The organism is Flavobacterium ichthyis, from assembly GCF_009915155.1.
In the GTDB taxonomy this organism is placed as follows: Bacteria; Bacteroidota; Bacteroidia; order Flavobacteriales; family Flavobacteriaceae; genus Flavobacterium; species Flavobacterium ichthyis.
Genome location: NZ_JAABLM010000002.1, coordinates 1 through 115,343 on the forward strand (window position 1 = coordinate 1; position 115,343 = coordinate 115,343).

A 115,343-nucleotide genomic window follows, 5' to 3' on the forward strand; every position below is an offset into this window, starting at 1 on the left:
ACCCCTACTCGTTTAGCCCCGGCCGCAGGGAAAGCTCCCAGATTTTTTTTCTTTTTCTGAAAAAAAATCCGGAGCTGGAATAGGACGGGAAATTGCCATTACTGATACAAAACGGTGATTCGCTCCTTATATATAGTAACAAATTTAATTTATTGGGTGCGTTGATTGTCGGCTAAGACTAGTTTTAGTGAGTTGATATAGTCGGTATCGAACTCGATGACGCGAACTTTGCTGGTTTTGATGGTCATTTCACCATCGAATATTGCATCTGGAGAGAGAAATTCGATTGTGAAATCTTTTAGGTCGATGTTGGTTAGTTTGCCGAGATAGACCGTTTTGTCCGATCGTTTGGCGATTTGGAAAATGGAATATTTGCGGGCGATGAATGTGATAATGGTTTTAAAATCCAACAATGGAATGGTTTCTTCGGTGCTTGTGTTGAGTTTTTTGAGCTTAATGACACGTTCTGTAAATTCGTGATCGTCGTCTTGGATGATGGATTTTAAATTTTTGTTCCTTAATATAGTATAGCCGTCAACGATAAAATCGATGGGGTTGTTACGCAGGAGTATCCAATCTTCTGTGAAATCGATTAGAAATCCGGTAAAAATTTCTTTTTTGTCCTCAAATTCTATGGAAATTAGTTGGCGGAGGTATTTTTCCATTGGTGGTTTTGCTAGATTATTTCGATTGGAGCGCTTTTCTACTGTTTTTTCTAAATTTTAAGTTGGACTTTTGCCAATTTTATAATGCCAGGGCCAAGTATGTGAGGCTTTCCATTTTTTTTTAATGACTAAGTTAGTTTGTTGCAAAATTCCGAATGATTTGTTTTAACCGATTGTCAAACTCAGGATTGCTGATCACATTTTTTTCTGAATCAAAATTTTCGTTGAATGAAGGTAAGCTAAAAGTATCTTTGATGTTTCCACCGTATTTTGGCAAACTTATTTTGGCAGCTTCAATAACATTTTTCCCACCTCCTCTTCCTGGAGATGTGGCGAGAAGTAGCATTGGCTTTTCGCGAAATACTAATTTATCGGTGCGAGAAGCCCAATCGTAAATATTTTTAAAAGCGACACTAAAACCAGCATTATGTTCTGCAAGTGAAATTACTAATATATCGGCTTGGTCTAATTTTTCCAAAAATTTAGTAGCTAATTCGGGTTTTCCAATTTCTGCTTCTTTATCGACACTGAAAAGAGGTAATTCAAAATCATTCAAATCTAAAATTTCGACATCCGCATTTTCGAACAAGCCGGCAGCATAAGTGGCTAATTTCTTATTAATTGATTGTTTACTAGAGCTTCCTCCAAAGGCTATTATTTTCATTTTTCTGTTTTATTAAGGGATTCTTTAGGTTCTACAATTTCAAAAATTTCTTTTTGGATTTCTACCGAATAATCATTTGGTGAAATATTTCCTCCGAAAGCTTTTGCGTAAACCTTTGTAAATTCTGCTCCAAAATACAAAATAATTGCTGAATAGTAAACCCAAACTAAAATTAAAATTATCGATCCGGCGGCTCCATAAACCGAAGCAACATCGCTGTTTCCTAAATAAAGACCAATCGCAAATTTACCTATCATAAATAAAATAGCAGTGCAAGAAGCTCCAATGAAAGAATCTTTCCACCTAATATTACCATCAGGCAAAGCTTTAAAAATAATGGCAAAAAGCAGTGCAATTATCGCAAACACTAATACACTATTTAATATGTAAAACAATACAACAGTACCTTCTGGAAAATATTGAATGAGGCGATCGCTTAATAAATCCATAACTGTATTAATGAGTAAGCTTACTAACAGCAAAAATCCTACTGATGCAATCATGGAAAAAGACATGAGTCTATTAACAATAAATTTTTTAATGCCTTTATTAGGCTTTGCTCTTAATCCCCAAATAAAATTAATTGAACTTTGAATTTCGGCAAAAACTCCACTAGCACCAATAAGCAACATTACAATTCCAAAAATGGTGGCAAACATATTGCTCTCTGAAAGCTCGACATTTTTTATCGCCTGCTGAATTTGTGCAGCTGCATCGTTTCCAACCAAGCCGTTTATTTGACCATACAATTCACCTGATACCGCATCTCTCCCAAAGAAAAATCCGCAAATCGTTATAATGATAATCATCAATGGCGGCAACGCAAAAATGGTGTAATAAGATAAAGAGGCACTTAATTTTATGGCGTTATCGTCCAAAAATTCATTAAAAGTTGTTTTAAGTAAATACCAGGTTCGAGAAAAAAGAGTTTTGTATTGCAAAATAAATTTTTGTTAGGGTGTTATACTCAAATTTACCGCTAAAAATGATAAAACTAAAAATGTTTAAAAGATTTTTAAGAAACATATGCAATAATTTATTCAAGTTCAGCAATTTCAACAAATTTATATTTAAGTATTATAAAACGTTTTCGGAGTTTAAAAAAATTATATTTGTAGCCAGAAAATAATTGTTTTTATGGAAGAATGTATTTCTGTTTTTGATATGCTAAAAATTGGTGTTGGTCCTTCAAGCTCTCATACGTTGGGACCCTGGCGAGCGGCCGAACGTTTTCTTGCAGAACTCAGAGAAGAAAATTTACTTCACAATGTTGAAAGAATAAAAGTAGATTTATTTGGCTCGCTTTCCTTAACCGGAAAAGGTCATGCTACAGATTTAGCAGTAATGCTGGGTTTGAGTGGTCAAGACCCTGAACATATTCCTGTTCAAAACATTGATGGCATTATTAAATCGATTGAAAATAATAATGAAATTAAACTTGCTGACGAAGTTGTGATTCCGTTTAGCTTTCTTCAGGATATTGTTTTTAACAAAAATTTCCTTCCTTTTCACGCCAATGGAATGACTTTTACAGCCTTTACCAAAGACGATAAAGAGTTCGAATCGACCTTCTACTCTATCGGTGGCGGATTTGTGGTGAAAGAAGAACGAGCGAATGCTAAAGAAAAAATTAAAATCAAATGTGCTTTTCCATTTCCCATCCAAAATGCGGTTGAACTATTAGATTATACTATCTCTGAAAACAAAAGTATTTCTGAAATTGTATATGAAAACGAAAAATCAATGCGTTCGGAAGAAGAAATTCATACCGAATTGATGCGAATTTGGAACACCATGCTCGAATGCATGTACATTGGTTGTCATTCCGAAGGCATTCTTCCAGGGGGTTTGAACGTTCGTCGTCGTGCTTTTGACATGCACCAAAATTTAATTGGTTTATCAAATTATAATAATCCTCAAGAATGGCTCGAAACGATTAGAAAAACGGAAGTAAAATTCCGCCAAATTCTAAAATGGGTAAGCTGTTTTGCTTTAGCTGTCAATGAAGTCAATGCAGCTTTAGGTCGAGTGGTTACCGCTCCAACCAATGGAAGTGCTGGCGTAATTCCGGCCGTTTTGATGTATTATATGGTAATCGAAAATCATCAAGCTACCGAAAAAGAAATCAAACAATTTTTAATGGTTGCCGGCGAAATTGGAAGTGTCTTCAAAAAAGGAGCTACCATTTCTGCAGCAATGGGTGGTTGTCAGGCCGAAATTGGCGTGTCGTCTGCAATGGCGGCAGCCGCTTTGTGCGAAGTGATGGGTGGAAAACCAGCACAAGTCTTGATGGCTGCCGAAATTGCAATGGAACATCATTTGGGCTTAACTTGCGACCCAATTGGCGGTTTGGTGCAAATTCCATGCATCGAAAGAAACACAATGGGAGCGATTAAAGCCATAAATGCAGCCGAATTGGCTCTGGAAACTGACCCTAAAAATGCAAAAGTTCCTTTGGATAAAGTAATCAATACAATGTGGGAAACCGCAAAAGATATGAATACGAAGTATAAAGAAACTTCTGAAGGGGGTTTGGCAATTAGTGTGAATATGGCGGATTGTTAAATTTAAGTTGAAGGTTTTGGGTTGAAGGTTAAAGGTTTTTATACTAAATAATTATTGCTACTATTGAACTTTCGATTATTCAAAACATTAATTTTGCATAAAAATTCCCGCTTTGAAAAACATCCTCATCATAGACGACGAAGAAAAACTTCGCGGACTTCTAGCTCGAATCGTAAAATCAGAGGGTTTTGACGTAATCGAAGCTGGCGATTTAAAATCGGGGTATAAAAAATTAGAGCAAAACGATATTGAGGTTGTGTTGTGTGATGTAAAATTGCCCGACGGAAACGGTGTCGATTTTCTTGAAAAAATCAAGTCGAATTTCCCTTTAGTTGAAGTGATTCTATTGACAGCTTACGGAAAAATTGCCGATGGTGTCCAAGCGATGAAAAACGGTGCTTTTGATTATATCATAAAAGGCGATGACAACGATAAGATAATCCCGCTTTTGTACAAAGCTTTAGAAAAATCGGAACTTCAAAAGAAAGTTCAAAAATTAGAAAAACGCATCTCTGATAAATATTCCTTTGATACCATCATCGGAAAATCGAAAGCATTAGAACAAGTAATTGATTTAGCCAAAAAAGTAGCCAAAACTGATTCCACTGTTTTATTAACGGGCGAAACCGGAACGGGAAAAGAAGTTTTTGCACAAGCGATTCACGAAAACAGCAATCGAGTTGGCAAATCTTTCGTGGCCTTAAACTGCAGTACGTTTAGCAAGGAAATTCTTGAAAGCGAATTATTCGGACATAAGCAAGGTGCTTTTACGGGAGCCTTGAAAGATAAAAAAGGTTTTATTGAAGAAGCCAATGGCGGCACTTTATTCCTTGATGAAATTGGTGAAATGCCTATCGATTTGCAATCTAAATTACTTCGTGTGTTAGAAACCAATGAATATATTCCGGTTGGCGATACAACTCCAAAAAAATCAAATTTTCGACTAATTGCAGCAACAAACCGTGATTTAAAAACGGAAAGTGAAAACCATAATTTTCGTTCCGATTTGTATTTTCGGTTGAATATTTTCGAAATTACTATTCCGCCATTGCGAGAACGAATAAAAGACATTTCGCCTCTTACAAGCTATTTTGTCAAGCAATTTTCTGCTAAAACCAATAAAAAAGAACTCCAAATCTCGCCTGATTTCCTTCAAAAATTAGAAGCTTATCATTGGCCTGGAAATGTTCGTGAACTCAAAAATATCATAGAGCGTTCGGTAATTTTAGCAGATGAAAGCTTAACTCCAACTGTTTTGCCGTATGAAATGCAACACATTCAAGATCATTCTAATAAAACAATGTCGGCTTTCTCCATGCAAAGTATTGAAAAATTGCATATTCAGAAAGTATTAAATTATACAAAAGGCAACAAAGCCGAAACCGCACGATTATTAGAAATTGGGATTGCTACTTTGTATCGGAAAATTGATGAATATAAATTATAAATTTAACTGATAAATTTAACTGATAAATTTAACTGATAACCCTTTCAGAGTTTAAAACTCTGAAAGGGTTGCTTCAAAATACTTCCAAAACGATAAAAGCCTATCAAAATGATAGGTTTTTTCATGCTCAATTTTTGGCACATCAATCACAAAACCAACAATCACAACACGTTGCATTATTTTCTTTTTATTGGAACAGCTTTTGGCATTAGGCGAATGAACATAAAAATTCATTCAATGAAAAATCAAGTTACCACCATTTACAAACAAGCCGAACGATTTGCTGAAATTACAAAATCAGCCATTGTTTCAGGAAATATTGTAAGAGCGAAAAAATGTCTGGCTTTAGCCGAAAAATTATTTGCTACCGGAAGTTACGAAACTAAAAATGCCATTTCTAATGTGTATGTTTTCTCGGTTTCTACTTTTATGGAACTGCGTCATTGCAGTATCTCCAATCTATTTCCACAATCACTCAAAGCGGAATATCTAAAACAAATAAACACTTCTGGAGTATGATGGCAATTGTCCTAACTGCAAGCGGATTGATTCTATTCGCCTTGTTTTTTAAAATGATTCAATTCTTTGAAAAAATCTAATTTATGATACTACTTTTCATCATCGCCATAGCGGTTTTTGTTTACATCTGCTATGTTTTAATTAACCCCGAAAAATTTTAATTGGAATTTAGAATTAGCAGAATTATAGACAAACTAGTCTAATTCCTAAATCTAAAATCCTAAATCCTAAATAAAAATATGAACTCTGAACTACTCGGAATTATCGTTATGTACGGATTGGTCGTGCTTTTGGCCATACCGCTTGGTCGATACATCGGCAAAATATTCAATCATGAAAGCACTTGGTTGGACAAAATTTTCAATCCAATCGATAAAATATTCTTTAAAATTAGTGGCATCAATCCATCCAAAGAAATGAACTGGAAACAGCATTTAATAGCACTATTGACTATCAATCTCGTTTGGTTCATCATTTCGATGTTGGTCTTAACCAATATGGCTTGGTTGCCTTTAAATCCCGATGAAAATCCATCTATGAGTGGCGATTTGGCTTTTAATACCACAATAAGTTTTATTACTAATACCAATTTGCAACACTATTCTGGCGAAAGCGGTTTGTCGTATTTAGGTCAGTTGACTTTAATGCTTTGGCAATTCATCAGTTCTGGTTGCGGAATGGCGATTTGTGCCGCAGTTTTTATGGCAATGAAAGAAAAAACGTCTGCAACTTTAGGAAACTTCTATAGTTTTTTCGTGAGATCTTGTACAAGAGTTTTATTGCCTTTGTCATTTGTAGTCGCTACAATTTTGGTAATGAACGGAACACCAATGACTTTTGAAGGAAAAGATACGATTACAACACTTGAAGGTAACGAACAAAACATCAGTCGCGGTCCAGTTGCAGCTTTTGTCGCCATCAAGCAATTAGGAACCAATGGTGGTGGATTCTACGGTCCGAATTCAGCAAATCCTATGGAAAATCCAAATTACTTGACCAATATCGTTGAGAATGGTTCCATCTTTTTGATTCCGATTGCAATGGTTTTTGCTTTAGGATTTGTACTGAAACGCAAAAAACTTTCGTGGACAATTTATAGTGTGATGACTTTAGGTTTTCTGATGTTATTGATTCCTGCTGTAATAAGTGAAATGAACGGAAATCCTGCCATTTCCAATATGGGAATTGCTCAAGATATGGGAAGTATGGAAGGAAAAGAAGTCCGTTTTGGTTCGGCAGCTTCCGCCAATTGGGCAACTTATACGACGGTTACCAGTAATGGTTCTGTAAATGCAATGCACGACAGTATGACCCCAATTACAGGAATGACCACACTTCTCGGAATGATGATCAATTGTTTTTATGGAGGTGTTGGGGTTGGATTTTTGAATTTCTACATTTTTATCATTCTCGGCGTTTTCATCAGCGGATTGATGGTGGGTCGAACTCCCGAATTTTTAGGTAAGAAAATCGAAGCTAAAGAAATGAAAATCGCGATGATGATTGCTTTGTTACATCCTTTTTTTATTTTGGTTGGAACCGCTTTAGCAAGTCATTTATATGCTGGAAATCCAGAAGCTTTATCCGGTTGGTTGAACAACCCAAGTTATCACGGATTTAGTGAAATGTTATACGAATTCACATCATCGTCTGCTAATAACGGAAGCGGATTTGAAGGTTTAGGCGATAATACTCCGTTTTGGAATGTTGCTACAGGAATTGTGATGCTTTTAGCTCGCTATTTGCCAATCATCGGACCCGTAGCAATTGCAGGAATGTTAGCCCAAAAACAATACATTCCAGAAAGTAACGGAACCTTAAAAACCGACACTTCAACTTTCGGATTGATGGTTTTCGCAGTCATTTTTATCGTTGCTGCTTTATCGTTCTTTCCAGCTTTAACTTTAGGTCCAATCGCTGAATATTTTTCAGCCAAATAATTACAACTATCATGAGTACATCTCAAAATAATTTATTTCAAAAAGAGTTGGTCAGCGAAGCTTTCAAACAATCCTTCGTGAAACTCAACCCCAAAATAATGTTCAAAAATCCAATACTATTTACGGTTGAAATTGGAACAGCCATCATGTTTTTTGTCTGTCTTTTAATTCTTTTCTCCCCTCCTTTGGAATGGTCTGGGGAGGCTCAAGGAAGTTTCTTTTATAATTTCACAATTTTTCTAGTTTTATTTCTAACCTTGCTTTTTGCCAATTTTGCCGAAGCCATTGCTGAAGCAAGAGGAAAAGCACAAGCCGATAGTTTGCGAAAAACCCGTGAAGAAACACCTGCTAAATTAGAAAACGGTCAAACCATTTCGTCTGCTCAATTGAAAAAAGGTGACATTTTTGTATGCGAAACTGGAGATATTATTGCAACCGATGGAGAAATAATCGAAGGTTTGGCTACCATAGACGAAAGTGCCATTACGGGCGAAAGTGCTCCAGTAATTAGAGAAGCTGGTGGTGATAAATCATCGGTAACCGGCGGAACAAAAGTATTATCCGATAAAATAAAAGTAATGGCAACTTCTGAACCTGGCGAAAGTTTTTTGGATAAAATGATTGCCTTGGTAGAAGGTGCAAGCCGTCAAAAAACGCCAAACGAAATTGCATTGACAATTTTACTAGCTGGATTCACTTTAGTATTTATTATTGTAACAGTTACATTAGCACCATTTGCAAAATATGCGAATGCACCAATCACGATTGCAGCGTTTATTTCACTTTTTGTGTGTTTGATTCCAACAACAATTGGTGGATTATTATCCGCTATTGGAATAGCTGGAATGGACCGAGCTTTACGTGCCAATGTCATTACAAAATCTGGAAAAGCGGTAGAAACTGCTGGAGATATTGATGTTTTGCTTTTGGACAAAACAGGAACCATTACCATTGGAAACCGAAAAGCAACTGCTTTTTATCCAACAAAAGGAATTTCTAAAGAAGATTTTATCGAATCGGCTGTGTTGAGTTCGCTTGCAGATGATACGCCAGAAGGGAAAAGTATTGTGGAATTGGCTGGTCAAGATCTATCGAATAAATTATCTATCGATGGTGCAACTTTAATCAAATTTACTGCAGAAACCAGAACTTCTGGTGTAATATTGAAAGATGGTACTAACATTAGAAAAGGTGCTCAAGATGCGGCAAAAAATATTTCTGAAAAAGCTGGTAATTTGTTTCCAAAAGATATTGCACAGAAAGTGATTGATATTTCTTCTAATGGAGGAACTCCTTTGGTAGTCATCAAAAACAACGAAGTTCAAGGTGTAATTGAGTTGCAGGACATCATCAAAACCGGAATGAAAGAACGTTTTGAACGCTTACGCAAAATGGGAATCAAGACGGTTATGGTTACCGGAGATAATCCGCTTACGGCAAAATTTATCGCAGAAAAAGCGGGTGTTGATGATTTTATTGCCGAAGCAAAACCTGAAGATAAAATGAATTACATCAAAAAAGAGCAAGCCGAAGGAAGATTGGTTGCCATGATGGGTGACGGAACCAATGACGCTCCTGCCTTAGCTCAAGCCAATGTTGGTGTAGCCATGAACAGCGGAACTCAAGCTGCAAAAGAAGCCGGAAATATGGTGGATTTAGATAATGACCCAACCAAGTTAATCGAAATTGTAGAAATTGGAAAGCAACTTTTGATGACAAGAGGAACGTTAACAACCTTCTCCATTGCGAATGATGTGGCGAAGTATTTTGCCATCATTCCAGCGCTTTTTATCACAGCAATTCCAGCTTTGCAAGGTTTGAACATTATGGGTTTACACAGTCCTGAAAGTGCCATTTTATCGGCAGTAATCTTTAATGCGATTGCCATTCCGTTCCTGATTCCGCTTGCTTTACGAGGCGTTGCTTACAAACCAATTGGTGCATCGGCTTTATTGCGTAGAAATTTATTCATCTACGGAATTGGTGGCGTGATTGTTCCTTTTATCGGAATAAAATTGATTGATTTAGTAGTGTCAATGTTTATTTAAAAGAGAAAATAGAGTATGGAAAATAGAACACGGACAAATCTAAATTTAACTTAAAGAAAAACTTTGTGTCTTCGTGCCTTCGTGGCAAAATAAATAGAAATTATGAAATGAGCATTTTTGCGAATTACATAACACCATTAAAAATAATAAATATTTAGTTATGAAAGAAAATATACTACCAGCAATCCGGTTAACCGTTTTTTGTGCCGTGTTTTTCTCAGGACTTTACACCTTGATTATTCTCGGAATTGCACAATTCGCACCCAATCAAGGGAAAGGCGAAATTGTTGTCGTTAACGGAAAAAATCATCACATCAATGTGGCACAGAAATTTACAGATAATAAATACTTTTGGTCTCGACCATCAGCGGTAGATTACAATGGGGCTGGTTCTGGCGGAAGCAACAAAGGACCAAACAATCCTGATTATTTAGCCGAAGTTCAAACCCGAATCGATACTTTTTTATTGAAAAATCCATCGGTTAAACGTAGCGAAGTTCCATCGGAATTAGTTACAGCTTCAGGAAGTGGATTGGATCCAAATCTTTCGGTTCAAGGTGCCAAAGTTCAGGCGAAACGCATAGCTGAAAGTAGAAAAATTTCGGAAGAGAAAGTGTTGGAAATCATTCTGAAGAATACCGAAAAACCACTTTTAGGAATGTTGGGTACTGAAAAAATAAATGTGTTGAAATTAAATATTGAATTGGATAAATTAAAATAGTTATACAACTCTTTCAGGGTTTGAACACTGAAAGAGTTAAAATGACAGATAATAATTATAAAAATGAAAAAATTAATAATTACTGCTTTAGTAGCATTCGGTTGTACAACAATAAACGCTCAAGAGGCAGTAAAAGAAAACAGACCATTGACCTTTTCAGGATATGTGGAAACGTATTATAGTTATGATTTTGGAAATCCTGACAACCACATTCGACCTGGATTCATTTATAGTCACAACAAACACAACGAGTTAAACCTAAATTTGGGCTTGGCAAAAGTGAATTATGCCAAAGATAACGTCCGTGGAAATTTAGCCATTATGGCGGGAACTTATGCCGAATATAATTTAGCTGGCGAACAAGATTTATTGAAAAATGTTTTTGAAGCGAACGTTGGTGTGAAAATTTCCTCAAAACATAATTTATGGATTGATGCAGGAATTATGCCTTCTCACATTGGTTTTGAAAGTGCGATTGGAAAAGATTGCCAGACTCTAACGAGAAGTATTTTGGCCGACAATTCTCCTTATTATGAAGCTGGAGCAAAAATTGGCTACACTTCGCCATCAGAAAAATGGTATTTGAGTGCGATGTACTTGAACGGTTGGCAACGTATCCAGAAGATTGAAGGCAATCAAACGCCTGCTTTTGGAACTCAAATTACATATAAACCAACTGATAATACGACTCTAAACTGGAGTACATATATTGGAAACGAGCAACCTGATAACGACAGAAAATGGCGTTATTTCAATAATTTTTATGGACAATTTAAGTTTTCTGAAAAGATTAATTTAACTGCCGGATTTGATATTGGTGCACAACAAACCGTGAATGGAAGTAGCGATTATGACATTTGGTTTTCGCCAATTTTGATTTTGCAGCACAAGCCAACGGCTAAAACTCAAATTGCAGTTCGAGCTGAATATTACCAAGATGAACAAGGAGTAATTATCGCCACGGGAACTGAAAACGGATTTAAAACCTACGGATTTTCAGCTAATTTTGATTATTTAGTTTCCGATAATGTGATGTTCAGAATTGAAGCTAGAAATTTAGCAAGCAGAGATGAAGTGTTTATAAAAGATGGAAATCCGACGAATAGTAATACTTTTTTGACGACTTCATTGGCGATTTCATTTTAAATGAATGGTCTCGCAAAGATGCGAAGTAGCAAAGATGTTGATAGTATAACTTTGCGTCTTTGGGTCTTTGCGAGAAAATTTTGTGGCTAATAACATGGAACAAGAAAAACAAAATAACGCCCAACATTTCCTCGATTTAATCCAGAAATCACGCAAAGGAAAGTTTAAAATCTACATTGGTATGAGTGCTGGTGTGGGGAAAACTTATCGTATGCTTCAAGAAGCTCACACGCTTTTGAAGAATGGAATCGATGTTAAAATTGGTTATATCGAAACGCATTTTCGCAAAGAAACTCACGAATTGCTGGATGGTTTGCCTATAATTCCGAGGAGAAGTATTTTCTACAAAGGAAAAAACCTGGAGGAAATGGACGTTCAAGCCATCATCAATTTACGTCCGGAAGTTGTGATTGTAGATGAATTGGCTCATACGAATATCGAAGGAAGCAAAAATGAAAAACGTTGGCAAGATGTTTTGGAGATTCTGGAAGCCGGAATCAATGTGATTTCCGCGGTAAATATCCAACATATTGAGAGTTTGAATGAAGATGTAAAACGCATTACTGGCGTTGATGTTCAAGAACGGATTCCCGATAATGTGTTGCGATTGGCAGATGAAGTGGTAAATATCGATTTGACTTCAGAAGATTTGATTTCGAGGTTGAAAGCTGGAAAAATTTATACTGAAGATAAAATCCAAACGGCTTTGTCGAACTTTTTTAAAGCCGATAAAATCCTGCAATTGCGTGAATTGGCATTAAAGGAAGTTGCGAGCCAAGTGGTTCGGAAAGTAGAAAATGAAGTCCCAAAAAATCTGGCTATAAAGCATGAAAAATTACTTGCTTGTATCAGTAGTAATGATAAAACTGCCAAAATTGTAATCCGAAAAACGGCAAGATTGGCGAGTTATTACAACGGAAGTTGGTCTGTCTTATATGTAGAAACACCAAAAGAAAGCCCTACTAAAATTGCTTTAAATAAACAGCGTCATTTGATTAATAATTTTAAATTAGCCACACAATTGGGTGCCGAAGTCATCAAGATTGAAAGTTCAAATATTACCGAAGCAATGCTGAAAATCGTAGTGCAAAAAAACATCACAACGGTTTGTATCGGCAAGCCACATTTCAATTTATTTAAAGTAATTTTGTCCACCACTATTTTCAGAAAATTATTAAATAGCTTATCAAAATCAAATGTAGATTTAGTGATTTTATCCTAAAAAAAAAGACAGGAATTACACGAATTTCCACTAAATTAATCTGTAACAATCTGTATCAACTAATAAAATACAGCAACTTTAATTTTCCTAATTCCTTAATGGTTTAGAAAAAACAGTACTATGAAAATAAAAACCAAACTAAATCTAGCTGTCGGATTGTTATTCCTCTTAATAATTGTGCTTTCTTTGGTAAGTACTTTTTATATTTTTTCGATAAAAAAAGATACCCAAAACATCCTGAAAGCCAATTACAACACCTTGGAATATGCTAGAAATATGCTTTCTGCATTGGATGAAATTGCTGAAGACGAACCAAAAGCCATTCTTCTTTTTGAAAAAAACCTACAACAACAAAGCGACAACATTACAGAAGCAGGCGAAAAAAAAGCAACTCAAAACTTGCAAAAAAAATTCGAGCAATTAGAACTTGACCCTAAAAATGAAAAACTAAAATCACAGATTCGGCAAGACATTTTTGAGATTATGAAACTCAATATGAATGCCATAAAAATCAAAAGTGATATTGCCAAAGAAAACGCCGAAACTGCCAATTTATGGATTGCTATCGTGGGAACATTATGCTTTTTAATTGCTTTTAATTTGTTAGTGAATTTGCCTAATAATATTGCCAATCCGATAAAAGAATTAACGGAAAGTATCAAGCAAATTGCCAACCGGAATTATTCCGAACGTGTTCATTTTCAAAACCATAACGAATATGGCGATTTGGCAAAATCGTTCAACACCATGGCAGAAAAATTGGAAGAATATTCTAACAGTAGTTTGCACAAATTGACCTTTGAAAAAAAACGATTGGAAACGTTAATTAACAATATGCACGACCCCATCATTGGATTGGACTATGACGGAATTATTCTGTTTGTTAATGAGGAAGCTTTAAAGATTACTGGGCTAAAACAAGAAGAAGTTATCGGACAATTGGCTACAACTTTGGCCTTGAAAAACGATTTGATGAAGTCCTTAATCATCAACGAATTGGAAAGTCCGAAAACACATCCTATGAAAATTTTTGCCGATGGAAAAGAAAGTTATTTCGAAAAAGAAACGGTAAACATCACTATAAAACCAACTGGAGAAGAACAATCTATCGACATTGGAAACGTCATCATCTTGCGAAACATTACCCTTTTTAAGGAACTGGATTTTGCCAAAACCAACTTTATTGCAACCGTTTCGCACGAATTAAAAACACCAATTGCTTCCATAAAAATGAGTTTGCAACTATTAGAAAATACTTCAACTGGAGCTATAAATGACGATCAAAAACAACTGATAGAGAGTATTAAAGATGATAGTCAGCGGTTATTAAAAATAACTGGCGAATTATTAGAATTATCACAATTAGAAACCGGAAACATCCAATTGAATATAGAAAAAAGTTATCCGAATGAAATTGCAAAATACGCTATTGAAGCGGTTAAAGTTCAAGCAGAACAAAAACAGATTGATGTTGTACTGGAATCTGCATCTAATTTATCAAAAGTAAAAGCAGATAGCGAAAAATCATCTTGGGTTTTAATTAATTTCTTGACCAATGCTATTCGTTATTCCTCGGAAGATAGTATTGTAACTGTAAAATTGAAACAAGAGAACAACCAAATTGTTTTTCAAGTTACCGATAAAGGAAAAGGAATTGACAAGCGTTATCAGTCGAAAGTTTTTGATAAATATTTTCAAATTCCAGGGAGTCATAAATCGGGAACTGGATTGGGTTTAGCTATTTCCAAAGAATTTATTGAAGCTCAGAATGGAAGCATCGGCTTGGAAAGCGAATTGGGTTTGGGAAGCACTTTTTATTTTAAATTACCCATTGCCTAAACTTTTACTACCCTATTTTAATAGTTCGATCTTTAAGCTTTTCTTTTAAATTATAGAAAAAAACCTATTTGAGGGTACAACCTTACCAAAAGCATTTTTGTACATTTACAGCTTCTGAAAATTAAAAATAAAAAATTCAGAACTCTAAATTCAGAACTCTAAAATCAAAAATCAAAATGTCTGTAGCGAAAAAAGATTATAAAAGAATAACCACCAAGTCCTTGATTGAAATGAAAGCCAATGGCGAAAAAATTTCGATGTTGACGGCTTATGATTTTACAATGGCAAAAATCGTTGATACTGCTGGTGTTGATGTGATTTTGGTGGGTGATTCGGCTTCAAATGTAATGGCGGGTCACGAAACGACTTTGCCCATCACGTTAGACCAAATGATTTACCACGCATCAAGTGTTGTCAGAGCTATCAACAGAGCTTTGGTTGTGGTGGATTTGCCTTTCGGAAGCTATCAATCGGATCCAAAAGAAGCACTTCGTTCTTCGATTAGGATCATGAAAGAAAGCGGTGGTCATGCTGTGAAACTGGAAGGCGGAAGCGAAATCAAAGATTCTATCAAAAAGATTTTGAATGCTGGAATTCCAGTAATGGGACATTTGGGCTTGACGCCTCAATCTATCTATAAATTCGGAACTTACACTGTTCGCGCCAAAGAGGAAGCCGAAGCCGAAAAACTGATTGAGGATGCTAAAATGCTGGAGAGAATTGGTTGTTTTGCCTTGGTTTTAGAAAAAATTCCAGCTCATTTGGCCGAAAAAGTAGCTAAAAGTATTTCAATCCCAGTAATAGGAATTGGAGCTGGTGGCGGTGTTGACGGACAAGTTCTCGTAATTCACGATATGTTGGGAATGAACAACGAATTTAGTCCAAGATTCTTAAGACGTTATATGGATTTATATGAAGGAATGACCACGGCAATTGGTCAATATGTAGCAGATGTGAAATCGAGTGATTTCCCGAACGAGAAAGAACAATATTAATTTTAGACTTCTTGGACTATTAGACTTCTTGGACTATTAGACTTCTTGGACTTCTTAGACTTCTTGGACTTATTGGACTTATTGGACTTATTGGACTTATTGGACTTATTGGACTTATTGGACTTATTGGACTTATTGGACTATTAGACTTCTTAGACTATTAGACTTCTTGGACTATTAGACTACTTGGACTTCTTGGACTATTAGACTTCTTGGACCATTAGACTTCTTGGATTTCTTAGACTATTTGATTTATATAGATTTAAAAAAATCAGTTATAAAATGTAAAATTCTAAATTATGAACCAAAAAAAGTATTTATGCACCGTTTTAAAGAATTAGAAATTTGGAAAAAAAGTAGAAAATTTTGTTCCGAAATCTATAATACTACCGCTGATTTTCCTTCTGAAGAGAAATTTGGATTAACCAATCAGCTTCGTCGAGCAAGTGTTTCAATTCCATCTAATATTGCTGAAGGAAGTGCTCGAAACTCGCAAAAAGACTTTGCTAGGTTTTTAGAAATTGCAATTGGTTCTGCTTATGAAATTGAAACACAACTCCTAATCGCATCAGATTTAGGCTTTTTAAATATTGACGATTTAAATCGTCTAATTAACAAGATAGAAGAAATAATTAAAATGACCTCAAAATTTAGAGCCTCTATAAGTACAACATAATCAACCAAAAAATCTAGTAGTCCAACAAATCAAAGTAATCTAAGTAGTCTAACAAATCCAAGTAATCCAAGTAGTCTAAGTAGTCCAAGAAGTTTAACAAATCCAAGTAGTCTAAGTAATCTAAGTAGTCTAAGTAATCTAAGTAGTCTAAGTAGTCTAAGTAATCTAAGTAGTCTAAGTAATCTAAGTAGTCTAACAAATCCAAGTAGTCTAAGTAGTCTAATGAAAATAGTTTCCGATAAAAATAACCTCCAAGTCCTCCACGAAGACAATCATATTATTGTCATCAATAAACGTGTTGGCGATATCGTTCAAGGTGATAAAACGGGCGACAAACCTTTGAGTGAAGTCGTAAAAGAATATATCAAGGAGAAATACAACAAACCAGGTGAAGTTTTCCTAGGTGTCGTTCATCGGCTCGATCGTCCTACAACTGGAATTGTGGTTTTTGCTCGAACTTCAAAAGCACTGACCCGATTGAATGAACTTTTTGCCAACCGGGAAACCCAAAAAACCTATTGGGCGGTTGTGAAAAATAAACCAGCAGAAAAAGAAGCAAAACTCGTTCATTATCTCAAAAGAAATGAAAAAAACAATACTTCAAAAGCCCATTCACGAGAAGTTTCAGGAAGTAAATTGGCAAGTTTAGATTATAAAATCATCAAGGAACTCAACAATTATTTTGCTCTCGAAATCAATTTACATACCGGAAGACACCATCAGATTCGGGCTCAATTATCAGCAATAGGTTGTCCCATAAAAGGCGATTTGAAATATGGTTTCGACCGAAGCAATCCCGATGGAGGCATTCATCTTCATGCTCGAAAATTGGTATTTATACATCCTGTTTCAAAGGAAGCGTTAACAATTACGGCTCCAGTTCCGCAAGATTCCGTTTGGAAATCAATTTAATTTTTTTCCTAGTAAAACATAAATTTTTCTTAATAAAAATGATTACCTTCATATTAAGAAAAAATTATCCCATGAAAACAATTATTTCTATTGCCATTTTTTGCGTCACTACCGGAGTTTTGGCGCAAGATCACTTTTCCGGAATCGCTACTTCAAGACGCGGAGGTTTGCTAAATGCAAGTTATAACCCCGCAGAATTGGCGAACTTACAAACCGATTACGAAGTAGCAATCATCGCTACAAGTGTTAATTTTTCAAACAACCGTTTGGGATATTCAGATTTACTAAGTGATAATTTTGAAGATAAAATTTTTGCCACTGACAAAAAAGTAAATTTGTTATTAGATACAGAATTGATGGGACCCGGTTTCGCAATAAAAATTCAAGATTGGGCATTTTCTTTTCAGTCTAAAGCTTACGCAAAAATTAATTTTTCTGAAGTAAATCCGTATTTGGGTGATGCATTAACCAATGAAAATTACTTGTCGTTGCTCAATTCTGTTGTAATTTCTGATGGAGATAACCAGCGTGCCAATGGAACCGTTTGGGGTGAATTGGCTTTTGGTATTTCAAAAATTATTTTTGAAGATGACACTCATAAATTCAATGCAGGAGTTTCAATGAAATTATTATTTCCGGGTTCGTATGCTAACTTTGGTGCCCGAAATTTCAATGGAACCATTGATATTGTTGCAGGAAACCCCGAACTTACGAATGCAACTGCTAATTTGAATATTGCTTATTCTGGCGGTTTAGCAGAAGATTTTACCGAATTTAACAACTATTCCTCGGCTCTTTTCGGAAATTTAAATGGTTTTGCGGCCGATTTTGGCTTGAATTATCAGTTAAAAGATGACCAGCAGTATAAATTAAATGCAGGAGTTTCCTTAAGAAATATAGGAAAAATGAGTTTTAAAGACAGTAACAATCATGCCACCAATTATACGCTAAATATTCCTTCAGGTGAATCCTTAAATTTGAACCAATTTCAAAATGTTTCTAATTTTGAGGACGTTGAGGAAATTTTATTGCAAAGTGGTTATCTAACCGAAACACCTTTGTCAAGAGATTTTCGGGTAAATTTACCTTCACTATTTTCCGCTTATGCCGATTTGAAAATTGTTTCTGACTTTTATGTTACGGTTTTTGGTCAACAAAAACTAAACGAAGATGACGGTAACGACCAAATTACTACTCAAAACGTGCTTTCTATCACACCGCGATACGCTACAGAAAAATTTGAAGTTTTTGCACCAATCGCTTCTAATGAAATTTCCGGATTTACTGCCGGATTAGGAATGCATGTTGGCGGATTTTTCGTAGGTTCTGGTTCGGTTTTAACTGCTTTATTAGCTGATGGCCAACAAGCAGATTTTTACATTGGCTTTAGATTAGGATTCAATTAATTTATGACAAACATTCAACAAAGACGCGAAAAACTCAAGCAATTTTTAGAACTCATCATTAAAAAAGAAGAGGAAATTATCAATGCGCTTCAAAAAGATTTTAAAAAACCGGCTTTTGAAACTTATGTAACGGAAATTTTCGTAGTACAAAGTGATCTTCGCCATTTGATTAAAAATATGGTTAATTGGTCAAAACCTAAAAAAGTTGCTGGTTCTTGGCTCAATTTTCCGTCTTCCAATTACATTTATCGAGAACCTTACGGAAAAGTTTTGGTGATTTCGCCATGGAATTATCCGTTTCAATTGGCAATTTGTCCTGCATTGTGGGCTTTTGCTGCCGGAAATTCTGTGGTGTTAAAACCTTCGGAGTTAGCACCAAATACAGCTTCTCTTCTATCCGAAATGATCCGGGAGATTTTTGAAGTAAAAGAACTAGTCGCAGTTTTGGGCGATGTTGAAATTGCTAAAAATTTATTGCAAAAAAAGTGGGACTATATTTTTTTCACCGGAAGCCCGAAAGTAGGAATTGAAATTGCCAGAGCCGCTGCAAAAAATTTAACACCTGTCACTCTGGAATTAGGCGGAAAAAATCCCTGTATTGTTCACAAAAGCGCCAAAATTGAATTGGCAGCAAAAAAAATCGCTTGGGGAAAATTTTTAAATGCCGGGCAAACTTGCATCGCTCCAGATTATTTGCTCGTTGATGATGCCATAAAAAATAAATTTATCGAAGCAATTAAGAAAGAAATTATTTCATTTTTTGGGTCGGATATTGCAAAATCAGACGATTATGCAAGAATTATTAATCGCAAGCACTACAACCGATTGAAAAAATTGCTTGAAAGCCAAAATGTAATTTTTGGTGGAGATACCATCGAAGATGATCATTTTGTGGCACCAACTTTAGTAGAAAATCCATCTTTAGAAAGTGATATAATGCAAGACGAAATTTTTGGACCTATTTTGCCTATTCTTACCTTTTCGAGTTCAGAAGATATAGAAAAGATTATATCTAAATATGACAAGCCACTTTCTCTTTACGTTTTCGCCGAAGATAAAAATTTTTCCGAAAAAATAATTAAAAAATATCCATTTGGGGGTGGTTGCGTTAATGATGTTATCATTCATTTCTCTAACAAAAATTTACCTTTTGGTGGCGTTGGAAAATCAGGAATTGGAGCTTACCACGGAAAAGATAATTTTTTAGTTTTTTGTCATCAAAAATCGATTGTAAAAAAAGCAACTTGGGCTGACTTGACACCACGTTACGCACCTTACGGCAATCGGCTTAAATTCTTAAAAAAAATAATGCGTTGGTTGTAACTTTATACTTAATTTCGCAGCCAAATATCACCAAAATAAATAATGGAAACTACCACTAAAAACCGTTTGGAAGAAATTAAAAAAAATGGTTATCGGCTTGATTTCAGTGAAATGATTTCGAAATGTATCGAAAATTACAAAAAAATAGTTTGGATTAACGGAGCGGCAATTTTACTTTTATCACTCATCTTATTTGCTTTAAGTGTTGCGATGTCGTCCATCGTTTTCGGAGTAGAATACGTGCTTTCTCCACTTTCAAAAACGCAATTATCTCAATACTCAGTAGTTACAATTATTACGACCGTGGTTGTGGGAGTACTTTTTGCGGCAATTATCATACCTTTTTATGCGGGTTTATTGAAAGTTTCGCATCAAGCCGAAAATAACCAACCATTTGACTTCAACACTGTTTTTTATTTTTACAGAAGCAATTTTGTCAAAGACCTAATCGTTGCCGGGGTAATTGTGAGTTTAGTAAGTAGTTTTTGCAGTACATTACTTAATTATTCAGGATACTTTATTTGGGGTCAAATAATTACTTACTTTATTCAGTTTATCACTTTATTTTTTATCACTTTCATCATTTTCGGAAAAATGACCGCCATTGAAGCTATTGAAGCCAGTTTAATAATGGTATTCCGAAACTTTTTTGTGGTACTCTGTTTAATGCTAATAGCGTTCGTTATGGGGTTGTTGGGAATAATTGCTGTATGTATCGGAATTTTTTTTACGCTTCCCATTATTTTTTCAATGCAATATGTAATATACAATGAAGTTATTGGAACAAATTTCAGACTCGAAATAGAAGATATAGGAAGCGAAACATCAGAATTTTAATTTTCTTAAAATTATTCCAAAAAAATTCATTTATTTGTAACAAAATTTTGTTAATTATGAAATGGCAAGGACGAAGAAAAAGTGATAATATGGAAGACCGCCGTGGTATGGGATCAACCGGAAAGGTGATTGCAGGTGGTGGATTAATTGGGATTGTAGTTTTATTACTCAACATGTTTGGCGGCGAAACGGGACAAAATATTGCTCCAATTTTAGAGCAAATGCAACAAAATCAGCCCCAAACTGAAAGTAGAGAATTAACCGCAAAAGAAAAAGAAGAAGGCGAAATGGTGAACGCTATTTTAGTGGATACAGAAGATGTTTGGACAAAAATTTTCCAAGAAAACGGGATGACTTACAAAAAACCAAATTTAGTGCTTTTTAGTGGTCAAGTTCAAACCAATTGCGGTGGAGCTACTTCGGCTTCGGGACCATTTTATTGTCCTGCTGATCAAAAAGTTTATATGGACATGACATTTTTTGGCGAACTTAAAAATAAATTAGGAGCTAAAGGAGGTGATTTTGCAGTAGCTTATGTCGTAGCACACGAAATTGGTCATCACGTTCAAACGCTTTTAGGAACTTCTGGAAAAGTGCGTCAAGCCCAACAAAATTTGAGCCAAGCCGAAGCGAACAAACTTTCGGTAGCATTAGAGTTGCAAGCAGATTTTTATGCTGGAGTTTGGACGCATTACAACCAAGACATGAATAATTTTCTAGAAACTGGCGATATCGAAGAAGCGTTAAGTGCAGCTGAAGCTGTGGGAGACGATGCCATTCAAAGTAAAATGCAAGGTCATGTTGTGCCAGATTCTTTCACACACGGAACTTCTGAACAAAGAATGCATTGGTTTATGAAAGGTTATAAAACCGGTGATATCAAGCAAGGTGATACTTTTAAAGAAATCAGATAAAAGGCAAAACCGGAACTTGTTTCCGGTTTTTTTATGACCTATTTTTACCGCTTAAATTTTTTCCGTGAGAAATATTTCCACACATACAATCGAAAACCCGAAAGCATTTAAAGAAAAAATACTGAATTGGTCCCAACAATTTCGGGAAGTCATCTTGTTAGACAGCAATGATTTTGAACAAAAATATACTTCATTTGATTTTTTGGTAGCAGTTGATGCATTTACTTCAATCGAAACTGATGCTTTACATGGATTTTATGATTTATCTCAATACCAACAAATTACAAAAGATTATATTTTTGGATATTTGAGTTATGACTTGAAAAATGACGTTGAAAAACTAACATCTGCAAATTATGACGGACTCGAATTTCCGGAGCTTTTTTTCTTTCAACCGAAGAAAATTTTTAAAGTAAAAGCAAATGAACTTACAACAGAATATTTGTTAATGTGTGAGGATGAATTGGAAAATGATTTGCGTGAAATAAAAAATTTTGAAATTAATACAGAATCATTTCCAGCAAAAACAAAAATTGAGCAACGAATTTCAAAAGAAAAATATTTAGAAAAAATTGCCAAAATGCAACAATACATTCATCGTGGAGATATTTACGAAGCGAATTTTTGCATGGAATTTTTCGCCGAAAATACATTGATTAATCCTTTGGAAATTTATCGTAAAATTCAGGAAATTTCCGCACCACCGTTTGCTTGCTATTTAAAAAATAATAATAATTATTTGCTTTGTGCTTCGCCCGAGAGATATTTGCGTAAGCAAAATAATTTAATTCTCTCTCAACCCATCAAAGGAACTGCAAAACGTGGTAAAAATTCACAAGAAGATACAATTATAAAAAATGAATTAGCCAAAAATCAAAAGGAACGCTCTGAAAATGTGATGATTGTAGATTTAGTTCGCAATGATTTATCTAGAACAGCAACCAAAGGAAGTGTAAATGTGGAAGAATTGTGTGGCGTTTATACCTTTGAGCAAGTGCATCATTTAATTTCTACCATTACATCAGAAGTTGCTGATGGTCAAATTCCAACCGAAATTATCGCTACTACATTCCCGATGGGAAGCATGACAGGAGCTCCAAAAATTTCTGCCATGAAAATTATTGAGGAACTCGAAGAAAGCAAACGCGGATTGTATAGTGGTGCCGTGGGTTATTTTACACCTTCAGGCGACTTTGATTTCAATGTGGTGATTAGAAGTATTTTGTATAATTCTCGTAAAAAATATGTTTCGTTTTCCGTAGGAAGTGCAATCACAGCACTTTCCGTTCCCGAAAAAGAATACGAAGAATGTTTGTTAAAAGCCAAAGCCATGCGAACGGTTTTAGAAGCGTAAAATCTTTTTCTTTTGTTATCTTTGAAAATGCTCAACAAATTTCAAAAACATTTAGAGAATCATTTTCCCTATTTGCAGGGAAAAAAATTGCTGATTGCCGCTAGCGGTGGTGTTGACAGCATGGTATTGACACATCTATTTCAACAATTAAATTACGAAATTTATTTGGCGCATTGCAATTTTAATTTGCGCGGTAAAGAAAGTGACGAAGAACAAAATTTTGTTGAAAATTACGCCAAAGAAAATAATTTAAACTTAAATCTAAATTCTTTTGACACAAAACTTTATGCAAAAGAACATAAACTATCAATTCAAGTAGCTGCAAGACAATTAAGGTACATTTGGTTTTATCAAATTTTGGAAGAAAACAAGCTCGATTTTATTTTAACCGCACATCATTTAAACGATTCTTTAGAAACCTTTTTCATCAATCTTTCGAGAGGAACCGGTTTGAATGGCTTGGTTGGAATTCCTTCGCAGAATGACAAAATTGTGCGTCCGTTGCTGAATTTTAGTCGAGAAGAAATCTTGGAATATGCCGAAAAAAATAGTATTTCTTGGCGCGAAGACAGTAGCAATGCTTCCACAAAATACGTTCGGAATCATTTTAGGCATGAAGTTTTGCCAGAAATTACTAAAGTCTATCCTCAGTTTTTGGAACAATTTAAAGACACTTTGCACCATTTGCAACAAGCTCAAAGTTTGGTTAGTGATGCCGCAGCGATGATCTATCAGCAGGTTGTGACGGAAAAAAATAACCAAAAATTCATCAGATTGTTTGATTTAAAAAGACTTCCAAACTACGAAGCGTATCTTTATCAATGGTTACAACCGCTCGGTTTTACGGCTTGGAACGACATTTACGATTTGATTGATGCCGAAACCGGAAAGTACGTGGTTTCTGAAAAATATAGAATCTCGAAAGATCGCGATTTTTTAATTGTTGAACCGATAGCGGAAAGTGATACTCAAGAATATTATTTGCCGGAAGATACAAATCTCCAGAATCCAATTTCGTTAAATTTACAACTCACTCACACTTGGGAAATTTCTGATAACAGGAATAAAATTTTTGTAGATAAAGAAAAGTTAAAATTCCCGCTAATCATCAGAAAATGGCGCAAAGGTGATTACTTTTGTCCTTTTGGAATCCATGGCTCAAAAAAAGTAAGCAAATTTTTTAGAGATGAAAAATTTACTTTAAGTGAAAAAGAAAACAGCTGGCTTTTATTATCTGAAAATCAAGTAGTTTGGATTATTGGAAAAGCACAAGATCAGCGGTTTAAGGTTAATGATTCTACAAAACAAATTATACAAATTGAATTCAAATAATGAAAAAAATAGCCCTCCTTTTTTTCCTGTTTTTCTCCTTTTTATCGCTTCAAGCGCAAATTTTAGACCCTGTAAAATGGACTTCTAAAATCGAAAAAAAATCCGATTCTGAGTATTTATTGACTTTCACAGGAACGATTGAACCCGAATGGCATGTATATTCGCAGTTCACGCCAGATGGTGGTGCTTTACCTTTAGAAGTTTTGGCTAACAATTCAGAAAATAATTTTTCATTAGAAGGCAAAGCCAAAGAAAGCAAAACCAAAACAGCATTCAACGAAGTATTTGAAGTAGATGAAACTTTTTTTGAAGGCACTTTTTCGCTCGAACAATTGGTAAAAACCACCAATCCTGATAATAATTTATTGCAAATAGAATTGTCTTATCAGGTTTGTAAAGAAGTTTGCATTCAGCAGAATAAATATTTTGAGTTTGATTTAAAAAATTCACAAGCAGTTGAAGTTCAGGCTTTTTCAGAAACAAAACCCGCAGAAGTTAAAAAAGAAATTGTTGCCGAAAAAACGGAAAAGAAAGAGGAAGGAGACCCGAATCCTTGGACGATTTTAATAGGAACATTTTTAGCTGGGATATTGGTCACTTTCACACCGTGCGTTTTCCCGATGATTCCCATGACGATTAGTTTCTTTTTAAAACAAAATTCAAATAAAGCAAAAGGAAAGTTTAATGCATTTTTCTATGGATTTTGTATCGTTGCAATTTATGTTTTAATATCCTTACCTTTTCACTTTTTCGAAAGTTTAAACCCTGACATTTTCAGTGAAATTTCAACAAACGTTTATTTAAATATTTTCTTCTTTTTAATTTTCGTTGTATTTGCTATTTCATTTTTTGGCGCATTTGAAATTACGATTCCCAATAGTATTGCCAATAAAGCCGATAATGCGTCTAATACCAGTGGATTAATGGGTATATTTTTCATGGCGCTAACGCTAATTATAGTTTCGTTTTCATGTACAGGTCCTGCATTAGGTTTAGTATTGGGAAGTGTTCTATCAACAGAAGGTGGTGCAATGTTGCTGACAATCTCGATGCTTGGATTTGGGCTCGGTTTATCCATGCCATTTATATTTTTCGCTCTATTTCCAAGTATGTTAAAAAACCTTCCTAAATCTGGTGGTTGGTTAAACTCTGTAAAAGTCGTTTTCGGATTTATAGAACTCGCATTGGCGTTTAAGTTTTTATCAAACGCCGACTTGGTTTTACAGTTACATTTGTTGGAACGTGAGGTTTTCTTAGCTTTTTGGATTGCCATATTTTTTGCGTTATTTCTTTATTTGTTCGGAAAACTTACGTTACCGCATGACAGTCCCATGCAATCAGTTTCAGTGGGAAGAATGCTTTTAGGCCTCGTTTCATTGGCTTTCACTGTTTATCTAGTTCCTGGGCTTTGGGGAGCTCCTTTAAAACTTATAAGTGGCTTTCCGCCTCCATTAAATTATAGTGAATCTCCTTTAGGAATCGGTAATAACGGTGGATCCTCTTTGAATCAGGAACTTCCAATTGGCGCTAAACTTTCTGTACATGGAATTGTAGCTTTCGAAGATTATGAAGATGGTTTTAAATATGCTAATGAAATCGGAAAACCTATTTTGCTAGATTTTACTGGACGTGCGTGTGTAAATTGCAGAAAAATGGAAGAATCTGTCTGGTCTGACGCCGCGGTTCTATCTATACTGAAAAACGAGGTGGTTTTAATCTCACTCTATTGTGACGAAAAACGAGAACTTCCAGAAAGCGAACACTTCAAATCTAAAGTTACGGGAAGAAAAATTACCACTGTTGGTGGGAAATGGAGCGATTTTCAAATTTCAAAATTCAATTCTAACGCTCGTCCGTATTATATTCTTTTAGATAATAACGAAAAAATGCTAAGTGAGCCAATTGCCTATGAACCAGATATAGATATTTACCTTGATTGGTTGAAATCCGGCATTTCAAAATTTAAATAAAAACCAAAAACGCTCCTGTAATAAGAGCGTTTTTTTTAGGCAACAATTTTGTCGATATAATTAGAATTGAGCAAATACAAAGCTCCCATGTATCGTATTTTAAAAGAAATCAAATCGCCAATCTTATATTTCTTTTCCGCATTGGAAATATCCACCACCAACATATCCGAACTAGCGTCTATAATTTTAATATTTTCGTCGTGAGGTTCGATGTATTGTGGTTGCATGTCCAGAAGTCCGATGTCTAAAATGGCACGAAGTGACGAACTTCCAAGATCGTAATTATCATCACTTTTAAAAACTTTTCCCGAGACATTTTCTCCTAACTCACCACTCGGAAGATTGGGCTTTTCAGTAATTTCAATCACTTCCGAAAAAAGCGTGAAAACCTCAGTTTCCATGCCTTCAATGTCATTTCCCGTAAACAAATCATTGGCAAAAAAAAGCGCCTCTCCTATTCTGAAATGGTTCACAGCCATTGGTCGGGCATTTTTCAAAATCAACGGAATCGCCACAGAAGTTCCGCCAGAAACCCAGGGAATCGAAATATTAAATTTGGCTTCAATCAACTGTTTGTAAAGACTTAACTGAATCAATTTGTCTTGATTTGGCATCACGCCACTCAAACAATTCAGGTTGGTTCCAATGCCTCGAATTTCGATATTGGGCAAACTTAAAACTTCGCCATAAAAATCTACGAGGTCTTCTCCCATCACGCCTTCGCGCAAATCACCCATTTCAATCATAATAATAATTTTATGGCTTTTTTGCTGTTTCCCAGCTTCTTCAGATAACATTCTGATGGTTTCGATTTCGGTGTTAAAACTTACATCGGCATATTTCACAATCTTTGCGATGCTTCGTTTTGCAGGCGGTTTGATGTAAACAGTTTGCACATCACGCGACATTTCTTTGATGGTTTTTAAATTGCTAATTCGGGAATCGTGAATTTCTTTAATACCCAAATTAATCAACTCCTGCATATACAACTTGTTACCACACAATAACTTAGAAACAACTCCCCATTGAATATTTCTGGAGCTGAATAAATTTTGCAAAAACTGGTAGTTGTGTTTTAATTTTTCTCGGTTTAATTGAAGAAAAGCCATTCCTTAGTTTTTGACAGGTTTTTCCAAACGCATTTCTAAATATTTATTGGTAAATCCGAGTTTTTCATACAATTTTAAAGCCGGATTCTGAGGTTCGCAATGCAATGCGATATTTCCGTCGGAAAACTGAATAGCATCTTCCATCAATTTTTTACCAATTCCTTTTCCACGGTACAAATTGTTAACGGCAATATAAACTAAAATATTTTCGGGAATGTAACCGCTCATGCCGGTTTTGTTGAGCACAACGGTACCTACAATTTCGTTTTCGGCTACAGCCAAAATAATATTTCCACCTTTTGTAGCATCAGTTGCGAAGGCCAAACATTTTAAAATATCTTCTTTTTTATCACCAAATTCATCCAGATGCTCGACTAAAAAATCGGCAATTTGATCATTGTTAAACAAAGTTTTGTCAGCTGGAAAAAATTGAATTGTTTGTGTTTCCATAATCTATTTTTGTGCTGTTTTTTTAGGACGAAATTTTAGGAGCAACTTGTCAATAAGTCACTAATATTTCAAAAAAAATGAAACAGAAAATCCGCCGCGGGGAAAACAGCCGGTAAGAAAAATAAGGACTTTCCTTATTAATTATTGAGTTGCAAATTTACAACAATTGATTGGGAGAGACAAAAAAATTCAACAAAAATCCTAAAACTAAATTCGTAAAACACTAATATTCAGCTATTTGATAATAATGTAATCAATTTTCTTGCCGCAGTTTGTACCGGATCCCAAACGGGTGAAAATGGTGGTGCATAAGATAAATCCATGTCAATTAATTCCCGTAGGGATAATTTTTTGGTCAAGGCTACGGCAATCACATCAATTCTTTTTGCAGCTCCTTCTTCTCCGATAATTTGTCCGCCTAAAATTCTTCCTGTTTTATTTTCGGCAATTAATTTAACATAAATATTTTTAGCATCGGGATAATAACCTGCACGAGATTTTGTGGTAATCATCGTGGTAACATAACTGATATTCAAGTTTTTAAGTTCTTTTTCTTGCAAACCCGTTCGGGCTACTTCGTATGAACAAATTTTGCAAACCGCCGTTCCCGTAACACCCGGAAAAACCGCTTTGTTACCGACCATATTTTTTCCGGCAACCAAACCCGATTTATTGGCGACAGTTCCCAAAGCAATATAAAATTTTTGATTGCTAACCAAATGAAAAGTTGTGGCACAATCGCCAGCTGCCCAAACATTTCTGATGTTAGTTCGTTGCGTTTTGGCTACGATAACGGCGCCATTTTCAGCTAATTTTATTTTTGAATTTTTTAAAAATGCGGTATTTGGACTCGTCCCCATTCCTAAAATCACCAAATCAGCTTTTAGCGTTCGCTTATCGGTAACCACACCCGTGACGCCATTTTTGTTTGCGGTGAAATGAAGCAGTGATTCTTCGCCATAAATTTTTACGCCTAAATTTTCTATTGTTTTCCGCACAATTAATCCCATATCAGGATCCAAAGTGTTCATGATTTCTTTGGATTTGTTGATGAGTGAAACCTTCAAACCTTTGATCAACAAAGCTTCCGCCATTTCTAATCCTATATAACCACCACCCACAATCACAGCCGTTTTCGGTTTTTTTTCTTCGATAAAATTGTGAACTTTTAAACCGCTACTCAAAGTGGAAACACCGAAAATTCCATCGGCATCGCGGTTTTCTACATCCGGACAAAATGCTTTTCCACCTGTGGCAATCAGCAATTTATCATACGTTTCCCAATATTGCGTTTTGTCAGATTTCCGAACCAAAACCCGATTTTGAGTGGTATCAACTTCAATCACTTCATGCTTTAATTTTACCTGAATATTTCTTTGCAAAAAATCTTCCGGCGTTCGCACAATCAATTCTTCATACGAAGTTACTTTTCCCGAAATAAAATACGGTATGCCACAAGCAGAATAAGAAACGTAGTTTGATTTTTCAAATACAATAATTTCCACTTTTTTGTTTTCACGTCTAATCTTTGAAGCAGCAGTCATTCCGGCAGCATCACCACCAATTACAATAATTTTTTCGGTTTTCATGTGAAATAATTTTCGGCTTTTCTTTTAAAATTACAACTCTTCTTACAAATAATTGGCAAATTTTTATTTTTTATATATTTTTAACGGAAATAAAATGTATCTGCCATGTTAGTAAAAGTTTTTGGAAGCGCCGTTTTTGGCGTTGAAGCCACTACAATTACCGTTGAAGTCAACATTGATAAAGGAATTGGTTACCATCTTGTGGGACTTCCCGACAATGCCATTAAAGAAAGTAGCTACCGGATTGCGGCTGCGTTAAAAAATAATGGATACCAACTTCCCGGTAAAAAAATCACGATTAACATGGCTCCGGCAGATTTGCGCAAAGAAGGTTCTGCTTATGACTTGACTTTGGCTATCGGTATTCTCGTGGCTTCCGGACAAATTAAGGGCGACGAAGTTGAAAAATATGTCATCATGGGCGAATTGTCGCTCGACGGAAGTTTGCAGCCCATTAGAGGTGCTTTGCCAATTGCCATCAAAGCCAAAGAAGAAGGTTTTAAAGGATTTTTTCTGCCGAAACAAAATGTAAAAGAAGCTGCGATTGTTTCGGAATTAGATGTTTATGGTATTGAAAACGTCCAAGAAGTCATTGATTTTTTTGAAGGAAAAGGCACGCTCGAACCTACGGTTTTTAACACACGCGAAGAATTTTACAAAACCCTCGATTTTCCCGAATTTGATTTTAGCGATGTTAAAGGCCAAGAATCGATTAAAAGATGTATGGAAATTGCCGCTGCCGGAGGACACAATATAATTTTAATCGGACCTCCAGGAGCAGGAAAAACCATGTTAGCCAAGCGATTGCCCAGCATTTTACCTCCCATGACTTTACGTGAAGCACTCGAAACTACAAAAATTCACAGTGTTGCCGGAAAAGTAAAAGACGGCGGATTGATGAACCAACGACCGTTCAGGAGTCCGCATCATACGATTTCAAATGTAGCCCTTGTTGGCGGCGGAAGTTATCCTCAACCTGGTGAAATTTCCATGGCACATAATGGCGTTTTATTTTTAGATGAATTGCCCGAATTTAAACGCGAAGTGCTCGAGGTAATGCGACAACCTTTAGAAGATCGCGAAGTTACGATTTCCCGAGCCAAATTTACCGTTACTTATCCCTCGTCTTTTATGTTGGTGGCGAGCATGAATCCGAGTCCGGGTGGTTATTTTAACGATCCTGATGCTCCCGTAACCTCGTCGCCAAACGAGATGCAACGCTACATGAGCAAAATTTCCGGGCCGCTGCTCGACAGAATTGACATTCACATTGAAGTCACTCCGGTTCCGTTTGAAAAGTTAAGTGACGACCGCAAAGCCGAAAGTAGTTCGTCCATTAGAGAACGCGTCACCAAAGCGAGAGAAATTCAGAGTGAGCGATTTGCTGAGATGGAACACATCAATTATAACGCACAAATGAGCACGCGACTGATTCGGGATTTTTGTGTTTTGGAAGAAAATTCTAAAGAATTGCTCAAATCTGCGATGGAACGTCTCAATCTTTCTGCCCGAGCTTACGACCGAATTTTAAAAGTTTCCCGAACCATTGCCGATTTAGAAAATTCGCCCAACGTACAATCTCACCACATTTCCGAAGCCATTCAATACAGGAGTTTGGATCGTGAAGGTTGGCTAGGTTAAATTTTTTTTATAAAATAGTACAAAAGATTTTCTTGCTAGGAACTATGGGAAAAGCGTAATGATTATTCAGAATGCAGATGAAACCAAAATGAAATTGAGCAGGAATTTTTTTGCTTAAATTCCATATTTTCCTTGCTCGACAATTATTGGAAGCGTAAAGACAAATGCTTAGCCCCGATTGAAGCGGAAATCCTCCAGCTTTTTCTGCTGGAGATTGAAGCGGAAAGCGGGAATTGCCTTTCCTGAAAACGAAACAACGATTCGCTCCAAATAAAAAACCCGCTTCTTACCGAAACGGGTTACTTTATCTAAATCTCTAAAAGCCTAACCTTCTAAAAATCTAACAATCTAAATTACATGTGCAAAGGTCGGTTGTCTGTTGCCGCAAGTGCAGCTTCTTTTACGGCTTCGGCATAAGTTGGATGTGCATGACTCATTCTTGAAATGTCTTCGGCTGAGGCTTTGAATTCCATTGCGGTTACGGCTTCGGCAATCAAATCGGCAGTTCGGGCTCCAATCATGTGGATGCCTAACACTTCGTCTGTCTTTTTATCGGCTAGGATTTTCACAAAACCGTCGGTATCGCCACTTGCACGGGAACGTCCCAAGGCTTTGAAAGGGAAACTTCCAGCTTTGTACTCCACTCCTGCTTCTTTTAATTGCTCTTCGGTTTTTCCTACAGCGGCAACTTCTGGCCAAGTGTAAACAACGCCCGGAATCAGATTATAATCGATGTGTGGTTTTTGTCCTGCAATGGTTTCGGCTACGAAAACGCCTTCTTCTTCGGCTTTGTGAGCCAACATGGCACCTTTTACTACATCGCCAATGGCGTAAATATTTTTTACGGAAGTTTGCAAATGATCGTTCACTTCGATCTGACCTCTTTCGGTTACTTTTACACCCGCTTTGTCGGCATTCAAACCGTCAGTGTAAGGACGACGACCAACTGAAACTAGAGCATAATCTCCGTCAAGTGTGATGGTTTCGCCTTTTGCATTTTCGGCTTGAACTTGAACATCGCTACCGTTTCTTTCTACAGATTTCACTTTGTGTGAGGTGTAGAATTTCATGCCTTGTTTCTTCAAGACTTTGGTCAATTCTTTAGACAAACCTGCATCCATTCCTGGAATGATTCTGTCTAAATATTCCACTACAGAAACTTGAGCACCAAGACGAAGATAGACTTGTCCTAACTCTAATCCGATAACGCCACCACCAATAACGATAAGGTGTTTTGGAACTTCTTTCAAGTTTAAAGCTTCTGTTGAAGTGATGATTTTTTCTTTGTCGATTTTGATAAATGGCAAAGAAGAGGGTTTTGAACCCGTTGCAATAATGGTATTTTTTGCTTCAAGAGTTTCAGAAGAACCGTCTGCTTTTGTGACTTTTACGTGAGTGGCATCTTCGAATGAGCCAACACCCTCAAAAACGGTGATTTTATTTTTGTCCATCAAATATTTGATACCTGAAACGTTTTGGTCTACAACCGAAGCTTTTCTGGCAATCATTTGCTCAATTGAGAATTTGACTTCGCCTGTGATTTCGATTCCGTGTTCCTTGAAATGCGAAATGGCATCGTGATAATGGTGTGAAGAATCTAGTAATGCTTTTGATGGAATACAACCCACATTTAGGCAAGTTCCGCCAAGGGTTGGATATTTTTCAATGATTGCAGTGTTGAAACCTAATTGTGCACAACGAATTGCGGCAACATATCCACCTGGTCCTGAACCGATAACGACTACGTCAAATGAACTCATAGTATATTTTTTTGTGTGTTTAAATTTTTGCAGTACAAAATTACGGAAGTTTTTTTGTTTAGATAGCCTTTTGAAGTTACTAATTAAGATTAATCAAGGCTTTTTTTCTGGATTTCTGCTTGTATGAAAAACGGAATAAACAATTACTTCGTTTCCGATAATTTCATAGATAACAATGAAAGGAAATTTTTTAAATTTCATTTCCCTGTAGGTTGATTTTCTTTTAATCGAAAATAATTCGGGATTTGATTTTATAATCGTCAATCCTAATTTTAAAGAATTTAAAAACTGCTTTCCTAACCCTTTTTGTCTAGACTCATAAAAGTCGATGGTTTCGGTAATCTCTAAAGAAGCAAGTTTAGAAATTATGATTTTAAAAACCATATTTTTTATTTAATTCCTTTTCAAAATCTCCCCAAGAAGTTCCTGAATTGTCATTTGAAAGATATTTAGCTCTTTCTTCTTCTATCTTAAAATAGTGGCTTTCTGGAATTGAAGAAGTTGCATCCTCTTTAATTATTGCATCAAAAACACTTTCAAGCAATTCTAGTTTTGATTCATCTTCTAGGATTTTACCAAAATCTTTAATTAATTTTTTTCGCAATATTTTAGTTTCCATACCAATCTGTTTTTATCAAAATTACATCTTTTTAATTAAAATCAATACCACAATTTAAAACTAGTCGTATTTTTTACTTCTCCAATCATAAATGTACTGTGAGTACTCCCAATGTGTTGCAATGTTGTGAGTTTTGTGACCATAAATTCCCGGTATTCTTCCATGTTTTCTACACAGATTTTTAGGATATAATCATAATCGCCACTGACGTGGAAACATTCGAGAACTTCTGTCAATTGCACGACTTCTTTTTCGAATTGGGAAATGAATTCCTTGGTATGTTGCATCAATTTGAGATGGCAAAAAACGACGAAGCCTTTTTGAATTTTATTTCTATTTAAAAGAATTACATATTTATCGATGATTTTTTCACGTTCGAGTTTTTTGATTCGTTCATAAACTGCTGTAACGGAAAGATTGAGCTTTACGGAAAGTTCTTTTGTGGTTTGTTTGGCATCTTCTTGAAGAAATTGGAGCAGTTTTTTATCGATGTTGTCTAGTATCATTTGGAAATATTTTCAGTTGAAATGTAAATATTCTTGTTTTACTTTAAATATAATTACAAATATACAGTAATGTAGTTTTATTTTCTAAATATTAAACATATTGTTGATTTTTAATCTATTAGTTTGTTGTTTTGGAAAGATTAGTAGAAGCCTCAAAGATTGTTTTCCTAGCCCTGTCCTGAACCTTCGGGAGGAGGGGAAAATCCTTTTTGTTTTTTTCTTTAAAAAACAAAAAGATTTGGAAGGAAGGCAGGAACAAGGATTACTGGAATGCACGAGCGATTTGCTTCCTAAAAAAATCAATTTCAATAGCGATTTCAATTTATAAAAATATACAATATGAAAAATTTTAATCCGGCTGATAACATTCAGGATTTGCAGTATTTTGGGGAATTTGGTGGTGTGAATCCATCGATTTCTGATTCGTCAACTTATACCTTTTTGTCGGCCAAGACAATGTTTGACACGTTTGAAGGCAATGCGGAAGGATGTTATTTATATTCGCGTCATTCTTCGCCAAGTAATTTATATTTAGACAAGGCTTTGGCAGCAATGGAAGGAACGGAGTCGGCAAATGTTGCTGCTTCGGGAATGGGTGCGATTACTCCTACTCTCTTGCAATTGTGTAGCAATGGTGATGAAATTGTTTCCTCTCGCACGATTTACGGCGGAACTTATGCTTTTTTGAAAAATTTTACGCCAAAATTTGGCATTAAAACTACGTTTGTGGACATCACAAAATTAGACCTGGTAGAAGCCGCAATTACGCCAAAAACAAAAGTTTTGTATTGCGAAACCGTAAGTAATCCGTTGCTTGAAGTGGCGGATATTGCTGGTTTGGCGAAGATTGCGAAGAAACATAATATTAAATTGGTGGTAGACAATACGTTTTCGCCATTGTCGGTTGCACCAGCAAAATTAGGGGCTGACATTGTGATTCACAGTTTGACCAAATACATCAACGGAAGTAGCGATACAGTGGGTGGTGTGGTTTGTGCTTCTCAGGAATTTATCAACGATTTGAAAAATGTGAACAGCGGAGCAAGTATGCTTTTAGGGCCAACAATGGACAGTTTACGTTCGGCAAGCGTGATGAAAAACTTGAGAACATTACATATTAGAATGAAACAACACAGCCATAATGCACAGTTTTTGGCAGAGAAATTTGAACAGGCAGGTTTGAAAACGGTTTATCCGGGTTTGAAAAGTCATCCGAGTCATGAATTGTATAAAAATATGATCAATCCAGAATATGGTTTTGGAGGAATGATGACGATTGACGTGGGAAGTTTGGACAAGGCGAACGAGTTGATGGAGTTGATGCAAGAACGAAATTTGGGTTATTTGGCAGTTAGTTTAGGATTTTATAAAACGCTTTTTAGTGCTCCAGGAACTTCTACTTCGAGCGAAATTCCGCTTGACGAACAAAAAGAAATGGGCTTGACCGACGGTTTGATTCGTTTTTCAATTGGTTTGGATAATGATATTCAACGAACTTTTGATATGATGCAAAAATGCATGGTAGAATTAGGCGTTTTAAAAGAAATTGCTTCAGTTTAATTTTTTGGTTACAATTAAGCTGCCTCCTTGATTTCAATATTGAGGAGGTTTTTTATTCCAAATTTTTCCACGTTTTCCTCGTAATTATTGTAACAATCTCTCGTTCGGGCGACAAGTATTTTAGTAAATTAGCGACTTCAAAATTTAAAACATGAAAAAAATAGTATTTCTTTCGGCTTTTCTCTTTGTTGGAATTTCGGGTTTTGCCCAAAAAAATCTTACCATAGAAGAAGCCACATTTGGTCAATACCGCAATTTTGCAGTAGAAAATATGGTGGCGCCACAATGGCGAAAAGACACGAAAACATTGACGTATTTAGATAATTCATATCAAAATTTATCAGCGAAAAGTGCAGAAAACAATTGGAGCGAAACAGTTTTGGTTTCTAAAACAGAACTCGAAAACGCATTGAAACAAAAATTTTCAAACGATAGTTTCCAACTTCGCATGTTTCCGTATGCGTATTCGTGGGTAAGTAAGAATGTATTGGAATTTGAGGTTGACGGCAAAAATTCGAAATATGTAGTACAGTTTGATGTGGCCACAAAGCAAATTAGTAGTGGAATCGCCATTGCTTCAGAAGGCAGAAATCAAATTATTTCTTCGGATGCAAAAAAAGTGGCTTGGTTAAGCGAGAATAACATTAAAATTACTCACAACAACGAAACAATTTCGGTTACAAATGACGAAAATAAAGGCATTGTAAACGGAAGTGATTATACCCACAGACAAGAATTTGGGATTAATCGTGGGATGTGGTGGAGTCCAAAAAGCGACAAATTAGCTTTTTACAGAAAAGACGAAACCATGGTTACGGATTATCCTTTGATTGATTTTGGCGCTCGAATTGCCGCAACAAACAACATCAAATACCCGATGGCTGGCGAAAAAAGCGAAGAAGTAACCTTGGTAATTTTTGATATAAATTCAAAAAAATCCGTGACTTTACAAACAGGCGAACCAAAAGAGCAATATTTAACTTGTGTAACATGGGAACCAAGCGGAAAATTTGTGTACGTAGGATTGTTAAACCGTGGGCAAAACCATTTAAAATTAAATAAATATGACGCTTCAACCGGAACTTTGGTAAAAACTTTATTTGAAGAAAAAGCACCAACTTACGTGGAACCTTTGCACGATTTGACATTTTTGCCAAATTCGGATTCCCAATTTTTATACCGAAGTGAAAACAATGGTTTTGAGCAATTATACCTTTATAACACCGATGGAAAATTGCTGAAAAATTTAGGTTACAAAGATGTTGTGGTAACTTCCTTATTAAATTTTGATTCCGAAGTAAAAAACGTTTTTTACATCGGCACTACCAACGACGGATTAGACAGACAATTTTTTAAAGTTGATTTAAAATCCGGGAAAACCACGCAATTGAGCAGTGTTTCCGGAATGCATTCGGGAAGTATCAATAGTGATGGAACACTTTTGTTCGACCAATATTCTAACGTGAATACGCCAAATACCATTTTGATTAAAAATCTAAAAAATAATTCGATTGCAAATTTGGTTGAAGCCAAAGATCCTTACGAGGGCAAAACCGTTTTACCTAAAATGGAATTGGTAAAAATTACCGCCGCTGATGGAAGAACGCCATTGAACGGAAGGTTGATTTATCCGGCAAATTTCGATGCAAACAAAAAATATCCAGTAATGGTGTATGTTTACGGAGGTCCTCATGCACAATTGGTTCAAAACGAATGGCTTGGTGGCGGATCACTTTTTGATTATTATATGGCGCAAAATGGTTATGTGGTTTTCACTGTTGACAACCGCGGAAGTGACGCAAGGGGAAAAGATTTTGAACACGTAATTCATAGAAATTTAGGCGTAAACGAAATGGCGGATCAAATGAAGGGCATTGAATTTTTAAAGTCAAAATCCTTTGTAGATCAAGAAAAAATTGGCGTTTACGGCTGGAGTTTCGGCGGATTTATGACCACTTCGTTAATGCTCAATCACAACGATGTCTTTAAAGTTGGCGTTGCTGGAGGTCCTGTAACTAACTGGAAATTTTACGAAATTATGTATGGCGAACGGTACATGGATACGCCACAAGAAAACGAAAACGGCTATGACAATAATAATGTAGTTAAAAAAGCCGATCAGTTAAAGGGAAGGCTGTTAATGATTCACGGAGCTCAAGATCCCGTAGTCGTACAACAACACAGCATGGAATTTATTCAGGCCTGTATCAAAGCAGGAAAACAAGTGGATTATTTCCTCTATCCTACTCACGAACACAACGTTTCAGGAAGAGATAGGATACATTTGAACCAAAAAATAGCTGATTATTTTGATATTCATTTGAAATAATTCTTCTGATTAAAAAATTTTTAAACCGCAGTTAATTACCTATAATTACTGCGGCTTTTTTTATTTCTAATATCGTAAAAAAACAGCTCAAAAATTTATCATTTACTAAAAATGTAGTATTATTGTATATAATTTCCTAACTAACCTTCATAAAATTCAAAACATGAACAAAAATTTTAAATGGCTGTATTTAGTTCCATTAGTGCTAACAGCTTGTAGTTCTGACGATAGTGAAACTTCCATTGAAGAACCGGTAGTGATTGTTTCCGGTGAAGCTGATTTTTCGAAATATATTGCTTTAGGAAATTCGCTTACCGCAGGATATTCGGATAATGCTTTATACAAAAGAGGACAAGAACAATCTTATCCCAAACTTTTAGCTGAACAATTTGCACTTGCAGGAGGAGGAGAATTTAGCGTACCATACACAAATGACAATACCGGAGGATTACTTTTGGGAGGAAATTTAATTGCGCAACCTCGATTATTTTTTAATGGATCAGGTCCTGCCAGCTTACCTGGAACACCTACAACTGATATAACCAACCCTGTTTCCGGACCTGTAAACAATATGGGAATTCCAGGAGCAAAATTATACCATTTAGTAGCGCCAGGATATGGAAGCGTCGCTGGTGTTGCTGCCGGAACTGCCAATCCTTACTACGTAAGATTTGCATCAAGCGCAAGTGCAAGCGTTATTCAAGATGCAGTAGCACAAAATGCTACGTTTTTTACACTTTGGATTGGAAACAATGATATCCTTACTTACGCAAGTTCAGGCGGTGTTGGAATTGATCAAACTGGAAATACAAATCCAGCCACCTACGCTAACAACGACATTACTGATCCAGGCGTTTTTGCCAATGTTTACAACCAACTATTACAAGCCTTAACCGCTAATGGAGCAAAAGGTGTTGTGGCAAATATTCCAGATATTACCACCATTCCCTTTTTTACCTTTATCAAATACAACCAGCTAACCCAAGCCAACTTAACCATTGGAGGAGCTAACCAAGTTGCGGCATTAAATACCCAACTTTACGGACCTCTAAAACAAGCCTTAACCGCTTTTGGATCTGGTGACAGAATCGAGCTTTTATCAGCAACTGGAAATAACCCGATGCTTATGGTGGACAAAACATTGCCTAACCTTTCCGCACAATTAACCGCCGCTTTAACCATGGCAGGATATCCGCCATCTCAAGCCGCATTTTTAGGAAGCGTTTACGGACAAGCGCGACAAACCCGCCCAACCGATTACATTTTACTTTCTTCAAGCACCGAGATTGGGCAAAACCAAACCGGAGTGCCGACGCCATTTAATATTAAAGGTATAACGTATCCACTACAAGACCACAATATATTAATTCCTTCGGAAGTAGCAATGATTCAAAACGCTGCCAATCAATATAACGCCACAATCGAAAGCCTTGCTACACAATACAATTTAGCATTTGTAGATGCAAAAGCAATATTATCACAGGTAAACACTACTGGAATTCCTTACGAAGGCTACACCCTTAAATCCGAATTTATTTTTGGAGGTGCTTTTTCGCTTGACGGTGTTCACCCAACAGGTCGTGGATATGCCTTGCTTGCCAACAAATTCATCGAAGCCATTAATACTAAATATGGCTCAAACCTACCATTGAAAAAAATATCTAATTACGATATCTTGCGATCTCCGCAATTACCATAAGTTTTTTTCGTTAATACTCAGTTGAAAGCACCGAAGCGAAAGTTTCGGTGTTTTTTTTTGGCGTTCCCCAATTTACAACCCAAGTGCTATAAGAACTACCCTGCAAAAATTGGGTCGGGCTTTCGCCACTCGCTGTTTTTTTGGCTCCACTTCGTTCCACCAAAAAAACGAGCTCAAACAAAGGCTCAATCCCTAACGCAGTGGAGAGTTATGAGTTATGAATTATGAGTTAGGAGTTTTCTTATTGGGACTTCTAATGCTATCATGTTGGAATTTGGATTTTTCAGCTTTGCGGCTTTGCAAGAAACATTGCGAACATTGCGGATAATAGAAAAATTCCAAAGAAGAATCAAATGAACAAAGTAATCTGTGGCAAAAAATATAGTCTAACAATATCCTAAAAACTACCCCCTTCTTCTCGGAATGATTTTATGAGCAGAAAAAGCTTTGCCATTCACAAAAACCGTAAGATAACCGTTAAAATTATCAGCAACCGCAATCAAAAAATCCGATTGGTTGCCGTTAATTTTGTGCTGGTATTTTTGTGCGGTTTTATTTTGGTTTAATACAAAATCAATTACATCTGTGGTTTGTACATTATTGATTTGTAACGATAGCGTTCCGGGTTGTTGCGTGGAAATTACTCCTAAATTATTGCCCACAAATCGGATGTTACTTTTAAAATATTCGCTAAAAAACAATGGCGATGTAGCGAAATCTTCCTGTGTGAGATTGGCCAAAACCCATTGCGAATCATCCGGAAAATGATTAGAAATGAATACATTGGGTTCACTAAAAAAATAGCCGGGATTAAATCGTTTTACAAAAAGTCGCTTGCTTTCATTGACGGTTCCGGCTCCCCAAGTTACATCAATTAATTTCCATTTGTTATTGGTTTTGACCACATTCCAAGCATGGCTACTATGGGCGGGATATTTACCTAGTTCATGTTGGCTTGTTTTGGTTTTTCCAGTTACAACCTCAGCTTGTAATCCTACCAAGCGACAAATTTCTTGAAATAACAATGAATAACCGTGACACAACGTTTTTTGAGATTTAAAAGCAGCCATTATTTTTTTTTGCCGAATTTCTTCAAGTTTGGCAGTGCGTTCCGCTTGGGTTTTGTAAGAAAATTTTATGGGCTGTTGGTGTGAGTTAGCAAAATAAGCCTTTACATCGTAGTCGATATTAAAAGCAATCCATGAAAAAACGGCACGTGCTTTTTGGTTTTCGTCTGTAAAATCTTGATTGATTTTTTGGGCAAGTTCTTCTGGGCTGGAAAATCTTTTTGGGTAACGGCTAATTTTTTGATCAACTGATACAAAGTCTTGTGCAAGCATTGGAAAACTCACCCATATAAACAGTAGTAAAAACCTCATCATCTTTCTTCTCATATTTAGGCATAGCAGAAATAACAATTATACTGCCAAAAATAAAACGAAAATAGGTATGGTTTATTTTGAGGAATGCGTTAATTTTTTTTGGTGTGTTTAAAGCTATTTTCTATAAAAAAATTAAGGATTTTTATTTTTACTGGATGGTATAGCTTTTGACATCTATTTGTGACAATCGAAAATAACCGTAAGCAAAATTATCAAAGTTGGTTTGGTTTACAATATTTCCTCTAACTGCTGACGGGATTGCAGGAAACGGACCCCCTCCAGAACCAGCCGCCGAAATTATTTTATTAAAATACTCGTAGTAACGACGTGAAATCCCGTAAAGTTTAATTTCTAAAACGTCACCCTGAGTTAAATCTTCATTAAAATAAATCATAGGTATTTGGTTTCCGTTTACACTTTCGTCTCGAATAACTCGATATTCAGGGAATGCTACCCTATTTGATTTGTGACCAAACAAATAATAATTTTCTTCAAGTGGATTGTCTTGAAAAAAACTAGTTATTTCTATTTCATTTCCTGTAAAACCGCCATTATTATCTTGAATAATGGTTTCATCAATTTCTGGTGAGGCTATTAATGTTTCGGTAGCGCTGTAAATTTCTCCATTCAGCAAAATGGTTAATGTATAAACTTCTCCAATTGAGGGTTGAAAATCGTTGCATAAATATTCTCCTGTTCCGGGAACTTCAACGAAATTAAATACCTCACTTGAAGAATTTTCTACTGTTACAGAAGCACCTGATACTGTAGGAAACACATCGCTATAATATCCTGTTGTAGTACTCAATTTAATTATTTGCTCATTTCCAGCAGTACCAATTTCCCAATTTATAGATGCGTCAATCACTAATTTTGCGGTTGCGGTGTCTAAATCTACATTAATTACTTCTTCGCAGGAAATAAAAAGTATAGCGAAACACAAGATTAAAAATTTTATAGCCTTTTTCATTTTTAATTAAAATTTAAAGTTATATGTGATACTAGGAATTAATCCAAAAATGGAAATTTTCTTAGCTTCACTTTGGCCAGTTTCGATATTTTGACTAAAATTAAATGCGGCAGCGTTATTCCTAGCATAAACGTTGTAAATGCTGAAAACCCATTCACCTTGCCATTTTTTTACTTTTTCCGGCTGAGGAATATAAGTAGCCGAAATATCCAGATGGTGATAATCCGAGAGAGAGTCCTCGTTTCGAGTAGCATAATTAGCAACTGTAATACCTTGATATTGATATTTTCCGTTTGGAAAGGTGGCAGCTCTACCAGTTTGATACGTGAAAATTCCCCCAAATGACCATTTTGGATTAAGTTGATAATTGGCAGTTAAACCCAAATTATGAGTTTTATCATAATTGGCACGATACCAATTTCCATTATTAATTCCGGGTTCGAGTGCGTTTCTTCCAGGTGTTTTTTGTTCAGCTCTCGATAAAGTGTAGGAAAGCCATCCTGTTAGTTTACCTGAATTTTTTTTTGCCAAAACTTCAATACCATAAGCACGTGCTTTGCCATTTAACATGACGCGTTCGATGTTTTTATTCGCAATCAATTCAGCACCATCTATATAATCGGTTTTATTTTTGATTGTTTTAAAGAACGTTTCCACCTCAAGTGAATACTGGTCGTTTTTAAAATTTTTAAAATACCCTAAAGCTACCTGATCTGCTATTTCAGGTTTTAAAAACTGGTCACTTGGTGCCCAAATATCAAGAGGCGAAACCGATGCAGTATTGGAAATTAAATGAATGTATTGACTAATCCTGTTATAACTTGCCTTGACCGATTGGTCATCGTTTAAAGCATAGGCAATTGAGAATCGAGGCTCAAAATTATCAAAACTTGCGATTTTCTTATTTTTCGCATAGTAAATGGAACCAGTGGGAGTTGCCTCCTCATATACCTGAAAATCTTGGTTAAAAATTACAGCTTGGTCATTTTCATATGTACTTATTTCTTCCTCGCCTAAACGCTGGAAGTTGCTGTATCTTAAACCGTATGTTAATGACAATTTCTCTGACAAAATATGTTCTGCACTGACGTATAAGGCGTTTTCAAAAGCATATTTTCTGGCAATTTGATCTGGATTGATACTTGAGGTTTCGTCAATTGGGTTAATAGTTCCGGGATTAAATACGTATCTTACAGAATTGATTCCATAGCTTAGCGTGAGGTCGTTTGAAAGGTAATGCTTAAAGTCGTACTTAAAGTTATAATTCTTGATTTGTGATTTCCAATCTAGCCCAATAAATGATAACTGTAAACCGTAATAGTAATCGCTGTATATAATTGATGCATTGGAAAAAAGTTTGTCAGAAAAAATATGATTCCAGCGTAAATTAACGAAACTATTTCCGTAGTCATTTACAAGCTGGTCATTTAATCTTATTTTATCATAACCTAAATAAGCTGAGATAAATATGTTGTTGTTATCGTTAAATCGATAATTAAATTTTGTATTAAGATCATAAAAATAGGCTGAATTAGGTTCATCTGCAAGTTTTAGGAACAAATGACCATAAGTTCCTCGTCCTGCAATTACAAACGAACTTTTTTCTTTTACAATTGGACCTTCTAGCAGCAAGCGGCTCGACACTATTCCAATTCCTCCATTGGCATGAAATTCCTTCTTGTTACCTTCTTTTTGATATATATCTAATACCGAAGAGGTTCTTCCTCCATAATTAGCTGGAATTCCACCTTTGTATAATTTTAAATCCTTGATAACATCCGAATTAAAAACGGAAAAAAATCCAAACAAATGGGATGTATTATAGATAATAGCTTCGTCTAATAATACCAAATTACCATCAACCGAACCGCCACGAACGTTGAAACCTGTAGCTCCTTCATAGGCGTTTGTCACCCCTGGCAGTTGCAATATGGATTTTAAGACATCAACTTCACCTAAAACCGCTGGCATTTTTTTGACCGTTGCGATTGAGAGTTTGTTAACACTCATCTCGGCACGTTTAATGTTCGTTTTATCATTATTAGCCTGAATCACAACTTCTGCCAAGCCTGTACTTTGATAACTTAAACTGAAGTTTTTTTGTTGAGTTTGATTTAAATTTATCCGCTCCTCAATATTATTATAACCAAGATATGAAATGGTAATGATATAATCTCCTTTGGGGACTGTGACGGAATAAAAACCATAATTATTCGTAGTAGTGCCAATTTTTATTTCATTGAAATACAAGCTTACACCAATTAATGCTTCATTAGTTTCAATGTCCGAAATTGTACCGCTAAGCGTAACTTTTTCCTGAGCATTTAAATTGGCAATTGTTGCGAAAAAAATTTGCATCCCGATAAAAAATATATTTTTCACTAACCTATGATTCTTTAAATTAACAATCATATACATCCAATTCATTATTCTCCATACCAATTATTTTTATTATTTCTGATAGTTATATCGTGGCTAAAATCGCACAAATAGACGTTCAAAAATAAGAAAAATGACCGAAGATAACTATTATTTACCGCAAAGAATTAGTCGTTAAAAGATGTGACATAAATTAATTAATAAAAGTTTTTTTACGCAATTGCTATAAATAAAATTTCCAGTTTTGTTTACATTCTGGCTAACAACTCTTTTTTCTTTGCAATAAATTCAACTTCCGAAATTAGCTCATCTTCAAACAACTCTTTTAGTTCTTTTAATTTCGATTTAATATCTTCTTTTGAAACGGCTGTGTTTGCAGTTAAGTTAATTGGATTATTGGCCAACGGATTTTGTTTTGGCAACGCAGTATCAGCTGGGTTTTGCTGCGAAATGATAGCAGCAATTTCATTAAAACCTCTTTGGTTGGCGTAATCTAACGGTTTTTGTTCACGTATGTTGGTTAGGTTTACATCAGCTCCGTATTTAATTAAAAGGCTAACTATGTCTTTTTTACCGTTTGAAGCTGCATAATGTAAAGGCGTATTTTCCGACTCGTCTTGAATATTCACATTGGCACCTTTTTTTAAAAGTAATTCTGTCATATAGAGATGACCATTTTTAACCGCTAAATGCAGTAAACTTTCGCCGCCAGAAGTGTAGCTGCTGCTCAAATGGTATAAGCTATCTGAAGATAAGTCTTGGGCACTTTCAATAAAATCGAGGTAGCTTCCTAACGTTACAGCACCTTGAGTTGGGGTTTGAAAATTGACATCTAAACCTTGCTCCAAAAATAATTGCACCATTTGCTTTTGGTTGTAAGCACAGGCATAATAAATGGGCGAAATTCCGTTTTTACTGGTTTGAAAAACATTGGCTCCAAACTCTAAAAACAATTTAGTAAGCATTATATTATTATTGGAACACGCAAAAAGCAAAGGTGTTATTCCGCTTGAATTAGGCTCATCAACTGCAATTCCCTTTTCTAATAAGAGTTTTATGATGGGTAAATTTCCGCTTTGCAAAGCCAAATGCAATAAGTTGTTTCCGTCTTTAGTAGTTACAAAAACACTGGCATTTTTTTGAATAAAAAGGTCAATCACCAGCTTTTTGGAATACTTTACCGCAATCATCAAAGGTGTTTCAGCGTTGTTGTTCACGCTTTCCAGATCAAAACCATTGGCTAAAAACAATTCACAAAGCACCTTTTGTCCGTTTCGGGTGGCAATGTGCAGCAAATTATTGCCTTGATAATCTTTGATATCGCCTTTGGCATTTTTGGCTAAAAGCAATTTCACTACTTCGGTTTGGTTTTGCAAAGTGGCAAAAAACAGCGGTGTTTCTCCGTTTCGGTCTTCGTAATTGATGTCTGCACCTTTGGTAAGCAAGGCTTCGCAAATTTCGAGGTATCCACGATGCGAAGCGTAATGCAAACCTGTTCGGCCTTTTTCATCGGTATAATTTACATCGGTTACTTCTTGTTGTAACAGTAATTCTGCTATTTTTCGGTTGCCTTGTTCGCAGGCTAGTATAAATGACATTGACATTTTTTTGATTTCGGATTTCGGACTTTTGATTTCGGATTTCGGATTTCGGATTTCGGATTTTTGATTTAAGATTATGAATTAATAAATAATCAATCATAATTCATCCATCATAATTCATCCATCTTAAATCATCCATCACTCAGTCTTTTTTTAATTGTTTTTACGGATGCTACAAATATGGAAATGAGTTCGTTATTCTCATTCATTAATAATTCGATTTCATTTTTTGGGATTAATTCTAACTCTACAATTAGTTCTAACCAAAAGAGGGTTTCATCGGCTTCCTCAATCACCGTCCCCATTTTCGAAATAAAATCTTTGTCGCTTTTTGCTCTACAAACCGCTCTATAGTTAGCCGCAACAGAAGTCGCAGAACGTACAATTTGATTTGTAATCGTCCAGCCAATTTGTTTATGCGGCAAACCATCAGCCATTTTAACAATCTGAACAGCAAATGCTTTGGTTCTATTTTTAAGTACTTCTTTCATTTTTATTTAGGATTGTGGATTTAGGATTTGGGATTTGGGATTTGGGATTTGGGATTGCGGATTTGGGATTTATGAATTAATCAATCATCATTCATCAATCCAAAATCATCATTCAGCAATCCTAATTCATCAATAATTTCACGGTTTTTTCTTTTAAATTATCATTACTTGCCAAATCCAACGGCAATTTGTCTTGAGCATTTCTGATGGAAATATCTGCTCCTTTTTCCAATAACATTTTCACCTTTTTGTAGATGTCTTTGGCTTTTTCGGCTTCAAAATTTAGGTTCACATTGCAAACTTTGTGTAGTAAGGTGTCTCCGTTATCGTCTTGCTCATTGATGTCGGCATACAAATGATTGAGAACAATTTCAAAAACGGCAAAAGGTTTGGTAATGGCCATATCCAAAGGTGTTGTGGGACTTCCGTAGTACAAACATTTGTGGGTCAAATCGGCTCCTTGTTCCAACATTTTGGCTAAATATTGTAAAGCATTTTCGCTTGGATAATTATTTAATCTGTTGAGGTATTCAAACAGCATCGAAGTACCTTCTGTATTGGGTTCGTCAAAATTCGGGCTGTCAAATTCGCACAACAAATCGTAAATTTCATTATCGATTTTATCTACCAAAGCCACGTAAAACATCGAATTTCCGCGATTGTCTTTGTGCTGTGCATCGGCTCCGTTTTCGAGTAAAATTCGCACCGCATTTTTGTTGCCTGCATCAATGGCTTTTTGCAAAGGTGTAACATTTCCTTTATTTTTGTGGTTAACATTCAAGCCATAATTAACCAATAATTCAACATATACTTCAGGTAAATCAAGATGCAACAAAGAGTTTTCCGAAGCATCAATTTCATTATGCTTGCAACCTTTTTGAATTAAAATTTGAATGGCTTTTACTGGTAATTTTTTGATGAGTGCCCATTTTAAAATACTAGTGTTTGAAATGGTTTCATCAATATTTTCAATGGTTGAAGCAAATTTTTCTAAAAATTCTAAAGCATCTAAATTGGGAGTTTCTTTCGAAATGATTTCGTAATTAAATGCCGTAATAGGTTGCGAATAAAATGGAATATTCCCTAAAACAGCTTCAATAAAACTTCCTGAAAAACTGTCCAATTCAAAGATATCGGTTGTTACCAATTTTTCGTCAATGAGGATAAAAATCGTGCTAAATGATTTTTGTTTCAGGGCTTCGGTTACCAAATAAGTTTGGTCCCAATTGTTGAGTTCTTTGTATGCCGAGGGATTTTCTTTCAGCATTTCATCTACCAATATAAATTTATGATTGGTAAATGCTTCTCGGAGTGTTAGGTTTGACATGACTTTGGATGGATTTTAAGGTTTGTTTTTATGGCTGAAAAGGCAAGTAAAAAAATGTAATGTGTATCACTAAAATAGCTAAAATGCCTAAAAATGATTCTTTTACATGTAAGTAGCAACTGTTTTCTCTTTCTTATCTCAATGTATTTGTCTTTTATAAATAATCAATTGCATTTGAATAATAACAGATGTACCGCCTTTTATATACTTTTTGTAGTGACAAAACGCTAATTTCTGGAGTATTTTTTAACTATAATTCTCGAGCGATTTTATGCTCCGAAAACAGAATTTTTAAAACTATTGATTGTTCAAAGTCCAAATAAGTGCTTTTTCTTTTGTGGCTCTAAAGATTGTAGTGTGTTGTTCTTTTGGCTCGTCAGAATAGTTCCATCTTAGATTTTGAAGATTTTCGGTTTTGAAAATATCTGCCAATTGTCTAGTGTAAGGTGAAATATCAGTAGCATCAGAGCCCGCAAACCATACTTTTTTCTCGCTTCCGGCTGGAATTTTCTTTAAATTTTCTTTTGCGTTTTTCACCAAATATTGATTGTTCCACCACAATGAGGGATCAAAAGCAATGTAGTAATCAAATAACTCTGGTTTTAGGAAAAATGTTTCCATCACAAAAAGCCCGGAGAGCGACTCGCCTAAAATTCCCCTTTTGCCCGATGTACGGTAATTTTTTTCGATTTCGGGAAACAATTCATCACTAATGAAAGCACGAAATTTTTCTGAACCACCTATTACTGGAGCAATTTCTTTATCTTTTTCGACTTCAGTAAAACCAGATAAATCTCTTCGACGTTCGGTATTTTCTATGCCTACCAAAATCATTGGCGGAATTTTATTAGATTGAATAAGTTTTGAAAAGGTGTTGGCAATGTGTGGAAAATCTTCTTTAATTCCACCATCAGCCATATACATTACCGGAAAGCTGTCTCTGGATTTAGCATATCCATCGGGCGTCCAGATATTTATTACTCTTTTTTCACCAACATTTTTCGATTGAATTTCGAAAGTTTCGTGTACAGGAATTGGATCGTTTGGTTGTTGATTATTGCCACAGCTTACCCAAAAAAAGGCCGAAAAAACAATTGCAACGGTAATAATTTTCATAAGTGCTTCTATTCAAATTGTTAACTAGCTGCAAGATAACATTTATATTTTATCACGCGAAAAATATTATTAGTTATAAATATCTATACAAAGTATAATTTATAAATTATTGTAAAACCAAGAATTTACGAGATTATTTTCGAATCCTACACTATTTTTATGATGAAATTCATTCGAGTTTTTGTCATATATATAGTCTTCAGCCCAAGTTTTAAAATTTTGCGCAAGCGATTTAATACTTTCTACTACAAATTTTATTTCTTCGTTAGTTGTTGTTGGATGAATCGACATCCTTATCCAACCTGGTTTCTTAATATAATCTCCAGCAGTGATCAAATCGGTCAAACTTTTAGAAGTCGCCTCATCCACATGAAGCAAATAATGTCCGTAAGTTCCGGCACAACTACAACCCCCACGCGTTTGAATTCCGAAACGGTCATTTAAAATTTTTACACCTAGATTAAAATGTAAATCGTGAATGTAAAAAGATATCACCCCTAACCTGTTTTGGTGTTGACTTGCCAAAATAGTAAGATTTTCTACTTTTAAAAGTTTAGAAAAAACATAATCTGTAATTTCTTTTTCGCGTTTTAAAATATTATGAACCCCCATTTTTTCCTTTAATTGAATGGCAAGTGCGGTTTTAATTACCTGCAAAAATCCAGGTGTTCCTCCATCTTCTCTTTCTTCAATATCATCTAAATATTTGTGCTCACCCCAGGGATTTGTCCACGATACGGTTCCTCCACCCGGATGGTCTGGAATAACATTGTTATACAATTTTTTATTAAAAACCATCACGCCAGAAGTACCAGGACCGCCTAAAAATTTATGTGGCGAAAAGAAAATGGCATCTAAATAAGCCAATGAATCTTCAGGATGCATGTTAATGTCAACGTAAGGTGCCGAACATGCAAAATCTACAAAGCAAACACCGTTATTTTCGTGAATTAATTTCGCCACTTCATAATAAGGTATTTTGATTCCGGTAACATTAGAACATGAAGTAATAGAGGCAATTTTAAATTGGTGATTTTTATATTTTTCTAATAAATTTTTAAAGCCATCTAAACATAAAAGTCCTTCGGGACAAGCCGGAATTACTTCAACCTTTGCAATCGTTTCTAACCAGCTAGTTTGGTTTGAATGATGTTCCATGTGAGAAACAAATACAACGGGTCTTTTCTCTTCTGGAATTTTAGTGTATTCGCGCAAATTTTCGGGTAATCTTAATCCCAAAATTCTTTGAAATTTGTTAATTACTCCAGTCATTCCGGTTCCATCAGTAATTAATACATCATTTTCGCTGGCGTTAACATGTTGTTTAATAATTTTTCTAGCTTCGTGATATGCCATAGTCATAGCGGTGCCGGAAACGGTAGTTTCGGTATGGGTATTGGCAACGAATGGTCCAAAATTCTCTAATAACTTTTCTTCAATGGGACGATAAAGTCTGCCACTTGCGGTCCAGTCAGTATAAACCAAAGATTGTGTCCCAAATGGTGACTCAAACTCTTGATTGATTCCTACAATGTTTTTGCGAAAAGTTTTAAAATATTCTTCTAAATTGATAGAGGTTTCGGCTTCGGTCATGAGGTGCAAATTTTGACTCCAAATATACTATTTTTAAAAATAATACAAATGTGATGTCAAAAGCGCAATCCGGTGATTTTTTGAAAAAAAAAACTCCGAAAAATTAATTCGGAGTTTCTCTTTTTATTAAAGTTCTTCTTTTACCTCGGCATCTGGTGCATTTTTTTTCACCGATTCAATTCCATTGTCGCGACCGGAAACCGAAGCATACATTTGGCTCGAGCCAATCACTTGTCCGTTTGTAGCATTTAGATTAAAATAAACTCTTCCATCTGAAGCTTCCTTTTTCTCAAATCTTGCGTCATCCTGAGAATTTTTTCTAACAGATTCAATTCCGTTCAAGCAATTTGCTTTTGAAGAATAACCTTGACTTGACAAAATGATTTCGCCGTTCCCGGCTTTTAAAACAAATTGGAAATCGTCATTTTTTCTTTTTGTTACTAAAAATGTGCCCATAAAATTACTGTTTGGTTAATTAATTGTTGCAATTTAAACAAATTAACTAAACAAAAAATTTTTTTCAAAAAATTATTATTTTTACTTCAATTAAATTAAAGTCACAATATGTTAGTTGCTATTCATCCAAAATTACCCATGCGAGATAAAGAAGTTACTAAGAATTTTTATTTGAATCTCGGTTTTAAAAATTTTGGGGGTGATTATGAGGATTATTTAATGATGCAAAAAGACGCGATTGAAATACATTTTTTCGAATTTAAAGAAATAATTCCTGCCGAAAATGATGGGCAAGTTTACATTCGTACTATAAATATTGAAACGGTTTACAATGACTTTATAGCTTCCGGCGTAAAAATTCATCCCAACGGAAGTTTGGCGCTAAAGCCTTGGAAACAAATGGAATTTTCTATTCTCGACCCAGATTGTAATCTGCTAACTTTTGGCGAAAGCCAAATTTAAAACTAATTATTGAGTGTTTCATTTTTTATGATTTGCACTTTTCCGATTTCTACCTGATCACTTTCAATGATTCTAACCCCTAAAACGTTGATGGGAATTTGATGTAATTCTTCTCCTGAATTTTTAATCTCGTCAATAATATAATGATAATTGAGCGGATTTAATGCTACAGAATCGCCTTTGTTTATTTTGTGTTCAAAGATATAGTCACGTAAAATTTTGAATGAAATTGGATTTCCTATAAATGTTTGTTTAGACATGGTATTCGGTTTTCTTACTAAATTATAAAGAAATTTTTGATAAAATCCACATGTTAAGTTTTTATTAGGAATAAAAAAAGCCTCTGGAAAACCAGAGGCTTTGGGTGAATGAGGGGTCTCGAACCCCCGACCTTCGGAACCACAATCCGACGCTCTAACCAACTGAGCTACAATCACCGTTTGTTTTGCGAGTGCAAAGATAGTGTAAGTTTTATTTTTTACAAATAAATTTTTGATTTTTTTATACCAAATCACTTAAACTATTGACTGCCAAATACCTTTCAACAGTGAAACCTTCTGCATATTCCGAATTAATTAACCTTCCTAAATCTTGTGCACGATATAAAATACTATCTCTAAAATTTTTGGTGGCAATTGGTGTTACCGGTTCGTTAGAATTTGGGTCATAAAACTGCGATTGATAAGCCATCAAAGCTTCTACTTTTTTGTCTAAAAAACCTGTAACATCTACCACAAAATCTGGTTTTAAATCTTTCCATTGGATATAGTGGTACACTAATTTTGGTCGCCAAGCTTGTTGGTTTTCGCCATCAACATTGGTTTCGATTTTTATTAATCCGGACAAAAAACATGCATCCGAAACTAATTTACTGCCTTTTCCATGGTCAATATGTCGGTCATCAATTGCATTACAAATCACGATTTCCGGACGGTATTTTCGTAGCATTTTGATAATTTGAATTTGATGATTTTCGTCATTGACAAAAAAGCCATCACGCATTTTTAAATTTTCTCTAACTGAAACTCCTAAAATTTTTGCGGCAGTAGCCGCTTCTTCATCTCGGATTTCAGCGGTTCCTCGAGTGCCTAATTCTCCTCGGGTTAAATCTATAATTCCTACTTTTTTTCCTAAAGAAACTTCTTTCGCAAGGGTTGCACCACAACCTAATTCCACGTCATCTGGATGTGCTCCAAAACACAATATGTCTAATTTCATTTTAATTTTTACTTGGTTAATGCTTTTTTTATAGTTAACGCTTTGTTGGCGGTTTCGTAAAATTCTTTTTCAGCATTGCTTTGCGCGGTAATGCCACAACCGACAAAAATATCCATCTGAGAATCGGATACTTTCATGCAACGCAAGTTGACGTAAAGATCTGCGGTTACTTGACTTTCGGTGTTTTTGTTCCAATTTAATTCGCCTAAAAAACCAGAATAATATTCTCTTTCGTAATCTTCATTTTCTACAATAAATTTTTTTGCTTTTTCTTTTGGAAAACCACAAACCGCGGGTGTTGGATGTAAAAAATCCACAATGTTTGTTAAGGAGGCTTGACTTTCTAATTGCGCTGAAATTTCAGTTTTGATATGAGCTAAATTTCCGGCTTTAATGGTTTTTGGTTCCGACACCTGAATATTTGAAGTAAAATCTTTCAAATTTTCTGTGATAAATTGGGTTACAAATAATTGCTCCTCTTTTTCTTTTTCTTCCCAAATAATGTCTTCTTTAAAAACCTGTGTTCCTGCTAAAGCTACGGTTTGTACATTATTATTTTCTACTTTTAAGAGCTGTTCGGGAGTTGCACCAGTCCAAATTCCAGCTTCGGGATGGTAAAACAAATACCTGAATGCTGTTGGGTATAATTGTAAAAGATTGGCAAAAGCCTTAAATGCATCAATTTTTTTTGGTAAAATTTCCTTGCGTGAAAGCACTACTTTTTCAAAATTTTTCTCTTGTATTGCAATCAAAGCTTTTTTAACGAGAGTTTCAAATGCTATTTTACCTTCTTCGGAAATCTTGGCATCATCTACCTCAAAATTTTCATCAGGAAAAAATTCTTCCGAAATAAAAATAGCGTCATTCTTGGGAATTATTAATTTTTTTTCTCCCGAAAAAGGTGCAAAAACAAAACCTTCTTGAGTAAAATTTTCCAAAAAATAACTTTTCCCAGATTGTTGAAATATCCCGTCAACGATAGCTTGATTAGGTTTTGAATAGATTACAAAAGGCTTTTTCTCAGCAAAAGATTGTCGAGCCGTTTCGAATAGCTTTTTCATTTTTTTATTCGGTCCAAAACAATGTTTGTCAATTTACAAAGCGAAACCAGTTCGTCATTTTCGTCCGTAATTCTTATTTCCCAAAGATGTACCATTCTGCCTTTGTGAATAATTTTTGCAGTACCAAAAACAGTTCCTGCACGTTTACTTTTTACATGATTTGCTGAAATTTCAATTCCTCTAACTTCTTGTTTTTCAACATCTATAAACATTAAAGATGCCGCGCTTCCCACGCTTTCTGCTAATGCAACAGAAGCACCGCCATGAAGCAACCCCATGGGTTGGTGAACTCGAGAATTTACTGGCATTTTGGCTTTTAAAAATCCTTCACCAGCCTCAATGAACTCTATTTCAAGAGTTTCCATCAATGTATTTTGACACCACTTTTTACAATTTTCTATCATGGTGTGTTTATCTGTAATCATAATTTTATTTTAATTTGTTCAAAAATACATAAAAATTGGGGTTTAATAATATTAATGATTGCGTTAATCTAATTGTAAATTGGTAATAGAGCAACAGAATTTTCTGCTTTAGTCAATAGTATTTTTACTATTTTTACCAAATAAATTTATTGTAAATGCGTAATTCACTTATTATATTATTGATGCTTTTAGGGGTTTCAATTATCTCTTGTAGAAATGACTTCGATTTTGAACCAAGTACTGGAAATCTTACCTTTTCAAAAGATACTGTTTATCTCGATACAGTTTTTTCTAACATAGGTTCAAGTACTTACAGACTGAAAGTTTTCAACAATAGCGATAAAAATATTTTGATTCCAAAAATTCAATTGGCACAAGGAACAACCTCAAATTATCGAATGATGATTGATGGGATGAGTGGCGATGCTGGAGCTGAAGGGAAAATTTTCAGTAATGTAGAATTGTTGGCCAAAGACAGTATGTTTGTTTTTATTGAAACGACCATTGATTACAACGAATTTGCCAATCCTGAAGCGCAATATTTATATACAGATCAAATTTTGTTCGACACGGGAACTAATCAACAACAAGTAGAATTAGCAACTTTAGTAAAAGATGCGGTTTTTTTGTATCCAAATCGTGATGCCAATGGTGTTTATGAAGAAATCCCGATTGGCGTAGATGAAAATGGAGAAACTATTTCGGGACGAGGATTTTTTTTAGATGAAAATGAGTTACATTGGACCAACGAAAAACCTTACGTGATATACGGATACGCCGGAGTTCCACCGGGACAAACACTTACTGTTGATCCTGGAACACGAGCGCATTTTCATTCGGGTTCAGCATTGATTGCATATAACGGAAGTTCGATAAAAATTAATGGAACGCTTTCAACCACTGAAGAATTGGAGAATGAAGTGATTTTTGAAGGTGATAGATTAGAACCTCAATTTGCTGAAAATCCCGGACAATGGTTAGCAATTTGGCTTACAAATGGAAGTACAGGTCACGAATTTTCAAATCTTACGATTAAAAATGCTACAGTAGGAATTTTAGTTTCCGGAAATTCGGGATTAAATAATCCGCAAGCCGACTTAACATTAAATAATGTCCAGATTTACAATTCTTCTAATGCCGGAATTTTAGCAGAAACAGGCTATATTTCTGGCGAAAATGTAGTGGTGAATTGGGCTGGAGCGTCATGTCTTTATTTTAGTTATGGCGGAAAATATAATTTTGTACATTCAACCTTTAATAATAATTGGTCCGGAACTCGTAAATATGCGGTGCTTTTGAATAATTATATCGAAGGAGCTAATCCGGAAACACAACCATTAATAGCAGATTTTATCAACAGTATTATTTTTAGTTCCAATCAATCGGGATTATTAATCGATAAAAAAGAAAGTTCTCAGGTTTTCGAAACTAATTTTACCAAATGCCAAATTAAATTGAGCAATTCTATAAATGTTCAAAATACGGTTTACGGTTTTGTAACTGACGAAAGCAATATCATTAGAAACGGAAATCCGCATTTTTTAAATGTCAACGGAAATAAATTATTCATTGGCGAAGAATCTGATGCAAAAGGTTTTGGAAATTATTTAGGCGGAAATGACCTTTCAGGAAACCCAAGAAACAATCCATCGGATTTGGGAGCATATAATTTTCAAATTTTTGAAGAATAATAAGCTGTAATCTTTTATTTCACATAAATTTATCGTTGAATAACAAAAAAACAAAATTTATTTATGAATAAAAATGCAATTTTAGCCAGTTTACTTCTGCTCTCGCTTGCCTCCTGTAAAAAAGAAGTAAAAGTAAAATCAGAAACGGTTGTAAATACCGATACTGTTGCGGTTCAAACTGATACCGCTTCCGAAACCGCAATGGATTCCATAGCCATACAAAAAGCTTGGGAAGCTTATATGACACCATCTAAAGCTCATGAAATGCTGGCAAAAGACAATGGAACTTGGAACGCTGAATTGACATTTTGGATGCCAGACAATCCTGAACCAATGAAATCTTCAGCGGTTGCAACCTACAAAATGATAATGGGCGGAAAATACCAAGAAGCCAACTACACGGGCGATATGATGGGAATGCCGTTCGAAGGAAAAGGAACTGTGGCCTTCGACAACGCCCGAGAAGAATTTATCTCTACTTGGATTGACAACACCGGAACGGGAATGATGGTCAGCAAAGGGAAATATGATGAAGCTACCAAAACTCTTACTTTTACAGGAAATATGGTAGATCCGGTTACCAAAAAAGAAAAACAAATTAAGGAAATCCTTACTCACATTGACGACAACACTCAAAAGATGGAAATGTTTGACATTGACAATGGCAAAGCGTTCAAGTCGATGGAGATTCTATTAAAACGAAAATAACGACTCACAAACAAGTCTTATTTAACCGCCTTTTGTGGCGGTTTTTTTATGTTGAAAACCAGCTAAAATCTTTATTTTAATGCGTTGCAAATTGCAGTTTTTTAAACTAATTTTGCACACACAACACAATAACTACATACAATGATCCATTTCTTCGGAAACCAAACCAACACGGTTTTTGCAGTTCAAACCAATCCCGAAGTTTCGGGGGCACTTTCGGCTGAAAACATCTCAAAATTAAACTGGCTTTTTGGCAACACTCATAAAATAGAAAAATCCGTTTTAGCGGATTTTTTTGTTGGTCCTCGTGCCGCAATGATCACACCTTGGAGTACAAATGCTGTTGAAATTACTCAAAACATGGGTATCGAAGGCATCATCAGAATTGAAGAATTCCGAAAAGTTGAGGCAACTTTTTCTGATTTCGACCCGATGCTTTCGCAAAAGTATTCCGAGCTAAATCAAGAAATTTATACCATTAATATTAAGCCTGAACCTATTCTTGAAATCGAAAATATTGCTGATTTTAATGCAAAAGAAGGCTTAGCATTGAGTTCGGAAGAAGTAGCATATTTGGATAATTTATCTAAAAAATTAGGGCGAAAACTAACTGATTCAGAAGTTTTCGGGTTCTCCCAAGTAAATTCAGAACATTGCCGTCACAAAATTTTCAACGGAACTTTTGTGATTGATGGCGAAGAAAAACCGTCTTCCCTATTCAAATTAATCAAAAAAACGTCTGCTGAAAATCCGAACGATATTGTTTCGGCTTACAAAGATAATGTGGCTTTTATCAAAGGCCCAAACGTGCAACAATTTGCACCAAAATCAGCCGACAAACCTGATTTTTACGAAACTAAAGATTTTGATTCGGTTATTTCGCTTAAAGCGGAAACGCATAATTTCCCAACAACGGTGGAGCCTTTCAACGGTGCTGCAACCGGTTCTGGTGGAGAAATTCGTGACCGTTTGGCGGGAGGACAAGGTTCACTACCATTGGCTGGAACTGCAGTTTATATGACATCCTATTCCCGTTTGGAAGAAAACAGACCTTGGGAAAAAAGTATGAACGAAAGAAAATGGTTGTACCAAACTCCAATGGATATATTAATCAAGGCTTCAAACGGAGCTTCTGATTTCGGAAATAAATTTGGACAACCTTTGATCACAGGTTCGGTTTTGACTTTTGAACATGATGAAAAGGCTTTAGATGCTAACTCTGACAGGGTTTCAAACCCTGTCAGAGTTGAAGACCGAAAGCTTGGTTACGATAAAGTAATCATGCTTGCTGGTGGAATTGGTTATGGAAAAAAAAGCCAAGCCATCAAACAGAAACCAAAAGTAGGCGATAAAGTCGTGATTTTAGGTGGTGAAAATTATAGAATCGGGATGGGTGGTGCTGCAGTTTCTTCGGCAGATACCGGTGCTTTCAGTTCTGGAATAGAATTAAATGCCATTCAACGTTCGAATCCTGAAATGCAAAAACGTGCTGCAAATGCCATTCGTGGATTAGTGGAAAGCGACGAAAATCCGATTGTTTCGATTCACGATCACGGTGCTGGAGGCCATTTGAATTGTCTTTCAGAATTGGTAGAAGAAACGGGCGGTTTGATTGATTTGGATAAATTGCCGGTTGGCGATCCAACACTTTCCGCTAAAGAAATCATCGGAAACGAATCGCAGGAAAGAATGGGATTGGTGATCGGTCATAACGATATAGAAACGTTGCAGAAAATAGCCGATCGTGAACGTTCGCCAATGTACCAAGTGGGTGACGTAACTGGAAACAACCGTTTTACTTTTCAATCCAAAACTACAGGTGCAAAACCGATGGATTTTGCCTTAGAAGATATGTTTGGAAGTTCTCCAAAAGTCGTGATGAACGATACGACAGTCGATAGAAAATATACCGATTTAAACTATACTCAAGAAAATTTTAAAAAATATCTTGACCAAGTGCTGCAATTGGAAGCCGTAGCTTGTAAAGACTGGTTGACCAACAAAGTCGATCGTTGTGTGGGTGGAAAAGTAGCCAAACAACAATGTGCCGGACCATTGCAATTGCCTTTGAATAACGTTGGTGTGATGGCGTTGGATTATCTAGGAAAAGAAGGTGTTGCCACGACTGTTGGCCACTCGCCTATCGCATCTTTGATTGATCCTGCTGCTGGAAGCCGAACTGCAATTGCAGAATCGCTATCGAATATTATTTGGGCCCCAATTAAAGATGGATTGAAAGGCGTTTCGCTTTCGGCTAACTGGATGTGGGCTTGTAAAAATGAAGGTGAAGATGCTCGTTTATACGAAGCGGTTCAGGGTTGTTCTGACTTTGCGATTGAATTGGGAATCAACATCCCAACTGGGAAAGACTCGCTTTCGATGAAACAAAAATATCCTGATGGAGATGTAATTGCTCCTGGAACGGTGATTATTTCAGCGGCAGGAAATTGTACGGATATTCAAAAAGTAGTTGAGCCTGTTTTGAAGAAAAACGGTGGCAACATTTATTACATCAACCTTTCAGAAGATGCTTTCAAATTAGGAGGTTCGTCTTTTGCACAGGTTTTGAATAAGATTGGAAATGAAGTTCCAACGATTAAAAATGCAGCGAATTTCAAGAATGCTTTCAATGTAGTTCAAGATTTGATTAAAGCAGATAAAATCCAAGCGGGACACGATATTGGAAGTGGTGGTTTAATCACAACTTTATTGGAAATGTGTTTTGCTGATGTGAATTTGGCAGCTGATTTCGACCTGAGTCAATTTTGCGAAAGCGATACTATCAAAATTCTATTTGCAGAAAATATCGGAATCGTTTTCCAAGCAGATGCTTCGGTTGAAACGATTTTGAATAACAATAAGGTAGCGTTCTTCAACATCGGAAAAGTAAAAGATGGCGATACCGTTACCATTAAAAACGGAGCTCAAAATTTTTCGATAAATGTGGCTGAAGCCAGAGATACTTGGTACAAGACTTCGTATTTATTAGACCGAAAACAATCGGGAGAATTGAAGGCGAAAGAGCGTTTTGATAATTATAAAAAACAACCTTTACAATTTACATTCCCAAGTCATTTTACAGGAAAAAAACCAGAAATTGATTGTTCTCGACCAAGACCAAAAGCTGCGATTATTCGTGAAAAAGGAAGTAATTCGGAGCGAGAAATGGCAAATGCAATGTATTTGGCAGGTTTTGATGTAAAAGATGTTCACATGACGGATTTGATTTCGGGTCGTGAAACTTTAGAAGACATTCAATTCATCGGAGCGGTTGGAGGTTTCTCTAATTCGGATGTTTTGGGTTCTGCAAAAGGTTGGGCTGGAGCGTTTTTGTACAATGAAAAAGCAAAAACAGCTTTGGACAATTTCTTCAAAAGAGAAGATACGCTTTCGGTTGGAATTTGCAACGGAGCTCAATTGTTTATGGAATTAGAACTAATCAATCCAGAACACGAAGTACACGGGAAATTAAGACATAATGATTCTCACAAACACGAAAGTAGCTTTACTTCGGTTTCGGTTGTAGAAAATAATTCGGTGATGTTGAGCACTTTGGCAGGAAGTACTTTAGGCGTTTGGATTTCGCACGGCGAAGGAAAATTTGATTTGCCTTACACAGAAGATCAATACAATGTAGTGGGTAAATACGGTTATGAAAGTTATCCGGCCAACCCGAATGGTTCTGCATTCAGCATCGCTATGCTTTGCGACAAAACAGGAAGACATTTGGCCATGATGCCACACATTGAACGTTCGACTTTCCAATGGAACTGGGCGAATTATCTTGAAGGCAGAAACGATGAAGTTTCACCGTGGCACGAAGCGTTTGTAAATGCTAGAAAATGGGTGGAAAATAAAAAATAGCTTATTTTAAATATTTAAGAAAAGGCTTTCAGAGATGGAAGCCTTTTTTTTGTAAATTCAATATAATTTCTAATTGCTATGTGGCACCCAATTTTGCAAACTAAATTATCAGTTTTTATTTTTTTTTTCTAAAATGCCTTTCAAAACTGTAAAAAGATTGTCCATAAAATTAGAATTTCCTATTTTGCATTGAAATTAATTTACCAAAAAATGGCTGCAATTACAAGATTGTTCGATTTTCCGTACCATCAACAAGAAAAATATCCAGTTGATGACGCATTAGTTACCAAATATAATGGCAAGTGGGAAAAAACTTCTACGCAAGAATATCTTAAAAAAGCCAATACTATTTCGCGGGCGTTGCTTCGCTTAGGGATTCAAAAAGATGATAAAATTGCCGTTATTTCATCCACAAACCGAACAGAGTGGCACATTGTTGATATTGGGATTTTACAAACCGGAGCTCAAAACGTACCGGTATATCCTACCATTTCCGAAGAAGATTATGAATATATCTTAAACCATTCAGGTGCGAAATATTGTATAGTTTCAGACGAAGAAGTTTTTAGGAAAGTCAATACCATCAAAAATAATCTTGAAAATTTAATTGAGGTTTATTGTTTTGATGAAATTCAAGGTTGTAAGAATTGGCGTGAATTGCTGGAATCAGGAAAAGATGAAAGCAATCAAAATGAGGTTGAAAATCGAAAAAATACTATTACTAGTGATGATTTAGCGACCATCATATACACTTCCGGAACAACCGGAAAACCTAAAGGGGTGATGCTTTCGCACAAAAACATTGTGTCAAATGTACTAGACAGCGAAAAAAGAATTCCATTTGAAGCAGGAAAAACAAAAGCTTTGAGCTTCTTGCCTATTTGCCATATCTTTGAAAGAATGGTCGTTTATTTGTATCAATATTACGGTGTTGGTATTTATTTTGCGGAATCTATTGAAAAATTAAGCGATAATTTAAAAGAGACCAAACCCCACGTAATTACCGCAGTTCCGAGACTTTTAGAAAAAGTTTATGATAAAATTTACGCTAAAGGAGCAGATCTTTCCGGAGTTAAAAAGAAATTATTTTTTTGGGCTATTGAACTAGGATTGCGCTATGAACCGTACGGAAAAAATGGTTGGTGGTACGAATTTCAATTAGGAATTGCTAGAAAATTAATCTTTAGCAAATGGAAAGAAGGTTTAGGCGGCAATCTTGATTTAATGGTATCAGGAAGTGCAGCACTTCAACCAAGATTGGCAAGAATTTTTGCAGCGGCAGAAATTCCAGTGATGGAAGGTTATGGTTTAACTGAAACTTCTCCCGTTATTGCCGTAAATGATATGAGAAATCGAGGTTTTAAAATTGGAACAGTTGGAAAACCCATTGATAATGTTGAAGTTAAAATTGCCGAAGATGGTGAAATCTTGGTTAAAGGTCCGAATGTGATGATGGGTTATTACAAAGATGAAGAGAAGACGAATGATGCAATTAAAGACGGTTTTTTTCATACTGGCGACATTGGTGTAATTGATAGCGAAGGGTTTTTAAAAATAACAGATCGAAAAAAGGAAATGTTTAAAACTTCGGGTGGAAAATATATTGCACCACAGTTAATAGAAAATGCACTGAAACAGTCACGCTTTATTGGGGAAATAATGATTGTGGGAGAGGGCGAAAAAATGCCTGCAGCTATTATTCAACCTGATTTTGACTTTGTCAAAACATGGGCGAAGAAAAAAGGAATTGCCGTTTCATCAAATAAAGAAATTGCCGAAAGCGAAGCAATTAAAAAACGCATAAAAAAAGAAATTGACCTCGCAAACGAAAGGTTTGGTAATTGGGAAAAAGTGAAACGATTTGAGCTAACTCCAGAAGTTTGGACTATTGACGGAGGTCATCTCACTCCTACCATGAAACTTAAACGCAAAAACATCAAGGAAATATATCAAAATTTATACGATAAGATTTATAAAGATGCATAAAAAAATCCCGCAATTGCGGGATTTACTTTTTTATAGAAACTAATTTTCTTAAAACTGTAATGGTTTATCTATACCATGAATTACACCATTATTGACGATCACGTCAGAAAATGTAATTTTCGATTTTTGTCCTTTTTCATCTGTAATAAACATATCCCTTTTTTCAAATGTAACAATAATCTGTTTACCATCAGCTGTTTTAACGGTAGCCTTTCTATCTTTTGCCGTAGAAACTAAATTGGCGAAATCTGCAATGGTATATTTGCCATAAATAATATGATAAGCACCAAAATTTCGGGTATTTTCAATGTTTTTGGGGTCAAAAAATGCGTCTTTGTCAACTATAACGTTGTCAGATGGTGCTAAAATCGTAAAGTTGCTATTTTCTGATAAAATACTATTATATCCACAAACCTGAAAAACTTTTGATATTGTAGAAAGTTCTGGCGTTGCTGCTAAATTTTCCACTACATTTTTTGAGGCATCCATTTTTGGTCCAGCAATTTGAATTTTAGTTTTTTGTGCAAAACCACTAAAACTTACAGCTGTGGCAAACAACGCAATTGCTAATGTTTTGGTTCTTGTCATATCTCTCTTTTTTTAGATGCGAACAATTTTGTTCATAAGCTCCAAATTTAATCATTTTTTATCAACAGCGACAAATCGTTCAAAAAAAATAACAAACTTATTGATGGAAAAAGCAAAATCCGGATTTCTCAACCCGGATTTCTCAACCATCAACCCAAAAAAATTAATTAGATGGCATAATTACCGTGTCCACCACATGGATTACACCATTTGATTGGTTCACATCGGCAATTGTAACTTTCGCTTTTCCACCCTTCTCATCGCTGATATAAAGGTCATTGCCTTTCATCCATGCTGTTATTTTTCCACCCTCAACGGTGGTCAATTCTGCTTTTCCGTTTCCTTTTTTAATAGCTTTTGCAATATCAGAAGCATTCATCTTCCCTGATACCACATGGTATTTCAACACTGATTGCAACATCATTTTATTTTCTGGTTTTAATAAATTGGCAACAGCGTCTTTTGGTAACTTATCAAAGGCAGCATTGGTTGGGGCAAAAACCGTGAAAGGTCCTGTACCTTTTAGAGTTTCTACAAGATCTGCAGCTTTTACTGCTGCTACCAATGTGGTGTGATCTTTAGAATTCATGGCATTTTCCACAATATTTTTTGAAGGATACATAGCAGCTCCTCCAACCATCACAGTTTTTTCTTTTTGTGCGAACGTTGCAGTACTCATCATTGTGGTTGTAATGATAAAAGCTACTGCTAAAATTTTGGTGATTTTCATAACAATTGATTTTTAAGTTTATATCTCCATTTACGCCGTAAAAACAGTTCTGGATTTTTAAAAAATGTTTTTTAACATTTCAATACTATCGACAAAAAAACCCGCTGCCAAAATTGGAGCGGGTTTTTATCATATTTGGAAAAAATTACTTTACTTCTTCATAATCTACATCTTGCACATCATCACCACCTTGATTTCCTTGTGGTTGTGCATCTTGTGGAGCACCTTGAGCATCACCTTGCTTGTACATTTCTTCCGAAGCATTTTTCCAAGCCTCGTTGATTTTATCTAAGGCCGGTTGAATTGTAGCCAAATCTTGACTTTCGTGAGCTGTTTTCAATTCAGCTAAAGCATTCTCAATGGCCGATTTGTTTCCTTCAGAAAGTTTATCTCCAAATTCTTTCAACTGACTTTCCGTTTGGAAAATCATACTGTCAGCCTCGTTTAATTTTTCAATTCTTTCTTTTGCAGCTTTATCAGAATCAGCGTTAGCTTCTGCTTCTTTTTTCATTCTTTCGATTTCATCTTGAGTTAATCCCGAAGAAGCTTCGATACGAATGTCATGTGATTTTCCAGTTCCTTTATCGGTTGCCGAAACTTTAATAATTCCGTTTGCGTCAATGTCAAAAGTTACTTCAATTTGTGGAACTCCTCTTCCTGCTGGTGGAATGCCGTCAAGGTGGAAACGACCGATGGTTTTATTATCAGATGCCATGGCTCTTTCACCTTGCAAAACGTGGATTTCTACAGATGGTTGGTTATCAGCAGCGGTTGAAAACACTTGTGATTTTTTGGTTGGAATAGTGGTGTTGCTTTCAATTAATTTTGTCATCACACCACCCATTGTTTCAATTCCAAGAGATAATGGCGTAACATCTAAAAGCAATACATCTTTTACATCTCCAGACAAAACTCCACCTTGAATCGCAGCACCAATTGCTACCACTTCATCAGGATTTACACCTTTTGAAGGTTTTTTATTGAAGAATTTTTCAACTTCTTCCTGAATTTTAGGAATACGAGTAGAACCACCTACTAAAATTACTTCGTCAATATCCGAAACATTTAAGCCAGCATCTTTTAAAGCTTTTGCCACAGGAGCCATAGAACGTTTTACCAAAGCATCCGTTAATTGGTCAAATTTAGATCTGGTTAAGGTTTTTACCAAGTGTTTCGGTCCTGTTGCAGTAGCCGTAACGTAAGGCAAGTTAATTTCTGTTTGAGCAGAAGACGAAAGCTCAATTTTAGCCTTTTCTGCAGCTTCTTTCAAACGCTGTAATGACATTGGATCTTGACGCAAATCAATCCCTTCATCATTTTTAAACTCATCTGCTAACCAATCGATAACTGCTTGGTCGAAATCGTCTCCTCCTAAATGTGTATCTCCGTTAGTGGACAATACTTCAAAAACACCGTCACCTAATTCAAGGATAGAAATATCAAAAGTTCCTCCTCCTAAATCGTAAACTGCAATTTTTTGGTCTTGTCCTTTTTTGTCCAATCCGTAAGCTAAAGCAGCTGCCGTTGGTTCGTTGATGATACGCATTACTTTTAATCCTGCAATTTCTCCAGCTTCTTTAGTAGCCTGGCGTTGTGCATCATTAAAATATGCTGGAACCGTGATTACCGCTTCAGAAACTGTAGTTCCCAAATAATCTTCGGCTGTTTTTTTCATTTTTTGAAGTGTCATTGCCGACAATTCCTGTGGTGTATAAAGACGTGTATCAATATCCACTCTTGGCGTATCGTTGTCGCCTTTTACCACTTTATAAGCTACATTGCTTGCTTCTTTTTGGCTTTCAGAAAATTTATTTCCCATAAAACGTTTCACAGAAGCAATCGTTTTGGTTGGATTGGTTACTGCTTGTCTTTTGGCAGGATCTCCAACTTTAATTTCGCCGCCTTCAACAAAAGCAATTACTGATGGCGTTGTGCGTTTTCCTTCAGCATTAGGAATTACAACTGGTTCGCTTCCTTCCATTACGGCAACACACGAGTTGGTTGTTCCTAAATCAATTCCGATTATTTTACCCATTTTTATTTAGATTTTAATTTTTATTCAGTTTTTTAAACTCGGTTAGCTATTAGTCAATCTTTGTGCCAATACCTGAAAGGCAAAATTTTGTCAGTTTTTGTAAAAATGACACCAAAAAAAATATGACAACTTGGCATTTTTTATTTTTCAGGAGCGATTCGTCCCGGCATTTTTGCAAATCCATGTTCCTGCTTTCCGTTTCAATCTTTTTATCAATTATCCCGGATTGAAATCCGGTCTAATCGCTAAAAAGGATTTCCGCTTCAATCAGGGCTATGAAAAAAACTTTAGGCATTTTTGGAAACTTGGGGAAATTTCGTGGTGTTAAAAATAAATTTTATTTTGGAGCGAATAATGTTCCGGGTTTGGCGCGTGAGGGATTGAGCCTTTGTTTGAGCTCGTTTTTTTTGGTGTAACGCAGTGGAACCAAAAAAACAGCGAGTGGCGAAAGCCCGACCCAATTTTTGCGGGATTTTGCTGTTTTGCATTAGGGTTGTAAATTGGGACACGCCCAAAAAAAAATCCGCAAAAAAAAATAAATTTCTTGCGGATTCTATTGAAATATTTTTCGATTAGACGTTGAAACGGAAATGCATCACATCGCCATCTTTTACGATGTATTCTTTTCCTTCCACGCGAAGTTTTCCAGCTTCTTTGACTTTCGCTTCTGAACCGAAATTTACGTAATCGTCAAATGCAATTACTTCGGCACGAATGAAACCTTTTTCAAAATCGGTATGAATCACGCCAGCCGCTTGTGGTGCGGTGTCACCAATGTTTATTGTCCATGCGCGAACTTCTTTGACACCTGCAGTAAAATAAGTTTGCTGTTTTAATAATTTATAAGCCGCACGAATTAATACCGAAGCACCAGGTTCAGTCAATCCCATGTCCTCAAGGAAAACCTGACGTTCTTCGTAGCTTTCTAGTTCTGTAATATCAGCTTCGGCTCCAACCGAAAGTACGATAACTTCTGCATCTTCATCCTTAACCAATTCGCGAACTTGCTCTACATATTTATTTCCTGAAACGGCAGAGGATTCGTCCACATTACAAACGTAAAGCACTGGTTTTGCCGTAATTAATTGAAAAGATTCTAATAAAACTTCTTCGTCATTACTTTGTGGAGTGATGGTTCTGGCAGATTTTGCTTGTAGCAAAGCCTCTTTAATTCGGTTTAAAAGTGCTTGTTCTACTTGGGCTTCTTTATTACCGGTTTTCGCCGCACGATTTACTTTTTCAAGACGTTTTTCTACGGTTTCTAAATCTTTTAATTGCAGTTCGATATCAATCGTTTCTTTATCACGAATAGGATTTACGTTTCCATCAACGTGAACAATATTATCGTTGTCAAAGCAACGCAAAACGTGAATAATAGCGTTACATTCACGAATATTTCCCAAAAATTGATTTCCTAAACCTTCACCTTTGCTGGCTCCTTTCACCAAACCTGCAATATCCACAATGTCAACCGTTGCCATTACAACGCGTTCTGGCTTAACGAGTTCTTCTAATTTGTTGATTCGGGGATCCGGAACGTTTACCACTCCAATATTTGGCTCAATAGTACAAAACGGGAAATTTGCACTTTGGGCTTTTGCGTTAGACAAACAGTTGAAAAGGGTTGATTTTCCTACGTTTGGCAATCCTACAATTCCTGCTTTCATTATATTTTTATCTTTAAATCTTATTTTGAGGGTGCAAATATACGCTTTTGCAATTGTATTTTTAAAAGTAATTTTGGAACAAAATGGGTTTGTTAAATTATTGACAACCTCCTAACTGAATGTATATTTTAGAAATAATTTCGGAAATGTTGTAAGATATTTTAGGAGTTATGCTGTAATTTTGATAATGTTAAAACTAAAAATCGTATCAAGATGAAAACTATAATGTTAAGTGCATTGGCACTCATTGCCACCGCTAGTTTGCAAGCACAAAATAAAAATGTAACCGAAGTTAAAAAAACTACTGTAACAACGGTGAAAGATTCTGAAGGAGAAAAAAAGTTTCAGAAAACGCAAGACGTGAAAGAGGTTCAAAACATTGAATTTCAAAATGCTGAATCGAGCGAATTAAATAAAGACATGAAAGCAACTCCTGTACAAGTTACCTCTACTACAAGTGTTACTAATCCTGATGGAACTACCAGAACTGTTGATGTTGATCGATCTGCTTACTATACCTCTGGAGGACAACAATACCAGTTATCGCTTGATCCAGCTGGTTATGTGATTACTACTGCAGATAATAAAAAATTAGGAATTTTACGTGCTACTTCTACCAATAGCTACATTTATAGAGGCAATAATCAAACGTCAATTGGATATTTCGATACGAATGGAAACTTAATTGTGGAAACTTACGACGATAAATCGGATAAGGTTAGTGTACAAACGTACACTCGAAACTAAAAATAATCACTTTTTTCATAAAAAAATCCTGATTTGGTAAAGCCAAATCAGGATTTTTTATACAGTAAATTTCGTTACTCTCCGTGCAAAAATGCTTGACGATTTAGCAAAGTTTCTTCACTTTCAACGTGATTGTCATCAGGAACACAACAATCCACCGGACAAACAGCAGCACATTGGGGTTCTTCATGAAAACCTTTACATTCAGTACATTTTCCTGGAACAATATAATAAATATCGTCTGACAACGGTGTTTGTGCCGCTTCAGAATCTACTTCTTCTCCACTCGGTAAAATTATTTTTCCGCTTAAATTGGTTCCATCTTTATATCGCCAATCGTCAGCTCCTTCGTAAATTGCCGTGTTTGGACATTCTGGTTCGCAAGCACCACAATTGATGCATTCGTCTGTTATAATTATTGCCATATTTCTAATGATGAATTACGAGTTATAAGTGATGAGTTTACGAAGTTTAAACTTTCGCCTTTTGACTTACAACTATTATAGCTTATTTTTGTGCAAAATTACGTCCAAAACTCGTTAAAAGCAAATGATTATGACTTTAGAACACAAAAAAAATATTTTCGTAGAATTAGGAAAATTCTTGAGTCAATTTACTGAAAATAAAAGTACTAAAGACGAAAATGTATTGCATAACGATTTATTTTTTGACGATTTTAAAAACTTAATTCAGCTTTCTCAATCACACAACGGATGGTTTTTACCCGAACAAGTTTTATTTGCCATTGATTCTTGGGCAAAAGCTTTAACAAAGGAAAATTTAGACCTTTGGCTGAATAATTATAACCTAAGCGAAATTACCCCAAAAACAGTAGGATTGATTTTAGCAGGAAATATCCCACTTGTTGGGTTTCACGATTTTTTGTCGGTTTTAATTTCCGGACACAAGGTGTTGGTCAAAACCTCTTCAAACGATCAACTTTTATTGCCTTTTCTTGCAAAATACTTAATAGCAATTGAACCTGAGTTCAAAAATTTCATCATTTTTACTGATGGCAAACTCGAAAATTTTGATGCCGTAATTGCCACCGGAAGCAATAATACCGCAAGATATTTTGAATATTATTTTAAAGACAAACCTTCCATAATTAGAAAAAGTAGAAATTCTGTTGCGATTTTAACCGGGAAAGAAACGCAGGAAGAATTGATCAATTTAGGAGAAGATATTTTCAGATATTTTGGCTTGGGATGCCGAAATGTGTCAAAATTAATGATACCGAAAAATTACAATTTCGATGATTTTTTCAAAGCGATGTTCCAATATCAGGATATTATCAAATACGAAAAATACGCAAACAACTATGATTATAATAAAGCCGTTTTTTTGATGAGCCAGTTTCAATTGTTAGACAACGGTTTTTTAACAATTAAAGAAGATACTTCGTATGCCTCACCAATTTCGAGTGTTTTTTACGAATTTTATGATGATATTAAAGATGTAAAAAACCGCTTGAAAACCGACAAAGAATTGATTCAATGCGTGGTTTCAAACGGTGTTGTGGAAAATTCTGTTGCATTTGGCAAAACCCAAAAACCAGAACTTTGGGACTATGCGGACAACGTTGATACAATTGCATTTTTACAAAGTTTGTAGCTATTTCATATATTTCCAATGCCTTCCTTTTCCTTCCGAAATCCATTGAATTGCCTCGTCAATTCTTTTGTTTCGGGTGTGTTCGGTTTTGGCATCGGCAATCCAAGTAATGTATTCTTTGCGAAAAGACGGTGATTTTTCGTTAAAAATTTCTTGTGCTCGAGCGTTTTTTACTAAAGCATCTGAAAATGCTTGTGGTATTTCGATTGGTTTTGTTTCTGCTGAAGTCTTTTTTGGAACCTTTATTTTTTGCTCGTTCAACATCATGGCTTCCATTACAAATGAAGCAAATTCTTCTTCCAAAGGCAAATCTTCCAAACTTTTTAAATTGCCCAAAAATCTTTCTGGTGCTTTTAACTCTTTGTTATTTTTCAACCTCGGATCGATCATTAATTCCGACTTTACAAACATAAATCCGCAGTAATTTTTATAAGCCATCAAAACACCCATAAAATCCCCACGATAATCGAAATGTGGATAACCCCATTTAATTTTTTCCTCTACTTCATCGCAATACTTATGAACCCATTTGCGGAGTTTCGTTAAAATTGGTTGTTGAAATTCAGCAGCGTTTTCGATATATTGGTCAACTTTGTCGTTTAAAATTGGCATAATTACACTTTTTTTCAAATTGATTTTGTACGAAATTAGCTAAAATTATTAAAATAAAGTCCACGCCATTTGAAATAGAAATTGAGTAATACTTATCATTTAATTTCTTTCGATAACGTTTTCGTTAATAAATTATGAATACTATTATTTTTTTGTAAAGAATTATGTTGTTGTATTTTATGAAATTTGCGATTCATTCAACACAACAGCTCATGAAAAAACATAATTTTAGTGCCGGACCATGTATTTTGCCGCAAGAAGTTTTCGAAAAATCTGCCCAAGCCGTTTTGAATTTCAATGATTCGGGATTATCGATTCTGGAAATTTCACATAGAAGCAAAGATTTTGTCGCTGTTATGGACGAAGCTCGGGCTTTGGCATTAGAACTTTTAGGGTTAGAAAATAAAGGCTATCAAGCACTTTTTTTACAAGGTGGCGCAAGTATGGAATTTTTGCGAGTTCCTAATAATTTAATGAAAATTGGTGGAAAAGCCGCTTATCTTGACACCGGAACTTGGGCTTCGGGTGCGATTAAAGAAGCTAAAAATTTTGGTGAAACTCAAATCGTTGCTTCTTCAAAATCCGAAAATTATAACCATATTCCGAAAAATTTTTTAATTCCTGAAGATGCCAATTATTTTCATTGTACTTCTAACAACACGATTTTTGGTACACAAATGAAAAGTTTTCCAGAAACTAAAATTCCTGTGGTTTGCGATATGAGTTCGGATATATTTTCGCGCCAATTGGATTTTTCAAAATTCGACTTGATTTATGCCGGAGCTCAAAAAAATATGGGTCCTGCAGGTGTGACTTTGGTGGTGCTGAAAGAAGAAATTTTAGGTAAAACAGAACGAAATATTCCAAGTATTTTGGATTACCAAAAACATATTTCGGCAGAAAGTATGTACAACACTCCACCCGTTTTTGCGGTTTACACATCTTTGCTCACAATGAAATGGTTGAAAAATTTAGGAGGAATCTCGGCAATTGAACAAATTAATATTGCTAAAGCAAAATTGTTATATGACGAAATCGACCGTAACCCACTTTTTGAAGGAACGGCCAAAACGGAAGATCGCTCCAATATGAACGCTACTTTTTTATTGAAAGACAATTCTCACACTGAAATTTTTGACAAAATGTGGAAGGAAGCTGGAATTTCCGGACTGCCGGGACATCGTTCTGTTGGCGGTTACAGAGCTTCGATGTACAACGCCTTGCCGTTAGAAAGTATTCAGGTTTTAGTTGATGTGATGCAGGAATTACGATTTAAGATTTAAGATTTAGGATTTTTGATTTTAATTTTTGAAATTGATATTGACATTGATTTCCGTTTGGAATTTGGACTCGAGCATCAGCGAACAGGCGAAGCAATTTCAAAAATAGGAATTTCAATGTGTTTTAGCCCTGATTGAAGTGGAAAGCCTTTTTTAAAAAAGCAACATTTTTTGCAAAAAAAAAAAAGCGACCAAAGAAGCTCTTTTTTATTTTAGCAAAAAAGGCGCTTTTTAAAAAAGCTTGTAACGGAAAGCAGGAAATAGCTTCTAAAAAAACAAACTGATGAAGCAAATTGCTCCAAAAAATAATAACAAGATAAATAAACAATGAAGATATTAGCAAACGACGGGATTTCGAAAAGCGGCATTGAATTGTTGCAAAAAAATGGTTTTGAAGTGGTTACTACAAAAGTAGCACAGGAACAAGTCGCCCATTTTATCAATGCAAATAACATTGAAGTATTGTTGGTGAGAAGTGCAACTAAGGTGAAAAAAGACGTGATTGATGCGTGTCCAGGACTGAAAGTGATTGGCAGAGGTGGTGTTGGGATGGACAACATTGATGTGGATTATGCTCGTGAAAAAAATATTCATGTAATTAATACGCCAGCTTCTTCGTCAGATTCCGTGGCAGAATTGGTTTTTGCGCATTTGTTTAGCGGTGTGCGTTTTTTATATGATTCTAACCGAAATATGCCGCTGGAAGGCGACACCCATTTTGAAGCGATGAAAAAGTCATACGCAAATGGGATTGAGCTTCGAGGTAAAACATTGGGAATCATTGGTTTTGGTAGAATTGGAAAATCCGTGGCACGAATTGGTTTAGGCTTGGGAATGCGTGTGATTGCTAGCGATAAATTTGTAGGAAATGCTGAAATTAAAGTGGATTTTTACAACGGTCAGTTTATAAATGTGGACATTGTTACTGAACCAGTGGAAGATATTTTTAGGGAAGCAGATTTCATTTCGTTACATCTTCCGGCTCAGGAAGGTTATGTGATTGGCGCTCCAGAATTTGCGCAAATGAAAGATGGTGTTGGGATTATTAATGCTTCGCGTGGCGGAATTATTAACGAAGTGGAATTGATTGAGGCGCTCGAAACTGGAAAAGTTTCGTTTGCAGGTCTTGATGTTTTTGAGGATGAACCTACTCCGGCAGTTCAGGTTTTAATGCATCCAAAAATTTCTTTGACACCACATATTGGTGCGGCAACGCTTGAAGCACAAGATAGAATTGGAACCGAATTAGCGGAGCAAATAATATCATTGTTAAAAACTGAAATATAATTTGATTAAAAATAAAATTGAAAGCTTTTTTTGTTAGATTTGTTTAATAAAAACCATAAAAATTATGATTGATCAATTATCAGATTTAGTAAAACAGTTTGGCGAAAAAGCCGTGGTAAACAATAATAATGTACCAAATGAATTGAATGAAGGTGTAATGGATGAAGCCAGCACTTCAATTTTTTCGGGGTTGCAAAAAATTATTTCAGAAGGTGGAGCCGATAAAATTGGGCAATTGTTTCAAGGAGAAAATGCTTTTTCTAAAGACAATCCAGTTGTGAAGCAAATTATGGATCAGTTTTCGGGTAATTTAGGGCAAAAATTTGGCCTTTCGGGCGAAGCTTCAAATGGTGTTGCTCAAGGATTGATTCCAGAAGTATTAGGCTCTTTAATTGGAAAAGCAAAAAATCCGAACGATAAAAGTTTTGAAATTTCGGATATAATCAATTCCCTTTCAGGAGGTTCAGGAAATTCTTCTGTTATGGATGCAATTCAAAAATATGGTGGTCAATTTGGTTTAGATCAAAATAACGACGGAAAAGTAGATATGGCAGATGCTTCGGCAGTATTAGAGAAAAAAGGCGGCATTGGCGGTTTACTCGGAAAAATTTTTGGAAAATAAGATAGACAATTTACAAGTCGGGCAATTTGTCCGACTTTTTTGTTAAATGAAAACCACATTTGTAGTAATCTACTTTTTCTTTTTGTAATTTTAGAAAAAAAAATGAAATGAAAATTTGGGCTTCATTATTAACTGTGATGTTGATTGCGGCTTGTGCTTCAACTCCTAATTCTGCTAAGAACAATTTCCCGAAGGAAACAGAACAAATTACGGGAGACACATTGCGAATAGCCAATGACGAACTCGAATACGAGGTTATCATTATTGATCCTGGATTTAATGGTTGGGTAGTTTCGAATGCAAGACCAAGAGGTTATTATTCTCAACAATATCTTGAGTCCAGAAACCAAGATTGGGTTATAGGCTGGAATAACTATTTTTACCGAGGCCATGATTTATTTTTAATGCCAATTGAATATAGCCGAAAAATTGACTACGGTTATGAAGTTAACTATTTGTTGTTCAAATACCTAACTTATTATCAAATTAAAAATAATATTAAACTTGGAACCTTTGCCCCCAGAATTTAATTTTAGTAAAATACAACCTGCATTTATCTAAGTTAAGTTGTAATGCATCAACATTAACTATGTAAAAAATTTCAACCATTTACTTTAAGATTGTATCATGAAAAAATCGAGAGCCGTTGCTAATCGCTTCCGTGAAGTTTTGTTAAACGGAACTTGGATTGCAAATACTAACTTTAAGAATCAATTAGAGAACATTCATTGGGAAATAGCGGTAACAAGAATTTTGAATTTGAATACAATAGCTGATTTAGTTCAGCATATCCACTACTATATCAATGGCATTAACCAAGTGTTCGCAGGTGGTAATTTAGCTATCAAAGACGAATTCAGTTTTAGTTTTCCACCCGTTCTTTCACAAGAAGATTGGCAAAGCGTTTTGAACAAACTATGGATTGATGCGGAAGTTTTTGCCACATATGTGGAAACACTAAAAGACGAAGAATTAGAAGCCGTATTTGTTGATAAAAAATATGGCAGCTACTTGCGAAACATCGAAGGAATGATTGAACACAGTTATTATCATTTGGGACAAATAGTATTAATCCGAAAATTAATCGAAAACCAAATACTACGACAATTTTAATTTTCTATTTTAATTAGGTTTTGTATGCCAAAATTTAAAAGTGTACTTTTGTACTATATTAATTCAGTATGAATAAACTTAAAAAGCGTTGGGGAATTACTTCTAATTTTCAGCTCATCATTATATTTATTGTATTCGCCATCAATGGTTCACTTTCTGCAAGAATTTCCTATTTCTTGATGGGACTTTTGGGTATCAATAAAGAAAATACGCATTGGACGCTTTACTACATCATTCTACTTGTACTCGTTTTACCTCTCTATCCCTTTATGTTGATGGCATTTGGTTGGATTTTTGGCCAATCACAATTTTTCTTTCCTTTTGCAAAAAAAATGATTCGCAGTATGAAGCTTGGTTTTTTACTTCCAAAAGAAAAAATTACAGAAAAGGACCAAAATTTAGATCAATAAATCATGAGTCTTTCTTAATCCAATAAGTATAAATCCAGGTTAGTGTAAATGTAGGAATCACATCGGTAAACGGTAATAATTCTTCAATAGTAGCTAAAAAACCACCAACGGTTCCAACGGTTCCTTTATACATTCGGGATAAAATAAGACCTGAAATGGGAGCCCAAATCACATCTGCAAATTCACCCAAAAAAGGAATAGCGTAAGAAAACATCCCGATAAAATCAAAAAGTAAGCCCAAAACAAGTTGCTTTTGCTTCTTATCTTGAGCTGCTTTTATTTCTAAAGTTTCTGTTGTCATTTGTATCAAAAATTAATCGGTAACAATCACAACGCAAAACTGATGCCATTTATTTTTTCAATTTGTCTTTATATTGCTTTTTAACCTTTTCAACTTTAGGAGTAATGACGTATGCACAATAAGATTTGTCCTTATTTCTTGCATAATAATTTTGATGATAATTTTCGGCTATATAAAATGGAACAGCCGCTGACACTTTCGTCACTACTGGTTTTCCAAAAACGTTTTGACTGTTTAACTGGTCAATATATCCGTCAGTTATTTCTTTTTGCGCTTGATTGTGATAGAAAACTTCACTTCGATATTGTGTTCCCACATCGGCACCTTGCCTGTTTAAAGTGGTTGGATCATGTGTGGCAAAAAATATTTCGAGCAATTCTGCAAAAGAAATTTTTTGCGCATCAAAGGTAATTTGAATGGCTTCAGCGTGACCGGTTGCGCCAGTTGAAACTTGTTCATAAGTAGGATTTTCGCGCTTTCCACCAGTATAGCCTGATTCCACTTTTTTCACGCCATCTAATTCTAAAAAAACTGCTTCCGTACACCAGAAACATCCGCCGGCAAAAGTGGCAATTTCCAGTCCGTTTTCTACTTCAATTTTTACAGGTTCTTCCATTTGGGTAATTAAATTTTCGGTTGGTTTTTCTTTTGGCTGACATGAAAAATTTATCAATGTCAGCAAGGCAATCATCTTTTTCATTTTTTCCTTTTGTTTCGTAAATTTAAACAATAAATAAGCCATTATTTGAGTGTTAACGTAACTTTATCATTCTATTTTAAAATAATTGTGAAAATTGTTCGAATAATTTCGGCCACAGATTTTTTATAATTTTTAAAGCAAATTTGATATTCGTTCAAAACTTTGTTACTTTGCAAGAAAGATATATCTTACAATGATTCAAACAAAAAATTTGCACAAAAATTACGACCAGTTACATGTCCTAAAAGGTGTTGATTTACATATTAAAAAAGGTGAAATCGTATCAATTGTAGGAGCTTCAGGTGCTGGAAAAACAACGCTTTTGCAAATTTTAGGAACGCTGGACAAACCTGATTTAAAGAAAACTTCAACTTTACAGATTGATGGCATTGACATATTAAACTTGAAAGACAAAGAACTTTCAAAATTTAGAAATAAAAAATTAGGTTTTATTTTCCAATTCCACCAATTATTACCAGAATTTACAGCGTTAGAAAATGTGTGTATTCCGGCATTTGTGGCGGGAGTTCCAAAAGCCGAAGCCGAAACAGAAGCCAAAAAATTGTTGGAATATTTAGGTCTTTCACACAGAATCAATCATAAACCTGGAGAACTTTCGGGTGGAGAACAACAGCGAACGGCCGTTGCCAGAGCGTTAATCAACAAACCGGCAGTAATTTTTGCTGATGAACCTTCAGGAAATTTAGATACCGCTTCCGCAGAAAATTTGCACCAACTTTTTTTCAAACTTCGGGAAGAATTCGGGCAAACTTTTGTGATTGTTACTCATAATCAAGAACTTGCCAATATGGCTGACAGAAAACTCACCATGTCTGACGGGCAAATTATTTAAAAGATGCTACTCATACTTTTAAGTTGGATTTACATTTTATTTACATGCATTAATTACGGTTTTTTGTTAGATAAAATTTTGCGGCTTAAAGCAAAAAATTTTGTCATAATAGCCATCCTCGGACTTTTTTCAACCACAATAATTGCAAATATTTGGGCAATATTCGGACGGATTAATGTAGAATTTCACGCGGCAATGTTGGTTGGAAATTTGATTTTATGGGCAAAATGCAGAAGCCAGATTTCTTTTAATTATAAAAATTTTTTCACCGAAATTACTCAACTCGAAAAATCGCTAAAAGTTGCGCTTTTTTTGATTTCAATTTTTATCCTTGCGCAATGCGCCAGCATTCCGTACGCGATTGACAACGAATCGTATTACATCCAAACGATAAAATGGATTAACGAATATGGTTTTGTCAAAGGTTTAGCAAATATTCATATTTTTCTAGGGCAAACAAGTGGCTGGCATATCACGCAAAGTGTTTTTAATTTTTCGTTTTTATACAACAGATTCAATGATATCAGCGGATTTTGTTTGCTTTTCGGAAATATTTTTGCCATCCAAAAACTCAATAATTATTTTAAGCACCATCGAAAAACCGATTTAATCATTGGCCTTTTTCCGCTTGCCAATATTTTGTTGTTTCAATTCATTAGTACTCCATCGCCGGACTTGCCTGTTTATGTTTTTACGTTTATTATTTTTTCATACTTCCTTGACAATTATGATGAAATGACTACTGAAGTTTTTCATTTAATTTCAATTCTGGTTCTTTTTTGTTTATCCATTAAACCCACAACCATCGGGATTACCATTTTACCACTTTTTATATTACTTCAAAATTTTAGACAAATTAAAATTTACAAAATTGCGGCTTTTTCATTTTTAATTTTGGGATTATTTGTAGCCAAAAATTTAATCGTAACGGGTTATGCCTTGTTCCCAATGACACAAACTTTCGGCTTCGTGGCAGATTATCAAGTGCCAGAAAAAATTGCGGTTTTATACTATTCATGGACTAAATATTTTGCATATTCTGTTACCGAAGCGCAATTTAACAGCATGACGAATTTCGAAATTTTTTCTCGATGGCTTTTCATGCCAAAACTGCACGGAATTTTCAATAAAATAAGTCTGTTTCTGGTTATTTTTACGCCAATCATCATTTACAAATTTTTCCGAAAAACAAAATTTTGGGTGTTGTACTTCGCAATGCTACTTCAATTATTGCTTCTATTTCTATCGTCGCCACAATACCGTTTTTTCCTTAATTTCATTTTGTTCTTTTCTTTGATTTGGTTTGGAATTTTGATCGATAGAAAAAAAATCATTCTTGTTTCGCTGTATGCATCTATGATATTTGTAGGAATTGTATTATTTATTCCAATCCATTTAAAAAATATTGCCCGAAATACTCATGCCGTAGAATCGAGTACTTTTTCTTTCAAAAATGTAATTTTTCCGTATTCAAATTCAAAATACAATACCGGTTTTGAATTAATTACCCAAGAAAAATTCTTTTATAATTCCCCTACCGAAATTGACTTTTTTTGGGGAACAGGAAACGGAAAATTACCTTGTGTAAACAAAATTCAAATTGATTATTTCGAAAAAAATTATGCCGTAAAACCACAAATGAGAAGTACACATTTAAAAGATGGATTTTATGCAAAAGATACTTCAACTGAATGAAAATGAATCAAAAAGAATTAAAAGATTTTCTTGATGAAAAAGTGGTTTTGTACAACAATCCCAACTTTATCGAAACCGATCCAATCCAAATTCCGCATTTGTTTTCTTTGAAGGAAGACATTGAAATTGCTGGATTTTTAGCCGCAACAATTGCTTGGGGAAATCGTAAAATGATTATCAACAACGCCAAAAAAATGATGGACTTGATGGGAAATTCGCCTTATGATTTTGTTTTGAATCACAACAATAATCATTTAGAAAAACTACAAAATTTTGTCCATAGAACTTTTAACGGAACCGATTTTACTACTTTTATAAAAGCGCTGCAAAATATTTACAAAAAACATAACGGTTTAGAATATGTTTTCCATAAAAATTTAATTGACAATAATTTACAACAAAGTATTCATCATTTTAAAAAAACTTTTTTTGAAATCGAGCATCTTCCCCGAACGCAAAAACACGTTTCGGATCCGCTCAATAATTCGGCTGCCAAACGCCTAAATATGTTTTTACGTTGGATGGTTCGCAATGATAATGCTGGCGTGGATTTTGGCATTTGGAAAAGCATCAATCCTGCGGCATTGTCTTGCCCGTTAGACGTTCATTCCGGTAATGTGGCTCGTAAACTCGGGATTCTTTTGCGTAAGCAAAATGATGCTAAAGCCTTGGCTGAACTTGATGTATCGCTTAGAAATTTTGACAAAAACGATCCTGTAAAATATGATTTCGCTCTTTTTGGTTTAGGCGTTTTTGAAGGATTTTAGTTTAGATAGCTTAGAAATTTTAGATTTTAAGACTCCTTAAACCTTGTTGAAATAAATAGTTAAATTGCTCATAATCTGAAAAGTCTTAACATCTATCAATCTAAGAAGTCTAACCTTCTAAGTGGTCTAAACCCAAGAAGTCCAAATTTTACCGTACCTTTGCCAAAATTTTAAGTTATGTCGAGTTTCGAGCAATTCAATCTGCCAAAATCTTTAGAAAAAGCAATCGCAGATTTAGGCTTCACTACCCCAACTCCTATTCAGGAAAAATCTTTTTCGGTGATTACCTCCGGACGAGACATGATGGGAATTGCTCAAACCGGTACCGGAAAAACCTTTGCATACCTTTTGCCATTGCTAAAATTATATAAATTTACACCAACCCACACGCCAAAAATTGTGATTTTGGTTCCCACGCGTGAATTAGTTGTTCAGGTAGTGGAAGAAGTGGAAAAGCTCACTAAATACATGTCAGTTAGAACATTAGGTATTTTTGGAGGTGTCAACATCAATACTCAGAAAAAAAATGTTTACGAAGGAATCGATATTTTGGTAGGAACTCCCGGACGTGTGATGGATTTAGCGCTTGACAACGTTTTGCGCTTTGACGAAACCCAAAAATTAGTTATCGACGAGTTTGACGAAATGCTGAATTTAGGTTTTAGAATTCAACTGACTTCTATTTTGGCGATGATGAAATCCAAACGTCAAAATATTCTTTTTTCGGCAACGATGACCGATGAAGTAGATGCCGTTTTGGAAGATTTTTTCGATTATCCACAAGAAGTTTCCTTGGCGCCATCGGGAACGCCTTTGGAAAAAATTCAGCAATTTAAATACCTCGTTCCAAATTTTAATACAAAAATCAATTTGCTGCAACATTTATTGCGAACGCAAGAAAATATGAGCAGAATTTTAATTTTCATCAACAACAAGCGTTTTGTGGATATGGTTTACGAGCGTTTAGGTGAAGAATTTGAAGAACAATTTGGGGTAATTCATTCCAACAAATCGCAAAATTACAGATTGGAAACAATGGCGAAATTTCAGGAAGGTTTGCTTCGTGGCATTATCACAACTGATGTAATGGCGAGAGGTTTAGATATTTCTGACATTACACACGTGATTAACTTTGATGTTGCGGAAATTCCCGAACAATATATCCACAGAATTGGTAGAACCGGTCGTGCCGATAAAGATGGTGTGGCGTTAAGCTTTGTTTCGCCAAAAGAAGAAGATTTTTTTATTGAAAGTGAAATGTTGATGGACAAAGAAGTGGAAACCCTCGATATTCCTACAGATGTTGAGATTTCTACTATTTTAATTGAATCAGAAAAAACACGTCAACCGATAAAAATGAAACGTGCCAAATTAGAAGGTGGTGGTGCTTTTCACGAAAAATCGGATAAAAATAAAAAGGTCAATCTGGGTGGTCCCGGAAAAACAAAACCCCGCAAAACGAAATCTCGTAACCGTGGTGTGGAAAGAACTCGCGATGCCAAAAAGAAAAATAAAGGCAAATAAAATTTACTGCTTTCCAAAAACCAAACATACAGGCGAACAAACTTCAATGCGTTTTCCGGTATCAACTAATTTTCCGGTTTGCGGATCAATCCTAAAAATCACCACATTATTACTATCTTGATTGGCAACTAATAAAAATTTTCCGGTGGGATCTATGACAAAATTTCGGGGTGATTTACCTTTGGTACTGCTGTGATTTACAATATTTAAACCGCCTTTTTTATTGATAGCAAAAGTGCTAATCGTGTTAGCATCTCCCCTATTTGTGGCATACAAAAATTTTCCATTTGGCGAAATGTGAATGTCTGCCGCACCAATTTTTCCTTTAAAATCTTTAGGAAGCAAAGTAGTTTCCTCCATTTTTCTCAAATTACCATTACTATATTTGTAAGACGAAATATTTCCATCTAATTCGCCTAAAACATAGACAAATTTCCCGTCGTTACTAAAGGTAAGATGTCTTGGTCCGCTTCCCGGTTTGGTTTCAATAATCGATTTTTGTTCCAAAATTTTATCAGTTGACGTTGGATTGTATTTGTACACAAAAATTTTGTCAACCCCCAAATCATTCACCACAATATATTTTTTATCGGGCGAAAATACTACTTGATGCACGTGGGCTTTTTCCTGTCTTTCCTTGTTCAAGCTATTTCCTTCGTGTTGAATTAGCTGTTTTAAATTTCCTGCTTCGCCGTTTTTTTCAATACCAAAAACAGAAATATTTCCCCCAGAATAATTGGCAACGATGATATTTTTTTCATCAGCTATAATAAAACATGGATCAGCACCATAAGAATTTTGCTGGTTTAGCAAATCTATTTTTCCACTTTTCGAATTATAGGAAAACGCGGAAATGGTACTGTTTTCGCCATTTTCGTTTACGCTGTAAATATTCTTTGAATCAGAAGAAACCGTCAAGTAACTTGGATTTTTAATATTTTCGGTACTGTTTTTTAAAGCAAAATCTCCAAAATCGGTACTAAAATCATACACATAAATTCCTTTGCTATCGCAATTATTAGTGTAAGTTCCAATGATGAGATTGTAAATTTTATCTTGTGCTTTCAAAGAAATTGCACTTGAAAAAACTAAAAAAAGTAATGCTGTTTTTTTCATTCTTAAAATTATAAGCCACAAAAATAAAGCTTCAAATTTCAAAAAAGACTTTAGAGAATGTTAATTCAACAATAAAAAAAAATTTGTCGACTCGTAAAAAATGCTCACAAATGTTTATTTTTGACAAACTTTCGATTAATGCAATTTAAACACCCAGAAATTCTATACTTCCTCTTTTTGCTGATCATCCCGATTTTAGTGCATCTATTTCAATTGCGTAGGTTTAAGAAAGAATATTTTACCAACGTTCACTTTCTAAAAGAACTGGCGATTCAAACCCGAAAAAGTTCAAAGCTCAAAAAATATTTATTACTGTCTATGCGACTTTTGCTTTTGGCGGCATTGATTTTTGCCTTTGCTCAACCATATTTTTTGGCAAAAGACAGTAAAATGGCAAGCAATGAAATGTTTGTGGTATTAGACAATTCGTTTTCAATGCAAGCAAAAGGAAAAAAAGGCGAAATTTTAAAACGATGCGTTCAAGAACTTTTAGAACAAACACCTGATAACCAACAATTTTCAGTAATTAGTAATTCAAGTCAATTTTGGGAAACCGATATCAAATCAATTCAAAAAGAGTTACAACAATTGGATTATGATGCAAGTGAATTTTCGTTGGAGACTATCGTGTCGCAAATCAAAACCAAAAACCCAAATTCGAAGAAAGATTTGATCGTCATAACCGACGGAATCGGCCTCGAAAGCGAACAATTAAAAAGCATTGACAGCACTTTTAACACCTATTTTATTGTTCCGAAAATTGAGCAGCAAAAAAACGTTTCCATTGACAGTGTTTATATCAATCAAACGTTGGATAAATTTTACGAAATTTCAATAACTATTTCATCTTCAAATAATTACGAAAGTTCAGTTCCGGTTGCATTGTATAATTCTGGGAAATTAATTGCCAAAACGGTTGTAGAAAAAGTTTCGGAAAAACCGGTTTTATTTACTATTCCAAAGGAAAATTTCAACGGTTATGTTTCGATAAACGACAATGCGCTTTATTACGATAATCAATATTATTTCAGTATTTCAGCTCCTGAAAAAACCAATGTTTTGAGCATTGGTGATGATGCGAAAAATAATTTTTTAAGGAAAATTTACTCAGGCGAAGAATTTGTTTATAAAAATCTTGAAATCAATTCATTAGAATACAATTTGATTGATAAACAAGATGCGATTGTTTTAAATGAACTCAACGAAATTCCGCAAGCTTTGGCGACAAATCTTAAAGTTTTTGTGGAAAAAGGTGGTAACCTGATTGTGATTCCATCCACACAAATTAAAGCGGAAAATTATAATCGTTTTTTATCGCAATTTGGTAAAATCCAATTGCAAACGGGTTCAAATCAAGAAAAACAAGTTTCTAAAATTTCCTACAATCATCCACTTTACAGTACTGTTTTTGAAAAAAAAACTGATAATTTTCAATATCCAACAGTTAAAGTTTCGACAACGCTATCTTCAAATATTCCAGCCGTTTTAAGCTTCACAGATTCTCAGCCATTTTTAATTTCAGCAAAAAAATCTGTGGGTTCAGTTTACGTTTTTGCAGCAGCAATTAATAAAGAATTTTCTAATTTTCAAAACTCACCATTAATTGTTCCTACATTTTACAACATGGCAAAAAATAGCCAAAAAACCGGAATCAATGCTTTGAAAATTGGGCAAAATCAACCTTATATTGCCAACGCATCATTGCAAAAAGATGAAATTTTGAAATTAAAAAATCTCACAGACAAAAATGCTCCGGAAATTGTACCTATGCAACAACTTTTGAGTAATAAAGTAAAACTTCAATTTGAAAATGCTCCAGAAAAAGCTGGGATTTTTGGCTTGTTTAATGGCGAAATAATGGTTCAAGCAGTGGGATTTAATTACGCCAGAACCGAAGGAAATTTGACGGAAGTAGATTTAAAACTCCTTGAAAATTTTAATGTGGTGGATGGAATTGGTCAGGTTTTTGACGAAATCCAAACCAATAGAACGGACAATAATTTGTGGAAATGGTTTGTAATTCTGGCTTTATTATTTCTTATTTCTGAAATTTTCATTCAAAAATTTATAAAATAAACAACAACACAACGCATGACTATTTTAATTAAAAACGCAACCATCATCGACCCGGAAAGTGCGTTCCATCGACAGAAAAAAGATTTGTTGATTGAAAATGGAAAGTTTAAAGAAATCAACACAACTATTTCAAATTCAGACAAATACCAAATTGTTGAGTTTGACAATTTATACATTTCCTCAGGTTGGTTTGACATGAGTGTAAGTTTTGGCGAACCTGGATTTGAAGAGAGAGAAACCATCGCAAATGGACTTTTGACAGCTGCAAAAAGCGGCTTTACGGCAGTAGCTTTACAACCCAATTGTTTCCCGATTGCTGATAATCAAGCGGCAATTGCTTTCGCAAAAAATAAATCAACTGGTAGTGCCACACAAATTTTTCCCATTGGTGCTTTGACCAAAAACAGCGAAGGCAAAGATTTAGCAGAACTTTTTGACATGAAAAACGCGGGTGCAATTGCATTTGGCGACTATAACAAAAACCTGAATAATGCCAATTTAATGAAAATTGCATTGCAATACACCCAAGATTTTAATGGTTTGGTATTGGCTTTCTGTGAAGACGAAAATGTAAAAGGAAATGGCGTGGCAAATGAAGGAATTTCTGCAACAAAGTTAGGATTGAAAGGCATTCCGGCTTTGGCAGAAGAATTACAAATCGCCAGAAATTTATTTATCTTAGAATATTGTGGCGGAAAAATTCACTTCCCCACAATTTCTACAAAAAAATCTGTAGAATTAATTCGAGAAGCGAAAACCAAAAATCTAAATGTAACTTGTTCTGTTTCAACCCATCATCTTACCTTAAACGATAAAGCATTACAAGAATTTGATACGAGACTTAAAGTTTCGCCTCCACTACGCGACGAAGAAACGAGAAAATTTTTGCTTGAAGCCGTTCTAGATGGAACGATTGATGCCATTACTTCCGATCATAATCCTATCGATATCGAACACAAGAAAATGGAATTTGATTTGGCAAAAAACGGAACTATTGGTTTAGAAAGTGCTTTCGGTGCTTTGCTCGGCGTTTTACCTTTGGAATTAGTAATTGAAAAATTAACTTTCGCCAGAAATATTTTCGGTATTGAAAAACCAAAAATTGCCGTTGGAGAAAAAGCAGAAATCACATTATTTGACCCGGATATAAAGTGGACTTTTACAAAAGATTCAATTCAGTCAAAATCAAAAAACAGTGCTTTTTTAGGAACAAATTTAACCGGAAAACCACTCGGAATTTATAATAATAATACACTGATTTTAAACAAATAAAATGAATAATCAATATATAAACGAAGGGAAAAACATAGCGATTATCGCTCATTTAACCATCATAGGAACTATAATTGCGGCAGTGATGAACGGCGATAAAAAAAATCCATTTTCCGGGTTTTATGTGCGTCAAGCCTTAGGAATAAACTTACTTTTTTTCGCATTGGGTTATCCCGTAGGTTTGTTTGATAACTGGATGATTTCGTCATCATTATATATTTTTGGGTTTATTTTATGGGCATACAGCTTTGTAAGCGTACTTCAAAATCAGTTAAATTTAATTCCGTTTTTGGGAGCATTTTTTCAAAAACTATTTAAAAATCTTGTTTAAAATTTATCATGAAAACCCAAATCCAATACTTAGTTAGAGCTCCTAAAATTATCAAAGAAAAAAATCCCTTATTGCTTTTATTGCACGGTTATGGGAGTAATGAAGAAGATTTGTTTGCCTTTGCATCTGAGCTTCCGGAAAATTATTATGTGGTTTCGGCAAGAGCTCCGTATGATTTACAACCTTATGGCTATGCTTGGTACGCCATCAATTTTGACGCAGATCAAAATAAGTTTACTAACAATGAACAAGCCATTGAGTCGCGAGATTTGATTACCAAATTTTTGAACCAGCTTGAAAGTGAATTACCTATTGATTATCAAGATGTTACCTTAATTGGTTTTAGTCAAGGAAGTATTTTGAGTTACGCAGTTGCCTTAACCTATCCCGAAAAAATTAAAAATGTAATTGCTTTAAGTGGTTATTTACATCCTGAAATTATCCCTCAAAATCTTGACGGCAGAAATTTTTCCCACCTCAAAATGTTTGTTTCACACGGTTCACAAGACCAAGTAATTCCAGTGGAATGGGCAAGACAAGCTCCTGATTTTTTACAAAAATTAGGTGTTGATGTAACTTACAAAGAATATCCAATTGGTCACGGTGTTTCTCCTCAAAATTTTAGAGATTTATTAAATTGGCTAAACGCCAATAATTAACTTTTTGATGGACTTAAAAATAATTTCAGAAAAAATATGGAAGCTTTCTGCCTCTTCATTGGAAAAATTGGAAGCCATTTCTGAAATTATTTCGTTTCCAAAAGGAGAAATTCTTTTTCACCAGAATAAAATTGAAACTGATATTTACTTTCTAAAAAAAGGAATTGTTCGCGCATTTTCGGAAATAGACGGTTCACAAATCACATTTTGGTTTGGGCTTGAAGGTGACGTTGTACTATCAATGAACAGTTACGTTAATAAAAAGCCTGGCTACGAAACAATTGAATTACTCGAAGATTCTGAATTTTACAAAATCAAAACGAGCAAACTTAATGATCTGTATTTAAAAGATTTAGAGCTTTCTAATTGGGGTAGAAAATTAGCAGAACAAGAACTAATTAAAGTTGAAAAAAGATTGATTGACCGTCAGTTTTTATCTGCTTCAGAACGATACAAACAACTCTTAATGCTTTATCCTCAACTTATTAAAAGAGTAGCTTTAGTTCATATTGCCTCTTTTTTGGGAATTACAGCAGTAAGCTTAAGCAGAATTCGTTCAATGGTCAAATGATTTCTTATCATATGTTAATTTTTTGTTCATATTTTTAATAGAAATTTGCAAAAAATATCGAAATATGAGTTGGATTTTATTAATTATCGCAGGATTATTTGAAGTGGCATTTACGTCATGTTTGGCAAAAGCAAAAACAGCCGAAGGCACTGATGTTTACCTGTGGTACGGCGGATTTTTAGTCACTTGTTTTCTAAGTATGTTTTTACTCATTAAAGCTACCCAAACTTTACCTTTAGGAACCGCTTATGCAGTATGGACCGGAATTGGGGCTGTAGGAACAGTATTAATGGGAATATTTTTCTTTAAAGATCCGGTGACTTTTTGGAGAATGTTTTTCATCACCACGCTAATTGCTTCAATAATTGGCTTAAAAGTAGTTTCCACGCATTAGTTATTAATAAAGCTACGTTAAAATAGACCTTTTTTTGCCTATAAATTTCTAATTTTAGCTAAAAGAGCTAATGCAAAATCTATTCTTTGAGAGTTGGGAAAATATATTTCGAATTGTGATTTGCTCCGCGATTGGATATCTAGCGCTATTTCTTTTCATCAGAATTTCGGGCAAACGTACACTTTCGAAATTTTCAGCTTTTGACTTTGTAGTTAGCGTTTCGCTAGGATCAACACTTTCATGGATGATTTTGGATCAGGTAAGGATATTAGAGGGTGGTATAGCTTTAATTGTTATAATTGTCCTTCAGTATTTGTTAGCATTTATATCCCAAAAGTCCAAATCTTTAGAGAGGCTAATAAATTCTTCACCAACCTTATTATTTTATGACGGTAAATTTCTGAAGCATAAATTAAAAACAGAATTTATCACTCAAGAAGAGATTATAGCCGAAGTTCGTAAAAATGGAATTGAAGATTTAAACGAAGTTCGCGCCATTATATTGGAAATCGACGGAAATATTTCGATAATTAAAAAAAGTGAAAAAGTAGGACGTTCTACTTTAGTAAAAATTGCAAATACTTAGAAAATTTCCACTCAAATTGACTGTTTTACCAACGATTTATGTACAAATCCTTTCAATCCCTCCGAAGTTTGAATATGTACCCAATCATCATTTTGCCCCAAAAGAACCAATTTTTCAGAAAAATTTGAAGTCGTCACAATTTCAGATTTAGTAGAAGGCATTTTCCGAAGATTCACTTTTTTATTATTAATGATTACAAAATCGGTCTTGAAATCCAACCGAATTTTTTTATGCACGTCTATCTTTTTCCGCTCGAAAACAAACGGCAACGGATCAATCGCGCCGCTAAAACCTTTGTAAATTCCTAAATGCAAATGCGGTGGCGTGAATTGGGCATTTCCCGTATTTCCTACAAAACCTAAAGTATCTCCTTGTTTTGCGTAACTTCCGGATGACACACTTATGCTGTCTAAATGTGCATAGTAAATGGAGTTTCCAAAAATTTCTGTACGTTGCCAAACTTGTTTTCCACCCAAACCAGTATTTCCGGTTCGCGTGATTCTTCCGTTAGAAACGGCAAGTACAGGCGTTCCTTTTTTAGCAAAAATATCAATTCCTTCGTGTTTTCGTTTGCCACCATCGCGATCCATCCCCCAGAAACTTCCAATGGCATCATTTGATTTTCCTGCAACAGGAAAGCCATACACGGGATTTTTATTAATGATAAATGAAAATTGTCCAGAAATTTTATTTCCTGGCTGGATTAGAAGTAAATATTTTCCAGAATTCGGGCTGACGAACGATAGTTTATCCATTTGAGTTCCGACAAGGCCATATTTATCTGAAGAAGCATTTTCCAAAGAAAAAATATTAAGAAAAACTTTTTGCTGGGAAGAATCTTTTTGGACCAAAACGTCAAGTTTTTCGCCTTCTTTTATATCAAATATGTAGCTATAAGCCAAGTTTACATTGGGATTAAAAATACCGCTTTCAGCGTAGGGCGTTTCAATTTCGACACTATTTTGAATACCATCTTGAAAAGCTTTTTGCCAGAGAATCAATTCATTGTCATTACCTTCAAAACTATGTTCGTATTGAGCACGAGCATCCGAATCGACAAAAATTTTTGTGATTTTTTGGAACGGATCGCCGTTTTTGCAACTCACCATAAAAGTGGCAAACAACAATATAAGAAGTAATGGGGTGTTTCGAGTCATGTAAACAAATAAAGCATATTTCATGCCGAAATAATTACTTTAACTATTCATTCACAACAGTTTAACTAAAAAATTATTCTTCGGGATTGTCACTCCCGGTAACAACGGTCTCGTTTATTTTTGCTCCAGCATATAATAAAGAATCCCCTTTTTTAAGAGCGAAACCTCCTGTAGTCTGAAGTTTCCAATGATTACCTTCATAAGGATCCCCTTCAGATTTTCGTTTTAATATAATACTGCTTTTTTCTTGAGGAACGAAAATTTCCGCTCGATTTCCATCTTCTTCTAAAATAGCAAAAGCACTGGACTGTACATCTCGAGACTCAATTGATTTTACTGAGTTAAGACGAATTCCGGTTTCAAAAGGACGAACACAACTGTCCCGCAAAACGGAAAATGTATAGCCAGCGGAAGCCACACAACCTTTTTCATCTTTATCAGCTCCAACTACTCGACCCAATTTTTTATTGGTAGTAACATCGTCCGTAGATCCACTTAAATCACGGCATCCTGATAACGCAATGATCATTAGGGCGACAATTATTTTTTTCATTTTATCAGATTTGGAAACGATAAAAATACGAAAAAATTTAATTTACTGTAGTGGAATATACGAAACTATCAACAGTTTCAAAATCAGTAGGTTTGCCGTCATTAACAAAATATTTGATGAGCACTTCACCCCAAACTTTTCCTGCATTAAAATCAGCTATAATCCAGCGATGGTTTAAAATTTTAATTTTATTGATATAGGTTCGATTGCCGTTGATTGTTCCATATTTTGTTAAGGGATTACCTTCTGGATTTTCATTTAACGACTTGATTTCATCTCTAATTTGGTTTGAAAGTTGCTCAATATCATAACCTTCGTAGTAGTCCATTGCATTATCGTTATAATCCAAAGAAAAATAATTGGCCTCTAGTACTTGACCATACATTGATTGGATGGAATCTTTTTTGGTTTTAAATTCTAATTGATATTTCTCAATTCGTGATTCTTCAAATTTTAATTTTTTAGAAAAATACATAAAGGTGAAAATATTCATTAACACAGAAAATATAAACAGGTATAAGATAGTTTTTTTCATTTTTTTTTTCAATGTTGTATTTTAAATTGTAATTTCAAGGTTATCGTAAGCTACAAAAACATTTTTAGGCAGTTTTTGCTCAATAATTTGATGAAAACCCATTTTGTGACTGATATGTGTTAAATATGCTTTTTCAGGATTTACTTTTTTAATAAAATTTAGTGCATCAGCTAAATTAAAATGAGAGTGATGAGGCTCCTCCATTAATGCGCTAACAACCAAAACTTTAACACCTGTTAATTTATTAATTTCTTCAATGCTTATTGTTTTAATATCGGTTAGATATGCGAAATTTTCAATTCGATATCCGAAAACTTGTAAATCACCATGCAAAGCGTCAATAGGCATCACAATTTTATTTCCCAATAAAAACTCCTGGTTTTTCTTCACGATTACAGCATCAACCGAAGGAGCTCCTGGATAACGATTATCTTTTTCAAAAATATAATCAAATCTTTTTTCCAAATTAGCTAAGACGCGTTCGTGAAGAAAAACTTTCATTGCACCTTGCGCAAAATTATACGGTCGAATGTCATCTAACCCTGCGGTATGATCTGAATGCTCGTGGGTAAAAAGAATTCCGTCCAATCTTTGCGTATGGCTATTCAACATTTGTTGCCTAAAATCGGGCCCACAATCAATTACAAATGTAAAATTTCCCCAAGAAATTCTTACGGAAACCCGTAACCTCTTGTCCTTTGGATCAGTACTTTTACACACCGGATGATTACTTCCAATTACTGGAATTCCTTGTGATGTTCCGGTTCCTAAAAAAAAGACTTTCAAATGCGTTAATTTTTTACAAAAATAAGATTAATTACCTTTTAAAAAAGTCATGTTTTGTTAACTTTGCAACAGCAGTAACAGAATTTATGAGAAACGACGAAAACGAAATTACACTTAAAGGCGACAGAGTTATTGAACAAATTCCTTCGATTAAGGACAAAGCTTTGCGCATTAATCTTAACGAAAACATTTACGGAACTTTTGCTGAAATTGGTGCCGGACAAGAGACTGTTAGACATTTTTTTAGAACAGGTGGATCATCAGGAACTATTGCCAAAGCAATGTCTGCGTACGACAAAGATTTTAGCGACGCTATTTATGGAGCTGAAGCCGACGGAAGATATGTAACCGAAGAACGTCTTAAAAAAATGCTTTCTCACGAAGTAAAATTAGTAGAGCAACGGCTTAAGCGCGACAAACATCCAAGTAAAATGTTTTTTAGTTACGCTAATACTGTTGCTACAATTGATTTTGCGAAGCAATTCAAAGGTCACGGATGGGTTGGAATCAAATATCAATTAGAACCAGACGAGGATTATAACGAAATAGTGTTACATATTCGTTTCAAAGAAACTGATGCAAGATTGCAGCAAGAAACTTTAGGAATTTTAGGTGTAAACCTTATATATGGAGCGTTTTACAAATATAATGATCCTAAAAAATTATTGAGATATTTATATGACCATCTCGACAAAGATCAACTCGAAATAGATACCATAAATTTTTCAGGTCCGCGATTTGCTGATGTAGATAATCGATTGATGAGTTTACAACTTGTAAAAAATGGTATGACCGATGCCGTAATGTTCAATCCAGATGGTAACAATGTGCTTCCGGCAGCTGTACTTTACAAGAGAAATATTCTTGCGCTTCGCGGAAGTTTTCGTCCCGTAACGCGCGTCAATATGGACATGTATAAAAAGTCGTTAGAAATGTTTTTGGCAGAAAATAAAGTAGAAGAAAAAAATACTTTAGTAGTTTTTGAAATTACACTTTCTAACCTAAGATCTGACGGAGAAATTGACGAACGTGACTTTATGGATCGGGCAGAATTACTTTGTTCGCTAGGACAAACTGTTATGATTTCTAACTTCCAGGAATATTATAAAGTAGTTGAATATTTCTCTAATTATACCAAAGCCAGAATGGGATTGGCAATGGGAGTGAATAATTTAATTGATATTTTTGATGAAAAATATTACCGCCATTTAAGTGGTGGAATTTTAGAAGCATTTGGGAAATTGTTTTACCGTGATTTAAAAGTTTTCTTGTATCCAATGAAAGGTGAAAACGGAGAAATCATTAATTCAGAAAATTTGAAAGTTCATCCACGAATGAAAGAATTGTACAAGTTCTTTAAATTTAACGGAAAAGTGATTGATATTACAGATTACGATGAAAATGATTTGGATATTTTCTCACGCGAAGTTTTGAAAATGATTAGCAAAGGCAAACCAGGTTGGGAAGAAATGTTACCAAAAGGTATTGCCGAAATGATTAAAAAAGATAATCTTTTTGGTTACGATCCAAGAAAATTGATGGAAGAAGCCAATTGATTTTTGACTTGAGATTTGAGATTTAAGATTCTTGGAATTTTCTATTTGTATTCTATAAAAAAAGCAGTATTCGTTTACGAATTACTGCTTTTTTATTTAGTTGTATATTCTAAAAACTGATTATTGATTACCAATTACTAGTTACCAATCACTAATTTCCTATTTCAAAATCTGGTTAGAATGCTCTTTCGTTTTAACATTTGTAATAACATCTTGGATAATTCCATTTTCGTCAATGACAAAAGTGGTTCTATGAATGCCATCGAAAGTTTTGCCCATAAATTTTTTAGGACCCCAAACTCCAAAGGCGTTAATCATATCTTTATTTTCGTCAGCAATTAAAGGGAAAGGCAATTTATTTTTTTCGATGAAATTTTGTTGACGTTTGGCATTATCTGCACTAACGCCTAAAATTTCGTAACCTAAAGATTGAAAGCGTTGGTAATTATCGCGCAAATTGCACGCTTCAGTGGTGCAACCTGGTGTGCTGGCTTTAGGATAGAAAAAAATTACGAGTTTTTTTCCAGCGTAATCTTTTAGTTGGTGAGTGTTTTGGTCTTGATCTTTAGCGTTAAAATTAGGTGCTTTGTCCCCTATTTGCAGTTGTGTCATTTTATTAAATATTTTTTTGTTAGCAGTATTTTGCCCCGGATGGCAGTGAAAAGCCCGGAGGCGAAATTTGTATTTTTTTGCCAATTTTGGCAGAGCGACTACCGAAACTTAGGGAGAAGCTCCTGCCGAATTGTGCAAAAAAACAAATTTTGCCGAGGACTTGAAACGTACAGCCGGATTAGGCACATCATTATTTTTATGGTAATTTTGTGCGGATAAAGTTACATTTTTTAGTGATGACGAAAAAGGAAAAGGCTGCTTTTGTGGCCGAAAAATTGGAGGAATTGTACTCGGAAATCCCGATTCCGTTGGATCATAAGGATGCTTACACGTTGCTGATTGCGGTTTTGCTTTCGGCACAATGTACGGATGTTAGGGTGAATCAAATTACACCGTTATTGTTTGCCAAGGCTGATAATCCTTGGGATATGGTAAAAATGTCGGTAGAAGAAATTCAGGAAATTATCAGGCCTTGTGGGCTTTCTCCAATGAAATCTAAGGGGATTTTTGGGTTGAGCGAAATTTTAATTGAAAAATATAATGGCGAGGTACCGCAAAGTTTTGAGGCTTTAGAATCGCTTCCGGCGGTTGGTCATAAGACGGCAAGTGTGGTCATGTCGCAGGCTTTTGGGGTTCCGGCTTTTCCGGTGGACACGCATATTCACCGATTGATGTACCGCTGGGGTTTGAGTTCAGGGAAAAATGTGGTGGAAACGGAGCGTGATGCGAAGAAAATTTTTCCGAAAAATTTGTGGAACAAGCTGCATTTACAGATGATTTGGTACGGTAGAGAATATTCGCCGGCTCGTGGCTGGAGGCTGGAAAAAGATGTGATTACGGCTACGATTGCGAATAAAAAAATGCTGAAGGAGTTGAGAGGAATTTGATATGAATTTGGAATCTGAAATGATTTTGTTGAGAATCTAAAATGAATTCAGACTAAGTTCAGATTAAAAAATCCCGGCGATAACCGGGATTAGTGCTAGTTTGCGATAGTTTCAAACTTCATTCCTTTTGCTTTTACAAAAGTCAGTGCTTTGGAATAATTAAGCAGGAACGATATCGTTTCTTTTTTTGGTTGCATCGCTTTTGAGAGTTGTTTTTTAGAGTAGAGTTTTGCCATATGAATTGGTTTATTTTCTACTATAACGACGCTTTCCTGTTTTTATTTTAGTTGATTAAAACTATTTTATTTTTATCAATTACTTTTCTTAAATTAAGTAAAGCATAGCGCATTCTTCCTAATGCCGTATTGATGCTAACACCAGTTTGCTCTGAAATTTCTTTAAAACTTAGGTCTTGATAGATACGCATTTGCAAAACTTGCTTTTGATCCGCCGGAAGTTCATCAATTAGTTTTCCTAAATCTTTTTCTATTTGGTCCGTGATAATCTGGCTTTCGATGTGAGGAGAATTATCGGTCATAATATCAAAAATCGAAAACTGTTCTGTTTCACGGAACATAGGCATTTTTTTATTTCTACGAAAATGATCTACCACCAGATTGTGAGCAATACGCATCACCCAAGGTAAAAATTTTCCTTCTTCATTATAAGAATCAGACTTTAATTTTTTGATTACTTTAATAAATGTATCTTGAAAAATATCATCGGCAATATCTCTGTCCGATACTTTAGAGCAAATAAAACCGAAGATTTTAGTTTGATGTCTTTCAATTAAAGTAGCCAGAGCACTTTCGTCTCCTGCTACATAACTTTTTATCAACAAGCTGTCTGAGGTTTGAACACTAGCCATAGTTTTACCTTTTAGTTTTTGGATATTAATTTCGAAACGTTCTAAAAAGTATTTTTTCTGCTATAGGCTAATTGTTAAATAATAATTAATTAAGATTTCAAATGTAGTGGTTTAATTGACACTACCAAAAAATACGCTGAATTTTAACATTTTAACGTTACTTCATTCAAACTATAAAATCAATTTCGCATCCTGATGTTAAAAAAAATCGAAAAATGACCTAAGTCTTAACTTGCTTTTGGCAATGCACTTTCCATTAGTTATAGATACGAATTTTGTATCTTTGGGGTTTTCTAATTTGCTATGAAAATTGATATTACAAAAATCGATCCAAAAAAAAATATTATCATAAAAGGTGCTCAAATTCACAACCTTAAGAATTTAGATGTTGCCATTCCAAGAAATAAATTAGTAGTGATTACGGGACTCTCAGGATCTGGAAAATCTAGTTTAGCATTCGATACTTTATATGCCGAAGGACAACGCCGTTATGTGGAGAGTTTATCCAGTTATGCTAGACAATTTTTAGGACGATTAGATAAACCAAAAGTAGATTACATTAAAGGAATTGCTCCGGCAATTGCCATTGAGCAAAAAGTAAACACTACAAATGCACGATCAACCGTTGGAACTTCTACCGAAATTTATGATTACCTAAAGTTACTATTTGCCAGAGTTGGAAAAACTTTTTCGCCTATTTCTGGTCGTGAAGTTAAAAAAGATACGGTAACCGATGTCATTAATGATATAAAATCTTTCCAGGAAGACAGCAAATGGTTACTTCTTGCTCCAATTCATTTAGAAGAAGGTCGCGCTCTCGAAGACAAGTTAAAGGCCTTGCTTCAACAAGGTTTTATCAGGATTTTAGTAAAAAATCAAATGCTTCGTTTAGACGAAATTGACAGCCATGAATTAAATCACCAAGATATTCTATTAATTGTTGACCGAATCATTGTAAAAACTGATGAAGAATTTTACAATCGTTTGGCAGATTCTGTGCAAACGGCTTTTTACGAAGGAAAAGGAACGTGTATTTTGCAAGAAGTAAATACCGAAATCCAACGTAATTACAGTAATAATTTTGAATTAGACGGCATTCAATTTTTTGAACCAAATGTCCACCTTTTTAGTTTTAACAATCCTTATGGAGCTTGCCCAACTTGTCAAGGTTACGGCAATATCATTGGTATCGATGAAGAATTAGTCATTCCCAATACGGCACTTTCTATTTTTCAAAATGCCATCTTTCCGTGGCGTGGCGAAAGCATGAGTTGGTATCGTGATGAATTGGTAAAAACAGGACATAAATTTGACTTCCCTATTCACAAACCTTATTTTGAACTTTCGGACGAACAAAAAAGTTTGCTTTGGAAAGGAAACCAATATTTTACGGGTTTAAATGAATTTTTCAAGGAACTTGAAGTTAAAAATTATAAAATCCAAAACCGTGTGATGTTGTCTCGCTACCGCGGAAAAACGAAATGTCCGGATTGTCGTGGAAAACGATTACGCGACGAAGCCAATTATGTTCAAGTTTTTGGAAAAACCATTTCAGATTTGGTTGATTTACCCATCAAAAAACTAATCACTTTTTTCAAAGATTTACAACTTTCAGAATACGATCAAAAAATAGCCAAAAGATTATTGGTAGAAATCAACAACCGCTTGTCATTTTTAAGCCAGGTCGGACTCGAATATTTAACTTTAAATAGAAATTCGGCCACGCTTTCTGGTGGAGAATCACAACGCATCAACTTGGCTACTTCGTTAGGAAGCAGCTTGGTAGGATCGATGTATATTTTAGATGAACCCAGCATTGGTCTGCACCCGAAAGACACCGAAAAATTAATTGAAGTTTTAATTTCCCTCCGAAATTTAGGCAATACCGTAATTGTGGTAGAACATGACGAAGACATCATGAAAGCTGCCGACATGATTATTGATATTGGTCCAGAAGCAGGAACCAACGGTGGAAATTTAGTGGCGCAAGGCACTTTTGACGAAATTTTAAAATCAACTTCTTTAACCGCACAATATCTCAGCGGAAAAGACACGATTGAAACGCCAAAACAACGCCGAAAATACCGTAATTTCATTGACATCAAAGGCGCTCGAGAAAATAATTTAAAAAATATCGACGTTCGTTTTCCGTTAGAAGTTTTAACCGTTATCACCGGCGTATCCGGAAGTGGAAAAAGTACTTTGGTCAAAAAAATATTATTTCCAGCAGTTCAAAAATCAGTAGAAGGAATTGGCGAAAAACCCGGACAATTTACCGAAATGACCGGAAGTTACCAGCTAATCAAACACATCGAATACGTAGATCAAAACCCAATTGGAAAAAGTTCACGTTCTAATCCGGTTACTTACATCAAAGCGTATGACGATATCCGAGATTTATTTTCCAAGCAAAAACTGTCGAAATTACGCAATTACCAACCTAAACATTTTTCGTTCAACGTAGATGGCGGACGATGCGAAACTTGCAAAGGCGAAGGAAATATTAATGTAGAAATGGTTTTCATGGCCGACGTTTCCCTCGTGTGCGATACCTGCAACGGAAAACGTTTCAAAAAAGAAATTTTAGAAGTGAATTTCGAAGGCAAAAACATTGACGATATTCTGACCATGACTATCGACGATGCTGTAGCGTTTTTCTCACAACACAAGCAAGAAAAAATCATGCTCAAGCTCCAACCCTTACAAGACGTGGGATTGGGCTATGTTCAACTCGGGCAATCCTCCTCTACTCTTTCCGGTGGTGAAGCACAACGCATCAAGCTGGCCTCATTTTTAATCAAAGGAAATACCAAAGACAAAGCGCTTTTTGTGTTTGACGAACCCACAACCGGACTGCATTTTCACGACATCAAAAAATTGCTAAAATCCTTCGAAGCCCTCATCGAAAAAGGACATTCCATCATCGTGATCGAACACAATCTCGACCTGATAAAATGTGCCGATTACATCATCGACATCGGTCCCGAAGGTGGCGAAAATGGCGGAAATTTAGTCGCTTCCGGAACGCCTGAAGAAATCATTAAAAACAAAAATTCTCTAACCGGAAAATATCTTAAGGAAAAATTATAAATTCCCTACCATAAAATTAAGGAACTTCGCCGTAACTTTGTAACATATCTGATAAACAATTATTTAGAAGCTAAATAAAATCCAAAAATTGAATTTGGCACGGTAATTGAAATATATCAAATACTGAATTTCATAATAAAACAGTTTAAAAGTTTAATAATTTGGTTGATTATTAAAATTGGTTGGTTAGGTTTGTTATAAGTCCCGTTTACTTGCAAAAAGTGGACGGGATTTATTATTTTATTTTGGGCGTGCCCCGCCGGAAAAAGGCGGGTCGGGCTATTCGCTACAATCTTTTTATAAATTTCCTTCGGGTAAACCCTTCGGAAAATTATAAAAAGGATTTCCGCTGCTATCCCTCACGCGAACCCCGCTTTAATTTCATAAATACGTTTTCCATCGCCAAATTAATATCCGGAGAAATTTTGAAAAAATAATTCAATCCCACATAAACTACCGTTATCAATACGGATTTTAGGATAATATTCAAAACTGGATGAAAAGAAAATTCCCAAAAATAAAATCCCATAAAAACCACCGCCAGGATTCCAAACGATTTTAGCGTATTGACTGTAAACGGAAATAATTTCATCTTATTCACCACAAACCAAAGTTTTAACGAATTATAAATTACTACGGAAATTAAAGTCGCTAAAGCCGCACCGGTAATACCATATTTCGGGATAAAGATCATGTTTAAAACAATCATTAAAATCACCAGTAAAATGCCAAGTAGTAAGACAATACGGTAATATTTTGTATTTAAAATTATCGCATTATTGTTGCCTAAAATCACATCGTAAAACTTACTCAACCCTATTAGAAAAACGCAAAGCAACCCCGATTCGTAATTTCCGGGAATGATTTTGTACATCTCATTAATATTCAAGAAAATTCCCAGCATTATCAATCCTCCGAAAACTTGCAAAGTAATCGCACTTCTTTTGTACAAATCGTTCAGTTCCTGCATTTTTTCTTCCGCCATTAATTTTGCCGTAATCGGATAAATAATTTGAAGCATCGCCCGACTTGGAACCGCAATAACCGTAGCAATGAAAGTAGCAACGGCATAAAACGCGTTTTCCGCATTGGGTTGGTAAGCCGGAATCATCACTTTGTCAAAATCTAAAACCAAAACGGCAATACTTCCGGACAAGATAATGAAAAACGAATACGTGAAAATTTCTTTCGAATGTTGCGGAATTTTAAAAGTAATTTTAGGCGGTTTTACTTTAAAAGCATACAACATCATCACCAGCATTTGTAACCCGTAAGTAATTGATAACGAGTAAATAAATTGTTCTTTCGTGAGCCATTCAAAATAAACCGCAAGCAGCAAACATGTGACCATGATTCGCACAAAAACTTCGGAAATAAAATTCCCAAAAACCGATTTCATTTGCACTTTTACCCATGCGTAAAAAATCTCAAAATAACCCATAAACAGTCCGATTATTGGGATTAGCCATAGGAAATTTTCTACGCCAGGATTTTCCTCTAAAATTAATCTGGCGATAAAATCATAACCAAAAAGCGTGATGATACTTACCGGAATAATCAGCAACCACGGCATCAAAAGCATAAAACTCAAAAATTCATCTTGTAATTTTGGGTCTTTGTATTTGGCGTAAAACCGAATCAACGTGCTTTGAACGCCAAACGCCATTAACGGCATCATGATATTTGCCGCCGAAAGCAAAAATGTCACCATTCCGTAATGATTTTCGCCTAAAAAACTGGTGTACAAAAAAAGTGCGTTGATTGCCCCAATCCCGAAACCGAAATAGGTAATCACAATATTTTTACCAGATTGTTTTAAAACGATGCCCATTTTGGAGTTTGGAGTTTGGAGTTTAACGTTCGAGCTTATTTTGGAATTTATATTTTGGAATTTGTAATTTTTCTATTGGAATTTCCTAATTAATTCTACCAAATCCCCCGTCAGATTTTTCCTGCTATATTTTTGTAAACCAATAGCATGCGATTTTAAACTTCCGTGTAAATACTCGGCAAAATACTGCAAAATTGTAGCTTTTAGCTTTTCACTTTCTTCATAATTTACGAAAACTCCCGTATTGGTTTCAATAATAATTTCAGCAAAATCAGAACCTTCTGGGCCAATGCCCAAAATCGGTCTTTCGGAAACCATGTATTCAAATAATTTTCCGGGAATAATGCTTTTAGTAATCTCCGAATTAATTTCGATTAACAATAAAACCTGCGATTTTCTTTGATGTTTAATCGCTTCTTTGTGAGAAACGTAACCTAAATTTTTCGTGTATTTTTCCAGCTTAAATTCGGCAATGGTATCTAAAATTTCCTGACTTACGGCACCCATTAATTTCAGTTCAAACGCTTGCGCAAAAGTTGGGTTTTCTTTAATTATTTCTTTCAACACCTTCCACAAAATTCTTGGGTTTCGCTCAGATAAAAAAGAACCAATATGTGCCATCGTAAATTTTTCATCCAAAGAAAATTTCTCAACATTTTCAACGTCAAAACCATTCGTTATCACGGTAATTGGTTTATTTGTCAAAACTGAAAATTCTGCTTTGGTAGTTTTGCTTGTTACCAAAATTTCGTCAGCAGTATTTAACACTTCCGATTCTAATTTTTTGTGTTTTTGCTGCGATTTTTCGTTGATTTTCAATTCATTATGATAACCAATTGTAGTCCAAGGATCACGAAAATCGGCAATCCAATTAACATTGTTACTTTTTTTGAGTTGTAAGCCAATCAAATGCAAACTATGTGGCGGTCCAGAAGTGATGATAGTTTCAATTTTATTTTCAGCAATGTATTTTGCCAAAAATTTTACCGAAGGTTTCACCCAAAAAACCCTTGCATCGGGAATAAATAAATTGCCCCGGATCCATAAAAAAATTTTTTGGAGAAACGTTTGTTTCTTGCGGTTTGGAATAATTCCCGAACTTATTTTTTTGGTATTTTTTTTCGAAAAAATGGAAGCCAATTGATATGGCTCGAAAATTTTTTTTCGTAGCATTATGGCTTTGTCCGATACTTCCGAAATTAAATTTTCATCAATAATAGGATAAGTTGGATTTTGCGGAATGTACACAATAGGTTGAACGCCAAAATCAGGTAAATATTTCACAAATTTTAACCATCGCTGAACGCCCGGACCTCCGGCTGGTGGCCAATAGTAGGTGACAATTAAAACTTTTTTTTCCCTAACTTCCAAAGGGGGAATTTTATTTACTCCTTCCATCTTTTATGCATTATTTGGAAGTTTCAAAATTTTTCTTTTTGTTTTCGAAATAAATTCCGGCTAAAATAAGCAGCATCATGATAATTGAACTAATTAAAACGATAGTGCTTCCGGTTTTTACCACTTGCGGTTCGAACTTAAATTCGATCGTGTGTCTTCCTGCCGGAATTTCTAAAGCTCTCAAGGTATAATTCACACGGAAATGTTCGGCGGATTTGCCGTCAATGGTTACATTCCAACCTTTTGGATAATAAATTTCAGAGAAAACAGCTAGACCTTTGGCGTTGTTTTGCGAGGTGTATTTCAAATAATTTGGCTTGTAAACATTGAGCGTTATGGTAGCAAGAGTATCTTTTGCGTAAGCGGAATCAATTTTATTGTCAAATTCTTTTTGGTTGAAAACAGCCTCATTTTTAGTGTTGATTTTGTCCAACGCTTTCATTTCTTCATCAGCAGTATTCACTTTTTTTACCGAAGAAACGAACCAAGCATTTCCGTTTGCTTCGTCGTTTAGCATAGGGATATCTTGCCCATTTTCGTCTTGCTGAATGACATATTTTGTATTCAACATATTGAGAATTTCGAGATTATTTTTATCGATTTGATACTCAAAAAGTTGGTCCATTCTTCTTGGTCTCACGGCACTGTAACCCGAAAGCGACTTGTGGAAATACGAGGTTCGGGCTTGCAAACGACCATTTACTTCGTAAACGCGATAATGCGATGTATCTCGAGAAATTTGCAAGTCGGCAACGGTTGGCTGGAACGGCTCACGAACTTCTCTGGCGCTAACAAATCCGCTATTATCCACATATTTTTTATCGACAAAAAATAAATCTCCAACTAACAAAACGCCAACTAAAATTACTGTAACGGTTTGCGAAAATTTATTTTTGAACGTTAAATACAAAATGCCTGCCGCCAACAAAATTAAAATACCGGAACGCAATAAATCGGCATTGTACATGGCTTTTCTATCTTCTACCAACGCGTCAAAAAATTGTGCTCCAAAAGCAGGATCTCCGGCTTGTGCAAAAACTTCAGCCAAACGAGCATCGATTGGTCCGGCGAAATCAAAGAAAGATTTTGCAATAAATAACAATACGATTAACCCGAAACTTACTGCAGTAGCGTAAAGCAAAGATTTTTTTTGTGTTTCTTTTTCGGCTTTAAAAAATGATTGGAATCCCATGAATGCCAGAACTGGCATGCATAGTTCAAGAATTACTTGAATTGATGAAACCGCACGAAACTTATCGTACAATGGCACATAATCGATAAAAATTTTGGTTAAAAACTCGAGATTTTTCCCCCAAGATAAAAGCAAAGAAAAAATCACTCCTGCCAAAAAGGCGTATTTTATTTTTCGATTATCAATGAACAATGCTAAAACGGCAAGAAAAAATACAATTGCACCAATATATGCTGGAGCGGCAACGATAGGTTGATCGCCCCAATACGTGACACCATAATTTTGGGTAAACGCCATAGCTTCTTCTGGAGAAGCGCCTTTTTGTGTAATGAACTGATAAACATTGGATTCATGGTCTAATTTCTCAGAATTTGAACCTCCGAATAATCTTGGCGCGATGAGATTAAAACTTTCCGCAATTCCGTAACTAAACTCGGTGATGTAGTCGTAAGTCATGGAACTTGTGGTAGTATTTGGCGAACCATCAGCATTGTAAGTCAATTCGCTTTTACCTCGCATGCTAAAATTAGTGTATTCTGCAGTCGCCATCAGGCTGGTAGCATTGACACCAATGGCTAAAATTCCGGCAATTAAAAACGTGCCGAAAACGATTCCAAGTTCTTTGTATTCTTTGCTTTTGATAAATTTTACAGCAAAATAAATTCCGATGAAAATCAATAAAAACAACAAATAATAGGTCATTTGAAAGTGATTTGCATTGATTTCCAACGCAGCGGCAATCATGGTTAACAAACCTCCCAGCCAATATTTTTTTCTAAAAACCAAAATTACTCCAGCAACAACCATTGGCATATAAGCTATGGCATGAGCTTTGGCATTATGACCAACACCCAAAATAATAATCATGTAAGTTGACAAGCCGAAGGCTAAAGCTCCAAAAAATGCTTTGAGTGGATCAATTTTTAAAACGCAGAGAAGAATGTAGAAGCCTAAAAAATAAAGAAATAGATAATCTGCCGGACGTGGTAAAAAACGCAAAACATCATCCACAAAACCGATGGTATCGTTGGGATAATTCGCCCCCATTTGATAAGTAGGCATTCCGCCAAAAGCAGCATTTGTCCAGAAAGGTTCAGTGTTTTCGGAAGCACGAAAATCGTTTTGTTCTTTCGCCATCCCGGTAAATTGAGCAATATCTGATTGATAAAGCTGTTTACCTTGCAAAACCGGATAAAAATAAATTAGTGAAACTAATACGAAGCCTAAAATGGCGAGAAAATGCGGATATACTTTGTTGATTATCTTCATAAAAGGAGTTGAAAAATAAAGGCGTGAAGATACGCATTTACTCCTAATATCCGCTAAATTTTTTTTTTAGTTTAATTCTTCAAAGTCAATGTATTCGCCTACTTTCTTCTTTTCCCGAGGTTTTTCTGAAGTAGAATTTACACTCGAAAAATCTTGATTTTGGCGGTGTTGCTGGTTGAATTGTTGGCTATATTGCTGCTGTTGTTGCTGGAAGGTTTGTCCCGCCTTGTTAACAACTGCTTTCACCATTACAGGAAACAATAATCTGAATAAAAATTTCACACCATACCAAATTAGTACGATGATTAAAATATTTTTGATGAGATTTGTAAAACTTGCGTATTCCATTTTTTTCGAAATATTTTGGGTTGTAAATTTAGGAATAAGAACGGTGAAAATTGAAAGTTCGTTCTTAAATTAATAATAAAAAATATTACATTTGGGTTTTTCTAATCAATCCTAAACCTAAAAAATCATGCCAAGCTTAAAATCATGGGTTGTTGTTTCTTCAATATTTTTGTCGTTTGGAGTTTCGGCACAATTTACAGATGTTATCAATTCAAACCGCCCGGGTGAATCAATGTCAGGTTTTTCGGTAGGAAAATCCGTTTTTCAAACCGAAGCCGGAATTTATGCTATTCAGGAAGATCATAGTTTATTAAATACAGAAACTTCAGGTTTTGGTCTCGAAGCCGCTTTTAGGTACGGCGCATTTTTGGAACAATTAGAGTTTATTGCGAATTTGAGGTACCAAGCGGATCAGTTTACAACCCCTTTTGGAAGTGAAAATAGAAGTAGTGTAAGAAATTTTATCTTGGGAGCAAAATACTTAATTTATGATCCTTTTAAAAATTATGAAGAGAAAGTAAATATTTATAGTTGGAAAGCCAATCAGCGATTTAAATGGCGCCAATTTATTCCCTCGGTAAGCGTTTATGCAGGTGCAAATATTAATTTTTCGGATAATCCTTATACTTTTGCAAACGACCCTCAAATCAGTCCGAAATTTATGGTGATTACCCAAAATCATTTTGGAAACAAAACAGTTTTTGTGATGAATATCATCGTTGACAAGATCACCTCGGATTATCCAAGTTACGGTCTAATTGGGACATTAACCTACGGGTTTAATCCCAAATGGTCTGGCTTTATTGAAGGCCAAGGTTATAAAAGTGACTTTTACAGCGACGCCATTGCCAGAGTTGGTGCCGCATATTTACTGGCAGAAAATCTTCAAATTGATGCTTCAATTAGTAAAAACATTAAAGATACACCTGATATTTTGTACGGTGGCGTTGGTTTTTCATGGAGATTTGATGGTTTTTATAAAGACATTTTGCTAAAAAATCCTGACAAGGAAGAAAAGAAAAGTAAAGCTGACAAGAAGAAAGAAAAAGAAAAAAAACGTATTGATGAAGTAGGCGGAAACACCGTAGAATAATGATTATAATTAAAGAAGCAAACAGTAAAAAGTTAATGAAGGAATTTGTAAAATTTCCTTTTAAATTATACAAAAACAGCGAAAACTGGATTCCGCCATTGATAGATGATGAACTCGAATCTTTTGACAAAAACAAAAATCCGGTATTTGAAAATGCCGAAGCCTATTTTTATTTAGCCTACAAAAATGATGAAATAGTAGGCCGAATTGCCGCGATTATCAACTGGACGGAAGTTAAACAGCAGAATAAAAAGAAAGTACGTTTTGGCTGGTTTGATGTGATTGATGACATTGAAGTAACGACAAAGTTGCTCGACAAAGTTGCTGAATTTGGCAAAAAAAACAATTTAGAAAATATTGAAGGTCCAATGGGATTTTCAAATCTTGACAAAGTTGGGGTTTTAACGGAAGGTTATGACGAAATGGGAAGCATGATTACTTGGTACAATTTTCCTTATTACGTTACACATTTTGAACAACTTGGGTTTGTTCCTGAAAAAAAATACATTGAGAGTAAATTTCCTTTTTCAAACGTTGATCCTGCGGGATTTACAAAGGCAAATGAATTGATTAAAAAGCGATACGAATTAACTTCCATCAATTGTACGAGTACCAAAGAAGTGATGCCGTATGTGGATAAAATGTTTGATTTGTTTAACAAAAGTTATGCACAATTGGCTTCATTTGTGTCGATTAGCGATGTTCAAAAAGAATATTTCAAGAAGAAATACATCAGTTTTATTAATCCAGAGTATATTAAATTTATCCAAGGCAAAAATGGAAATTTGATTGCATTTAGCATTGTGATGCCGTCATTTTCAGAGGCATTGAAAAAAGCGAATGGTAAGTTGTTTCCGTTTGGGATTTTTCATTTGCTAAAAGCTAAAAAATCGAGTAAAGAAGTTTTATTTTATTTAATAGGAATTGATCCTGAATACCAAAATAAAGGCGTTACGGCAGTTATTTTTAATGAATATTATAAAGTTTTTGAGAAAAACGGAGTGAAAATTTGCCACCGAACGCCAGAATTAGAAGACAATCACGCCATTCACAACATCTGGAAACATTTTAATCCGGAAATTCATAAAAAGCGTTGTACCTATATTAAAAATTTATAAAAAAACGTCCTCAATATTTTTGGGGACGTTTTTTGGTGAATAGAGGATTTTTTATACTACAATTTATTTTTAATTTTACGTAAATGTTCGGTTTCAATACCCCATGGGTTATCCCTTAAAAATTGGTAAATCTCTTTCCATTTTCCTGCCGACATTTCGTTGCTATTGTAATCTTTCAATTTTTTATTGATTTCTTCAATATTAAAATGCACTGGATATTTTTTATAAAGGGCTTCGAAATAAGTTTTGGCGTCGTCAAGTTTTTCATCTAATAAAAGTTGAATTGCATTTTGATAATTTGCTTTTGCACCCAAATTTTCGTTCTGCTCAAAAGTCCCCATCAACAGCAACTCATTGACTTTTGCCTGTGCTTCTTTTGCCTTTGCTTCGGCCACATTTACTTCTGCTTCAACCGCTTCTTTTTTAGATTGCTCCATTTCAACTTTATGCATATTTTCAATCGCTTTAAGAATTTGTCCAAATAGAGCAGCTGTATTGTCATTAATATTATTTGACATACTCATTTCCGACAATTTATACAATGCATCGCGAAGCATGTTTACCGAAGCTGTTCGTTTACCCAATTCCGCAATTGCTTTGGTTGTGCTTAGATAGGCCGAAACATCCACTTCTGATCCAGCTTTAACGTTTGCACCTAAATCAGTCGCCAATTTGGTTGCGACATCAGGTGGTGGTTCGGAAATTATTGCCAATTTCCCATCCTTTTCATAGACTAAACTTCCGCGCTTTGAGGCATCATACGAAAAATGATGTGCAAAAATATTGCCTTTATCATTTTTTAATTCTGATAATTTAAAAGTTGAATTACAGCTTGTAAAAATGACCAAAAGCGATAAATAGCGTAGAGAACTTTTTAATTTGTCGTTCATAATATTTCGATTTTAGGTGTATAAAAAATAATAGGAGAAGAATTTTAAAAAATTACTTGTATGTAGAAATCAACGCATTAAGCGTATTGCCCAAAACTTTGATGCTTTCGGCTTGTTCTTGTGCTCGTTTCCTATCATTTTCGGCTTTTTGAATTTTGAGATGTTCGGCCTCGGCTAAATCTTTCGCTTCTTGGATTTTTCGCTCTTCTTTTTCCTTTTCAATTTGCGAAATCGGCTTTTGTGATAAATGATTATAAAAATTTAGTTTGTCGCCGTTTTTGTACACCAATTTAAAATACAAATCGCCACTTTCTATTTGATCCTTTAACAATTCATCAATATTAAAAGTAAATCCGTAAACTGTTCCGGTAAAAGGTAAGATTGTTTCCTTAAAATTTGTACTGTCTTTTGGTGTTGGTTTTTTATAAGTATAACGATATTCAATGCCTTCAATCTGGAAATGAAATTTGGCATTGTTATTGGCAACAAGCGTGTCCACAATTTTAATTTCGCGTTTGTAAACATCGTTAAAAACAATATTGTGATTTTGATAACTATATTCTTTTGCTTCCATCCTAATTTTAGGTCCCTTAATCATCATCAAGAAAGTTTCTTGTTTTACACACTCTTTATTGAAAGGTTCAAAATCTTCTAAAAAAGTATCAAATTTTTGGAAATGATACCCTGTTGAATGGTACTTTGCAACTTGTGCCCAAACTGTAAAACAGTTAATAAAGAGAAACAATGTGATATAATTTTTCATAAAAAAAGTTCATTTAATTTTTTACCACTTTTGCATGAAATTCCTTACCATTTTGATGCAATCCTTTTAAAATATAATTTCCGGTTGAAAGTTGAGAAATATCAATTTTTGAATAGCTTCCTGGGAATGATTTTAAGATTCTTCCGGTGATATCAATTACTGAAATGTTTTTGAGTTCTTCAGAAAAGTTCAGGGTTTCAGTTGTTGGGTTTGGGTAAATTTTTAGGGTATTGTTTTTAACCGTTGGCAGGGATAAAACGGAACTAAGATTGTAGCGGGCTAACGAGACGGTTCCTGAAGACGAATATCCCATTGCGTAAATTTTTCCGGTACTATAATCTATTGCAGAGTGAACGTAACTAGTATGGTTTACAATCGTGGATTGAAAACTTGCAAAGCCTGAGGTTCCAAATGTAGTATCGAGTGTGCCGTCAGAATTTAATCTAGATAGTACAATTTCTGATTCACCGTTTGCAGGTCTGGATCTTCCGGCTAAAATTATTTTAAAATCGTTTGTTCCGTAATCATGCTTGTTTAAACTGGTTACATTGTCATAATATAAATTTGGATAATCTAACGAAAGAATTCCATTGTTAGCAAAACTATTATCTAAACTACCAGACGCTAACTTTTTTACTACCATAAATTTATTACTGGTATTCATCCCAAAAATGTAAGAAGTATTGCTCAAGTCATCGAGGAAAAAACCTGGAATTGTATAGCTTGAAGACCCTGAAACTTGCAGTACATATCCAAAATCTTGGGCTCCAGTTGTAGAAAATTTTACCACAAATGACTGATAAGCTCCCGCAAAATTTTTGTAACCATGAATAAAAATTGAACCATTTTCATCTGTACTAACATTATTTAAGTCAACAGTTTGTGAAGGATTAAAAAAAAAGCTTTTTGGGTTTCCGCCATTAAAGGTAGTATCAAAAGTTCCGTTTGGATTCAACCGGTAAATTTTTCCGCCTGTGTTACTGAAAGCCACATCGTTAGCTCGAACAATCAAAATTTTATAATTTGCCCAATCATAAGTTACCGATGCAAACTTAAAGTTATTATTTACTTCGTATTCTAAAATCCCATTAGTTCCAAATCCTGGTGCGAATGAACCATTATCTAAGATACGAGCCACTTTTCCACTCATGGAGGAAAGTACTAAATAGCCCCATCCTGTTCCATTATCAAAAATGCAAAATGATGCCGGAGACTCATTAGCATTTCCGAAATCAATTTCTTTAACACCGTCGGTATCGAAGGTTGTATCTAATGATCCGTCAGTATTAAATCTTACCAAAATAGGAATTCCAGCTGTATTCCTTCCTAAGGCGACAATTTTATTGTTATAATCAGCTTTCATACTGATGAAGCTACTAAAGATAGAATAATTTACCCGACCGGAAGTGCCAAATGTAACATCAGTAATTCCATCCTGTGCAAATGAAAATCTTGATAACAATAATGCTAAAAAAAATAGTTTTGTTTTCATAATTGTTGTATTTTTAACAAAGTTATTGCGCTGGAAATAATTTATAACTAGGAACTTTCCTGAATCTTCACTAGGAAAATTCCTAATGTTCAGCCGGAGCTTTTTCCTAATTTTAAGGTTATGAAAGTGCTTACCATTTTTTTATTGGCAATTGCTTGTAACTCTTTTGGCCAAAGCGTCAACCGTACCATTGAAGTAAATGGTGGAAACTGGATTGAGGTTTTAAAAAGCGCCAGCTACTATATTGATTCAACTAATACATTGAACAACAACAATGTACTTGAACATTTCAAGGATTTTAAAAAAAATAATTCTGGCTATCTATCATTAGGGAAACAACCTTATAATTTATGGCTTAACTTACAAATAAAAAACATAAACCCGCATAAAATATACTGGTTAAGCATTTACAGTCAAGCCGATACAATTGTATGTTATGAAAGGAAAAATAAACAAAATGTTTTTGTTTTAAAAAAACTTTCTGATTATTCAAAACCTCCCTTAATGCGTGGTGATTTTAAGGTTCGGTTTCATTATTTTCCGTTTGAAATAACACAAAACGAAACTACAGAAGTACTACTGCTTGTAAAAAACCGGAAGCATTATACAAATTTTTATGCCGATTTTACTCCCCCACAAAACAACCTCAATTGGGAAAAAGAGTTTTATTGGATTATTGGATCGTTTGTATCGGTTTTTTTATTTATTGGCGTTTTGTGTTTAATTTTTGGATTAACTATTAAAAACAAATTGTTCATAAAATATGGCTTTTATCTCTTTTTTATTGACATTTTAATTTTACAAGAAGAACTCTTCATTTCTTTATTTGAAAACACATTTATCTATAGAATTTTATATGCCACACACTCCATTTTTATTATGCTTATTATTGTGAGCTTGTCTTTACAAATATTTATCACCTTAACAAACATACAGATATACTTTCCTCTTCTTGCTGCAAATATGAAAAAATACGCAAAAGCCACTACTAGATTTGCCTTGATTATATTGCTAATTTGCATTTTTAATCCTCATTTAAACTTTCAAAGTAAAATTTTTAATTTGATATGGAATTTGGCTTTAGGCCTAAATATAGCGTGTACTGTAACCACTTCGGCTGTACTTTTTTTATATTTTTATTTCAAGAACTTAAAATTAACTGCTTTCGCTGTTTCGATTCTATACCTGCTTATAAATCCAGTAATTTACTATTTAAATTACTCGAAAATTATCGATATTTATAACATCTCATATCCAAATTACTATTACTACATTGTATTATTTGAAACACTTGCTTTAGGAGTATTTATCAGTTTTCGATTTAAAAATCAAACGAGTGCCAACATAAAGTTATTAAAAGAGAAGATTGAAATTGAGGATCATTTTAATAAAAAAATTAACGATACCGTAATTGAAACCCAAAAAAATTTACTTTCAAACTTATCTAAAGATTTACACGATGACTTAGGTCAAAAACTATCAGTAATAAATTTCTCTTTGGAAAATTTAAAATTAAAATTCTCTTCGGAGGAAATTGATCAGATAAAACAACTTTCGACCGAGATATCAAATTCGATACGAAATTTAAGTCACTGGCTTGATACTTTTGAATTTCAAGAAAACTCTTTGTATGAAATAATTACAAAAGATATTCTACGAATAAACAAATTATTACATATCCAAGCGTTTGTAACCCAAAAGGGCGAATTACAACTCAATACATCAGAAAAAATTATTCTATTCAGGATTTATCAAGAGCTAATGAACAACAGCTTAAAATATGCCCAATCAAACCGAATTAATATAACGTTATATCAGGATCGTATTATTTTTTCGGATGACGGGATAGGATTTCAAGCAAATATTTCGGGGGGAATTGGTTTAAAAAATTTAAAAGAACGAGCCCACTTAATAAATTGGGAAGTAGAAAAAAATGAAACAGAAAAATTGGGTACTGTATTTAAAATTTTTAAATCATGATTAAGATTGTAATAATTGATGACCACGCTGTACTTCGAGAAGGTCTAATAAAGCTGTTAAATAATTTAGACGATTTCCAGGTAGTGGCACAATATGGAAATGGATATGAGTTCATTGAAAATTTTCCAATGCTAAAAAATACAGTTGATGTATTTATCTTAGATTATTCCATGCCAATTGTTTCGGGATTAGAAATTTTAGAAAAAATTCATAACGAGCTTGACGATGCTAATTTTTTAATACTTTCTCAAAGCATCGACTTAAATTTAAAGCATAAGTTTTACGCTCTTGGTGCAAAAGGATTTTTAACTAAAACTTGTTCGGCAGAAGAATTAAGGCGTGCCATTCATGACATCGTTAACACAGGTTTTTACAACATTAAGGAAAATTTACAAAGTATTAAAAATGCTATAAATAATTTTAATATAGCCAGTTTACTTACAGCAAGAGAACTCGAGTTTATTAAATATTCATGTGATGAAAAAGAATATACTTACCAAGAAATGGCTGATTTGATGAACGTTAGCGCCAAAACAGTTGATTATTACCGAAAAAATGTTTTTGAAAAACTAAACGTAAAGTCCAAATCTGGTTTAATTTTACAGTCTTATAAGTATAAATTGACTCCTCCTTTTTTATAAATTTAAAAAAAAATTATTCATTACAATCTATCTTCAACAATGCAAAGTCGTTGTCAAACTTGATATTCTTGCGTTCTTTGACAAATTCTTTTCCATTGAGAATCGCCATTTCGCCATAGCCACGCAGAAGATTTAAACCTTTTTTCAAAAAAATTTCTTCACGCAGTGATTTGATTCCTTCCGATTCAAAATGGTAATTTAAAATCAATGTGTCTCCTTTTATAATGCCGTCAAACGAACCGAAATTGCCGTCTTTTTGATAAAAATTGTAAACCAAATCACCAGAAATCTTTTGGTTTTCGCCATAAATCAAAGTCAGCGAAATGCTGTCTTTGTTTTTCGCATAATGATAACATTCTTTAGCGGCAATTTTATTTTTTTTCTCTGGAATATTTTGGTTTTCTGGCGTATTTTCTTTTTTGTCGTTGCAGGAAATGATCATTAACAACAATAAAGCTATAAATGTGAGTTGCTTTTTCATAAATTAAAATTTTCGATTCATTTAAAATTACGGAATTTTCCATAAAAAAACCACTCCTTTTGAGAGTGGTCTTAAAAATATTTAAGGTCAAAAATTATCTTTCTTCAGAAACGTCAACCGTTTTTTCCGAAGCAATAGCTTTATAAGTACCGTTTACTAATTTTTCTCTAATGGCTTCAAAAGCATCTAAAGTTTCATTAATATCTGCCAAAGTATGTGAAACAGTTGGGATAATTCTTAACAAAATGATGCCTTTTGGAATTACCGGATACACTACGATTGACAGGAAAATATTATAGTTTTCTCTCAAGTCATTTACCATCATCATCGCTTCCGGAATACTTCCTTCAAGGTAAACTGGAGTTACGCAAGTATTAGTATCACCAATGTTAAAACCTCTTGATTTCAATCCGTTTTGAAGTGTGTTTACGTTTTCCCAAAGTTTATCTTTCAACTCAGGCATTGTGCGAAGCATTTCTAAGCGTTTTAAAGCACCAACGGTAAAAATCATCGGCAAGGCTTTAGCATACATTTGGGAACGTAAATTATATTTTAAATAATCAATGATATTTTTATCGGCTGCAATAAAAGCTCCAATACTTGCCATTGATTTAGCAAATGTTGAAAAATAAACATCAATCCCATCTTGGCAACCTTGCTCCTCACCTGCTCCGGCTCCTGTTTTTCCAAGGGTTCCAAAACCATGAGCATCATCAACTAAAAGTCGGAAATTATATTTTTCTTTTAAAGCTACAATTTCTTTCAACTTTCCTTGTTGACCTCGCATCCCAAAAACACCTTCAGTAATTACTAAAATTCCTCCGCCGTTTTCCTCCGCCATTTTAGTGGCACGTTTTAGGTTTTTTTCTAAACTTTCAACGTCATTATGTTTGTAGGTAAATCTTTTCCCCATGTGAAGACGAACCCCGTCAATAATACATCCGTGACTGTCAACATCGTAAACAATGACGTCATTTTTTGTAACCAAAGCATCAATGGTAGAAACCATTCCTTGGTAACCGAAGTTGAGCAAATAAGCGGCTTCTTTTTTTACAAATGCTGCTAATTCATTTTGCAATTGTTCATGAAGGGTTGTATGACCACTCATCATTCTCGCCCCCATTGGATAAGCTGCTCCATATTGTGCGGCAGCTTCAGCGTCGGCTTTTCTAATTTCCGGATGATTTGCCAAACCTAAATAATCATTGATACTCCAGTTAAGAATTTCTCTTCCGTGGAAAGTCATTCGAGGTCCAAGTTCTCCTTCAAGTTTTGGGAATACGTAGTATCCTTCGGCTTGCGAAGCCCATTTTCCTAAAGGTCCTCTGCTTTGTTGTATTCTTTCGAATAAATCTTTTACCATGATTGTATTGTATGTTTTGAAAGATTCAATTTTAATTTTTTCGACTGCAAAAATAAAGATTTATAACGTATCTCAACTCTGATTATCAATTTATTTTAATATGGTTTTGATGCTTTTTTTTATCGAAAATAAAATCTTACAAAAAAACAAACCCGAGCTTTTGCCCGGGTTTGTTTCAACTTGGTATCTTGTTAAATTTTAAATTGTTGCTTTGGCATTATTTAAAGCCTCTCCGGTAACATTTTTACCTTTTTCGATTGCATTTTCAGAAGTTGCAATGGCTGAATCTTTTATTTTCACTGCGGAATCTTTTATTTTTCCTGCAATATCACCAGCTTTATCTAGAATGTTATTAAAATTAACATAACCTTTTTTGTTGCAGATATATCCCATAACTGCAACAGCTGCAATTCCAGCCGCAATTCCTAAAATGAGATTTTTATTATTCATAGCGATTTTTATTTTGGTTGGTATTCATTTAAATAAATAAGGGAAAGCCGGATTCATCGTCAAAACCTTCCAATTCTTGTTCTTCATCATCAAAATTATCCATTTTTTCGATAACAGTTTTTACGATAGTCGCAAACGCAAGTCCGACAATTCCAAGTAGTAAAAGGCTTTTCATTTTCATAAACAAATTTTTTGTGGTTGAATATTTTTTTTATGAAGATACAATATTTATCTGCATCCATTTTAGCCTTTAATATAACTTTAGCAAATAAAGCCTGCCACTAAATCGATTGTTAAATTGAATAAAAAGAATTAAAAACAAAAAAACTAAATGTGTTGCCACCATTTTTCACCTGCTTTTAAATCATCAAAGTCAATGATTTCTCCAATTTTTGGATGTACCAAATCTTGATTTTGTTTTTTGGCTTCTTCGCAAACGCGTATAATAGGTTCGTCCCAATCGTGGAATGCCAGTGCAAATTTCCCCCAATGCACCGGAAGTAATTTTTTAGCATTAAGATTTTTTGCTGCCAAAACGGTTTCTTCCGGCAACATGTGAATATATTTCCAGTCAGTATTATATTGACCTGCTTCTAATATAGCCAGATCAAACGGACCGAATTTTTTTCCAATGGTTTCAAAATGCGAATCAAATCCAGAATCTCCACCGATAAAAAGTTTTCTATTTGGCGTTTGCAAAACGTAAGAACTCCAGAGCGTTCCGTTTCTTTTCAACCCCCTCCCTGAAAAATGTCGGGCTGGAACTGATGTGATTTTAAAATTTTCTTCGGGTGTGAACTCATCATCCCAATTCATTTGAAATATTCTGTGTTTTTCAAAACCCCAATGTTCTAAATGTGCGGCAACACCAAGTGGACAAATAATATTTTTAACCTTGGTACGCATTTTGGTCAAGGTGTCAAAATCTAAATGATCCCAGTGGTCATGTGTGA

106 protein-coding genes, 1 tRNA gene and 1 pseudogene (1 of these 108 running past the window's edge) are annotated in these 115,343 nt (G+C 34.9%); 56 read left to right on the plus strand and 52 right to left on the minus strand.

The features are described 5' to 3' along the window. Positions 1 to 149: 149 nt before the first annotated feature. The 3 genes from GV828_RS01685 to GV828_RS01695 all read right to left on the minus strand — a co-directional run bounded on the left by GV828_RS01685 (position 150) and on the right by GV828_RS01695 (position 2,270). Positions 150 to 665 (minus strand): hypothetical protein, encoded by a 516-nt coding sequence (locus GV828_RS01685; RefSeq protein ID WP_166535735.1) that lies wholly within the window; start codon positions 663 to 665, stop codon positions 150 to 152. Between the two features lie 133 nt (positions 666 to 798). Continuing rightward, a complete protein-coding gene (locus GV828_RS01690) occupies positions 799 to 1,329 on the minus strand; it encodes an NADPH-dependent FMN reductase (protein ID WP_166535736.1) in 531 nt (176 codons plus the stop codon). Then, positions 1,326 to 2,270, minus strand: a complete 945-nt coding sequence (locus tag GV828_RS01695; RefSeq protein WP_166535737.1) for a YihY/virulence factor BrkB family protein — start codon at positions 2,268 to 2,270, stop codon at positions 1,326 to 1,328. Before GV828_RS01695 ends, GV828_RS01690 begins: the two co-directional genes overlap by 4 nt. A gap of 196 nt (positions 2,271 to 2,466) precedes the next feature. Between GV828_RS01695 and GV828_RS01700 the strand changes: the two genes are divergently transcribed. Together GV828_RS01700 and GV828_RS01705 are read left to right on the plus strand one after the other, a co-directional pair. Further along, positions 2,467 to 3,894, plus strand: a complete 1,428-nt coding sequence (locus GV828_RS01700; protein ID WP_166535738.1) for an L-serine ammonia-lyase — start codon at positions 2,467 to 2,469, stop codon at positions 3,892 to 3,894. A 112-nt stretch (positions 3,895 to 4,006) separates the two neighbouring features. Next, a complete protein-coding gene (locus GV828_RS01705) occupies positions 4,007 to 5,341 on the plus strand; it encodes a sigma-54-dependent transcriptional regulator (protein WP_166535739.1) in 1,335 nt (444 codons plus the stop codon). A gap of 51 nt (positions 5,342 to 5,392) precedes the next feature. Here the strand turns inward: GV828_RS01705 and GV828_RS01710 are convergent, their stop codons facing one another. Beyond that, positions 5,393 to 5,575, minus strand: coding sequence for a hypothetical protein (locus GV828_RS01710; protein ID WP_166535740.1), 183 nt, complete (start codon positions 5,573 to 5,575; stop codon positions 5,393 to 5,395). Between the two features lie 3 nt (positions 5,576 to 5,578). Here GV828_RS01710 and GV828_RS01715 point away from each other — a divergent pair, with 3 nt between their 5' ends. The 18 genes from GV828_RS01715 (at position 5,579) to GV828_RS01800 (ending at position 26,495) form a co-directional block, all read left to right on the plus strand. Then, a complete protein-coding gene (locus tag GV828_RS01715; RefSeq protein ID WP_166535741.1) occupies positions 5,579 to 5,860 on the plus strand; it encodes a DUF7674 family protein in 282 nt (93 codons plus the stop codon). Between the two features lie 83 nt (positions 5,861 to 5,943). Then, entirely contained in the window at positions 5,944 to 6,021 is a 78-nt protein-coding gene (gene kdpF / locus GV828_RS13260) for a K(+)-transporting ATPase subunit F (RefSeq protein WP_166535967.1), read from the plus strand. 78 nt (positions 6,022 to 6,099) lie between these two features. Beyond that, the gene (gene kdpA / locus GV828_RS01725; protein WP_166535742.1) at positions 6,100 to 7,800 is read left to right on the plus strand and encodes a potassium-transporting ATPase subunit KdpA; all 1,701 of its coding nucleotides are present in this window, start codon (positions 6,100 to 6,102) and stop codon (positions 7,798 to 7,800) included. Between the two features lie 11 nt (positions 7,801 to 7,811). Continuing rightward, positions 7,812 to 9,848, plus strand: a complete 2,037-nt coding sequence (gene kdpB / locus GV828_RS01730; RefSeq protein ID WP_166535743.1) for a potassium-transporting ATPase subunit KdpB — start codon at positions 7,812 to 7,814, stop codon at positions 9,846 to 9,848. A gap of 160 nt (positions 9,849 to 10,008) precedes the next feature. Beyond that, positions 10,009 to 10,569: a K(+)-transporting ATPase subunit C gene (locus tag GV828_RS01735; RefSeq protein WP_166535744.1), complete on the plus strand. Its 561-nt coding sequence runs from the start codon at positions 10,009 to 10,011 to the stop codon at positions 10,567 to 10,569. 63 nt (positions 10,570 to 10,632) lie between these two features. Beyond that, positions 10,633 to 11,715: a porin gene (locus GV828_RS01740; protein WP_166535745.1), complete on the plus strand. Its 1,083-nt coding sequence runs from the start codon at positions 10,633 to 10,635 to the stop codon at positions 11,713 to 11,715. A 94-nt stretch (positions 11,716 to 11,809) separates the two neighbouring features. Further along, positions 11,810 to 12,937 carry a sensor protein KdpD gene (locus GV828_RS01745; RefSeq protein WP_166535746.1) on the plus strand — a complete coding sequence of 376 codons (1,128 nt, stop codon included), beginning with the start codon at positions 11,810 to 11,812 and terminating at the stop codon, positions 12,935 to 12,937. Between the two features lie 120 nt (positions 12,938 to 13,057). Next, positions 13,058 to 14,776: an ATP-binding protein gene (locus GV828_RS01750; RefSeq protein ID WP_166535747.1), complete on the plus strand. Its 1,719-nt coding sequence runs from the start codon at positions 13,058 to 13,060 to the stop codon at positions 14,774 to 14,776. A gap of 176 nt (positions 14,777 to 14,952) precedes the next feature. Further along, positions 14,953 to 15,771, plus strand: a complete 819-nt coding sequence (panB, locus tag GV828_RS01755; RefSeq protein ID WP_166535748.1) for a 3-methyl-2-oxobutanoate hydroxymethyltransferase — start codon at positions 14,953 to 14,955, stop codon at positions 15,769 to 15,771. 319 nt (positions 15,772 to 16,090) lie between these two features. After that, positions 16,091 to 16,447, plus strand: coding sequence for a four helix bundle protein (locus tag GV828_RS01760; protein WP_166535968.1), 357 nt, complete (start codon positions 16,091 to 16,093; stop codon positions 16,445 to 16,447). 222 nt (positions 16,448 to 16,669) lie between these two features. Continuing rightward, positions 16,670 to 17,359, plus strand: a complete 690-nt coding sequence (locus GV828_RS01765; RefSeq protein WP_166535749.1) for an RluA family pseudouridine synthase — start codon at positions 16,670 to 16,672, stop codon at positions 17,357 to 17,359. A gap of 71 nt (positions 17,360 to 17,430) precedes the next feature. Next, positions 17,431 to 18,765 carry a hypothetical protein gene (locus GV828_RS01770; protein ID WP_166535750.1) on the plus strand — a complete coding sequence of 445 codons (1,335 nt, stop codon included), beginning with the start codon at positions 17,431 to 17,433 and terminating at the stop codon, positions 18,763 to 18,765. A gap of 3 nt (positions 18,766 to 18,768) precedes the next feature. Beyond that, entirely contained in the window at positions 18,769 to 20,088 is a 1,320-nt protein-coding gene (locus GV828_RS01775) for an aldehyde dehydrogenase (RefSeq protein ID WP_166535751.1), read from the plus strand. A gap of 42 nt (positions 20,089 to 20,130) precedes the next feature. Further along, complete coding sequence (locus tag GV828_RS01780) at positions 20,131 to 20,925, plus strand: DUF2189 domain-containing protein (RefSeq protein ID WP_166535752.1); 795 nt, start codon at positions 20,131 to 20,133, stop codon at positions 20,923 to 20,925. A 56-nt stretch (positions 20,926 to 20,981) separates the two neighbouring features. Continuing rightward, complete coding sequence (gene ypfJ / locus GV828_RS01785; protein WP_166535753.1) at positions 20,982 to 21,839, plus strand: KPN_02809 family neutral zinc metallopeptidase; 858 nt, start codon at positions 20,982 to 20,984, stop codon at positions 21,837 to 21,839. Positions 21,840 to 21,903: 64 nt separating this feature from the next. Next, the gene (gene pabB, locus GV828_RS01790; RefSeq protein ID WP_166535754.1) at positions 21,904 to 23,193 is read left to right on the plus strand and encodes an aminodeoxychorismate synthase component I; all 1,290 of its coding nucleotides are present in this window, start codon (positions 21,904 to 21,906) and stop codon (positions 23,191 to 23,193) included. A 27-nt stretch (positions 23,194 to 23,220) separates the two neighbouring features. After that, positions 23,221 to 24,525 (plus strand): tRNA lysidine(34) synthetase TilS, encoded by a 1,305-nt coding sequence (tilS, locus tag GV828_RS01795; RefSeq protein ID WP_166535755.1) that lies wholly within the window; start codon positions 23,221 to 23,223, stop codon positions 24,523 to 24,525. After that, entirely contained in the window at positions 24,525 to 26,495 is a 1,971-nt protein-coding gene (locus tag GV828_RS01800; protein ID WP_166535756.1) for a protein-disulfide reductase DsbD family protein, read from the plus strand. Before tilS ends, GV828_RS01800 begins: the two co-directional genes overlap by 1 nt. Positions 26,496 to 26,530: 35 nt before the next feature. On the opposite strand, the gene GV828_RS01805 is transcribed toward GV828_RS01800, so the two are convergent. From GV828_RS01805 to GV828_RS01815, 3 genes are all read right to left on the minus strand, one after another. Continuing rightward, entirely contained in the window at positions 26,531 to 27,604 is a 1,074-nt protein-coding gene (locus GV828_RS01805) for an alanine racemase (RefSeq protein ID WP_166535757.1), read from the minus strand. Between the two features lie 3 nt (positions 27,605 to 27,607). Further along, positions 27,608 to 28,054, minus strand: coding sequence for a GNAT family N-acetyltransferase (locus GV828_RS01810; protein ID WP_166535758.1), 447 nt, complete (start codon positions 28,052 to 28,054; stop codon positions 27,608 to 27,610). Positions 28,055 to 28,284: 230 nt separating this feature from the next. After that, positions 28,285 to 29,643 (minus strand): CoA-disulfide reductase, encoded by a 1,359-nt coding sequence (locus GV828_RS01815; RefSeq protein ID WP_166535759.1) that lies wholly within the window; start codon positions 29,641 to 29,643, stop codon positions 28,285 to 28,287. Positions 29,644 to 29,748: 105 nt separating this feature from the next. On the opposite strand from GV828_RS01815, the gene GV828_RS01820 reads away from it, so the two are divergent. After that, positions 29,749 to 31,284, plus strand: a complete 1,536-nt coding sequence (locus GV828_RS01820; protein WP_166535760.1) for a YifB family Mg chelatase-like AAA ATPase — start codon at positions 29,749 to 29,751, stop codon at positions 31,282 to 31,284. Positions 31,285 to 31,637: 353 nt separating this feature from the next. Here GV828_RS01820 and lpdA read toward each other — a convergent pair whose 3' ends face one another. From lpdA to GV828_RS01840, 4 genes are all read right to left on the minus strand, one after another. Then, on the minus strand, positions 31,638 to 33,044 hold the full coding sequence (gene lpdA, locus GV828_RS01825; protein ID WP_166535761.1) for a dihydrolipoyl dehydrogenase: 1,407 nt from the start codon (positions 33,042 to 33,044) through the stop codon (positions 31,638 to 31,640). A 93-nt stretch (positions 33,045 to 33,137) separates the two neighbouring features. Then, the gene (locus tag GV828_RS01830) at positions 33,138 to 33,428 is read right to left on the minus strand and encodes a type II toxin-antitoxin system RelE/ParE family toxin (RefSeq protein ID WP_166535762.1); all 291 of its coding nucleotides are present in this window, start codon (positions 33,426 to 33,428) and stop codon (positions 33,138 to 33,140) included. Next, positions 33,418 to 33,663 (minus strand): hypothetical protein, encoded by a 246-nt coding sequence (locus GV828_RS01835; RefSeq protein WP_166535763.1) that lies wholly within the window; start codon positions 33,661 to 33,663, stop codon positions 33,418 to 33,420. Before GV828_RS01835 ends, GV828_RS01830 begins: the two co-directional genes overlap by 11 nt. Before the next feature lie 41 nt (positions 33,664 to 33,704). Then, the gene (locus GV828_RS01840; protein WP_166535764.1) at positions 33,705 to 34,169 is read right to left on the minus strand and encodes an Lrp/AsnC family transcriptional regulator; all 465 of its coding nucleotides are present in this window, start codon (positions 34,167 to 34,169) and stop codon (positions 33,705 to 33,707) included. Positions 34,170 to 34,508: 339 nt separating this feature from the next. Here GV828_RS01840 and GV828_RS01845 point away from each other — a divergent pair, with 339 nt between their 5' ends. The 3 genes from GV828_RS01845 to GV828_RS01855 all read left to right on the plus strand — a co-directional run bounded on the left by GV828_RS01845 (position 34,509) and on the right by GV828_RS01855 (position 39,757). Further along, positions 34,509 to 35,729: an aminotransferase class I/II-fold pyridoxal phosphate-dependent enzyme gene (locus GV828_RS01845; protein WP_166535765.1), complete on the plus strand. Its 1,221-nt coding sequence runs from the start codon at positions 34,509 to 34,511 to the stop codon at positions 35,727 to 35,729. Between the two features lie 151 nt (positions 35,730 to 35,880). Next, positions 35,881 to 38,058 (plus strand): S9 family peptidase, encoded by a 2,178-nt coding sequence (locus GV828_RS01850; RefSeq protein ID WP_166535766.1) that lies wholly within the window; start codon positions 35,881 to 35,883, stop codon positions 38,056 to 38,058. Positions 38,059 to 38,221: 163 nt separating this feature from the next. Next, the gene (locus GV828_RS01855) at positions 38,222 to 39,757 is read left to right on the plus strand and encodes an SGNH/GDSL hydrolase family protein (protein ID WP_166535767.1); all 1,536 of its coding nucleotides are present in this window, start codon (positions 38,222 to 38,224) and stop codon (positions 39,755 to 39,757) included. 404 nt (positions 39,758 to 40,161) lie between these two features. Here GV828_RS01855 and GV828_RS01860 read toward each other — a convergent pair whose 3' ends face one another. The 9 genes from GV828_RS01860 to GV828_RS01900 all read right to left on the minus strand — a co-directional run bounded on the left by GV828_RS01860 (position 40,162) and on the right by GV828_RS01900 (position 51,072). Next, the gene (locus GV828_RS01860) at positions 40,162 to 41,151 is read right to left on the minus strand and encodes a transglutaminase domain-containing protein (RefSeq protein ID WP_166535768.1); all 990 of its coding nucleotides are present in this window, start codon (positions 41,149 to 41,151) and stop codon (positions 40,162 to 40,164) included. A 136-nt stretch (positions 41,152 to 41,287) separates the two neighbouring features. Continuing rightward, a complete protein-coding gene (locus GV828_RS01865) occupies positions 41,288 to 42,109 on the minus strand; it encodes a DUF4249 domain-containing protein (RefSeq protein WP_166535769.1) in 822 nt (273 codons plus the stop codon). Positions 42,110 to 42,115: 6 nt separating this feature from the next. Then, a complete protein-coding gene (locus GV828_RS01870) occupies positions 42,116 to 44,467 on the minus strand; it encodes a TonB-dependent receptor (RefSeq protein WP_235935403.1) in 2,352 nt (783 codons plus the stop codon). 269 nt (positions 44,468 to 44,736) lie between these two features. After that, on the minus strand, positions 44,737 to 46,086 hold the full coding sequence (locus tag GV828_RS01875) for an ankyrin repeat domain-containing protein (protein WP_166535771.1): 1,350 nt from the start codon (positions 46,084 to 46,086) through the stop codon (positions 44,737 to 44,739). A gap of 134 nt (positions 46,087 to 46,220) precedes the next feature. Further along, complete coding sequence (locus GV828_RS01880) at positions 46,221 to 46,580, minus strand: four helix bundle protein (RefSeq protein WP_166535772.1); 360 nt, start codon at positions 46,578 to 46,580, stop codon at positions 46,221 to 46,223. A gap of 121 nt (positions 46,581 to 46,701) precedes the next feature. After that, complete coding sequence (locus tag GV828_RS01885) at positions 46,702 to 47,907, minus strand: ankyrin repeat domain-containing protein (protein ID WP_166535773.1); 1,206 nt, start codon at positions 47,905 to 47,907, stop codon at positions 46,702 to 46,704. Between the two features lie 297 nt (positions 47,908 to 48,204). Then, entirely contained in the window at positions 48,205 to 49,023 is an 819-nt protein-coding gene (locus tag GV828_RS01890; protein ID WP_166535774.1) for an alpha/beta hydrolase, read from the minus strand. 99 nt (positions 49,024 to 49,122) lie between these two features. Further along, entirely contained in the window at positions 49,123 to 50,616 is a 1,494-nt protein-coding gene (locus tag GV828_RS01895) for an aminotransferase class V-fold PLP-dependent enzyme (RefSeq protein ID WP_166535775.1), read from the minus strand. Between the two features lie 126 nt (positions 50,617 to 50,742). After that, the gene (locus tag GV828_RS01900; protein ID WP_166535776.1) at positions 50,743 to 51,072 is read right to left on the minus strand and encodes a YegP family protein; all 330 of its coding nucleotides are present in this window, start codon (positions 51,070 to 51,072) and stop codon (positions 50,743 to 50,745) included. Positions 51,073 to 51,180: 108 nt separating this feature from the next. Between GV828_RS01900 and GV828_RS01905 the strand changes: the two genes are divergently transcribed. Next, positions 51,181 to 51,534 (plus strand): bleomycin resistance protein, encoded by a 354-nt coding sequence (locus GV828_RS01905; protein ID WP_166535777.1) that lies wholly within the window; start codon positions 51,181 to 51,183, stop codon positions 51,532 to 51,534. 2 nt (positions 51,535 to 51,536) lie between these two features. On the opposite strand, the gene GV828_RS01910 is transcribed toward GV828_RS01905, so the two are convergent. From GV828_RS01910 to GV828_RS01930, 5 genes are all read right to left on the minus strand, one after another. Continuing rightward, a complete protein-coding gene (locus GV828_RS01910; RefSeq protein ID WP_166535778.1) occupies positions 51,537 to 51,794 on the minus strand; it encodes a hypothetical protein in 258 nt (85 codons plus the stop codon). Between the two features lie 102 nt (positions 51,795 to 51,896). Further along, positions 51,897 to 51,972 (minus strand) — tRNA-His (locus GV828_RS01915). Between the two features lie 63 nt (positions 51,973 to 52,035). Further along, positions 52,036 to 52,752 carry a bacillithiol biosynthesis deacetylase BshB1 gene (gene bshB1 / locus GV828_RS01920; protein ID WP_166535779.1) on the minus strand — a complete coding sequence of 239 codons (717 nt, stop codon included), beginning with the start codon at positions 52,750 to 52,752 and terminating at the stop codon, positions 52,036 to 52,038. An 8-nt stretch (positions 52,753 to 52,760) separates the two neighbouring features. Continuing rightward, entirely contained in the window at positions 52,761 to 53,813 is a 1,053-nt protein-coding gene (locus GV828_RS01925) for an isochorismate synthase (protein WP_166535780.1), read from the minus strand. Continuing rightward, on the minus strand, positions 53,810 to 54,238 hold the full coding sequence (locus GV828_RS01930; protein ID WP_166535781.1) for a PaaI family thioesterase: 429 nt from the start codon (positions 54,236 to 54,238) through the stop codon (positions 53,810 to 53,812). Before GV828_RS01930 ends, GV828_RS01925 begins: the two co-directional genes overlap by 4 nt. 155 nt (positions 54,239 to 54,393) lie before the next feature. Between GV828_RS01930 and GV828_RS01935 the strand changes: the two genes are divergently transcribed. From GV828_RS01935 to GV828_RS01950, 4 genes are all read left to right on the plus strand, one after another. Then, on the plus strand, positions 54,394 to 55,929 hold the full coding sequence (locus GV828_RS01935; protein ID WP_166535782.1) for a hypothetical protein: 1,536 nt from the start codon (positions 54,394 to 54,396) through the stop codon (positions 55,927 to 55,929). A 63-nt stretch (positions 55,930 to 55,992) separates the two neighbouring features. Continuing rightward, positions 55,993 to 56,637, plus strand: a complete 645-nt coding sequence (locus tag GV828_RS01940; protein ID WP_166535783.1) for a DUF1579 domain-containing protein — start codon at positions 55,993 to 55,995, stop codon at positions 56,635 to 56,637. A gap of 141 nt (positions 56,638 to 56,778) precedes the next feature. After that, positions 56,779 to 60,501 (plus strand): phosphoribosylformylglycinamidine synthase, encoded by a 3,723-nt coding sequence (gene purL, locus GV828_RS01945; protein WP_166535784.1) that lies wholly within the window; start codon positions 56,779 to 56,781, stop codon positions 60,499 to 60,501. Positions 60,502 to 60,711: 210 nt separating this feature from the next. After that, on the plus strand, positions 60,712 to 62,487 hold the full coding sequence (locus GV828_RS01950) for an AMP-dependent synthetase/ligase (protein ID WP_166535785.1): 1,776 nt from the start codon (positions 60,712 to 60,714) through the stop codon (positions 62,485 to 62,487). A gap of 48 nt (positions 62,488 to 62,535) precedes the next feature. On the opposite strand, the gene GV828_RS01955 is transcribed toward GV828_RS01950, so the two are convergent. The 4 genes from GV828_RS01955 to ychF all read right to left on the minus strand — a co-directional run bounded on the left by GV828_RS01955 (position 62,536) and on the right by ychF (position 67,507). Then, complete coding sequence (locus tag GV828_RS01955) at positions 62,536 to 63,075, minus strand: fasciclin domain-containing protein (RefSeq protein ID WP_166535786.1); 540 nt, start codon at positions 63,073 to 63,075, stop codon at positions 62,536 to 62,538. A 163-nt stretch (positions 63,076 to 63,238) separates the two neighbouring features. Further along, complete coding sequence (locus GV828_RS01960) at positions 63,239 to 63,805, minus strand: fasciclin domain-containing protein (RefSeq protein WP_166535787.1); 567 nt, start codon at positions 63,803 to 63,805, stop codon at positions 63,239 to 63,241. Positions 63,806 to 63,950: 145 nt separating this feature from the next. Next, entirely contained in the window at positions 63,951 to 65,840 is a 1,890-nt protein-coding gene (gene dnaK / locus GV828_RS01965; protein ID WP_166535788.1) for a molecular chaperone DnaK, read from the minus strand. A gap of 572 nt (positions 65,841 to 66,412) precedes the next feature. Next, the gene (gene ychF / locus GV828_RS01970; RefSeq protein ID WP_166535789.1) at positions 66,413 to 67,507 is read right to left on the minus strand and encodes a redox-regulated ATPase YchF; all 1,095 of its coding nucleotides are present in this window, start codon (positions 67,505 to 67,507) and stop codon (positions 66,413 to 66,415) included. 213 nt (positions 67,508 to 67,720) lie between these two features. Between ychF and GV828_RS01975 the strand changes: the two genes are divergently transcribed. Beyond that, positions 67,721 to 68,254 (plus strand): hypothetical protein, encoded by a 534-nt coding sequence (locus GV828_RS01975; protein WP_166535790.1) that lies wholly within the window; start codon positions 67,721 to 67,723, stop codon positions 68,252 to 68,254. 74 nt (positions 68,255 to 68,328) lie between these two features. Here GV828_RS01975 and GV828_RS01980 read toward each other — a convergent pair whose 3' ends face one another. Beyond that, positions 68,329 to 68,679, minus strand: coding sequence for a 4Fe-4S dicluster domain-containing protein (locus tag GV828_RS01980; RefSeq protein ID WP_166535791.1), 351 nt, complete (start codon positions 68,677 to 68,679; stop codon positions 68,329 to 68,331). 130 nt (positions 68,680 to 68,809) lie between these two features. On the opposite strand from GV828_RS01980, the gene GV828_RS01985 reads away from it, so the two are divergent. Next, the gene (locus tag GV828_RS01985; protein WP_166535792.1) at positions 68,810 to 69,868 is read left to right on the plus strand and encodes an acyl-CoA reductase; all 1,059 of its coding nucleotides are present in this window, start codon (positions 68,810 to 68,812) and stop codon (positions 69,866 to 69,868) included. On the opposite strand, the gene GV828_RS01990 is transcribed toward GV828_RS01985, so the two are convergent. Then, on the minus strand, positions 69,869 to 70,480 hold the full coding sequence (locus tag GV828_RS01990) for a YdeI/OmpD-associated family protein (RefSeq protein ID WP_166535793.1): 612 nt from the start codon (positions 70,478 to 70,480) through the stop codon (positions 69,869 to 69,871). Positions 70,481 to 70,692: 212 nt separating this feature from the next. Between GV828_RS01990 and serC the strand changes: the two genes are divergently transcribed. The 6 genes from serC (at position 70,693) to GV828_RS02020 (ending at position 75,192) form a co-directional block, all read left to right on the plus strand. Continuing rightward, positions 70,693 to 71,763: a 3-phosphoserine/phosphohydroxythreonine transaminase gene (gene serC, locus GV828_RS01995; protein WP_166535794.1), complete on the plus strand. Its 1,071-nt coding sequence runs from the start codon at positions 70,693 to 70,695 to the stop codon at positions 71,761 to 71,763. A 324-nt stretch (positions 71,764 to 72,087) separates the two neighbouring features. Further along, positions 72,088 to 73,047, plus strand: a complete 960-nt coding sequence (locus GV828_RS02000) for a D-2-hydroxyacid dehydrogenase (RefSeq protein WP_166535795.1) — start codon at positions 72,088 to 72,090, stop codon at positions 73,045 to 73,047. A 64-nt stretch (positions 73,048 to 73,111) separates the two neighbouring features. Further along, complete coding sequence (locus GV828_RS02005; protein WP_166535796.1) at positions 73,112 to 73,669, plus strand: hypothetical protein; 558 nt, start codon at positions 73,112 to 73,114, stop codon at positions 73,667 to 73,669. A gap of 107 nt (positions 73,670 to 73,776) precedes the next feature. Then, a complete protein-coding gene (locus GV828_RS02010) occupies positions 73,777 to 74,199 on the plus strand; it encodes a DUF6146 family protein (protein ID WP_166535797.1) in 423 nt (140 codons plus the stop codon). 97 nt (positions 74,200 to 74,296) lie between these two features. Next, positions 74,297 to 74,782 (plus strand): DUF1572 family protein, encoded by a 486-nt coding sequence (locus GV828_RS02015; RefSeq protein ID WP_166535798.1) that lies wholly within the window; start codon positions 74,297 to 74,299, stop codon positions 74,780 to 74,782. Between the two features lie 68 nt (positions 74,783 to 74,850). Continuing rightward, complete coding sequence (locus tag GV828_RS02020; protein WP_166535799.1) at positions 74,851 to 75,192, plus strand: DUF6787 family protein; 342 nt, start codon at positions 74,851 to 74,853, stop codon at positions 75,190 to 75,192. 1 nt (position 75,193) lies between these two features. Here GV828_RS02020 and GV828_RS02025 read toward each other — a convergent pair whose 3' ends face one another. Continuing rightward, the gene (locus GV828_RS02025) at positions 75,194 to 75,493 is read right to left on the minus strand and encodes a hypothetical protein (protein ID WP_166535800.1); all 300 of its coding nucleotides are present in this window, start codon (positions 75,491 to 75,493) and stop codon (positions 75,194 to 75,196) included. Between the two features lie 49 nt (positions 75,494 to 75,542). Further along, positions 75,543 to 76,193, minus strand: a complete 651-nt coding sequence (gene msrA, locus GV828_RS02030; protein ID WP_166535801.1) for a peptide-methionine (S)-S-oxide reductase MsrA — start codon at positions 76,191 to 76,193, stop codon at positions 75,543 to 75,545. A gap of 193 nt (positions 76,194 to 76,386) precedes the next feature. Between msrA and GV828_RS02035 the strand changes: the two genes are divergently transcribed. From GV828_RS02035 to GV828_RS02050, 4 genes are all read left to right on the plus strand, one after another. Further along, positions 76,387 to 77,046 (plus strand): ABC transporter ATP-binding protein, encoded by a 660-nt coding sequence (locus GV828_RS02035; RefSeq protein ID WP_166535802.1) that lies wholly within the window; start codon positions 76,387 to 76,389, stop codon positions 77,044 to 77,046. Between the two features lie 3 nt (positions 77,047 to 77,049). Further along, on the plus strand, positions 77,050 to 78,741 hold the full coding sequence (locus GV828_RS02040) for an LIC_10190 family membrane protein (protein WP_166535803.1): 1,692 nt from the start codon (positions 77,050 to 77,052) through the stop codon (positions 78,739 to 78,741). A gap of 2 nt (positions 78,742 to 78,743) precedes the next feature. Then, positions 78,744 to 79,508, plus strand: coding sequence for a TIGR02757 family protein (locus GV828_RS02045; protein WP_166535969.1), 765 nt, complete (start codon positions 78,744 to 78,746; stop codon positions 79,506 to 79,508). Between the two features lie 177 nt (positions 79,509 to 79,685). Next, positions 79,686 to 81,032, plus strand: coding sequence for a DEAD/DEAH box helicase (locus GV828_RS02050; RefSeq protein ID WP_166535804.1), 1,347 nt, complete (start codon positions 79,686 to 79,688; stop codon positions 81,030 to 81,032). 3 nt (positions 81,033 to 81,035) lie between these two features. Here the strand turns inward: GV828_RS02050 and GV828_RS02055 are convergent, their stop codons facing one another. After that, the gene (locus GV828_RS02055) at positions 81,036 to 82,148 is read right to left on the minus strand and encodes a lactonase family protein (protein ID WP_166535805.1); all 1,113 of its coding nucleotides are present in this window, start codon (positions 82,146 to 82,148) and stop codon (positions 81,036 to 81,038) included. 138 nt (positions 82,149 to 82,286) lie between these two features. Here GV828_RS02055 and GV828_RS02060 point away from each other — a divergent pair, with 138 nt between their 5' ends. The 7 genes from GV828_RS02060 (at position 82,287) to GV828_RS02090 (ending at position 88,037) form a co-directional block, all read left to right on the plus strand. Continuing rightward, complete coding sequence (locus GV828_RS02060; RefSeq protein WP_166535806.1) at positions 82,287 to 84,224, plus strand: BatA domain-containing protein; 1,938 nt, start codon at positions 82,287 to 82,289, stop codon at positions 84,222 to 84,224. 15 nt (positions 84,225 to 84,239) lie between these two features. Next, positions 84,240 to 85,496, plus strand: a complete 1,257-nt coding sequence (locus tag GV828_RS02065; RefSeq protein ID WP_166535807.1) for a dihydroorotase — start codon at positions 84,240 to 84,242, stop codon at positions 85,494 to 85,496. 1 nt (position 85,497) lies between these two features. After that, positions 85,498 to 85,827, plus strand: coding sequence for a hypothetical protein (locus GV828_RS02070; protein WP_166535808.1), 330 nt, complete (start codon positions 85,498 to 85,500; stop codon positions 85,825 to 85,827). Between the two features lie 8 nt (positions 85,828 to 85,835). Continuing rightward, a complete protein-coding gene (locus GV828_RS02075) occupies positions 85,836 to 86,486 on the plus strand; it encodes an alpha/beta hydrolase (protein WP_166535809.1) in 651 nt (216 codons plus the stop codon). A 7-nt stretch (positions 86,487 to 86,493) separates the two neighbouring features. Further along, positions 86,494 to 87,057, plus strand: a complete 564-nt coding sequence (locus GV828_RS02080) for a Crp/Fnr family transcriptional regulator (protein ID WP_166535810.1) — start codon at positions 86,494 to 86,496, stop codon at positions 87,055 to 87,057. Positions 87,058 to 87,121: 64 nt separating this feature from the next. Beyond that, complete coding sequence (locus tag GV828_RS02085; RefSeq protein ID WP_166535811.1) at positions 87,122 to 87,451, plus strand: DMT family transporter; 330 nt, start codon at positions 87,122 to 87,124, stop codon at positions 87,449 to 87,451. Positions 87,452 to 87,521: 70 nt separating this feature from the next. After that, positions 87,522 to 88,037, plus strand: coding sequence for a DUF421 domain-containing protein (locus GV828_RS02090; RefSeq protein ID WP_166535812.1), 516 nt, complete (start codon positions 87,522 to 87,524; stop codon positions 88,035 to 88,037). Between the two features lie 11 nt (positions 88,038 to 88,048). On the opposite strand, the gene GV828_RS02095 is transcribed toward GV828_RS02090, so the two are convergent. Genes GV828_RS02095 through GV828_RS02110 form a run of 4 tightly spaced genes read right to left on the minus strand, consistent with a single transcriptional unit; the run spans position 88,049 to position 91,068 of the window. Continuing rightward, the gene (locus tag GV828_RS02095) at positions 88,049 to 89,218 is read right to left on the minus strand and encodes a M23 family metallopeptidase (protein ID WP_166535813.1); all 1,170 of its coding nucleotides are present in this window, start codon (positions 89,216 to 89,218) and stop codon (positions 88,049 to 88,051) included. A 49-nt stretch (positions 89,219 to 89,267) separates the two neighbouring features. Then, positions 89,268 to 89,747 (minus strand): hypothetical protein, encoded by a 480-nt coding sequence (locus GV828_RS02100; RefSeq protein WP_166535814.1) that lies wholly within the window; start codon positions 89,745 to 89,747, stop codon positions 89,268 to 89,270. A gap of 37 nt (positions 89,748 to 89,784) precedes the next feature. After that, entirely contained in the window at positions 89,785 to 90,282 is a 498-nt protein-coding gene (locus GV828_RS02105; RefSeq protein ID WP_208103125.1) for a hydrolase, read from the minus strand. Positions 90,283 to 90,303: 21 nt separating this feature from the next. Then, the gene (locus GV828_RS02110) at positions 90,304 to 91,068 is read right to left on the minus strand and encodes an MBL fold metallo-hydrolase (protein ID WP_166535815.1); all 765 of its coding nucleotides are present in this window, start codon (positions 91,066 to 91,068) and stop codon (positions 90,304 to 90,306) included. 86 nt (positions 91,069 to 91,154) lie between these two features. Between GV828_RS02110 and GV828_RS02115 the strand changes: the two genes are divergently transcribed. Beyond that, the gene (locus GV828_RS02115; RefSeq protein ID WP_166535816.1) at positions 91,155 to 92,624 is read left to right on the plus strand and encodes a TonB-dependent receptor; all 1,470 of its coding nucleotides are present in this window, start codon (positions 91,155 to 91,157) and stop codon (positions 92,622 to 92,624) included. 159 nt (positions 92,625 to 92,783) lie between these two features. Here GV828_RS02115 and bcp read toward each other — a convergent pair whose 3' ends face one another. Then, a complete protein-coding gene (gene bcp, locus GV828_RS02120; protein ID WP_166535817.1) occupies positions 92,784 to 93,236 on the minus strand; it encodes a thioredoxin-dependent thiol peroxidase in 453 nt (150 codons plus the stop codon). Positions 93,237 to 93,472: 236 nt separating this feature from the next. Between bcp and GV828_RS02125 the strand changes: the two genes are divergently transcribed. Next, positions 93,473 to 94,123, plus strand: a complete 651-nt coding sequence (locus tag GV828_RS02125) for an endonuclease III domain-containing protein (RefSeq protein WP_166535818.1) — start codon at positions 93,473 to 93,475, stop codon at positions 94,121 to 94,123. A gap of 283 nt (positions 94,124 to 94,406) precedes the next feature. Here the strand turns inward: GV828_RS02125 and GV828_RS02130 are convergent, their stop codons facing one another. Beyond that, the gene (locus GV828_RS02130) at positions 94,407 to 94,991 is read right to left on the minus strand and encodes an RNA polymerase sigma factor (protein ID WP_166535819.1); all 585 of its coding nucleotides are present in this window, start codon (positions 94,989 to 94,991) and stop codon (positions 94,407 to 94,409) included. Between the two features lie 303 nt (positions 94,992 to 95,294). Here GV828_RS02130 and uvrA point away from each other — a divergent pair, with 303 nt between their 5' ends. Next, the gene (uvrA, locus tag GV828_RS02135; RefSeq protein WP_166535820.1) at positions 95,295 to 98,081 is read left to right on the plus strand and encodes an excinuclease ABC subunit UvrA; all 2,787 of its coding nucleotides are present in this window, start codon (positions 95,295 to 95,297) and stop codon (positions 98,079 to 98,081) included. Positions 98,082 to 98,433: 352 nt separating this feature from the next. Here the strand turns inward: uvrA and GV828_RS02140 are convergent, their stop codons facing one another. From GV828_RS02140 to GV828_RS02155, 4 genes are all read right to left on the minus strand, one after another. After that, a complete protein-coding gene (locus GV828_RS02140) occupies positions 98,434 to 99,912 on the minus strand; it encodes an oligosaccharide flippase family protein (protein WP_166535821.1) in 1,479 nt (492 codons plus the stop codon). A 72-nt stretch (positions 99,913 to 99,984) separates the two neighbouring features. Next, complete coding sequence (locus GV828_RS02145) at positions 99,985 to 101,310, minus strand: glycosyltransferase family 4 protein (protein WP_166535822.1); 1,326 nt, start codon at positions 101,308 to 101,310, stop codon at positions 99,985 to 99,987. A 10-nt stretch (positions 101,311 to 101,320) separates the two neighbouring features. Next, positions 101,321 to 103,771 carry a YfhO family protein gene (locus tag GV828_RS02150; RefSeq protein WP_166535823.1) on the minus strand — a complete coding sequence of 817 codons (2,451 nt, stop codon included), beginning with the start codon at positions 103,769 to 103,771 and terminating at the stop codon, positions 101,321 to 101,323. A 66-nt stretch (positions 103,772 to 103,837) separates the two neighbouring features. Next, entirely contained in the window at positions 103,838 to 104,119 is a 282-nt protein-coding gene (locus GV828_RS02155; protein ID WP_166535824.1) for a DUF4834 family protein, read from the minus strand. A gap of 127 nt (positions 104,120 to 104,246) precedes the next feature. Between GV828_RS02155 and GV828_RS02160 the strand changes: the two genes are divergently transcribed. Together GV828_RS02160 and GV828_RS02165 are read left to right on the plus strand one after the other, a co-directional pair. After that, complete coding sequence (locus GV828_RS02160) at positions 104,247 to 105,212, plus strand: transporter (RefSeq protein WP_166535825.1); 966 nt, start codon at positions 104,247 to 104,249, stop codon at positions 105,210 to 105,212. Further along, on the plus strand, positions 105,212 to 106,330 hold the full coding sequence (locus GV828_RS02165; RefSeq protein WP_166535826.1) for a GTP cyclohydrolase: 1,119 nt from the start codon (positions 105,212 to 105,214) through the stop codon (positions 106,328 to 106,330). Before GV828_RS02160 ends, GV828_RS02165 begins: the two co-directional genes overlap by 1 nt. A gap of 56 nt (positions 106,331 to 106,386) precedes the next feature. Here GV828_RS02165 and GV828_RS02170 read toward each other — a convergent pair whose 3' ends face one another. The 3 genes from GV828_RS02170 to GV828_RS02180 are packed head-to-tail and all read right to left on the minus strand — an operon-like array spanning position 106,387 to position 109,475. Next, positions 106,387 to 107,220 (minus strand): hypothetical protein, encoded by an 834-nt coding sequence (locus GV828_RS02170; RefSeq protein WP_166535827.1) that lies wholly within the window; start codon positions 107,218 to 107,220, stop codon positions 106,387 to 106,389. A 52-nt stretch (positions 107,221 to 107,272) separates the two neighbouring features. Next, entirely contained in the window at positions 107,273 to 107,983 is a 711-nt protein-coding gene (locus tag GV828_RS02175; RefSeq protein WP_166535828.1) for a hypothetical protein, read from the minus strand. A 13-nt stretch (positions 107,984 to 107,996) separates the two neighbouring features. Beyond that, complete coding sequence (locus GV828_RS02180) at positions 107,997 to 109,475, minus strand: T9SS type A sorting domain-containing protein (protein ID WP_166535829.1); 1,479 nt, start codon at positions 109,473 to 109,475, stop codon at positions 107,997 to 107,999. A 120-nt stretch (positions 109,476 to 109,595) separates the two neighbouring features. Between GV828_RS02180 and GV828_RS13265 the strand changes: the two are divergent. The 3 genes and pseudogenes from GV828_RS13265 to GV828_RS02190 all read left to right on the plus strand — a co-directional run. Then, positions 109,596 to 110,060, plus strand: a pseudogene (locus tag GV828_RS13265) (7TM-DISM domain-containing protein); the annotation flags it as partial. Between the two features lie 378 nt (positions 110,061 to 110,438). Further along, positions 110,439 to 111,455 carry a sensor histidine kinase gene (locus GV828_RS13145; RefSeq protein WP_235935398.1) on the plus strand — a complete coding sequence of 339 codons (1,017 nt, stop codon included), beginning with the start codon at positions 110,439 to 110,441 and terminating at the stop codon, positions 111,453 to 111,455. Beyond that, positions 111,452 to 112,096, plus strand: coding sequence for a response regulator transcription factor (locus tag GV828_RS02190; RefSeq protein WP_166535831.1), 645 nt, complete (start codon positions 111,452 to 111,454; stop codon positions 112,094 to 112,096). The genes GV828_RS13145 and GV828_RS02190 overlap by 4 nt, the downstream gene beginning before the upstream one ends. 13 nt (positions 112,097 to 112,109) lie before the next feature. On the opposite strand, the gene GV828_RS02195 is transcribed toward GV828_RS02190, so the two are convergent. From GV828_RS02195 to GV828_RS02215, 5 genes are all read right to left on the minus strand, one after another. Next, entirely contained in the window at positions 112,110 to 112,577 is a 468-nt protein-coding gene (locus GV828_RS02195) for a hypothetical protein (RefSeq protein WP_166535832.1), read from the minus strand. Positions 112,578 to 112,671: 94 nt separating this feature from the next. Beyond that, positions 112,672 to 113,940 (minus strand): aminotransferase class I/II-fold pyridoxal phosphate-dependent enzyme, encoded by a 1,269-nt coding sequence (locus GV828_RS02200; protein ID WP_166535833.1) that lies wholly within the window; start codon positions 113,938 to 113,940, stop codon positions 112,672 to 112,674. 198 nt (positions 113,941 to 114,138) lie between these two features. Continuing rightward, entirely contained in the window at positions 114,139 to 114,390 is a 252-nt protein-coding gene (locus GV828_RS02205; RefSeq protein WP_166535834.1) for a hypothetical protein, read from the minus strand. A gap of 28 nt (positions 114,391 to 114,418) precedes the next feature. Then, complete coding sequence (locus GV828_RS02210; RefSeq protein ID WP_166535835.1) at positions 114,419 to 114,571, minus strand: hypothetical protein; 153 nt, start codon at positions 114,569 to 114,571, stop codon at positions 114,419 to 114,421. Positions 114,572 to 114,717: 146 nt separating this feature from the next. Continuing rightward, positions 114,718 to 115,343: the 3' portion of an MBL fold metallo-hydrolase gene (locus GV828_RS02215; protein ID WP_166535836.1), read on the minus strand. 466 nt of this gene lie beyond the right edge of the window; 626 of the gene's 1,092 nt are visible here — the last part of the coding sequence; the start codon falls outside the window, past its right edge; the stop codon is at positions 114,718 to 114,720.

What these genes read in the sequence shown, in the direction of transcription:
- GV828_RS01685 (WP_166535735.1), bottom strand. Translation starts at nt 665, where the DNA reads ATGGAAAAATACCTCCGCCAACTAATTTCCATAGAATTTGAGGACAAA.
- GV828_RS01690 (WP_166535736.1), bottom strand. Translation starts at nt 1,329, where the DNA reads ATGAAAATAATAGCCTTTGGAGGAAGCTCTAGTAAACAATCAATTAAT.
- GV828_RS01700 (WP_166535738.1), top strand. Translation starts at nt 2,467, where the DNA reads ATGGAAGAATGTATTTCTGTTTTTGATATGCTAAAAATTGGTGTTGGT.
- GV828_RS01710 (WP_166535740.1), bottom strand. Translation starts at nt 5,575, where the DNA reads ATGAATTTTTATGTTCATTCGCCTAATGCCAAAAGCTGTTCCAATAAA.
- GV828_RS01715 (WP_166535741.1), top strand. Translation starts at nt 5,579, where the DNA reads ATGAAAAATCAAGTTACCACCATTTACAAACAAGCCGAACGATTTGCT.
- kdpF (WP_166535967.1), top strand. Translation starts at nt 5,944, where the DNA reads ATGATACTACTTTTCATCATCGCCATAGCGGTTTTTGTTTACATCTGC.
- kdpA (WP_166535742.1), top strand. Translation starts at nt 6,100, where the DNA reads ATGAACTCTGAACTACTCGGAATTATCGTTATGTACGGATTGGTCGTG.
- kdpB (WP_166535743.1), top strand. Translation starts at nt 7,812, where the DNA reads ATGAGTACATCTCAAAATAATTTATTTCAAAAAGAGTTGGTCAGCGAA.
- GV828_RS01735 (WP_166535744.1), top strand. Translation starts at nt 10,009, where the DNA reads ATGAAAGAAAATATACTACCAGCAATCCGGTTAACCGTTTTTTGTGCC.
- GV828_RS01740 (WP_166535745.1), top strand. Translation starts at nt 10,633, where the DNA reads ATGAAAAAATTAATAATTACTGCTTTAGTAGCATTCGGTTGTACAACA.
- GV828_RS01745 (WP_166535746.1), top strand. Translation starts at nt 11,810, where the DNA reads ATGGAACAAGAAAAACAAAATAACGCCCAACATTTCCTCGATTTAATC.
- GV828_RS01750 (WP_166535747.1), top strand. Translation starts at nt 13,058, where the DNA reads ATGAAAATAAAAACCAAACTAAATCTAGCTGTCGGATTGTTATTCCTC.
- panB (WP_166535748.1), top strand. Translation starts at nt 14,953, where the DNA reads ATGTCTGTAGCGAAAAAAGATTATAAAAGAATAACCACCAAGTCCTTG.
- GV828_RS01760 (WP_166535968.1), top strand. Translation starts at nt 16,091, where the DNA reads ATGCACCGTTTTAAAGAATTAGAAATTTGGAAAAAAAGTAGAAAATTT.
- GV828_RS01765 (WP_166535749.1), top strand. Translation starts at nt 16,670, where the DNA reads ATGAAAATAGTTTCCGATAAAAATAACCTCCAAGTCCTCCACGAAGAC.
- GV828_RS01770 (WP_166535750.1), top strand. Translation starts at nt 17,431, where the DNA reads ATGAAAACAATTATTTCTATTGCCATTTTTTGCGTCACTACCGGAGTT.
- GV828_RS01775 (WP_166535751.1), top strand. Translation starts at nt 18,769, where the DNA reads ATGACAAACATTCAACAAAGACGCGAAAAACTCAAGCAATTTTTAGAA.
- GV828_RS01780 (WP_166535752.1), top strand. Translation starts at nt 20,131, where the DNA reads ATGGAAACTACCACTAAAAACCGTTTGGAAGAAATTAAAAAAAATGGT.
- ypfJ (WP_166535753.1), top strand. Translation starts at nt 20,982, where the DNA reads ATGAAATGGCAAGGACGAAGAAAAAGTGATAATATGGAAGACCGCCGT.
- tilS (WP_166535755.1), top strand. Translation starts at nt 23,221, where the DNA reads ATGCTCAACAAATTTCAAAAACATTTAGAGAATCATTTTCCCTATTTG.
- GV828_RS01800 (WP_166535756.1), top strand. Translation starts at nt 24,525, where the DNA reads ATGAAAAAAATAGCCCTCCTTTTTTTCCTGTTTTTCTCCTTTTTATCG.
- GV828_RS01805 (WP_166535757.1), bottom strand. Translation starts at nt 27,604, where the DNA reads ATGGCTTTTCTTCAATTAAACCGAGAAAAATTAAAACACAACTACCAG.
- GV828_RS01810 (WP_166535758.1), bottom strand. Translation starts at nt 28,054, where the DNA reads ATGGAAACACAAACAATTCAATTTTTTCCAGCTGACAAAACTTTGTTT.
- GV828_RS01815 (WP_166535759.1), bottom strand. Translation starts at nt 29,643, where the DNA reads ATGAAAACCGAAAAAATTATTGTAATTGGTGGTGATGCTGCCGGAATG.
- GV828_RS01820 (WP_166535760.1), top strand. Translation starts at nt 29,749, where the DNA reads ATGTTAGTAAAAGTTTTTGGAAGCGCCGTTTTTGGCGTTGAAGCCACT.
- lpdA (WP_166535761.1), bottom strand. Translation starts at nt 33,044, where the DNA reads ATGAGTTCATTTGACGTAGTCGTTATCGGTTCAGGACCAGGTGGATAT.
- GV828_RS01830 (WP_166535762.1), bottom strand. Translation starts at nt 33,428, where the DNA reads ATGGTTTTTAAAATCATAATTTCTAAACTTGCTTCTTTAGAGATTACC.
- GV828_RS01835 (WP_166535763.1), bottom strand. Translation starts at nt 33,663, where the DNA reads ATGGAAACTAAAATATTGCGAAAAAAATTAATTAAAGATTTTGGTAAA.
- GV828_RS01840 (WP_166535764.1), bottom strand. Translation starts at nt 34,169, where the DNA reads ATGATACTAGACAACATCGATAAAAAACTGCTCCAATTTCTTCAAGAA.
- GV828_RS01845 (WP_166535765.1), top strand. Translation starts at nt 34,509, where the DNA reads ATGAAAAATTTTAATCCGGCTGATAACATTCAGGATTTGCAGTATTTT.
- GV828_RS01850 (WP_166535766.1), top strand. Translation starts at nt 35,881, where the DNA reads ATGAAAAAAATAGTATTTCTTTCGGCTTTTCTCTTTGTTGGAATTTCG.
- GV828_RS01855 (WP_166535767.1), top strand. Translation starts at nt 38,222, where the DNA reads ATGAACAAAAATTTTAAATGGCTGTATTTAGTTCCATTAGTGCTAACA.
- GV828_RS01860 (WP_166535768.1), bottom strand. Translation starts at nt 41,151, where the DNA reads ATGAGAAGAAAGATGATGAGGTTTTTACTACTGTTTATATGGGTGAGT.
- GV828_RS01865 (WP_166535769.1), bottom strand. Translation starts at nt 42,109, where the DNA reads ATGAAAAAGGCTATAAAATTTTTAATCTTGTGTTTCGCTATACTTTTT.
- GV828_RS01870 (WP_235935403.1), bottom strand. Translation starts at nt 44,467, where the DNA reads ATGCAAATTTTTTTCGCAACAATTGCCAATTTAAATGCTCAGGAAAAA.
- GV828_RS01875 (WP_166535771.1), bottom strand. Translation starts at nt 46,086, where the DNA reads ATGTCATTTATACTAGCCTGCGAACAAGGCAACCGAAAAATAGCAGAA.
- GV828_RS01880 (WP_166535772.1), bottom strand. Translation starts at nt 46,580, where the DNA reads ATGAAAGAAGTACTTAAAAATAGAACCAAAGCATTTGCTGTTCAGATT.
- GV828_RS01885 (WP_166535773.1), bottom strand. Translation starts at nt 47,907, where the DNA reads ATGTCAAACCTAACACTCCGAGAAGCATTTACCAATCATAAATTTATA.
- GV828_RS01890 (WP_166535774.1), bottom strand. Translation starts at nt 49,023, where the DNA reads ATGAAAATTATTACCGTTGCAATTGTTTTTTCGGCCTTTTTTTGGGTA.
- GV828_RS01895 (WP_166535775.1), bottom strand. Translation starts at nt 50,616, where the DNA reads ATGACCGAAGCCGAAACCTCTATCAATTTAGAAGAATATTTTAAAACT.
- GV828_RS01900 (WP_166535776.1), bottom strand. Translation starts at nt 51,072, where the DNA reads ATGGGCACATTTTTAGTAACAAAAAGAAAAAATGACGATTTCCAATTT.
- GV828_RS01905 (WP_166535777.1), top strand. Translation starts at nt 51,181, where the DNA reads ATGTTAGTTGCTATTCATCCAAAATTACCCATGCGAGATAAAGAAGTT.
- GV828_RS01910 (WP_166535778.1), bottom strand. Translation starts at nt 51,794, where the DNA reads ATGTCTAAACAAACATTTATAGGAAATCCAATTTCATTCAAAATTTTA.
- bshB1 (WP_166535779.1), bottom strand. Translation starts at nt 52,752, where the DNA reads ATGAAATTAGACATATTGTGTTTTGGAGCACATCCAGATGACGTGGAA.
- GV828_RS01925 (WP_166535780.1), bottom strand. Translation starts at nt 53,813, where the DNA reads ATGAAAAAGCTATTCGAAACGGCTCGACAATCTTTTGCTGAGAAAAAG.
- GV828_RS01930 (WP_166535781.1), bottom strand. Translation starts at nt 54,238, where the DNA reads ATGATTACAGATAAACACACCATGATAGAAAATTGTAAAAAGTGGTGT.
- GV828_RS01935 (WP_166535782.1), top strand. Translation starts at nt 54,394, where the DNA reads ATGCGTAATTCACTTATTATATTATTGATGCTTTTAGGGGTTTCAATT.
- GV828_RS01940 (WP_166535783.1), top strand. Translation starts at nt 55,993, where the DNA reads ATGAATAAAAATGCAATTTTAGCCAGTTTACTTCTGCTCTCGCTTGCC.
- purL (WP_166535784.1), top strand. Translation starts at nt 56,779, where the DNA reads ATGATCCATTTCTTCGGAAACCAAACCAACACGGTTTTTGCAGTTCAA.
- GV828_RS01950 (WP_166535785.1), top strand. Translation starts at nt 60,712, where the DNA reads ATGGCTGCAATTACAAGATTGTTCGATTTTCCGTACCATCAACAAGAA.
- GV828_RS01955 (WP_166535786.1), bottom strand. Translation starts at nt 63,075, where the DNA reads ATGACAAGAACCAAAACATTAGCAATTGCGTTGTTTGCCACAGCTGTA.
- GV828_RS01960 (WP_166535787.1), bottom strand. Translation starts at nt 63,805, where the DNA reads ATGAAAATCACCAAAATTTTAGCAGTAGCTTTTATCATTACAACCACA.
- dnaK (WP_166535788.1), bottom strand. Translation starts at nt 65,840, where the DNA reads ATGGGTAAAATAATCGGAATTGATTTAGGAACAACCAACTCGTGTGTT.
- ychF (WP_166535789.1), bottom strand. Translation starts at nt 67,507, where the DNA reads ATGAAAGCAGGAATTGTAGGATTGCCAAACGTAGGAAAATCAACCCTT.
- GV828_RS01975 (WP_166535790.1), top strand. Translation starts at nt 67,721, where the DNA reads ATGAAAACTATAATGTTAAGTGCATTGGCACTCATTGCCACCGCTAGT.
- GV828_RS01980 (WP_166535791.1), bottom strand. Translation starts at nt 68,679, where the DNA reads ATGGCAATAATTATAACAGACGAATGCATCAATTGTGGTGCTTGCGAA.
- GV828_RS01985 (WP_166535792.1), top strand. Translation starts at nt 68,810, where the DNA reads ATGACTTTAGAACACAAAAAAAATATTTTCGTAGAATTAGGAAAATTC.
- GV828_RS01990 (WP_166535793.1), bottom strand. Translation starts at nt 70,480, where the DNA reads ATGCCAATTTTAAACGACAAAGTTGACCAATATATCGAAAACGCTGCT.
- serC (WP_166535794.1), top strand. Translation starts at nt 70,693, where the DNA reads ATGAAAAAACATAATTTTAGTGCCGGACCATGTATTTTGCCGCAAGAA.
- GV828_RS02000 (WP_166535795.1), top strand. Translation starts at nt 72,088, where the DNA reads ATGAAGATATTAGCAAACGACGGGATTTCGAAAAGCGGCATTGAATTG.
- GV828_RS02005 (WP_166535796.1), top strand. Translation starts at nt 73,112, where the DNA reads ATGATTGATCAATTATCAGATTTAGTAAAACAGTTTGGCGAAAAAGCC.
- GV828_RS02010 (WP_166535797.1), top strand. Translation starts at nt 73,777, where the DNA reads ATGAAAATTTGGGCTTCATTATTAACTGTGATGTTGATTGCGGCTTGT.
- GV828_RS02015 (WP_166535798.1), top strand. Translation starts at nt 74,297, where the DNA reads ATGAAAAAATCGAGAGCCGTTGCTAATCGCTTCCGTGAAGTTTTGTTA.
- GV828_RS02020 (WP_166535799.1), top strand. Translation starts at nt 74,851, where the DNA reads ATGAATAAACTTAAAAAGCGTTGGGGAATTACTTCTAATTTTCAGCTC.
- GV828_RS02025 (WP_166535800.1), bottom strand. Translation starts at nt 75,493, where the DNA reads ATGACAACAGAAACTTTAGAAATAAAAGCAGCTCAAGATAAGAAGCAA.
- msrA (WP_166535801.1), bottom strand. Translation starts at nt 76,193, where the DNA reads ATGAAAAAGATGATTGCCTTGCTGACATTGATAAATTTTTCATGTCAG.
- GV828_RS02035 (WP_166535802.1), top strand. Translation starts at nt 76,387, where the DNA reads ATGATTCAAACAAAAAATTTGCACAAAAATTACGACCAGTTACATGTC.
- GV828_RS02040 (WP_166535803.1), top strand. Translation starts at nt 77,050, where the DNA reads ATGCTACTCATACTTTTAAGTTGGATTTACATTTTATTTACATGCATT.
- GV828_RS02045 (WP_166535969.1), top strand. Translation starts at nt 78,744, where the DNA reads ATGAATCAAAAAGAATTAAAAGATTTTCTTGATGAAAAAGTGGTTTTG.
- GV828_RS02050 (WP_166535804.1), top strand. Translation starts at nt 79,686, where the DNA reads ATGTCGAGTTTCGAGCAATTCAATCTGCCAAAATCTTTAGAAAAAGCA.
- GV828_RS02055 (WP_166535805.1), bottom strand. Translation starts at nt 82,148, where the DNA reads ATGAAAAAAACAGCATTACTTTTTTTAGTTTTTTCAAGTGCAATTTCT.
- GV828_RS02060 (WP_166535806.1), top strand. Translation starts at nt 82,287, where the DNA reads ATGCAATTTAAACACCCAGAAATTCTATACTTCCTCTTTTTGCTGATC.
- GV828_RS02065 (WP_166535807.1), top strand. Translation starts at nt 84,240, where the DNA reads ATGACTATTTTAATTAAAAACGCAACCATCATCGACCCGGAAAGTGCG.
- GV828_RS02070 (WP_166535808.1), top strand. Translation starts at nt 85,498, where the DNA reads ATGAATAATCAATATATAAACGAAGGGAAAAACATAGCGATTATCGCT.
- GV828_RS02075 (WP_166535809.1), top strand. Translation starts at nt 85,836, where the DNA reads ATGAAAACCCAAATCCAATACTTAGTTAGAGCTCCTAAAATTATCAAA.
- GV828_RS02080 (WP_166535810.1), top strand. Translation starts at nt 86,494, where the DNA reads ATGGACTTAAAAATAATTTCAGAAAAAATATGGAAGCTTTCTGCCTCT.
- GV828_RS02085 (WP_166535811.1), top strand. Translation starts at nt 87,122, where the DNA reads ATGAGTTGGATTTTATTAATTATCGCAGGATTATTTGAAGTGGCATTT.
- GV828_RS02090 (WP_166535812.1), top strand. Translation starts at nt 87,522, where the DNA reads ATGCAAAATCTATTCTTTGAGAGTTGGGAAAATATATTTCGAATTGTG.
- GV828_RS02095 (WP_166535813.1), bottom strand. Translation starts at nt 89,218, where the DNA reads ATGAAATATGCTTTATTTGTTTACATGACTCGAAACACCCCATTACTT.
- GV828_RS02100 (WP_166535814.1), bottom strand. Translation starts at nt 89,747, where the DNA reads ATGAAAAAAATAATTGTCGCCCTAATGATCATTGCGTTATCAGGATGC.
- GV828_RS02105 (WP_208103125.1), bottom strand. Translation starts at nt 90,282, where the DNA reads ATGAAAAAAACTATCTTATACCTGTTTATATTTTCTGTGTTAATGAAT.
- GV828_RS02115 (WP_166535816.1), top strand. Translation starts at nt 91,155, where the DNA reads ATGAGAAACGACGAAAACGAAATTACACTTAAAGGCGACAGAGTTATT.
- bcp (WP_166535817.1), bottom strand. Translation starts at nt 93,236, where the DNA reads ATGACACAACTGCAAATAGGGGACAAAGCACCTAATTTTAACGCTAAA.
- GV828_RS02125 (WP_166535818.1), top strand. Translation starts at nt 93,473, where the DNA reads ATGACGAAAAAGGAAAAGGCTGCTTTTGTGGCCGAAAAATTGGAGGAA.
- GV828_RS02130 (WP_166535819.1), bottom strand. Translation starts at nt 94,991, where the DNA reads ATGGCTAGTGTTCAAACCTCAGACAGCTTGTTGATAAAAAGTTATGTA.
- uvrA (WP_166535820.1), top strand. Translation starts at nt 95,295, where the DNA reads ATGAAAATTGATATTACAAAAATCGATCCAAAAAAAAATATTATCATA.
- GV828_RS02140 (WP_166535821.1), bottom strand. Translation starts at nt 99,912, where the DNA reads ATGGGCATCGTTTTAAAACAATCTGGTAAAAATATTGTGATTACCTAT.
- GV828_RS02145 (WP_166535822.1), bottom strand. Translation starts at nt 101,310, where the DNA reads ATGGAAGGAGTAAATAAAATTCCCCCTTTGGAAGTTAGGGAAAAAAAA.
- GV828_RS02150 (WP_166535823.1), bottom strand. Translation starts at nt 103,771, where the DNA reads ATGAAGATAATCAACAAAGTATATCCGCATTTTCTCGCCATTTTAGGC.
- GV828_RS02155 (WP_166535824.1), bottom strand. Translation starts at nt 104,119, where the DNA reads ATGGAATACGCAAGTTTTACAAATCTCATCAAAAATATTTTAATCATC.
- GV828_RS02160 (WP_166535825.1), top strand. Translation starts at nt 104,247, where the DNA reads ATGCCAAGCTTAAAATCATGGGTTGTTGTTTCTTCAATATTTTTGTCG.
- GV828_RS02165 (WP_166535826.1), top strand. Translation starts at nt 105,212, where the DNA reads ATGATTATAATTAAAGAAGCAAACAGTAAAAAGTTAATGAAGGAATTT.
- GV828_RS02170 (WP_166535827.1), bottom strand. Translation starts at nt 107,220, where the DNA reads ATGAACGACAAATTAAAAAGTTCTCTACGCTATTTATCGCTTTTGGTC.
- GV828_RS02175 (WP_166535828.1), bottom strand. Translation starts at nt 107,983, where the DNA reads ATGAAAAATTATATCACATTGTTTCTCTTTATTAACTGTTTTACAGTT.
- GV828_RS02180 (WP_166535829.1), bottom strand. Translation starts at nt 109,475, where the DNA reads ATGAAAACAAAACTATTTTTTTTAGCATTATTGTTATCAAGATTTTCA.
- GV828_RS13145 (WP_235935398.1), top strand. Translation starts at nt 110,439, where the DNA reads ATGAAAAAATACGCAAAAGCCACTACTAGATTTGCCTTGATTATATTG.
- GV828_RS02190 (WP_166535831.1), top strand. Translation starts at nt 111,452, where the DNA reads ATGATTAAGATTGTAATAATTGATGACCACGCTGTACTTCGAGAAGGT.
- GV828_RS02195 (WP_166535832.1), bottom strand. Translation starts at nt 112,577, where the DNA reads ATGAAAAAGCAACTCACATTTATAGCTTTATTGTTGTTAATGATCATT.
- GV828_RS02200 (WP_166535833.1), bottom strand. Translation starts at nt 113,940, where the DNA reads ATGGTAAAAGATTTATTCGAAAGAATACAACAAAGCAGAGGACCTTTA.
- GV828_RS02205 (WP_166535834.1), bottom strand. Translation starts at nt 114,390, where the DNA reads ATGAATAATAAAAATCTCATTTTAGGAATTGCGGCTGGAATTGCAGCT.
- GV828_RS02210 (WP_166535835.1), bottom strand. Translation starts at nt 114,571, where the DNA reads ATGAAAATGAAAAGCCTTTTACTACTTGGAATTGTCGGACTTGCGTTT.